The organism is Primorskyibacter aestuariivivens (assembly GCF_028023675.1).
Taxonomy (GTDB): Bacteria; Pseudomonadota; Alphaproteobacteria; order Rhodobacterales; family Rhodobacteraceae; genus Marinovum; species Marinovum aestuariivivens.
On sequence record NZ_JAQIOZ010000017.1, the window covers coordinates 1 to 111,873 of the forward strand.

Annotated in this window: 113 protein-coding genes, 1 tRNA gene and 1 riboswitch (1 of these 115 only partly in view); of the genes, 40 read left to right on the plus strand and 74 right to left on the minus strand. The window is 63.5% G+C overall.

All coding sequences use genetic code 11. From position 1 onward, the window contains the following. The first annotated feature begins 96 nt into the window (after window positions 1-96). Window positions 97-273: a DUF6356 family protein gene (locus PGB28_RS16010; RefSeq protein ID WP_333908246.1), complete on the plus strand. Its 177-nt coding sequence runs from the start codon at window positions 97-99 to the stop codon at window positions 271-273. A 70-nt stretch (window positions 274-343) separates the two neighbouring features. Here the strand turns inward: PGB28_RS16010 and paaG are convergent, their stop codons facing one another. The 12 genes from paaG to PGB28_RS16070 all read right to left on the minus strand — a co-directional run bounded on the left by paaG (window position 344) and on the right by PGB28_RS16070 (window position 13,759). Next, window positions 344-1,129 (minus strand): 2-(1,2-epoxy-1,2-dihydrophenyl)acetyl-CoA isomerase PaaG, encoded by a 786-nt coding sequence (paaG, locus tag PGB28_RS16015; protein WP_271422533.1) that lies wholly within the window; start codon window positions 1,127-1,129, stop codon window positions 344-346. Further along, window positions 1,126-3,168 (minus strand): phenylacetic acid degradation bifunctional protein PaaZ, encoded by a 2,043-nt coding sequence (gene paaZ, locus PGB28_RS16020; RefSeq protein ID WP_271422534.1) that lies wholly within the window; start codon window positions 3,166-3,168, stop codon window positions 1,126-1,128. Before paaZ ends, paaG begins: the two co-directional genes overlap by 4 nt. Further along, window positions 3,168-5,204, minus strand: coding sequence for an FAD-dependent oxidoreductase (locus PGB28_RS16025; RefSeq protein ID WP_271422535.1), 2,037 nt, complete (start codon window positions 5,202-5,204; stop codon window positions 3,168-3,170). Before PGB28_RS16025 ends, paaZ begins: the two co-directional genes overlap by 1 nt. Continuing rightward, window positions 5,201-5,965, minus strand: a complete 765-nt coding sequence (locus tag PGB28_RS16030) for a Phenylacetic acid catabolic protein (protein WP_271422536.1) — start codon at window positions 5,963-5,965, stop codon at window positions 5,201-5,203. The genes PGB28_RS16025 and PGB28_RS16030 overlap by 4 nt, the downstream gene beginning before the upstream one ends. Beyond that, window positions 5,962-7,026 carry a 2Fe-2S iron-sulfur cluster-binding protein gene (locus PGB28_RS16035; protein ID WP_271422537.1) on the minus strand — a complete coding sequence of 355 codons (1,065 nt, stop codon included), beginning with the start codon at window positions 7,024-7,026 and terminating at the stop codon, window positions 5,962-5,964. Before PGB28_RS16035 ends, PGB28_RS16030 begins: the two co-directional genes overlap by 4 nt. A 13-nt stretch (window positions 7,027-7,039) precedes the next feature. Further along, window positions 7,040-7,507 carry a 1,2-phenylacetyl-CoA epoxidase subunit PaaD gene (gene paaD / locus PGB28_RS16040; RefSeq protein ID WP_271422538.1) on the minus strand — a complete coding sequence of 156 codons (468 nt, stop codon included), beginning with the start codon at window positions 7,505-7,507 and terminating at the stop codon, window positions 7,040-7,042. Continuing rightward, complete coding sequence (gene paaC / locus PGB28_RS16045) at window positions 7,501-8,259, minus strand: 1,2-phenylacetyl-CoA epoxidase subunit PaaC (protein ID WP_271422539.1); 759 nt, start codon at window positions 8,257-8,259, stop codon at window positions 7,501-7,503. The genes paaD and paaC overlap by 7 nt, the downstream gene beginning before the upstream one ends. Further along, window positions 8,259-8,543, minus strand: a complete 285-nt coding sequence (gene paaB / locus PGB28_RS16050) for a 1,2-phenylacetyl-CoA epoxidase subunit PaaB (protein WP_271422540.1) — start codon at window positions 8,541-8,543, stop codon at window positions 8,259-8,261. The genes paaC and paaB overlap by 1 nt, the downstream gene beginning before the upstream one ends. 75 nt (window positions 8,544-8,618) lie before the next feature. Then, window positions 8,619-9,596 carry a 1,2-phenylacetyl-CoA epoxidase subunit PaaA gene (gene paaA, locus PGB28_RS16055; protein WP_271422541.1) on the minus strand — a complete coding sequence of 326 codons (978 nt, stop codon included), beginning with the start codon at window positions 9,594-9,596 and terminating at the stop codon, window positions 8,619-8,621. 4 nt (window positions 9,597-9,600) lie between these two features. Continuing rightward, complete coding sequence (gene pcaF, locus PGB28_RS16060) at window positions 9,601-10,806, minus strand: 3-oxoadipyl-CoA thiolase (RefSeq protein ID WP_271422542.1); 1,206 nt, start codon at window positions 10,804-10,806, stop codon at window positions 9,601-9,603. Between the two features lie 188 nt (window positions 10,807-10,994). Continuing rightward, on the minus strand, window positions 10,995-12,041 hold the full coding sequence (locus tag PGB28_RS16065) for an MBL fold metallo-hydrolase (protein WP_271422643.1): 1,047 nt from the start codon (window positions 12,039-12,041) through the stop codon (window positions 10,995-10,997). After that, entirely contained in the window at window positions 12,041-13,759 is a 1,719-nt protein-coding gene (locus tag PGB28_RS16070) for an acyl-CoA dehydrogenase (protein ID WP_271422543.1), read from the minus strand. Before PGB28_RS16070 ends, PGB28_RS16065 begins: the two co-directional genes overlap by 1 nt. A 96-nt stretch (window positions 13,760-13,855) precedes the next feature. Between PGB28_RS16070 and PGB28_RS16075 the strand changes: the two genes are divergently transcribed. Both PGB28_RS16075 and PGB28_RS16080 read left to right on the plus strand, forming a co-directional pair. Further along, window positions 13,856-14,818 carry an L-threonylcarbamoyladenylate synthase gene (locus PGB28_RS16075; protein ID WP_271422544.1) on the plus strand — a complete coding sequence of 321 codons (963 nt, stop codon included), beginning with the start codon at window positions 13,856-13,858 and terminating at the stop codon, window positions 14,816-14,818. Between the two features lie 152 nt (window positions 14,819-14,970). Further along, window positions 14,971-15,201: a hypothetical protein gene (locus PGB28_RS16080; protein ID WP_271422545.1), complete on the plus strand. Its 231-nt coding sequence runs from the start codon at window positions 14,971-14,973 to the stop codon at window positions 15,199-15,201. Window positions 15,202-15,567: 366 nt separating this feature from the next. Here PGB28_RS16080 and PGB28_RS16085 read toward each other — a convergent pair whose 3' ends face one another. Continuing rightward, window positions 15,568-15,711 carry a hypothetical protein gene (locus PGB28_RS16085; protein WP_271422546.1) on the minus strand — a complete coding sequence of 48 codons (144 nt, stop codon included), beginning with the start codon at window positions 15,709-15,711 and terminating at the stop codon, window positions 15,568-15,570. Between the two features lie 181 nt (window positions 15,712-15,892). On the opposite strand from PGB28_RS16085, the gene gtdA reads away from it, so the two are divergent. Further along, window positions 15,893-16,942 carry a gentisate 1,2-dioxygenase gene (gene gtdA, locus PGB28_RS16090; RefSeq protein WP_271422547.1) on the plus strand — a complete coding sequence of 350 codons (1,050 nt, stop codon included), beginning with the start codon at window positions 15,893-15,895 and terminating at the stop codon, window positions 16,940-16,942. 372 nt (window positions 16,943-17,314) lie between these two features. Here gtdA and PGB28_RS16095 read toward each other — a convergent pair whose 3' ends face one another. Then, the gene (locus PGB28_RS16095) at window positions 17,315-17,917 is read right to left on the minus strand and encodes a YqgE/AlgH family protein (RefSeq protein WP_271422548.1); all 603 of its coding nucleotides are present in this window, start codon (window positions 17,915-17,917) and stop codon (window positions 17,315-17,317) included. Window positions 17,918-18,012: 95 nt separating this feature from the next. Between PGB28_RS16095 and PGB28_RS16100 the strand changes: the two genes are divergently transcribed. Next, a complete protein-coding gene (locus PGB28_RS16100; protein WP_271422549.1) occupies window positions 18,013-18,813 on the plus strand; it encodes a protein-disulfide reductase DsbD domain-containing protein in 801 nt (266 codons plus the stop codon). Window positions 18,814-18,829: 16 nt separating this feature from the next. On the opposite strand, the gene PGB28_RS16105 is transcribed toward PGB28_RS16100, so the two are convergent. The 4 genes from PGB28_RS16105 to PGB28_RS16120 all read right to left on the minus strand — a co-directional run bounded on the left by PGB28_RS16105 (window position 18,830) and on the right by PGB28_RS16120 (window position 25,397). Next, on the minus strand, window positions 18,830-22,243 hold the full coding sequence (locus PGB28_RS16105; protein WP_271422550.1) for an efflux RND transporter permease subunit: 3,414 nt from the start codon (window positions 22,241-22,243) through the stop codon (window positions 18,830-18,832). Window positions 22,244-22,513: 270 nt separating this feature from the next. Then, a complete protein-coding gene (locus PGB28_RS16110) occupies window positions 22,514-23,974 on the minus strand; it encodes an efflux RND transporter periplasmic adaptor subunit (protein WP_271422551.1) in 1,461 nt (486 codons plus the stop codon). 93 nt (window positions 23,975-24,067) lie between these two features. Further along, window positions 24,068-24,610 (minus strand): molybdenum cofactor biosynthesis protein B, encoded by a 543-nt coding sequence (gene moaB, locus PGB28_RS16115; protein ID WP_271422552.1) that lies wholly within the window; start codon window positions 24,608-24,610, stop codon window positions 24,068-24,070. A 22-nt stretch (window positions 24,611-24,632) separates the two neighbouring features. Beyond that, window positions 24,633-25,397 (minus strand): uracil-DNA glycosylase, encoded by a 765-nt coding sequence (locus tag PGB28_RS16120; protein ID WP_271422553.1) that lies wholly within the window; start codon window positions 25,395-25,397, stop codon window positions 24,633-24,635. A 111-nt stretch (window positions 25,398-25,508) separates the two neighbouring features. On the opposite strand from PGB28_RS16120, the gene PGB28_RS16125 reads away from it, so the two are divergent. The 6 genes from PGB28_RS16125 to plsY all read left to right on the plus strand — a co-directional run bounded on the left by PGB28_RS16125 (window position 25,509) and on the right by plsY (window position 29,907). Further along, a complete protein-coding gene (locus PGB28_RS16125; RefSeq protein ID WP_271422554.1) occupies window positions 25,509-26,465 on the plus strand; it encodes an aspartate carbamoyltransferase catalytic subunit in 957 nt (318 codons plus the stop codon). Beyond that, window positions 26,462-27,010 (plus strand): hypothetical protein, encoded by a 549-nt coding sequence (locus PGB28_RS16130; RefSeq protein WP_271422555.1) that lies wholly within the window; start codon window positions 26,462-26,464, stop codon window positions 27,008-27,010. The genes PGB28_RS16125 and PGB28_RS16130 overlap by 4 nt, the downstream gene beginning before the upstream one ends. Then, on the plus strand, window positions 27,007-27,393 hold the full coding sequence (locus PGB28_RS16135; protein ID WP_333908245.1) for a hypothetical protein: 387 nt from the start codon (window positions 27,007-27,009) through the stop codon (window positions 27,391-27,393). The genes PGB28_RS16130 and PGB28_RS16135 overlap by 4 nt, the downstream gene beginning before the upstream one ends. Continuing rightward, window positions 27,390-27,926: an aspartate carbamoyltransferase catalytic subunit gene (locus PGB28_RS16140; protein WP_271422556.1), complete on the plus strand. Its 537-nt coding sequence runs from the start codon at window positions 27,390-27,392 to the stop codon at window positions 27,924-27,926. The genes PGB28_RS16135 and PGB28_RS16140 overlap by 4 nt, the downstream gene beginning before the upstream one ends. Before the next feature lie 89 nt (window positions 27,927-28,015). Beyond that, the gene (gene pyrC, locus PGB28_RS16145; protein WP_271422557.1) at window positions 28,016-29,299 is read left to right on the plus strand and encodes a dihydroorotase; all 1,284 of its coding nucleotides are present in this window, start codon (window positions 28,016-28,018) and stop codon (window positions 29,297-29,299) included. Beyond that, on the plus strand, window positions 29,299-29,907 hold the full coding sequence (gene plsY / locus PGB28_RS16150) for a glycerol-3-phosphate 1-O-acyltransferase PlsY (protein WP_271422558.1): 609 nt from the start codon (window positions 29,299-29,301) through the stop codon (window positions 29,905-29,907). The genes pyrC and plsY overlap by 1 nt, the downstream gene beginning before the upstream one ends. A 183-nt stretch (window positions 29,908-30,090) precedes the next feature. Here plsY and PGB28_RS16155 read toward each other — a convergent pair whose 3' ends face one another. Further along, window positions 30,091-30,930 carry an alpha/beta fold hydrolase gene (locus PGB28_RS16155; protein ID WP_271422559.1) on the minus strand — a complete coding sequence of 280 codons (840 nt, stop codon included), beginning with the start codon at window positions 30,928-30,930 and terminating at the stop codon, window positions 30,091-30,093. A gap of 4 nt (window positions 30,931-30,934) precedes the next feature. Continuing rightward, entirely contained in the window at window positions 30,935-31,534 is a 600-nt protein-coding gene (locus tag PGB28_RS16160) for a 2-hydroxychromene-2-carboxylate isomerase (RefSeq protein WP_271422560.1), read from the minus strand. A gap of 99 nt (window positions 31,535-31,633) precedes the next feature. Between PGB28_RS16160 and PGB28_RS16165 the strand changes: the two genes are divergently transcribed. After that, window positions 31,634-32,653: a ribose-phosphate pyrophosphokinase gene (locus PGB28_RS16165; protein ID WP_271422561.1), complete on the plus strand. Its 1,020-nt coding sequence runs from the start codon at window positions 31,634-31,636 to the stop codon at window positions 32,651-32,653. Between the two features lie 66 nt (window positions 32,654-32,719). Here the strand turns inward: PGB28_RS16165 and PGB28_RS16170 are convergent, their stop codons facing one another. The 4 genes from PGB28_RS16170 to PGB28_RS16185 form a co-directional block, all read right to left on the minus strand. Continuing rightward, the gene (locus PGB28_RS16170; protein ID WP_271422562.1) at window positions 32,720-33,388 is read right to left on the minus strand and encodes a phosphoribosylanthranilate isomerase; all 669 of its coding nucleotides are present in this window, start codon (window positions 33,386-33,388) and stop codon (window positions 32,720-32,722) included. 9 nt (window positions 33,389-33,397) lie between these two features. After that, complete coding sequence (locus tag PGB28_RS16175; RefSeq protein WP_271422563.1) at window positions 33,398-33,748, minus strand: LapA family protein; 351 nt, start codon at window positions 33,746-33,748, stop codon at window positions 33,398-33,400. A 10-nt stretch (window positions 33,749-33,758) separates the two neighbouring features. Continuing rightward, entirely contained in the window at window positions 33,759-34,040 is a 282-nt protein-coding gene (gene ihfB, locus PGB28_RS16180; RefSeq protein ID WP_271422564.1) for an integration host factor subunit beta, read from the minus strand. 273 nt (window positions 34,041-34,313) lie between these two features. Beyond that, complete coding sequence (locus PGB28_RS16185) at window positions 34,314-34,817, minus strand: hypothetical protein (RefSeq protein ID WP_271422565.1); 504 nt, start codon at window positions 34,815-34,817, stop codon at window positions 34,314-34,316. A gap of 201 nt (window positions 34,818-35,018) precedes the next feature. Here PGB28_RS16185 and PGB28_RS16190 point away from each other — a divergent pair, with 201 nt between their 5' ends. Further along, the gene (locus tag PGB28_RS16190; protein ID WP_271422566.1) at window positions 35,019-35,435 is read left to right on the plus strand and encodes a c-type cytochrome; all 417 of its coding nucleotides are present in this window, start codon (window positions 35,019-35,021) and stop codon (window positions 35,433-35,435) included. Window positions 35,436-35,555: 120 nt separating this feature from the next. Here the strand turns inward: PGB28_RS16190 and PGB28_RS16195 are convergent, their stop codons facing one another. From PGB28_RS16195 to PGB28_RS16245, 11 genes are all read right to left on the minus strand, one after another. Continuing rightward, window positions 35,556-36,077 carry a DUF2478 domain-containing protein gene (locus PGB28_RS16195; RefSeq protein ID WP_271422567.1) on the minus strand — a complete coding sequence of 174 codons (522 nt, stop codon included), beginning with the start codon at window positions 36,075-36,077 and terminating at the stop codon, window positions 35,556-35,558. Window positions 36,078-36,087: 10 nt separating this feature from the next. After that, a complete protein-coding gene (locus tag PGB28_RS16200) occupies window positions 36,088-37,368 on the minus strand; it encodes a molybdopterin molybdotransferase MoeA (protein ID WP_271422568.1) in 1,281 nt (426 codons plus the stop codon). After that, window positions 37,365-37,982: a carbonic anhydrase gene (locus tag PGB28_RS16205; protein WP_271422569.1), complete on the minus strand. Its 618-nt coding sequence runs from the start codon at window positions 37,980-37,982 to the stop codon at window positions 37,365-37,367. Before PGB28_RS16205 ends, PGB28_RS16200 begins: the two co-directional genes overlap by 4 nt. After that, a complete protein-coding gene (locus tag PGB28_RS16210) occupies window positions 37,972-38,544 on the minus strand; it encodes a hemerythrin domain-containing protein (protein WP_271422570.1) in 573 nt (190 codons plus the stop codon). The genes PGB28_RS16205 and PGB28_RS16210 overlap by 11 nt, the downstream gene beginning before the upstream one ends. A 16-nt stretch (window positions 38,545-38,560) precedes the next feature. After that, window positions 38,561-39,358, minus strand: coding sequence for a peptidylprolyl isomerase (locus tag PGB28_RS16215; RefSeq protein WP_271422571.1), 798 nt, complete (start codon window positions 39,356-39,358; stop codon window positions 38,561-38,563). Between the two features lie 5 nt (window positions 39,359-39,363). Next, window positions 39,364-40,104, minus strand: a complete 741-nt coding sequence (narI, locus tag PGB28_RS16220; RefSeq protein ID WP_271422572.1) for a respiratory nitrate reductase subunit gamma — start codon at window positions 40,102-40,104, stop codon at window positions 39,364-39,366. Window positions 40,105-40,115: 11 nt separating this feature from the next. Beyond that, window positions 40,116-40,808, minus strand: coding sequence for a nitrate reductase molybdenum cofactor assembly chaperone (gene narJ, locus PGB28_RS16225; protein ID WP_271422573.1), 693 nt, complete (start codon window positions 40,806-40,808; stop codon window positions 40,116-40,118). Then, on the minus strand, window positions 40,808-42,331 hold the full coding sequence (narH, locus tag PGB28_RS16230; RefSeq protein WP_271422574.1) for a nitrate reductase subunit beta: 1,524 nt from the start codon (window positions 42,329-42,331) through the stop codon (window positions 40,808-40,810). The genes narJ and narH overlap by 1 nt, the downstream gene beginning before the upstream one ends. Continuing rightward, the gene (locus PGB28_RS16235; protein ID WP_271422575.1) at window positions 42,328-46,056 is read right to left on the minus strand and encodes a nitrate reductase subunit alpha; all 3,729 of its coding nucleotides are present in this window, start codon (window positions 46,054-46,056) and stop codon (window positions 42,328-42,330) included. Before PGB28_RS16235 ends, narH begins: the two co-directional genes overlap by 4 nt. 62 nt (window positions 46,057-46,118) lie before the next feature. Then, window positions 46,119-47,735, minus strand: coding sequence for an MFS transporter (locus tag PGB28_RS16240; protein ID WP_271422576.1), 1,617 nt, complete (start codon window positions 47,733-47,735; stop codon window positions 46,119-46,121). Between the two features lie 57 nt (window positions 47,736-47,792). After that, window positions 47,793-49,205, minus strand: a complete 1,413-nt coding sequence (locus PGB28_RS16245) for an MFS transporter (RefSeq protein WP_271422577.1) — start codon at window positions 49,203-49,205, stop codon at window positions 47,793-47,795. A 241-nt stretch (window positions 49,206-49,446) separates the two neighbouring features. On the opposite strand from PGB28_RS16245, the gene PGB28_RS16250 reads away from it, so the two are divergent. Continuing rightward, window positions 49,447-50,157 (plus strand): cyclic nucleotide-binding domain-containing protein, encoded by a 711-nt coding sequence (locus PGB28_RS16250; RefSeq protein WP_271422578.1) that lies wholly within the window; start codon window positions 49,447-49,449, stop codon window positions 50,155-50,157. A 100-nt stretch (window positions 50,158-50,257) separates the two neighbouring features. On the opposite strand, the gene rpsA is transcribed toward PGB28_RS16250, so the two are convergent. The 9 genes from rpsA to PGB28_RS16295 all read right to left on the minus strand — a co-directional run bounded on the left by rpsA (window position 50,258) and on the right by PGB28_RS16295 (window position 58,893). Continuing rightward, entirely contained in the window at window positions 50,258-51,937 is a 1,680-nt protein-coding gene (rpsA, locus tag PGB28_RS16255) for a 30S ribosomal protein S1 (protein WP_271422579.1), read from the minus strand. Window positions 51,938-52,478: 541 nt separating this feature from the next. Beyond that, window positions 52,479-53,162, minus strand: coding sequence for a phosphatase PAP2 family protein (locus PGB28_RS16260; protein WP_271422580.1), 684 nt, complete (start codon window positions 53,160-53,162; stop codon window positions 52,479-52,481). Between the two features lie 217 nt (window positions 53,163-53,379). Beyond that, entirely contained in the window at window positions 53,380-54,372 is a 993-nt protein-coding gene (locus tag PGB28_RS16265) for an aldo/keto reductase (RefSeq protein ID WP_271422581.1), read from the minus strand. Continuing rightward, window positions 54,369-54,986 (minus strand): (d)CMP kinase, encoded by a 618-nt coding sequence (gene cmk, locus PGB28_RS16270; RefSeq protein ID WP_271422582.1) that lies wholly within the window; start codon window positions 54,984-54,986, stop codon window positions 54,369-54,371. The genes PGB28_RS16265 and cmk overlap by 4 nt, the downstream gene beginning before the upstream one ends. Before the next feature lie 2 nt (window positions 54,987-54,988). Continuing rightward, complete coding sequence (locus tag PGB28_RS16275) at window positions 54,989-55,492, minus strand: hypothetical protein (RefSeq protein WP_271422583.1); 504 nt, start codon at window positions 55,490-55,492, stop codon at window positions 54,989-54,991. A 118-nt stretch (window positions 55,493-55,610) separates the two neighbouring features. Next, window positions 55,611-56,123: a hypothetical protein gene (locus PGB28_RS16280; protein WP_271422584.1), complete on the minus strand. Its 513-nt coding sequence runs from the start codon at window positions 56,121-56,123 to the stop codon at window positions 55,611-55,613. 3 nt (window positions 56,124-56,126) lie between these two features. Next, the gene (gene aroA, locus PGB28_RS16285; RefSeq protein ID WP_271422585.1) at window positions 56,127-57,476 is read right to left on the minus strand and encodes a 3-phosphoshikimate 1-carboxyvinyltransferase; all 1,350 of its coding nucleotides are present in this window, start codon (window positions 57,474-57,476) and stop codon (window positions 56,127-56,129) included. A gap of 244 nt (window positions 57,477-57,720) precedes the next feature. Then, a complete protein-coding gene (gene trmB / locus PGB28_RS16290) occupies window positions 57,721-58,431 on the minus strand; it encodes a tRNA (guanine(46)-N(7))-methyltransferase TrmB (protein ID WP_271422586.1) in 711 nt (236 codons plus the stop codon). Between the two features lie 42 nt (window positions 58,432-58,473). After that, window positions 58,474-58,893 (minus strand): hypothetical protein, encoded by a 420-nt coding sequence (locus PGB28_RS16295; protein WP_271422587.1) that lies wholly within the window; start codon window positions 58,891-58,893, stop codon window positions 58,474-58,476. A 79-nt stretch (window positions 58,894-58,972) separates the two neighbouring features. Between PGB28_RS16295 and PGB28_RS16300 the strand changes: the two genes are divergently transcribed. Then, a complete protein-coding gene (locus PGB28_RS16300; RefSeq protein ID WP_271422588.1) occupies window positions 58,973-60,559 on the plus strand; it encodes a S8 family serine peptidase in 1,587 nt (528 codons plus the stop codon). Window positions 60,560-60,680: 121 nt separating this feature from the next. Here the strand turns inward: PGB28_RS16300 and metK are convergent, their stop codons facing one another. The 7 genes from metK to PGB28_RS16335 all read right to left on the minus strand — a co-directional run bounded on the left by metK (window position 60,681) and on the right by PGB28_RS16335 (window position 67,121). Beyond that, window positions 60,681-61,859 carry a methionine adenosyltransferase gene (metK, locus tag PGB28_RS16305; protein ID WP_271422589.1) on the minus strand — a complete coding sequence of 393 codons (1,179 nt, stop codon included), beginning with the start codon at window positions 61,857-61,859 and terminating at the stop codon, window positions 60,681-60,683. Between the two features lie 6 nt (window positions 61,860-61,865). Then, a riboswitch (SAM-SAH riboswitch) is annotated at window positions 61,866-61,914 on the minus strand. Between the two features lie 41 nt (window positions 61,915-61,955). Further along, window positions 61,956-63,470, minus strand: a complete 1,515-nt coding sequence (lnt, locus tag PGB28_RS16310) for an apolipoprotein N-acyltransferase (protein ID WP_271422590.1) — start codon at window positions 63,468-63,470, stop codon at window positions 61,956-61,958. Then, a complete protein-coding gene (locus PGB28_RS16315; RefSeq protein WP_271422591.1) occupies window positions 63,460-64,383 on the minus strand; it encodes a hemolysin family protein in 924 nt (307 codons plus the stop codon). The genes lnt and PGB28_RS16315 overlap by 11 nt, the downstream gene beginning before the upstream one ends. Window positions 64,384-64,419: 36 nt before the next feature. Continuing rightward, the gene (gene ybeY, locus PGB28_RS16320; RefSeq protein ID WP_271422592.1) at window positions 64,420-64,920 is read right to left on the minus strand and encodes an rRNA maturation RNase YbeY; all 501 of its coding nucleotides are present in this window, start codon (window positions 64,918-64,920) and stop codon (window positions 64,420-64,422) included. Between the two features lie 100 nt (window positions 64,921-65,020). Continuing rightward, window positions 65,021-66,031, minus strand: coding sequence for a PhoH family protein (locus PGB28_RS16325; RefSeq protein WP_271422593.1), 1,011 nt, complete (start codon window positions 66,029-66,031; stop codon window positions 65,021-65,023). A gap of 149 nt (window positions 66,032-66,180) precedes the next feature. Continuing rightward, window positions 66,181-66,489, minus strand: coding sequence for a hypothetical protein (locus tag PGB28_RS16330; RefSeq protein WP_271422594.1), 309 nt, complete (start codon window positions 66,487-66,489; stop codon window positions 66,181-66,183). 17 nt (window positions 66,490-66,506) lie between these two features. Continuing rightward, complete coding sequence (locus PGB28_RS16335; RefSeq protein WP_408636269.1) at window positions 66,507-67,121, minus strand: OmpA family protein; 615 nt, start codon at window positions 67,119-67,121, stop codon at window positions 66,507-66,509. 467 nt (window positions 67,122-67,588) lie between these two features. Here PGB28_RS16335 and PGB28_RS16340 point away from each other — a divergent pair, with 467 nt between their 5' ends. Next, complete coding sequence (locus tag PGB28_RS16340; protein ID WP_271422595.1) at window positions 67,589-67,933, plus strand: hypothetical protein; 345 nt, start codon at window positions 67,589-67,591, stop codon at window positions 67,931-67,933. Between the two features lie 3 nt (window positions 67,934-67,936). On the opposite strand, the gene miaB is transcribed toward PGB28_RS16340, so the two are convergent. Further along, the gene (gene miaB, locus PGB28_RS16345; protein WP_271422596.1) at window positions 67,937-69,256 is read right to left on the minus strand and encodes a tRNA (N6-isopentenyl adenosine(37)-C2)-methylthiotransferase MiaB; all 1,320 of its coding nucleotides are present in this window, start codon (window positions 69,254-69,256) and stop codon (window positions 67,937-67,939) included. A 114-nt stretch (window positions 69,257-69,370) separates the two neighbouring features. Here miaB and PGB28_RS16350 point away from each other — a divergent pair, with 114 nt between their 5' ends. Next, window positions 69,371-70,243 (plus strand): hypothetical protein, encoded by an 873-nt coding sequence (locus PGB28_RS16350; RefSeq protein ID WP_271422597.1) that lies wholly within the window; start codon window positions 69,371-69,373, stop codon window positions 70,241-70,243. A gap of 19 nt (window positions 70,244-70,262) precedes the next feature. Here PGB28_RS16350 and PGB28_RS16355 read toward each other — a convergent pair whose 3' ends face one another. From PGB28_RS16355 to fabB, 6 genes are all read right to left on the minus strand, one after another. Further along, window positions 70,263-71,582, minus strand: coding sequence for an aminomethyltransferase family protein (locus PGB28_RS16355; protein WP_271422598.1), 1,320 nt, complete (start codon window positions 71,580-71,582; stop codon window positions 70,263-70,265). A 95-nt stretch (window positions 71,583-71,677) separates the two neighbouring features. Beyond that, a complete protein-coding gene (locus tag PGB28_RS16360; RefSeq protein WP_271422599.1) occupies window positions 71,678-71,977 on the minus strand; it encodes a hypothetical protein in 300 nt (99 codons plus the stop codon). Window positions 71,978-72,132: 155 nt separating this feature from the next. Next, window positions 72,133-72,924, minus strand: a complete 792-nt coding sequence (locus PGB28_RS16365; protein ID WP_271422600.1) for an enoyl-ACP reductase FabI — start codon at window positions 72,922-72,924, stop codon at window positions 72,133-72,135. A gap of 192 nt (window positions 72,925-73,116) precedes the next feature. Then, window positions 73,117-75,129, minus strand: coding sequence for a multicopper oxidase domain-containing protein (locus PGB28_RS16370; RefSeq protein ID WP_271422601.1), 2,013 nt, complete (start codon window positions 75,127-75,129; stop codon window positions 73,117-73,119). Window positions 75,130-75,170: 41 nt separating this feature from the next. Then, window positions 75,171-75,497, minus strand: coding sequence for a hypothetical protein (locus tag PGB28_RS16375; protein WP_271422602.1), 327 nt, complete (start codon window positions 75,495-75,497; stop codon window positions 75,171-75,173). A gap of 249 nt (window positions 75,498-75,746) precedes the next feature. After that, the gene (gene fabB, locus PGB28_RS16380) at window positions 75,747-76,976 is read right to left on the minus strand and encodes a beta-ketoacyl-ACP synthase I (protein WP_271422603.1); all 1,230 of its coding nucleotides are present in this window, start codon (window positions 76,974-76,976) and stop codon (window positions 75,747-75,749) included. 242 nt (window positions 76,977-77,218) lie between these two features. Between fabB and PGB28_RS16385 the strand changes: the two genes are divergently transcribed. Both PGB28_RS16385 and PGB28_RS16390 read left to right on the plus strand, forming a co-directional pair. Further along, entirely contained in the window at window positions 77,219-78,523 is a 1,305-nt protein-coding gene (locus PGB28_RS16385) for a hypothetical protein (RefSeq protein ID WP_271422604.1), read from the plus strand. Window positions 78,524-78,693: 170 nt separating this feature from the next. Continuing rightward, window positions 78,694-78,843 carry a hypothetical protein gene (locus PGB28_RS16390; protein ID WP_271422605.1) on the plus strand — a complete coding sequence of 50 codons (150 nt, stop codon included), beginning with the start codon at window positions 78,694-78,696 and terminating at the stop codon, window positions 78,841-78,843. 36 nt (window positions 78,844-78,879) lie between these two features. Here the strand turns inward: PGB28_RS16390 and PGB28_RS16395 are convergent, their stop codons facing one another. Further along, on the minus strand, window positions 78,880-80,040 hold the full coding sequence (locus PGB28_RS16395; RefSeq protein ID WP_271422606.1) for an iron-containing alcohol dehydrogenase: 1,161 nt from the start codon (window positions 80,038-80,040) through the stop codon (window positions 78,880-78,882). 160 nt (window positions 80,041-80,200) lie between these two features. Between PGB28_RS16395 and kduD the strand changes: the two genes are divergently transcribed. After that, the gene (kduD, locus tag PGB28_RS16400; RefSeq protein WP_271422607.1) at window positions 80,201-80,956 is read left to right on the plus strand and encodes a 2-dehydro-3-deoxy-D-gluconate 5-dehydrogenase KduD; all 756 of its coding nucleotides are present in this window, start codon (window positions 80,201-80,203) and stop codon (window positions 80,954-80,956) included. A 42-nt stretch (window positions 80,957-80,998) separates the two neighbouring features. On the opposite strand, the gene fabA is transcribed toward kduD, so the two are convergent. Next, complete coding sequence (gene fabA / locus PGB28_RS16405) at window positions 80,999-81,508, minus strand: bifunctional 3-hydroxydecanoyl-ACP dehydratase/trans-2-decenoyl-ACP isomerase (RefSeq protein ID WP_271422608.1); 510 nt, start codon at window positions 81,506-81,508, stop codon at window positions 80,999-81,001. A gap of 201 nt (window positions 81,509-81,709) precedes the next feature. Between fabA and irrA the strand changes: the two genes are divergently transcribed. Then, the gene (gene irrA, locus PGB28_RS16410; RefSeq protein WP_271422609.1) at window positions 81,710-82,138 is read left to right on the plus strand and encodes an iron response transcriptional regulator IrrA; all 429 of its coding nucleotides are present in this window, start codon (window positions 81,710-81,712) and stop codon (window positions 82,136-82,138) included. A 59-nt stretch (window positions 82,139-82,197) separates the two neighbouring features. Here the strand turns inward: irrA and PGB28_RS16415 are convergent. The 3 genes from PGB28_RS16415 to PGB28_RS16425 form a co-directional block, all read right to left on the minus strand. Continuing rightward, a tRNA-Leu gene (locus PGB28_RS16415) sits at window positions 82,198-82,284 on the minus strand. Between the two features lie 63 nt (window positions 82,285-82,347). Continuing rightward, window positions 82,348-82,917, minus strand: a complete 570-nt coding sequence (locus PGB28_RS16420; RefSeq protein WP_271422610.1) for a tetratricopeptide repeat protein — start codon at window positions 82,915-82,917, stop codon at window positions 82,348-82,350. Between the two features lie 29 nt (window positions 82,918-82,946). After that, a complete protein-coding gene (locus PGB28_RS16425; RefSeq protein WP_271422611.1) occupies window positions 82,947-83,423 on the minus strand; it encodes an Lrp/AsnC family transcriptional regulator in 477 nt (158 codons plus the stop codon). 108 nt (window positions 83,424-83,531) lie between these two features. Between PGB28_RS16425 and putA the strand changes: the two genes are divergently transcribed. The 3 genes from putA to PGB28_RS16440 all read left to right on the plus strand — a co-directional run bounded on the left by putA (window position 83,532) and on the right by PGB28_RS16440 (window position 88,235). Then, window positions 83,532-86,966, plus strand: a complete 3,435-nt coding sequence (putA, locus tag PGB28_RS16430) for a bifunctional proline dehydrogenase/L-glutamate gamma-semialdehyde dehydrogenase PutA (RefSeq protein ID WP_271422612.1) — start codon at window positions 83,532-83,534, stop codon at window positions 86,964-86,966. Between the two features lie 31 nt (window positions 86,967-86,997). Then, window positions 86,998-87,744 carry a rhomboid family intramembrane serine protease gene (locus PGB28_RS16435; RefSeq protein WP_271422613.1) on the plus strand — a complete coding sequence of 249 codons (747 nt, stop codon included), beginning with the start codon at window positions 86,998-87,000 and terminating at the stop codon, window positions 87,742-87,744. A 107-nt stretch (window positions 87,745-87,851) separates the two neighbouring features. Continuing rightward, window positions 87,852-88,235: a RidA family protein gene (locus PGB28_RS16440; protein WP_271422614.1), complete on the plus strand. Its 384-nt coding sequence runs from the start codon at window positions 87,852-87,854 to the stop codon at window positions 88,233-88,235. 47 nt (window positions 88,236-88,282) lie between these two features. Here the strand turns inward: PGB28_RS16440 and PGB28_RS16445 are convergent, their stop codons facing one another. Genes PGB28_RS16445 through PGB28_RS16460 form a run of 4 tightly spaced genes read right to left on the minus strand, consistent with a single transcriptional unit; the run spans window position 88,283 to window position 91,717 of the window. After that, window positions 88,283-88,681 carry a DUF2177 family protein gene (locus PGB28_RS16445; protein ID WP_271422615.1) on the minus strand — a complete coding sequence of 133 codons (399 nt, stop codon included), beginning with the start codon at window positions 88,679-88,681 and terminating at the stop codon, window positions 88,283-88,285. A 28-nt stretch (window positions 88,682-88,709) separates the two neighbouring features. Continuing rightward, entirely contained in the window at window positions 88,710-89,699 is a 990-nt protein-coding gene (locus PGB28_RS16450; RefSeq protein ID WP_271422616.1) for an Ldh family oxidoreductase, read from the minus strand. Continuing rightward, window positions 89,692-90,801, minus strand: a complete 1,110-nt coding sequence (locus tag PGB28_RS16455) for a pyridoxal phosphate-dependent aminotransferase (RefSeq protein ID WP_271422617.1) — start codon at window positions 90,799-90,801, stop codon at window positions 89,692-89,694. Before PGB28_RS16455 ends, PGB28_RS16450 begins: the two co-directional genes overlap by 8 nt. Before the next feature lie 46 nt (window positions 90,802-90,847). Next, on the minus strand, window positions 90,848-91,717 hold the full coding sequence (locus tag PGB28_RS16460) for a LysR family transcriptional regulator (protein WP_271422618.1): 870 nt from the start codon (window positions 91,715-91,717) through the stop codon (window positions 90,848-90,850). Window positions 91,718-91,807: 90 nt separating this feature from the next. Between PGB28_RS16460 and PGB28_RS16465 the strand changes: the two genes are divergently transcribed. The 11 genes from PGB28_RS16465 (at window position 91,808) to PGB28_RS16515 (ending at window position 101,078) form a co-directional block, all read left to right on the plus strand. Then, the gene (locus PGB28_RS16465) at window positions 91,808-92,338 is read left to right on the plus strand and encodes a flavin reductase family protein (protein ID WP_271422619.1); all 531 of its coding nucleotides are present in this window, start codon (window positions 91,808-91,810) and stop codon (window positions 92,336-92,338) included. 9 nt (window positions 92,339-92,347) lie between these two features. Next, window positions 92,348-93,820, plus strand: a complete 1,473-nt coding sequence (locus PGB28_RS16470; protein WP_271422620.1) for an aldehyde dehydrogenase — start codon at window positions 92,348-92,350, stop codon at window positions 93,818-93,820. A gap of 15 nt (window positions 93,821-93,835) precedes the next feature. Next, the gene (locus PGB28_RS16475) at window positions 93,836-94,894 is read left to right on the plus strand and encodes an LLM class flavin-dependent oxidoreductase (RefSeq protein WP_271422621.1); all 1,059 of its coding nucleotides are present in this window, start codon (window positions 93,836-93,838) and stop codon (window positions 94,892-94,894) included. Then, a complete protein-coding gene (locus PGB28_RS16480; RefSeq protein WP_271422622.1) occupies window positions 94,884-95,480 on the plus strand; it encodes an amino acid synthesis family protein in 597 nt (198 codons plus the stop codon). Before PGB28_RS16475 ends, PGB28_RS16480 begins: the two co-directional genes overlap by 11 nt. Continuing rightward, window positions 95,481-96,281 carry an alpha/beta fold hydrolase gene (locus PGB28_RS16485; RefSeq protein WP_271422623.1) on the plus strand — a complete coding sequence of 267 codons (801 nt, stop codon included), beginning with the start codon at window positions 95,481-95,483 and terminating at the stop codon, window positions 96,279-96,281. Window positions 96,282-96,294: 13 nt separating this feature from the next. After that, window positions 96,295-97,983 (plus strand): thiamine pyrophosphate-binding protein, encoded by a 1,689-nt coding sequence (locus PGB28_RS16490; protein ID WP_271422624.1) that lies wholly within the window; start codon window positions 96,295-96,297, stop codon window positions 97,981-97,983. 1 nt (window position 97,984) lies between these two features. Further along, the gene (locus PGB28_RS16495) at window positions 97,985-98,353 is read left to right on the plus strand and encodes a carboxymuconolactone decarboxylase family protein (RefSeq protein WP_271422625.1); all 369 of its coding nucleotides are present in this window, start codon (window positions 97,985-97,987) and stop codon (window positions 98,351-98,353) included. Window positions 98,354-98,452: 99 nt separating this feature from the next. Beyond that, window positions 98,453-99,751 carry a lipoprotein-releasing ABC transporter permease subunit gene (locus tag PGB28_RS16500; protein ID WP_271422626.1) on the plus strand — a complete coding sequence of 433 codons (1,299 nt, stop codon included), beginning with the start codon at window positions 98,453-98,455 and terminating at the stop codon, window positions 99,749-99,751. Next, window positions 99,744-100,427 carry an ABC transporter ATP-binding protein gene (locus tag PGB28_RS16505; protein WP_271422627.1) on the plus strand — a complete coding sequence of 228 codons (684 nt, stop codon included), beginning with the start codon at window positions 99,744-99,746 and terminating at the stop codon, window positions 100,425-100,427. The genes PGB28_RS16500 and PGB28_RS16505 overlap by 8 nt, the downstream gene beginning before the upstream one ends. A 169-nt stretch (window positions 100,428-100,596) precedes the next feature. Then, window positions 100,597-100,788 carry a hypothetical protein gene (locus PGB28_RS16510; RefSeq protein WP_271422628.1) on the plus strand — a complete coding sequence of 64 codons (192 nt, stop codon included), beginning with the start codon at window positions 100,597-100,599 and terminating at the stop codon, window positions 100,786-100,788. Between the two features lie 98 nt (window positions 100,789-100,886). Then, complete coding sequence (locus PGB28_RS16515) at window positions 100,887-101,078, plus strand: hypothetical protein (protein WP_271422629.1); 192 nt, start codon at window positions 100,887-100,889, stop codon at window positions 101,076-101,078. On the opposite strand, the gene PGB28_RS16520 is transcribed toward PGB28_RS16515, so the two are convergent. Then, window positions 101,050-102,255 carry a pyridoxal-phosphate-dependent aminotransferase family protein gene (locus PGB28_RS16520; RefSeq protein WP_271422630.1) on the minus strand — a complete coding sequence of 402 codons (1,206 nt, stop codon included), beginning with the start codon at window positions 102,253-102,255 and terminating at the stop codon, window positions 101,050-101,052. The genes PGB28_RS16515 and PGB28_RS16520 overlap by 29 nt on opposite strands. A 129-nt stretch (window positions 102,256-102,384) precedes the next feature. Between PGB28_RS16520 and PGB28_RS16525 the strand changes: the two genes are divergently transcribed. Beyond that, window positions 102,385-103,122 (plus strand): phosphatase domain-containing protein, encoded by a 738-nt coding sequence (locus PGB28_RS16525; protein WP_271422631.1) that lies wholly within the window; start codon window positions 102,385-102,387, stop codon window positions 103,120-103,122. Further along, on the plus strand, window positions 103,119-104,882 hold the full coding sequence (locus tag PGB28_RS16530; RefSeq protein ID WP_271422632.1) for an ABC transporter ATP-binding protein: 1,764 nt from the start codon (window positions 103,119-103,121) through the stop codon (window positions 104,880-104,882). Before PGB28_RS16525 ends, PGB28_RS16530 begins: the two co-directional genes overlap by 4 nt. On the opposite strand, the gene PGB28_RS16535 is transcribed toward PGB28_RS16530, so the two are convergent. Then, window positions 104,864-105,547, minus strand: coding sequence for a TIGR04283 family arsenosugar biosynthesis glycosyltransferase (locus PGB28_RS16535; protein WP_271422633.1), 684 nt, complete (start codon window positions 105,545-105,547; stop codon window positions 104,864-104,866). The genes PGB28_RS16530 and PGB28_RS16535 overlap by 19 nt on opposite strands. Before the next feature lie 67 nt (window positions 105,548-105,614). Here PGB28_RS16535 and ygfZ point away from each other — a divergent pair, with 67 nt between their 5' ends. Together ygfZ and PGB28_RS16545 are read left to right on the plus strand one after the other, a co-directional pair. Then, window positions 105,615-106,364: a CAF17-like 4Fe-4S cluster assembly/insertion protein YgfZ gene (ygfZ, locus tag PGB28_RS16540; RefSeq protein ID WP_271422634.1), complete on the plus strand. Its 750-nt coding sequence runs from the start codon at window positions 105,615-105,617 to the stop codon at window positions 106,362-106,364. Then, entirely contained in the window at window positions 106,361-107,164 is an 804-nt protein-coding gene (locus PGB28_RS16545; protein ID WP_271422635.1) for a fructosamine kinase family protein, read from the plus strand. Before ygfZ ends, PGB28_RS16545 begins: the two co-directional genes overlap by 4 nt. A 4-nt stretch (window positions 107,165-107,168) precedes the next feature. Here PGB28_RS16545 and PGB28_RS16550 read toward each other — a convergent pair whose 3' ends face one another. Both PGB28_RS16550 and efp read right to left on the minus strand, forming a co-directional pair. Then, window positions 107,169-107,633, minus strand: coding sequence for a GNAT family N-acetyltransferase (locus PGB28_RS16550; protein WP_271422636.1), 465 nt, complete (start codon window positions 107,631-107,633; stop codon window positions 107,169-107,171). Between the two features lie 94 nt (window positions 107,634-107,727). Further along, entirely contained in the window at window positions 107,728-108,291 is a 564-nt protein-coding gene (gene efp, locus PGB28_RS16555; protein ID WP_271422637.1) for an elongation factor P, read from the minus strand. A 216-nt stretch (window positions 108,292-108,507) separates the two neighbouring features. On the opposite strand from efp, the gene PGB28_RS16560 reads away from it, so the two are divergent. Continuing rightward, window positions 108,508-108,831 (plus strand): DUF6280 family protein, encoded by a 324-nt coding sequence (locus PGB28_RS16560; protein WP_271422638.1) that lies wholly within the window; start codon window positions 108,508-108,510, stop codon window positions 108,829-108,831. A 97-nt stretch (window positions 108,832-108,928) separates the two neighbouring features. On the opposite strand, the gene PGB28_RS16565 is transcribed toward PGB28_RS16560, so the two are convergent. The 3 genes from PGB28_RS16565 to PGB28_RS16575 all read right to left on the minus strand — a co-directional run. Continuing rightward, a complete protein-coding gene (locus PGB28_RS16565; protein WP_271422639.1) occupies window positions 108,929-110,002 on the minus strand; it encodes a hypothetical protein in 1,074 nt (357 codons plus the stop codon). Window positions 110,003-110,107: 105 nt separating this feature from the next. Beyond that, window positions 110,108-111,484, minus strand: a complete 1,377-nt coding sequence (locus PGB28_RS16570; protein WP_271422640.1) for a TolC family outer membrane protein — start codon at window positions 111,482-111,484, stop codon at window positions 110,108-110,110. A gap of 110 nt (window positions 111,485-111,594) precedes the next feature. Continuing rightward, a protein-coding gene (locus PGB28_RS16575) for a protein-L-isoaspartate O-methyltransferase family protein (protein ID WP_271422641.1) crosses the window boundary here: on the minus strand, window positions 111,595-111,873 show its 3' end. It continues 375 nt past the right edge of the window; 279 of the gene's 654 nt are visible here — the last part of the coding sequence; its start codon lies beyond the right edge, outside the window — the gene reads right to left on this strand; its stop codon occupies window positions 111,595-111,597.

Sequence of the window (111,873 nt, forward strand, 5' to 3'; positions counted from 1 at the left end):
TGAACTCCGGCGAATGGTTCTTCCGTTTCGACATCTCTAATCTCCTTATCGTCGAAGACCAGCAGACAACAAATCGTAGCTTACGTCAGTGTCCGAATTTCAGGGGGTAGCTCAACCTACTGGCAGCACATGCGCTTTGCTTTGGGCTTTGCCCTGTCCCTGTTTGCCGCGGCGGGAGCAGCGCTGATTCACGCGTTCCTCCCAGCCTTTTTCGAGAAAACCGCAAGCCGCATCGTCACCCGGCTCTATGGGCGCATTCACAACCGGCGATGAGCAGCGGCATTGGTCCAGAGCACCGGGCAATTTGACTGGTCTTGCCCGGAATTTTGACAGTTCCGGGTCCCTACCGCCCCCGAAACTCTGGCGCGCGCTTTTGCAGAAAGGCCGAGACGCCCTCGGCATAATCCTCGCTCTCGCCGCATGTCTTCATGGCATCGGCCTCGATCTCCAACTGCGCCTCCAGCGTGTTGACCGCCGCCGCCTGTATCGTCTGCTTGGTGAGCCCCAGCCCCAGCGTCGGCCCGGCAGACAGCCGCGCGGTCAGCGCCCGGGCCTCTTCCATCAGCGTCTCATCGGGCAGTGCCTTCCAGATCAGCCCCCACTCCGCAGCCTGCGCCGCGCCGAGCGGCTCACCGGTCAGCGCCAACCCCTTGGCCCGCGCCTCGCCCAGAAGCCGCGGCAAATGCCAGCTTCCGCCGGTGTCGGGGATCAGCCCGACCTTGGCAAAGGACTGGATAAACCGCGCGCCGGTCCCCGCCAGAACAATGTCACAGGCCAGCGCCAGATTGGCCCCAGCCCCTGCCGCCACGCCATTGACCGCGCAAACCACCGGAAATTCCAGTGACCGGATCAGCCGCACCAATGGCGCATAAAACGTCCTGACCGTATGGCCCAGATCGGGCTTGCCTTGCATCTTGCTGGGGTCGCGATCGCCCAGATCCTGCCCGGCGCAAAACCCCCGCCCCGCCCCGGTGAGCAGGATCGCACGCGTGCCCCCGTCCCGCGCCGCTTCAATCGCCGCGCGCAGGGCAAGGTGCATCTCTTCGTTGAAACTGTTGAGCCTGTCCGGCCTGTTCAATGTGATCTCGGCCCACGTGCTGTGATCGCTCACAAGGATCGTGTCGCTCATGACAAGACCTCATAGGCATTCATCGTCAAAAGCTCGTATTCCGCCAGCGCATCGCCCTCCTGATCGCGCAGCCGCACAAACCACCGCACCTCGCCATAATCGCTCGTCCGCCGCGTCTTGCGCTTGACGGTCAGTTGCACCCGCAGCCGCGTTCCCGCAGGGGCAGGCTTCAGAAACCGCAAGGAATTCAGCCCTGTATTGGCCAGCACCGGGCCTTCATCGGGCTGCACGAAGAGCCCCGCGGCAAAGGACAACAGCAGATAGCCATGCGCCACACGCCCCGGGAAAAACGGGTTCCGCGCGGCGGCCGCGTCGTCCATATGGGCATAGAACGTGTCACCGGTAAACTTGGCGAAATGCTCGATATCCTCCAGCGTGATTTCACGCTCGGCGGTGTGAAACGTCTCGCCAATCTCCAGCGCCTCAAAGCTGCGGGTAAAGGGATGATCCGGGCCTTTGATCTCCTGCGATCCCGGCACCCAGACATCGCCAATCCCGGTCAGAAGATCGGGGCTGCCCTGCACCGCCGTGCGCTGCATGTAATGCATCACGCCACGCACACCGCCCAGTTCCTCGCCGCCGCCCGCGCGCCCCGGCCCGCCATGCACCATATGCGGCAAGGGGGAACCGTGGCCGGTGGATTCCTTCATGGACGTCGCGTTGTTGAAATAGAGCCGCCCATGGAACGCGCCCGATCCGAGCACCGCCGCCCGAGCGACGGCGGGGTCGCGCGTCACCACCGAGGCGACAAGCGAGCCGCCGCCGCGATTGGCCAGCGCCAGCGCATGGTCCAGATCGCGGTAGCCCATCACCGTGGAGACCGGCCCAAAGGCCTCGACCTCATGCACGCGCGCAGCGCCATCCGGGTCTGCACAATGAAACAGCATCGGCGGCAGGAACGCGCCTTTGGCGGCATCCGCGCCCTGCACCTCGAACACCTCCGGATCGCCAAAAACACATGCCGCCTCGGCCCCGATCTGCGCCACCTTCTCCAGCACATCCGCCTTTTGAGCGCTCGATACCAGCGCCCCCATGCGCGTGGCCGCGTCCCGTGGATCGCCGATCACGACCTTGCCCAGACGCGCAGACAACGCCTCGATCACGTCCCCGACATGCGCCTCGGGCGCGATGATCCGTCGAATGGCCGTGCATTTCTGCCCCGCCTTGGCGGTCATTTCCCGCGCCGCTTCCTTGATGAAAAGGTCGAACTCCGCCGATCCCGGCACCACATCGGGGCCAAGCACGGTGGCGTTCAGACTGTCCTGCTCTGCCACAAACCGCACCGAATTGCGCATCAGATTGGCATTGGACCTCAGCTTCAGCGCGGTGTCTGCCGAGCCGGTGAAACTCACCACATCCTGACAATCCAGATGATCCAGCAACGCGCCTGTCCCGCCGGACACCAACTGCACCGCGCCCTCGGGCAAAATCCCGCTGTCGATCATGATCCGCACACAGGCCTCGGTCACATAGCATGTCGCCGTCGCCGGTTTCACGATGGCAGGCATGCCCGCCAGCAATGTCGGCGCAAGTTTCTCCAGCATCCCCCAGACCGGGAAGTTGAAGGCGTTGATATGCACCGCCACACCCTGCAACGGCGTGCAGACATGCTGGCCCAGGAATGTCCCCTCGCGCGACAGCTGCTCCACATCGCCGTCCAGATAGACATGCCCGTCCGGCATCTCGCGCCGCCCCTTGGAGGCGATGACAAAAACCGTGCCGATGCCGCCGTCGATGTCGATCTTGCTATCGCTTAGCGTCGCGCCGGTGCGATAGGACAGCTCATAAAGCGCATCGCGATGGGCGTTGAGATGCGTGGCCAGCGCCTTGAGCATCCGCGCGCGGTCATGGAACGTCATGGCGCGCAGCGCCGGGCCACCCACAGCGCGGGCATGATCACGCATCGCCAGCACATCCAATGCATCATTGCCCGCACGGGCAAAGACCTCGCCCGTCACCGCATCGGCAATGTTGCGCGCGCCTGCGCCGGGGGCGATCCAGCGGCCACAGGCAAAGCTGGACACATCCAGTTGGCTCATCACAGTGCTCCTTTCACCTGTTCTGACAGCACCCAACTGCCCGGGCTCTCCTCCGCGATCCACGCCATGGTGGCCGCAATCCTGTCCCAGCCCACGGCACCCGCGGCATGCATCGGCCCGCCGCGCCGGCGCGGAAAGCCGTAGCCGTGGATCTGCACCATATCGACCGCCGCGTCACTTTCCGCGATCCCGTCCTCGACAATCCGCGCGCCTTCATTGGCCAGCACGGCCAGAATGCGGGTGGATATTTCGTCCTTATCCAAAGGCGTCCGGGTCAGGCCCTGATCGCGAGAATAGCCTTGGATCACCGCCTGCACCTCCGGCGACGGGACCGGCGCGCGGCTGCCCTCTTCATAATCATACCAGCCCTTGCCGCTGCGCTGGCCCAGACGGCCCATCTCGCAAAGCCGATCGGCAATGGTCACGTAGCGCTGCGCCGGGTCGCGCGTCGCCGCCTGCCGCAGCCGGTTGGCCCAGGCGATCTGCAATCCCGTCAGATCCTGCAATTCAAACGGCCCCATGGGCAGCCCCAACGCCCGCGCCGCCGCGTCCACGTCGCCGGGCAGACAGCCATCGGCCAAGAGATACTCCGCCAGCCGCCGGTACTCCGCCAGCATCCGGTTGCCGATGAACCCGTCGCAGATCCCGGCCAGCACCGAGACCTTGCGCAAGGCTTTGCCAAGGCTGAACCCGGTCGCCAGCACCTCTGGCGCGGTCTCGGGCAGGGGCACGACTTCCAGCAGTTTCATCACATGGGCGGGCGAAAAGAAATGCAGGCCAAGGCACCGCTCGGGCGATGCGATCCCCGCAAAAATATCGCACGGGTCAAGGTAAGAGGTATTGGTGGCAAGAATTGCATCGGGGCGCATCACATCCGCCAGAGCGTCAAAAACCGCGCGTTTGGTATCGAGATCCTCGAACACCGCCTCAATCGCCAGATCCGCATCACGCGCCGCGTCATACCCCGCGCTGGCGGTGAACCGCGCCTGTTGCGCGGCGGCTTTTTCAGCGCTCAGCTTGCCACGTTTCACGGTCCCCTCGATCAAGCCCGAGACACGGGCCTGCGCGGCTGCCGCCGCCTCTGCATCCCGCTCGATCAGCGTCACCGCATAGCCGCCCGACAGGCCGGCGGCGGCGATCCCCGCGCCCATCAACCCGCCGCCGATCACCGCCACGCGGCTGATGTTACGTGGCTCCGCGCCTTTCAGCGCCGCCGGGCGCGACACCTCGCGCTCGGCGAAAAACGCATGGCGCAGCGCGCGGCTCTCATCGCTCTGGCGCAAGTCCAGATGCAGGGCGCGTTCCCTTGGCTGGCCCTTTTCAAACGGCAAAAGCGCCCATTGCAGCGCCTCTAAATTCAACAGCGGCGATTGCTGCCCCTTGGCGCGTTTCGCGATCTCGGCACGCTTGGCCTCCAGTGCCGCCGCTCCCATCGGCACCGTCTCCCGCGCGCTGACCTTCATGGGCCGCGCGGGCAGATCGGCGGCGAAGTCGCGCGCTGCCGCCTCGGCGTCTCCGTCAAACACCGCGTCCAGCCCCCCGGCCTCCAGCATCTCGGGCGCGGAAACCATCCGCCCCGACGCGGCCATATCTATGGCCAACGCCATGCCAACCAGACGTGGCGCGCGCTGTGTACCGCCCGCACCGGGGACCAGCCCCACATTCACTTCCGGAAGGCCAAACCGCGTGCCGCGCTCGGCAATGCGCCAGGCACAGCCCATGGCAATCTCGAACCCGCCGCCCAGCACAGAGCCGTGCATGAGCGCCAGAAACGGTACGGTGCTGTCCTCGATCGCTTGGATCACATCGGGCAAATGCGGCTCAACCGGCAGCGCATCAAACTCCGACATGTCGCCCCCCGCGACAAAGGTCTTGCCCGCGCAGCGCAGGATCGCCAATCGCGCCCCGGCCACCTCGTCCACAGCCCGCAACAACCCTGCGCGCACGGCGGTCGAGGTCGCGTTGACCGGCGGGTTGTCGATGGTGACTAAGGCCAGATCGCCGTCACGGGCGACAGTCACGGGCGCGGCACTCATGCCGTCAGCCCCGGCTCCGCCAATGCCGCGCCCAGCGCATCCTCCCAGGCCTGCCGTTGCGCCGCGCTGTCCCGATGGCGCAGACCCAACCGCCGCAGCATTTCGTGCCGCGCGCTGTCCCCGCCGCCAAAGACAGGCACCACGCGCGGTCGCCAATAATCCAGCGCGGCGCGGATTTCCTCCGCGTGCCCCTGCTCGACCAGATGCGCCAGCCCTTCACGCGCCAGCTTCACATGGTTGGCCTCGACCGGGGCAATCTTCCGGAACGCCTCGGCCAGCGGCTGATAGGAGACGCGCGTCAGATCGTCGAGTTGCACCCCCACGGCCAGCCCCATGACCAGGTTCATGGTCACCGCATCCACCCAGCCGTCCAGCGGATAGTTGAACACCGACAGACGCATGTCATGCTCGGACCGGGTGGCTCCGGGCGGCGCATCGCGCTCCAGCCGCGCCTCCCACGGGTGGGAGTTTGCATAGCGCGCGGTATTCGCCCCGAACTCGCCCATCAGGTCGAGCACCATTTCCGCGTGGCGGGTCTTTTCCAGCGTGATCTTGGCCGCCGCAATGCGTTCGCGCAGCCCCGGCGCGGTGTTGATGCTGCCCGCAAACCCGGCCGCGCCCGCCAATTCGCTATCAATGAAAATCGCCATGATCTTCATCACCTCGGCCCGGTAACGCGCATTGGCATTGGCCGGGCTGGTCACCACGCCCCCCTGTGCCAGGTACTCCTCAAGCGCCATCGTTTCCTGTGTCTCGCTCATTGGTCGTAATCCACCGTAATCCTATCGGTCAGGGCAAAGGACTGGCAGGACAGGATATAGCCCTGCGCCACCTCGTAATCCTCAAGCGCGTGATTGGCGGCCATCTCGGCCTCGCCCTCGATCACCTTGCAGCGGCAGGTCGAACAGACCCCGGCCTTGCAGGCATAGGGCGCGTCAATCGAATTCTCCAGCGCCGCGTCAAGGATCGAGGTCCCCTTGTCCACCTCCAGCACCCGGGTTGCCCCGTCGAGCGTAACGCTCACCTTTGTCTGTGCAGCGCCGGTCTCAACCCTGGACGCCGCGGGCCGTTTGGCACGCCCGGGCTGGCCGCTGGCAAACAGCTCGAACTTGATCTGCGCCTTGTCCATGCCACCCGCTTCCAGCGCCCGCGCAATGCCCAGCATCATCGGTTCCGGCCCGCAGATATAGGCCATGTCCATCGACGGCAGATCAATCCAGTGCTGGAACAACTGAGCGCATTTCTCTTCCGTCACCCGCCCGGTGAAGAGGTCGATATCCTGTGCATCCGTTTCCAGCACATGGATGACCGTCAACCGCCCCATATGCTGGTTTTTCAAATCCTCGATCTCTTCGCGGAACATGATCGAGTTCACGCCGCGATTGGCATAGACCAGCGTAAAGGTCGATTTCGGCTCGCGCGCCAGCACAGAGCGCAGGATCGACAGCACCGGCGTGATCCCGGAGCCACCGGCAAAGCCAAGATAATTGCGCGCCGCAGACGCATCGGGATCGACGGTAAAACTGCCCATCGGCGGCATCGCCTCGACCACGTCGCCGACCTTCAGCACCTCATTGGCAAATGTGGAAAAGGCCCCGCCCTCGACCCGTTTGATCCCCACCTGCAGCCTGCCCTCATCCAGCCCCGCACAGATCGAATAGGACCGGCGCAGTTCCGTGCCGTCAAATTCGCGGCGGAAGGTCAGGTATTGACCGGGACGAAAGGCAAAAGCGCCCGGATCGTCGGGCTCCAGCGTGACCACCACCGCATCGCGGATGGTGTTTTGCAGGTCGGTCACTTTCAGAGAATGGAAACGCGCCATGGCTTTCCCTTGTTCAGATACATTTGAAATAGTCGAACGGCTCCAGGCAGGATTTGCACCGCCATTGCGCCTTGCACGGGGTCGAGCCGAACTGGCTGATCCGCTCCAGATCTGTTGACGCGCAGCGCGGGCAGCGCGCCGGGCCGCCTGCGGGCTGCGGCGGGGCAATGCCGTATTCCTCCAGCCGCGCGCGGGCGTCCTCGGTGATCCAGTCGGTGGTCCATGCGGGGGACAATTGCTGGCGGGTCTCGACCTTGGCCAATCCCTTCGCCTCCAGCGCCCTCACGATATCCATCGCGATCACGGATGTGGCCGGGCATCCCGAATAGGTGGGCGTGATGGTCACGATCGTGGTGTCACCTTCCTGCGCCACATCCCGCACGATGCCCAGATCGACCACAGACACCACCGGGATCTCCGGATCCGGCACCTCGGCCAGCCAGGCCCATATCTGGTTGAGATCGGGGGCGGTTGTCACCATGTGGCCCCCGGATAAGCGCGTTGCAGCCACTGCATCTGGGTCAGCATATGGCCCAGATGCTCACTGTGACGCATGCCGCTCTTGCCGCCCTTTTGCGAAAACGGCGCGTCCGGTGCGGATAGCGTGGCAGCGCCCAGAAGCTCGGCCAGCCGCGCGCGATAGCGTGTCTCGATCTGCACCATATCCGGCCCGATCCCCGCCTGCAAAGCGGCGTCGTCCACCGCATCCGGCGTGAACATCTCGCCAATGTAAGGCCAGAGCAGGTCCAGCGCCGCCTGCATCCGGCCATGGCTTTCCGCCGTGCCATCACCCAGCCCGATCACCGTGTCCGAGGACCGTTCCAGATGATAGCGCACCTCCTTGGCGGCTTTCACGGCAATCTCGGCCACCCGCGGATCGGAACTTTCGCTCAAGCTCTCCAGCGTCAGGTCATGCCAGAGATCAAACAGCATCTGCCGCATCATGGTCTGGCCGAAATCGCCATTGGGCTGCTCGGTCAAGAGCACGTTGCGAAAATCCCAGACGTCACGCAGGAAGGCCAGATCGTCCGCCGAGCGGCCCTGCCCCTCGACCTCACCGGCATAGCCCAGCCACATCTGCGTCTGGCCGATCAGGTCCAGCGCGGTATTGGCCAGCGCGATATCCTCTTCCAGCACCGGCGCATGGCCACACCATTCGCTGACCCTGTGTCCCAGCACCAGCGTGTTGTCGCCCAGCCGCAGGAGATATTCGAAAAGCTGTTCCGGGCTCATCACATATGCCCCGCCTCGTCTGGAATGTCGAAGAATGTGGGGTGGCGATAGACCTTGGACTCGGACGGCTCATAAAGCGGCCCCTTGTCCGACGGCGACGAGGCCGCGATATGGCGCGCCTCCACCGCCCAGATGCTCACACCCTCATTGCGGCGGGTATAGACATCGCGGGCATTCTTGATCGCCATTTCCGCATCGGGCGCATGCAGGCTGCCCACATGACGGTGGTTCAGCCCGTGCTGACCGCGGATGAAAATCTCCCACAGGGGCCATTCACTGGACATGGTACACTCCCTCTCAATTTCGCGGACCAAAAACCTTCCAAGGTTTTTGCAAATTTCTTCAAAGAAATTTGCTCCTCACTCTGCCGCCACGCGCCTTGCTACCTTCTTCTTCGCATGGGCCAAAAGCCCGTCACGCACCCACTTTCCGTCATCCCACGCCTTGTTGCGCGCGGCCATGCGTTCGGTGTTGCAGGGGCCATTCCCCTTGAGCACCTCGAAGAACTCCGACCAATCGGGCTGGGTAAAATCGTAATGCCCGGTCTCTTCGTTCCATGTCAGGTCCGGGTCCGGCACCGTAAGCCCCAGATATTCCGCCTGCGGCACGGTCTGATCGACGAATTTCTGACGCAGCTCGTCATTGGTGTTGATCTTGATCTTCCAGGCCATCGACTGCGCCGAATGCACACTGTCTTTGTCGCTTGGGCCAAACATCATCAGCGACGGGTACCAGAAGCGGTTGAGCGCATCCTGCGCCATTTTCTTCTGCGCCTCTGTCCCCTGCGCCATCTTCATCATGATGTCGTAGCCCTGCCGCTGGTGGAAACTTTCCTCCTTGCAGATGCGGATCATCGCGCGGGAATACGGCCCATAGGACGTGCGCTGCAGCGGCACCTGGTTCATAATCGCCGCCCCATCGACCAGCCAGCCCACCGCGCCCATATCGGCCCAGGTCAGCGTGGGATAATTGAAGATCGAGCTATATTTCATCCGCCCGTCCAAGAGCATCTCGGTCAGCTCATCGCGGCTCACCCCCAGCGTCTCGGCGGCGCAATACAGGTACAGCCCATGCCCCGCCTCATCCTGCACCTTGGCCAGAAGGATCGCCTTGCGCTCCAGCGTCGGCGCGCGGGTGATCCAGTTGCCCTCGGGCAGTTGGCCGACAATCTCGGAATGGGCGTGCTGTCCGATCTGGCGGATCAGCGTCTTGCGATAGCCCTCGGGCATCCACTCTTTCGGTTCGATCTTTTCGCCCGCATCAATGCGCGCCTGAAAGGCGGCAAGCTTTTCAGGATCGTCCTGGCTCGCCTCGGATTTCACCATCTGTGCATACATGGTCTCACACCCTCTCCAAAATCATTGCAGTGCCCTGCCCCACGCCCACGCACATGGTGCAAAGCGCATAGCGACCGCCCGTGCGGCGCAGCTGATAAGCCGCCGTCAGCACCAGCCGCGCGCCGGACATGCCCAGCGGATGGCCCAGCGCGATCGCCCCGCCATTGGGATTCACATGGGGCGCGTCGTCATCCACGCCAAGGGCGCGCAACGTGGCCAACCCCTGCGCGGCAAAGGCCTCGTTCAACTCTATCACATCCATCTGCGCGATGCTCAGCCCGGTGCGGTCCAGCACCTTGCGGCAGGCATTCACCGGCCCGATGCCCATGACGCGCGGCTCTACGCCCGCCGAGGCCATGGCCACCACCCGCGCCATGGGCGTCAGCCCGTGCATGGCTGCGGCCTCTTCGCTGGCCAGCAAAAGCGCCGCCGCGCCGTCATTCACGCCGCTGGAATTGCCCGCCGTGACGCTCAGGTCAGGGCCATTGATGCCGCGCAGCCCGGCCAGCTTCTCCGCCGTGGTGCCGGGCCGGGGATGCTCATCACGCGCCACAACCACCGGGTCGCCCTTGCGCTGCGGAATACTTACCGGTGTGATTTCCTCAGCAAAGACGCCTGCGGCGTCCGCCGCCTCCCAGCGCGCCTGAGAGCGCGCGGCAAAAGCATCCTGATCTTCGCGGCTCACGCCATACTCCGCCGCCACATTGTCGGCCGTCTGCGGCATGGAATCGATCCCGTATTGCGCCTTCATCTTGGGATTCACAAAGCGCCAGCCGATGGTGGTGTCGAATATCTCCGCCGCCCGGGAAAAGGCCGCCCCCGCCTTGGGCATCACAAAGGGCGCGCGGCTCATGCTTTCGACCCCGCCCGCCAGCGTCAGCGCGTAATCCCCCGCCTTGATGCCGCGCGCGGCAAAGCCCACCGCATCCATGCCGCTGGCGCAAAGCCGGTTCACCGTCGTGCCGGGCACTTCCACCGGCAACCCCGCCAGAAGCGCCGCCATGCGCGCCACGTTGCGGTTGGATTCGCCCGCCTGATTGGCATCACCCAGGATCACCTCGTCAATCCGCGCCGGATCAAGACCTGGGTTGCGCTCCATCAATGCGCGGATCGGGATCGCCGCCAGATCATCGGTGCGCACCGAGGACAAGGCCCCGCCATAGCGCCCGATGGGCGTGCGCAGCGCGTCGCAGATCAAAGCCTCGGCCATATGCGTCCTCCCGTTGGTCTCCCGTCATGCGCCAGCAGTGCATTCCCCCGACGCTGACACAAGCCCCGGCCCGTGGCACCCAAAAAGTTTTACCGACCGTCCGGTCAGTCTATTCCTGATTCGCAAAATCTGGCAAGAGTTTCGATCAATGCTGCGACGGAATGGCCGATATACGCGGGGCGCGCGCCCTACAGATTGCGCGCCTGCCACTGCCACGCGCCATCCGCGCGCCGCTCCCGCGTGGCGCGACCCTCGTGCCACAGATGCAGGCAATGGGCCATCGCCTCGACCAGCGCGAGGCCATATTCCCCATCACCGATTGTGCGCTTGAAGAGCGGCGGGAAACACTCGCCCGCCGTTCTCGGCTCCGCCAGATGCGCCTCAAGTCGTCTCAGCGCGCCGTGATGGTTCTCGATCAGCTGGCGCAGGCGCAGCGGCAACCCGGTAAAGGGCAGCTTGTGCCCCCCCAGCACCAGATGATCCTCGCGCGCAAAGGGCAGGAACTTTTCACAGCTTTCCAGCCAATCGGCCACCGGATCGGCCTCGGGCTCGGTGGCGTAGACGCCGATATTGGACGAGATCGACGGCAAGATCTGATCGCCCGCGATCACGATATGTTCGTCGCGGCTCCAGAAGGTCAGGTGATCGGGCGCATGGCCATTGCCTAACCGCACATGCCAGCGCCGCCCGCCCATCGCAACCTCGTCGCCTTCGCGCAGCTTGCGGAAGCCCAAGGGCATCGGCCAGACGATATCGGCAAAGTTGAACGGCCGCTCCCCGGCGCGCTCGTCCAGAATGCGCGGCTCCATCCCGCAGGCGCGCCAGAAACCCAGCGTCTCCTGCGGCGGGCGGTGCTGCTCATCCAGCGTCAGCATACGCGAAAACAGCCAGGCGGTGCGGGTGGACCACAATTCCGCACCCTTCTCCGCCTGAAACCACCCGGCCAGCCCCACATGGTCGGGATGGTGATGGGTCACGATCACCCGCCCCACCGGCTTGCCGCCCAAAGGCCCGGCCAGCAATTTCTCCCAGATCGCGCGCGTGCGTTTCGACGAAAACCCGGTGTCCACGATGGTCCAGCTGTCACCGTCATCCAAAGCGTAGACATTCACATGGTCCAGCTTCATCGGCAGCGGCAGCCGCATCCACAGGATGCCCGGCGCGACCTCGGTCGCCTCTCCCTCTGCGGGCGGCGTGTCCCATGGGTAACGAATGCCTGCGGTGCCTCCGTCCATCACGCGCCCAGATCCTCGGGCGACAGCGCATAAAGCGCCTCGGCCCCGGCGCTGGCCTGCGCCAGGAGGCTGGCATGCTCGGGCAAGAGCCGTTCGATATAGAACCGCGCCAGACGCCCGCGCGCGCTGTCCGCGCCTTCGGACTCGGCGGCTTTGAGATGGTAATGCCCGCCCAGCACCCGGGCAAAGCCCATGAGAAACGGCACCGCGCCCGCAAAGCGGGCGTTCAGATCGCCCTGCTCGGCCAGGCTCTCGACCGTCTCGCGCAGCGTCTCGGACGCCTGCCAGACCGGCTCGGCCAACGCGGGCAGGCTGCCGCGCAGCCCCTCGGCATGACTTTCCACCTCATCGAGCAGCGCGGCCATCGCCTCGCCGCCATCCATCATCTTGCGGCCCACAAGGTCCATGGCCTGAATGCCGTTGGTGCCCTCGTAAATCGCCGTGACCCGCACATCGCGGGAATATTGCGCCGCGCCGGTTTCCTCGATGTAGCCCATGCCGCCATGGACCTGCACGCCCAGCTCCGCCACGCGGATGCCGGTCTCGGTGCCAAAGGCTTTGGCAATCGGGGTGAGCAGCGCGGCGCGCGCCTCCCATCCGGCATCGCCCGTGGCATGGGCCAGATCAATCGCCTGCGCACAGGCAAAAGCAATGGCCCGCGCGGCAAAGGTATCGGCGCGCATGGTGGCCAGCATGCGCCGCACATCCGCATGATCGATGATCGTACCGGTGCCGTTTTGAATCGGCGACCGCCCCTGTTTGCGCTCCATCGCATAACTCAGCGCCGCCTGTGTCGCGGCCTCGGCCACGCCAATGCCCTGCACGCCCACGCCAAGCCGCGCATTGTTCATCATGGTGAACATCGCGCGCATCCCGTCATGCGGTTCGCCCACAAGCCAGCCTTTGGCGCCGGAATACTCCATCACCGCTGTTGGCGAGCCATGCAGTCCCATCTTGTGCTCCAGCGACACCACGCGCAGGTCATTGCGCTCCCCCGGATTGCCATCCGCATCGGGGATGTGGCGCGGCACAATGAAAAGACTGATCCCCTTGGTCCCCGGCCGGGCATCGGGCAGACGGGCCAGCACGAGGTGGCAGACATTCTCGGTAAAGTCGTTGTCCGCCCAGGAGATATAAATCTTCTGCCCGGTGATCGCATAAGACCCGTCGCCCAGCGGCTCGGCCTTGGTGCGCAGCGCGCCCACATCCGATCCCGCCTGTGGCTCGGTCAGGTTCATCGTCCCGGCCCATTCGCCGGAAATCAGCTTGGGCAGGAAGCGCGCCTTGATCTCGTCGCTGGCATGGTTTTCCAGCGCCTCGATCTGCCCCTGCCCCATGAGCGGCGCCAACTGGATCGCAAGGCAGGACCCCGACAGCATGTCATTGACGGCGGTGGCCAGCATCATCGGCAGACCCATGCCGCCATATTCGGGATCGGCGGACATGCCGATCCAGCCGCCTTCGGCAATCGCGCGAAACCCATCCGCAAAGCCCGGGCTGGTGCGCACGACGCCATTGTCCAGATGCGCGGGGTGCAGATCGCCCTGCCGCTGCAACGGCGCAAGCCGCTCCTCGCACATGCGCCCGGCCTCGGTCAGGATCGCCTGCCGCATATCCTCGGTCGCCTCGGCAAAGCGGTCCGTCGCCTGCACAGGGGCCAGCGGCACCACGTGGCGCAGGATCAGATCGAAATCGGTAAGAGGGGCGTGATAGGGCATGGCAGACCTCGGGCGTCGCAATGACTTTGCTTTGTCTATTGGTCCAGCTATACCGCCCCGACCTTTTGCAGCAACCCAAACGCGGCGTCACGGATCATGGAGAAACCCATCACAGAACGGCTTGAACCGACCGAAACGGGCCTTGCCCGCGCCGCCGAAATCCTGCGCGACGGCGGGCGCGTCGCCTTCCCGACCGAGACGGTCTATGGGCTGGGTGCGGATGCCACAAACGGCACCGCCGTGGCCGGGATCTACGCCGCCAAGGGACGGCCCAGCTTCAACCCGCTGATCGCCCATGTGGCAGATGCGGACATGGCGAAACGCTACGTGGTGTGGTCCGATCTGGCTGACCGGGTGGCGGGCGCGTTCTGGCCCGGGCCGCTGACGCTGGTGCTGCCACTGCGCCCGGATTGCGGCATCTCCGAACTGGTCACCGCCGGGCTCGACACTCTGGCGGTGCGGGTGCCCGCACATCCGCTGGCGCAGGATCTGTTGCGCATGGTCGGCGTGCCGCTGGCCGCGCCCTCGGCCAACCCCTCGGGCCGGATCAGCCCCACGACACCCGCCCACGTTCTGGCCGGTCTGGACGGGGAGATCGAGGCGGTGCTGATGGGTGGCGCGTGCGAAGTGGGGGTGGAAAGCACCATCCTTGGCCTGGCCGGAGACCCGGTTCTGCTGCGCCCCGGCGGATTGCCTGCCGAAGCGCTGGAGGCGATGCTCGGCCGGCCCCTTGCCACCGGCGGCGATGCGGACGCGCCCAGCGCGCCGGGACAGCTTTTGTCGCATTACGCGCCTGCTGCGGGTATGCGCCTGAACGCCACCGAGGCGCGGGCGGGCGAGCTGCTTTTGGGCTTTGGCCCCGTTGCGGGCGACATGACGCTCTCTGCCGCCGGGGACCTGCACGAGGCCGCCGCCAATCTCTTTGGCCACCTCCATGCGCTGGACGCGCAGAGTGCAAACCGGGGCGCTGGGGTCATCGCCGTCGCCCCGATCCCCGAAACCGGGCTGGGCCGGGCCATCAACGACCGGTTGCGCCGGGCAGCGGCACCGAGGGGGTGAACCAGCTTTGGAACCGTCTCAGCGGTTTGCAGCTTCACAGCGTTCCGGCGATGCATTTTAACCTCTTCCCACAGCACGGCCATATTGTGGTCAATGTTTTTCCCCAGTCCTCAGGCTTGATTAGATCGCTCAACCTATAGAGGATCTCAGACATGAAGAAATTTTGCGCAACCGTTGCACTCGTGCTTGTCGGTACGGTCACACAAGCCTCTCCCGACCCCAATGGGCCGGCTGGCTTCACGACGGTATGGCACGGCCACGGTGCCAACCATCAGGGCAACAACACGCCCGGCGACACGGCTGCCGACCGCCATAATTTTGGGGGTGCAACCGCAGGCAACAGCGGCACAAACCCGGCCGCCGCCACGCAAGCCGGTCAGTAGGACCGACCGCCGACGGCGGCCAGGCGATCGACGACCGACCGCGCCGGGCCGCCGGCCAAGGGAAAGAGAGAGAGCCGCGCGCTGATGCGTCGTAAGTGACCTGCTCCCCTGCACGTCCTAATTGAACCGACAGCCGCCCTTCGTGATGAGGGTTGGGAACTGGTGCTCCGCGGACTAAGCCGCCATTTGAGCAATATTTCAAATGTCCGGTTCGGTCCCGACTACTGCCTTTGAGGCTAAGTCATGAAAGTGCCAAGAAGCGACATTTGCCGTTCTTGATCAACCACCTCAACTTGGTACATCGCAATGCCGGAGTAGAAGCCGTCCACAGCATCAGGCGCGGACATCTTTCATAGAACTCAAGTGCTAAAATTTTGCCTTCTTATTGGAATTTGACAGACTTTCCACATAGTCCAGCAGCACCGCCAGGGCCAGCACACTCGGCCGCTCTTCGCGGCCGGTACGCACCTTCGCAAGAGGGCTGGAGACAGAAATTGCTTGGTAAGTCACCTTTGGCGGCTGTAACCTCGGGGAAGGAACGTCAAATGGGGAAGGTCGGATCTATCACCCGGACGACGCCAGGGCGGCGGTCCGCAACCATGTGATGTCCGGCATGTCGCCCGAGGACTGATACAACCAGCTTTCGTGGATCTATGGTGGCAACGGCCTGAGCAACTGAGGAGGAAGCCCCATGTCCCTGACAAGCAAGCCCGAGGAGACGCCGGAGCGGCTGGCGTTCTACGCCAAGATCGAAAAGAAGGCCTTCACGCCGCTTTGGGCGGTGATGTCCGACATCATCACGCCGGAGCCGAAGAGCGGCTGCCGCGCGCATATGTGGAAGTTCGACGCCGCAAGGGAATACCTGATGGAGGCGGGCGGGCTGATCACCGCCAAAGAGGCGGAGCGGCGGGTGCTGATCCTGGAAAATCCGGGGCTGCGCGGGTTGTCGAAGATCACCACCTCGCTCTATGCAGGGTTGCAACTGGTAATGCCGGGCGAGGTCGCGCCGGCCCATCGGCACAGCCAGTCGGCGTTGCGCTTCGTGCTGGACGGATCGGGCGCCCACACCGCGGTGAACGGCGAGCGGACGATGATGAAGTATGGCGATTTCGTCATCACCCCGCCGACCGCCTGGCATGATCACGGCAACCAGAGCGAGGCACCGATGATCTGGCTCGACGGCCTCGATATCCCCATCGTCAGCCATTTCGACGCCTCGTTCGCCGAGGGCTACGGCGACGACGAGCAGCCGGTGAGCCGGGAAACCGGGGACAGTCTGGCGCGCTATGGTGCCAACATGCTGCCGGTGGATTACAAACAGGAGAAGCTGGCCTCGCCGATCTTCAACTATCCCTATGCGCGGTCGCGCGAGGCACTGGAGCGGATGAAGGCGCAGGACGAATGGGACCCCTGCCACGGGCTGAAGATGCGCTATGTGAACCCGGTCGACGGCGGACACGCGATGCCGACCATCGCGGCCTTCCTGCAATTGCTGCCGAAGGGGTTCAAATCGGCCGCCTACCGGTCCACGGACGCGACGATCTATGTCTGCGTCGAGGGCGGGGGGCGGACCACCATCGGCGGCGAGAAGTTCGAGTGGGGGCCGAAGGATATCTTCGTCGCGCCGAGCTGGGCCTGGGTCACCCATGAGGCGGAGGGCGAGTCGGTGCTGTTCAGCTATTCCGACCGTGTGGCGCAGGAGAAGCTGGGTCTGTTCCGGCAGGACCGCGGCAACCATTGAAGTGGAAGATGTGGGAGACTGAGCCAGACCCGTCATTAGGGCCCTGATCGATGACAAGCTCGTTGGCGTCAGATAATATGCTTTGGCCGCCGATGGGCACAAAATTCATCTGTCTGGCTTCCCTTCAGGCCTTTCTCCAAATGTCCGGATAGGGTTAGGAATTCGCGTAGCGCGCACTCACCGAACGTCCCGATTGCCCCACAATGCTTCCGTTCGAACGCGGCGCAGCATCGTGCAGAAAGGGCTCAAACCCGGAATCCGCTGCGCACAGTTTGATCGGCAGGTTCCGGGCAATCGCGGCAGCGCGCCAAACGCCGGGCCTGCGCATTTTCGCAAAAAGGATCTCTGGCCGCTGCGCCACCGTAGGCCCTCTCAGGCATGCCCCGCTGTCGCCGACAGCGCCAGAGCGTCCACCCCAAGGATATGCAGCGCGGCCTCCCATTTCTCCGGGTTCGGCCTGTCAAAGATCAGCTCCGGATCCGACGCGCATGTGAGCCAGCCGTTCTGCGCAAGCTCGCCCTCCAACTGCCCCGGTCCCCAGCCCGCATAACCCAGCGCCATGAGCCGCCGCGACGGCCCCCGCCCCGCGCCGATCTCTTCAAGGATGTCCATCGTCGCGGTCATCGACATGGCATCGTCGACCTTCAGCGTGGCCACCGGGGATTCGTAATCCGGGGAATGCAGCACAAAGCCGCGCCCCTGCTCCACCGGGCCGCCAAAGAACACCGGCGCGGCGGGCAGGTCAGGCACCATGTCGATTTCAAGCTGGGAGAGCAATTCGCGCAGGCCCACCTCGGCCACCGCCTTGTTGATGATCAGCCCCATCGCGCCATCTTCGGAATGGGCGCACATATAGACCACCGAATGCATGAAGCGGGGGTCGCCCATGCCCGGCATGGCGATCAGCAATTGCCCGGTCAGGTTCGAGGGCATCGGCTCGGTCATCGGGGTTTTCTTCCTTTGTGCTGGGCTCATCGGGCCTGTGTCAAAGATGGGACGAAGTGCAGCCACACGCAAGGCTCGCCACAAAGTGAGTTGGATTTCACCCGGCATTCGCGCATCTGAAGGGTATGAAACGTACTTTCCTGACCCTGTGCGCCGCTTTGCTCAGCGCCTCCGCCGCCTTGGCCCAGTCCAATAGCGAGATGATCCGCGCCACGCTCCTGCCCGGTTGGCAGCAAAGCGATGGCAGCCATGTGGCCGGGCTGGCGCTGGATCTGGCGCCGGGGTGGAAGACCTATTGGCGCGCGCCGGGCGACGCGGGCATTCCGCCGCGTTTTGACTGGCGCGGCAGCCGCAATCTGGCGGCTGTATCGGTGCAATGGCCGACGCCCGAGGTGATGGACCAGAACGGCATGGTCTCTATCGGCTATACCCGCGATGTCGTGCTGCCGGTGGTGATCCGCCCGAAATCGGCAGGCGACATCCGGGTCAAGGCACGGGTCGAGCTTGGCGTCTGCCACGACATCTGTATTCCGGCGGAAATCACCGTGACCGGCACGCTCCCGCAAGGCCCCGGCCAACGCGATCCGCGCATCGTGGCCGCGCTGGTCGATCAGCCGCTCAGCGCCGATGAGGCCGGTGTCACCCGCGTGAGTTGTGCCGTGCGCCCGTCGCAGGGCGGCATGGGCGTGCGCGCCGAAATTTCCATGCCCTCCGCCGGTGGTCGGGAATTCACCATTATCGAAACCGGCAACCCCCAGCTTTGGGTCGCCGAGGCCCAGACCACACGCAAGGGTCGCAAGGTCATCGCCGAAACCGTGGTCAGCCATGTGGATGGCACGCCCTTTGCGCTGGATCGCTCGGGCCTGCGCATCACCGTTCTGGGCCGCGATCACGCGGTCGATATTCGCGGCTGCTCTGGTCAGTAAGGTTGGGTCGGTTGGATCAGGCGGTTGAACGCCGCGCCCTGCGCCGTGCAACGATCAGCGACAAAGCAGCCACGACATAGGCCAGCAGCACCAGCAGCGCCGCCCCCGCCAGATAGAGCGCCAGCGCCGTCGTCATACCCACCTCGTCCGGCAGAACCCCGGCAAGGAGAGCGCGCAGCGCGTCGGGCAGATCGCCACTGATCGCCACCGCGCCCACCGTCGCGGCCAGCCAGCCGATCACCGCCAGCGTCGCCACAACCAGCATCGCGCGCACACGGCCCGCGCGGAACCGCCAGCCCCGGCGCAGCGTGGCAATGAGCCGTCCCACGTCATGCTGAACCGCAATCAGCGACGGCACCACCAGAAGCACCAGCACCATCCCGAAACCAAGCCCATAAACCAGCGTGATCACCGTGGGTTTGAGGAACTGCGCCTGCGAGCTTTGCTCATAGAGCAGCGGCGTCAGCCCCAGCACCGTGGTCAGCGTGGTCAGCATGACGGGCCGCAGCCGGTCCGCCGCCCCGTCGATGATCGACGGGATCAGGCCCCGGTCCTTGGCATAGGCATCAATCGTGGTCACCAGAACGATGGAATCGTTGATGATGATCCCGGTCATGCCCAGCATCCCCACCACCGTGAACATGGACAGCGGCACCTCCCAAAGGTGATGGCCATAAATCGTCCCCACCAGCCCGAAAGGAATGATCGCCATGACCACCACGGGCCGCGTCCAGCTGGCAAACACCCAGGCCAGCACGAGGTAGATCCCCAGCAGCACCAGCGTCAGCCCGGTGCGCGCATCGCTCAGGAACGTGTCTTCCTGCTCGCTCAGTCCCGCGAGCCGGTACTCAACCTGCCGCTCTTCGGCGATGCGCGGCAGGATCTGCTCGGCCAGCGAGGTCTCGATCTCTTCGGCACGCGCCGCATCATCGTCGGAAATATCTCCGGTGACGGAAATCAGCCTAATGCCGTTTTCCCGCCGCACCGTTGAGAAGCCGGTGCGCCGGTCCACGCTGACGATATCGGCCAGCGGCACATAAGCACCCGTGGCGGTCCGCAATTGCGTGCGCTCAAGGAAATCAGCGGTCAGTTCGCCCTCGGGCAGTTCCACGCGGATCGTGGCGCTGCGCGGCCCATCGGGATAGGTCGCGGCCTCGATCCCGTTCAGCCGGTGGCGCAGCACCCGTCCCAGCCCGTCAATGGTAAAGCCCAGCGCCTGCCCCTGCGCGGTCAACTCAAGGATCAGCTCTTCCTTGTCATACGCCAGGTTGTCTTCAACCGCCGAGACCTCGGGGAATTGCGCCAGCGCGGTTTTCAGATCTTCGGACGCGGATTTCAGCGTCTGAGCTGTCGCCCCATAGAACTGCACATCGAGCGCATCGCCCCCCGGACCAGAGCGCCACCCCCGGAAACTGACCGTCTCGACCAGCGGATGACGGCGCACCGCGTCCTGCAATTCACCCACGAACTGGAACGACGAATAGGGCCGCAGGTCTGCATCAATCAATTCAATGGAAATCCCGCCCAGCTGGTCGGGTTCCTTGGTATCGGTGCCCGAAAGCCCCTGGCCCGCATTGCCGCCGATCTCGGCGATCACATAGTCCAGCGGGTTGCGGCCATAGCGTTCCTCATACTGCGCCGCCAGATCCTCGGTCGCGCGCTGCATCTCGCGCATCATCTCCAGCGTGTCGGCGCGGGTGGCCCCCGGTGCCATGGCGAAATTGCCCGTCACCGACGCGCGTTCCGGCGCATTGAAGAACCGCCATTGAACGTCACCACGGATGAACAGCGCCACCTGCGAGGCAAGGATGACCACCACCCCCGCCAGCACCGCATAACGCGCCCAGATCACCCCGGCCATGAAGGGCCGGAACAGCGTATCACGCACCCAGCGGAACCCCCGGTTCACCACGCGGGATGGCATGTCGTACCAATGTTCCTTGGCCTGATGGGTCAGCGCATGCGCCATGTGGTTGGGCAGGATCAGGAAACACTCCACCAGCGACGCGGCCAGCACCACGATCACGGTGAACGGAATATCGGCGATCAGGTCGCCAAACCGCCCGCCAATCGCCACAAGCCCGAAAAACGCGATGATCGTGGTGAGCGTGGCGGAAAACACCGGCATCGCCATGCGTCTTGCGGCGTTTTCGGCGGCCACAACCGGGCTTTCGCCCAGCCGCCGGTAGCGATGATCGGCATGTTCGCCCACCACGATGGCGTCATCCACCACGATGCCCAGCGTGATGATCAGCGCGAAAAGCGAGATCATGTTAAGCGTCAGCCCCGACAGGAACATCAGCGCAATCGCCGCCGACATGGCAACCGGAATGCCCGCCGCTACCCAGAAAGCGATGCGCGCATTGAGGAACAGGAACAACAGCGCCAGCACAAGACCCAGGCCCACCAGCCCATTGTCGAGAAGGATATTCAGACGCCCGGTGATATATTCCGCCCGCGTGCGGATCAGCTCGACACTCGTGCCTTCCGGCAACGTGGCCTGCAACGCCGCCGCCACCTCTTCAACCTGACGCTGGATGCCGATGGCGTCGCCCTGATCGGATCGGTCCACGCGGATCGAAATTGCCGGGTTCTCACCCACGAAATATTGCCGCTCGCGGTCGATCCCCTCGACGCGCACGCGCGCCACATCGCCCACGGTCAGCTTGGAGCCATAGGGGTTGGAACGCAGCACAATGGCTTCGATCTGCTCGGCGCTGCGTTTCTCGACACCGGTGCGCACGCGGGTATTGGCGCCCGTCACATCGCCCGCCGGATCTGCATCCACCTCCTGCGCGATGGCATCTGCGATCTGCTGCATGCTCACGTCATGTTGGATCAGCGCGACCGAGGGCACCTCGATAACTGTTTCCGGCGCGGCCAGCCCACGAATGGTGGTGCGCGTGACCCCCGCAGCGAAGAGCCGGATCACCAGTTCATCGGCAAAGCGGCCCAGCTGGCCCACCGCCACGGGACCGGTGATCACAACATCGGTGACCCGGTCACGCCACGCGCCGCGCCGCACGCTGGGGTCTTCGGCCTCTTCCGGCAGGGTGGTGATGGTGTCTACGGCAGTCTGTACGTCATCGGCGGCGCGGGACATGTCCCATCCCGGTTCGAACTCCAGCTCGATACTGGCCCGCCCCTCGCGCGATGTGGACGAGGCGCTTTCCACCCCTTCCACCGCCAGAAGTGTGGGTTCCATCACCTGCACGATGGCGGCGTCCACGTCTTCGGCCCCCGCCCCGTCCCATACGACGGAAACCGTGACCTCGTCGATGATCACATCCGGAAAGAATTGCGCCCGCATATTGGGCGCGGTCATGATGCCCGCGGCCAGCAGAACCACCAGCAGCAGGTTGGCCAATGTCCGGTGGCGGGTGAAATAGCTCAGGATGCCACCGGGGCCTTTGGGCAGGTCGCGGATCATTGGAAGTCGCCTTGAGCGTAACGGGCGCTCCATTGCTGCGCGGAATCATGGCCGCAAGGCCGCCGCGCATCGCGTCGCCATTGGCTCTCGGACCAATGGCGCTCCAATGGCGACCGCCCCCCGGGATGGCGATTTTGCTGCCACCTGCGCGCCGATCCAAACTTGGAGTAACTTGGCTGGCATAAAGTGCTCCGAAGCAATGTCAGATCGCCACCCCGCAGTCTGGCAATGCGTGGCTTCCAGCACTGGGCCATGGGACGCACCATCTGCCTACCCCCCCATCCGCTCTTCGATCCGCTGCACCATCTGCGCCGGCACTTTTGCCTGTTCCAGCTGGGCAAGGATACGGTCGCGCGCCTCCTTGGGCATACGCGTGTTCGCCTCGACAAAGGCGCGCAGCCTGGCGCGGCGTTCGTCAGACAGTACCAGCATCTCGGGTTCTTCCGGCGCAGCGGCGGCGTCACCGGGACGCAAAGGCCGCACCTTGATCCCCGCCCCCAAGAGCGGCGTGCGCTCGGCCACCACGTCGCGCCCGCGCAGGCCCGGCCCGCGCACCAGCACGTCATCGCCCTGACGGCGCAACAGCGTGACCTGCAACTCTTCCAGCCGGTCCTCTTCGCCCAGCACCAGAACCTCGTTATCCGCATCCAGCGCCGAAGACGGCAGGCGCACCACCCGCTCCAGCGGCGGCTCTTCGATTTCGACCGTGACGAAATCGCCGGGCTTCAGCCCCTTGGGCGCCTCCAGCCGCGCAAAGAGCAAGCGCCCGGTCTGGCCTTCGCCCACTGCGGCGCTGTCACGCACCAGCGTGCCTGTCGTCACCAGATCGGTGCCGAACACATCCAGCGTCACCGCAACCGGTGCCCGGCGCAGATCGCCAGCATCGTCCAGCAACCGCGCATATTGCGCCGTGGAGACGCGGAAGGACACTTCCAGCGACGCGGGATCGACCAACCGCGCCAGTTGTTCGTTGTTGGACACCAGCCGCCCAAGCGTGGCGTTCACATCCGACAGCGTGCCGGTAAAGCGCGCGGTGATGCGGGTGTCTTCCAGCCGCCGCTCGGCCTCGGCCAGCGCGATTCCCACGCGCTCCAGCGCCGTCGCGGCCTGTGCCACCCGCGCCTCGGCCTGCGCCACGGCCTGACGACGGGTCAGCACCGCCTGCCGCGCGGAGGACGCCGCAAGCTCGGCTGTTTCCACCGCCGCCGCCGTGCCAACCCCACGCTGCTGCAGGTCCACCTGACGGCGGAACGCCTTTTCACGCAGCTCGACCTGTTCCTCTGCCGCGGCCAGCTCATCGCGCGCCAGAACCAGCGCGGCCTCTGCTTCGGTCTGTTCGGCCCGCGCATCGCGCAGGTCCGATTGCACCCGGTCCAGCACAAGCTGCGCATCGCCGGGGTCGATCTGGACCAGCAACTGCCCCGCGCTCACATGTCCGCCCTCTTCGAACCCCTCAGCCAGTTCCACGATCTGCCCCGCCGTCGCGGCGCGCACTTCCAGCTCGCGGCGGCTCTGCACCTCGCCAAAAGCGGTCAGGATCGGCGTCACGGTCTGCGGCGCGGCGGTGACCACATTGACCGCAAAGATGCGTTCGCGGGCCGGGCGTTCGCGCGGTTCCTCGGACAGGCGGGCCTGAACGGCTTCGCGCACCATCTGGCCCGCATAGGCCAACAGCCCCAGCGTCAGCGCAAGAAGAAACAGCCCGGACAGGCTTTGACGAAGAAAGCGCATGGGGCGCGGCCTTTCACATATTCAGCACATGTAATGTAGCCGCCGCCCGGTCAATGCCAAGCGCGACTCGCACCCATGTTACGGCCAGAGGCGTTATTTCCGTCGCTGATGTTCGGTCAGACGCGGAAAAATCTCGACAAAGTTACAGGGACGGTGCCGGTAATCGAGCTGCAGGCTCAGAATCTCGTCCCAGGCATCCTTGCAGGCACCGGGACTGCCGGGCAGCGCAAAGAGATAGGTGCCGTTCGCCACGCCGCCGGTGGCGCGGGATTGCACGGCGGAGGTGCCGATCTTGTTCATCGACACGATGGTAAAGACGGTGCCAAAGGCGTCGATCTCTTTCTCATAGACATCGCGATGCGCCTCGACGCTCACATCCCGGCCGGTCAGCCCCGTGCCGCCGGTGGAGATGACCACGTCAATATCGGGGTCCGCGCACCACGCGCGCAGTTGCTCGGCAATCTCGGCGCGCTCATCGGGGATGATCTTGCGATCGGCCAGTATATGCCCCGCGCCCTCGATCCGGCCCACCAGCGTGTCGCCCGAGCGATCCTCGGCCAATGAGCGGCTGTCGCTCACGGTCAACACCGCGATGCGGACCGGGATGAATTCCTTGCTTTCGTCGATACGGCTCACCTGTGTCTCCCTGCTTGTAGCCTCAGCCCAAACGCGCCCTGATCTCCAGCAAATCCGCCCAGGCCTCGCGCTTCATCTGCGGCTGTCGCAACAGATAAGCGGGGTGGAACATCGGCAGGGCCGGTTTGCCATAGGCCTCGGTCCAGTGCCCGCGCAGCCGGGTTATTCCGCGCCGCCCCAGCCCGGCGTCACAAGAGATATTGCCCATCAGCACCACCAACTCCGGCGCCACCAACTCGACATGCCGCTGCACAAAGGGGCGCATCATGGCAATCTCGTCCGGTTTCGGATCACGGTTCTGCGGTGGCCGCCAGGGCAGCACATTGGTGATATAGACGCTCTCGGCCCGGTTCAGCCCGATGGCCGCCAGCATCTTGTCCAGCAACTGCCCGGCCCGGCCCACAAACGGCTTGCCCTGCCGGTCCTCGTCGCGGCCCGGCGCTTCGCCGATGATCATCACCCGGGCGTCCGGGCTGCCATCGGAAAACACCAGATTGCGCGCGCCCATCTTCAGCTCACAATGCTCGAACGCCGAAAGCGCCTGTTCCAGCGCCGCCAGATCCCCGGCCTGTGCCGCCGATTGCTGCGCCACCACCACCGGGTCCACCTTGGGCATCTCGACCGGGGCGGCGGGGGCCTTTACCCTGGCTTCAGGCTTCGGCGCGGCCCTGGCCTCAAGCTGCACGGCGTAACGGTCCACAGGCTCTTCGCCCAGCGCGTCGATGACGCCCGCCTCGATCTGCCACTCCAGAGCGGCCCGCAGGGCAATATGTTCGTGATACTCCATCGCCGCAAACAGTAGCGCCCTGCGCGGGCAATGAAAATCACCATTCCGCGCCCATTGAACGCCCCTGCATGCCCACTTATAAGCGGGTCAATACCCGGACAGGAGCAGGCCATGACCTTTACCCAGCGCCATCTGTTAGGCATCGAGCCGCTGCACCCGACGGAAATCACCACGATTCTCGATCTGGCCGACGATTACGTGCGTCTGAACCGCCAGCCCCAGAAACATGGCGACGCGCTGGCCGGGCTGACCCAGATCAACATGTTCTTTGAAAACTCCACCCGGACGCAAGCCAGCTTTGAACTGGCAGGCCAGCGGCTGGGCGCGGATGTGATGAACATGGCGATGCAGGCCAGCTCGATCAAAAAGGGCGAGACGCTGATCGACACGGCGCTGACGCTCAACGCCATGCATCCCGACCTTCTGGTGGTGCGCCACCCGCATTCCGGGGCGGTGGACCTGCTTGCGCAGAAAGTCAACTGCGCGGTGCTCAACGCCGGTGACGGCAAGCACGAGCACCCGACACAGGCGCTGCTGGACGCGCTGACCATCCGCCGCGCCAAGGGGCGGCTGCATCGGCTCAATATCGCGATCTGTGGCGACATCGCCCATTCCCGCGTGGCGCGCTCGAACATCATCCTGCTGGGCAAGATGGAGAACCGCGTGCGTCTTGTCGGGCCGCCCACGCTGCTTCCGGCGGGCATCGGTGAATTTGGCGTCGAGGTCTATGACGACATGCGCGAAGGGCTGAAAGACGTGGACGTGGTGATGATGCTGCGGCTACAGCGCGAGCGCATGGATGGCGGGTTCATCCCGTCCGAGCGGGAATATTACCACCGCTATGGGCTGGACGCGGAAAAGCTCAGCCATGCCAAGCCCGACGCCATCGTCATGCATCCCGGCCCGATGAACCGGGGCGTTGAGATCGACGGCGAGATCGCGGACGACATCAACCGCTCGGTCATTCAGGAACAGGTGGAAATGGGTGTCGCCGTGCGCATGGCGGCGATGGACCTTCTGGCGCGCAACCTGCGCGCCGCGCGCGAGACCCGCGAGGTCATGGCGTGAGCGACCGGCTGGACATACCGCCCGGCGAATACGGGCTGGTGCGGGTCTTCACGGTGGACCTGCCGCTGGACGCGGCGCAGCCGCTGGTCGAGGAGGAGGCGCAGGGCCTGAAACAGCTCACCGGCGCAGAGGCGCTCGACCCCGATCATATCGACCTGTTTGACATGAACGACCTGTCGGGCATGGCGCTGGCCGATTACCTGTCCGAAGGGCACGGCATCCCCGCCGATGAAATCGCCCCGTTGCGCCCCCAGCTGGACCGGGTCAAGGGGTCTGTGATGGTAATGCGTTCCTCGGCCTTTGAACGCATCGGCCAGACCCTGCGCGTGAGACGCCCGCTGCGCTGGATCGCCACCTTTGGCGAGGCGCGCGGCGACCAGACACTGGAGCCGCTGACCAGCGCCGCAGCGCAGGGTATGGTGCCCCCGCCGCCCGCAGCCCCCGTGCAACCACCCGCGCGGAACCGCAGCGCCGCCTGGATCATCGCCGGGCTTGTGGCGGTGGGTGTGATCGTCGCCATCTCCATCGGGGCGCGGACCCCATGATGCAGCTCAGGACCGAATTCCGCCCCGACCGCGAGATCTACATGCGCGACCACGCCGTCATGGCGGCCATCGGCATGGGCGCGGCGATGCTGTTGCTGTGGGTGATGGATAACCCGCATGTCTGGACCGGCGCGGTGGCCGGGCTGGGGGCGATTGCCGTGCGCGGCTGGTACATGGCGTCCGAGGAACTGGCCCGTGTCTGGGTGCTTGAGGACGGGCATCTGCGCCTTGGCGACATGTCCCTGCCGCTGGGCCAGATCGAGACCGCGCGCCCGATCCTGAGCGCCGTGCAGGTGATCACCCGCAGCGGCGACAAGCACCTGATCAAGTATCAGCCCGACCCGGCCGCCATCGCGCGCACCATCACCGAGGCGCTGCCATGAGTGCCGCGACCGGATGGGAGGGCATCCTGCATGAGGGCGAGACGATCCTCTGGCAGGGACGTCCCGATGGGGCGTTTCACCTGACCGGCGCTCGGATCGCGGAAGGGGTGTTCGGGCTGTTCTTTGCCGGGTTCGCGCTGGTCTGGATGATGCTGGCCGCCAACGGGCCGGGCCCGATGTGGATGTTCGGACTGATCCATTTCTCGGTGGGTGTCGGGGTGGCCTTTCACGGTTTTTACTGGCCCACATTCCTCCGGCGACGCACATGGTACACGCTGACAACGGACCGGGCTTTCATCGCAACCGATCTGCCCATCAAGGGAAAATCGCTCAAGAGCTATCCAGTCACCTCGGACACGGCGCTATCGCTGGAAGACGGCGATCCCGGCTCGATCTGGTTCGCCCATGAATTCAAGCGCACCAAGAATGGCAGCCACAGGGTGAATATCGGCTTTGAACGGATCAACGCGGCGCGCGAGGTGCTCAAACTCATGACTGGTATACAGCGAGGGCAGGATGCAGGAACCCAATGACCCGAAAATGTCGGGCCGCGTTGCCATGGTCGCGCTCTTGGTGCTGTTTGCGCTGGTGGCGGTGATGGTATGGGTAGCGGGGTAAGGAGATGACACAGATGCTTTTCACCAATGCCCGGCTGATCGACCCGGAGACAGGCAGCGACAGCCTCGGCTGGTTGCGCGTCGAAAACGGTGTCATCACCGCACGCGGCAGCGCCTCTGACATGCCACAAGACACGGGCACGACCATCGACTGCCACGGCAAATGCCTTGCGCCGGGGATCGTCGATCTGGGCGTCAAGGTCTGCGAACCGGGCGAGCGGCACAAGGAAAGCTATGCCTCGGCGGGGCGCGCGGCGGCGGCGGGGGGCGTGACCACCATGATCACCCGGCCCGACACGACGCCCGCCATCGACACGCCCGAGGCGCTGGAGTTTGTCGCCCGCCGGGCGCAGGCCGACGCGCCGGTCAATGTGCTGCACATGGCGGCGCTCACCAAAGCGCGCGAAGGCCGCGAGATGGCCGAGATCGGCTTTCTGATGGATGCCGGTGCGGTGGCTTTTACCGATTGCGATCATGTCACCGCCAATACCAAGGTGCTGACCCGGGCGCTGAGCTATGCGAAGAGCCTGGGCGCGCTGGTGCTCCTGCATCCGCAGGAGCCGGGCCTGTCCACCGGCGCGGTGGCCACATCGGGCAAGTTCGCCTCGCTCTACGGGCTGCCGGCGGTGTCGCCGATGGCGGAACGCATGGGGCTGGACCGCGACATCACGATGATCGAGATGACCGGCGTGCGCGCCCATTTCGACCAGATCACCACCGCCCGCGCCCTGCCCGCGCTGGAACGCGCCAAGCGCAACGGGCTGGATGTGACGGCGGGTGTGTCGATCCATCACCTGACGCTGAACGAAATGGACGTGGCGGGCTATCGCACCTTCTTCAAGGTCAAGCCGCCCTTGCGCGCCGAGGACGACCGGCTCGCCGTGGTGGCGGCGTTGCGGGACGGGCTGATCGACGTGATTTCGTCCATGCACACACCGCAGGACGAAGAAAGCAAACGCCTGCCGTTTGAAGAAGCGGCCAGCGGCGCGGTGGCGCTGGAGACGCTTTTGCCCGCCGCGCTGCGGCTGGTGCATTCCGGCGATCTGAGCCTGCCCGGGCTGTTCGCCGCGCTCAGCCTGAACCCGGCGAAGCGCCTGGGGCTCACGGCCGGGCGGCTGGTCCCCGGAGCGCCTGCCGATCTTGTGCTGTTCGATCCGGATGCGCCGCTGGTGCTGGACCGCGCGAAGCTGCAATCCAAATCCAAGAACACACCGTTTGACGGCGCGCGGCTGCAGGGCAAGGTGCTGGCGACCTATGTCGGCGGCACCTGCGTTTACGGAGAGCTCTGATGCCTGTGATGGAAACCGCCCTCGCGGGCCTGCTGCTCTGGGCCGCGCTGGGTTACCTTTTGGGGTCGATCCCCTTTGGCATCGTGATCGCACGGGTAATGGGACTGGGCGATCTGCGCCAGATCGGGTCAGGCAATATTGGCGCGACCAACGTGCTGCGCACCGGCAACAAACCGGCGGCGCTGGCGACGCTGATCCTTGATAGCGGCAAGGGCGCGGCGGCGGTGCTGATCGCGCGGGCACTGGCGGCGGAGGACGCGGCGCAACTGGCGGGGCTTTGCGCCTTTCTGGGCCATTGCTTTCCGGTCTGGCTGGGCTTTCGCGGCGGCAAGGGGGTTGCGACCTTCCTTGGCCTGCTGCTGGGGCTGGCATTTCCACTGGGGCTTGCGGCCTGCGCGACTTGGCTGGCGGGCGCGGTGATCACGCGTATCTCCTCGGCCTCGGCGCTGCTGGCGGCGGCACTGGCCCCGCTCTGGGCCTGGCTGCTGGGCTATGGTTCGATGGTGGTGCTGGCGGCGGCGCTGGCTGTGATCGTCTTCATCCGCCATCACCAGAATATCAGCCGCATCCTGCAAGGGACCGAGCCGAAGATCGGCAAGAAATCCTGACAGGCGCCGCGGTGCCAAATGTCTTCGAAGACATTTGCAAATCTCTTGCAAAAGATTTGCCCCTGTAGCCGCTGTCCGGACCTAGAGCGTTTCCAGTTTAACTTGAATCGCCAATACCCTGCCACGCCTTTGGCGCTCTCGGGACATTGGCGATGCCTTGTTTCAACGAAAACTGGAAACGCTTTAATCCATCGCGCGCGTCGGTGTCGCGACGGCGGTCTCCTGCAGCAAAGCCCAGATCTCGCGCGCGACCTGTGCCGCATGGGTGATCGGCACCATATGCCCCGCACCCGAAATCACCACGCGGCGCGCATCGGTCAAGCGCCGGGCCAGACCATCGTTGATCAGCGACATGAGATCGGGGCTTTCGCTCCCCTCGACGAGCAGCACCGGGCAGGTCACATGCTGTAGCCCGCCGGGCAGCAACATCCCCTGCCGGTCCGTGTTCAGCGCCGCATGGGACGCGGGCACCATGTGAATGCGCGCCGCCATCTTGTGGCGCATCTCGTCGGGCAGCGCCTCCCACGGGCGGCCATCGCCCCAGACAGCGGTGAAATGCGCCGCTGCAGCGTGCATGTCGCCCCGGTCCAGCGCATCGGAAAAATCGCCCAGCATCCGGTCATGTACCACCCGAAGGTCCGGCCGGTCGGCATAGGCCGCTGCAAAGAACACCGGCTCGATCAGGGTCAGGCTGCGCACCCGTTCCGGCATGGCATGGGCCAGCCGCAGCGCCACGGTCGCCCCGAAACTGTGCCCGATCAGATCGCAGGCACCCTCGGGCAGAAAATCCTGCGCAATCTCGGTGCACAGGTCCTGATAGTCCCGCGTTTCATCCCAGTCCGCCGTTTTTCCATGGCCGGGAAAATCCAGCAAAGTCATGTCCAGATGCGTATCCAGCACCGCGCTCAAAGGCCCCCAGGCCCGCGACGACGCCAGCGAACAATGCAGCAGCACCGCCTTGCGCCGCCCGTTGCCCGTGCGGGTCCAATAGGTGTCGACACCTGCAACCGTCCTGACCGGCATCAGCTCAGATCTTGCCCGAGAGGTACAGGTCAAGATCCTCAAGCCGGTCCTGCCCCCAGAACCGCTGGTCATCTTCGGTGATGTAGAAGGGCGCGCCAAACACGCCGCGCGTCACCGCCTCTTCGAGATTGGCGGCATAGGTTTCGGCCCCCACCAGCAAGCCACTGTCAGTCAGGCCCGGATCGAACCCCGCCTGCTCCAGCAGGTCGCGGATTACCGCATCATCGGCAATGTCACGCTCCTCGGCCCAGCAGGCCCGGGTGATGGAATGGGCCAGCTTGCCCAGATCACCCCCACCCGCCTTTTGCGCGGCGATGAACGCATAGGCCGACGGCGCGCCATTGGGCGGGAAATAGGCCGGTTGCAGGTTGATCGGCAGCCCGTGCTTGCGCGACTGGCGCTGCAATTCCTGCAGCCGGTATTCCTTGCGGCAGTCGGGCCGTTCTGGCAGCGGTGTGCCGCCCGACCGGGCAAAGATGCCGACCACGTCGAACGGTTTGTAGGTGATCGTTACCCCGTGGCGCGCCGCGATCTCTTCGAGCCGTTGACCCGCCAGATAGGTGTACGGGGAATATGTGGCGAAGAAGTAGTCAATTTGTCCCAATGTGTGCGCTCCCGGTCCCTGTCGCTTTTGTGCACGGTAACCCCATGCTAAGCGGTGTCAACGCCACGATTCTGTCCCCATCGCCACTCGGAAAGCCCCATGCCCCAGATCATCGAACCCAAGCTCATCTCCGGCAATGCCAACCTGCCGCTTGCCAGCGCAATCGCACGCCGGATGTCCATGCATCGCGGCATGAATGTCGGGCTGGTCGATGCGCGGGTCGAGCGGTTCAACGATCAGGAAGTCTTTGTCGAAGTGTTCGAGAACGTGCGCGGCGAGGACATGTTCATCATCCAGTCCACGTCGAACCCGGCCAATGACCACCTGATGGAACTGCTCATCATGTCCGATGCGCTGCGCCGCTCCTCGGCCAGCCGCATCACCGCCGTGATCCCCTATTTCGGTTATGCCCGCCAGGATCGCCGCGCCAAGGCGCGCACGCCGATTTCGGCCAAGCTGGTGGCCAACATGATCGTCGAGGCAGGAATCGAACGGGTGCTGACCATGGACCTGCATGCGGCCCAGATTCAGGGCTTTTTCGATATTCCGGTGGACAACCTCTATGCCAGCCCGGTCTTTGCGCTGGACATCAAGCACCAGTTCAAAGGCAACATGGATGACATCATGGTCGTCTCGCCGGATGTGGGCGGCGTCGCGCGTGCGCGGGAACTGGCAAAACGCATCGGGGCGCCGCTGTCGATCGTGGACAAGCGCCGCGAAAAGGCCGGTGAAGTGGCGGAAATGACCGTGATCGGCGATGTAACCGGCAAGAAATGCATCATCGTCGATGACATCTGCGACACCGCCGGTACGCTCTGCAAGGCGGCCGAAGTGCTGACCAAGGCGGGCGCGACCGAGGTGCATTCCTATATCACCCATGGCGTGCTGTCCGGCCCGGCGGTCGAGCGGATCACCAATTCGGTGATGAAATCGCTTGTGATCACCGATTCCATCGCGCCGACCGAGGCCGTGAAAGCCGCCAAGAACATCCGCATCGTACCCACCGCGCCGGTGTTCGCGCAGGCGATCCTGAACATCTGGAACGGCACATCGGTGTCGTCTCTGTTTGAGACTGAGACGCTGGAACCGGTCTATGAGGGGATTTTCGCGGGGATCTGACTCGGTGCCGAAATCTTTTGAAGATTTCGGCCCGATTTCTTTCGAAGAAATCGTGGACCGCGACGATCAACCAAGTTTCGGCGGCTTTTTCGGAGCGTTCCGGGCCGCCGCTACAAAGGCCGCGATCCTGCCCGCGTCCTTGATCCCCGGCGCGCTTTCCACGCCCGAAGACACGTCCACCTGCTGCGCGCCGGTCATGGCGATGGCCTCACCCACATTGTCGGGCGTCAGCCCACCGGCCAGCATCCATGGCACTGGCCAGCGCCGCCCGGCGATCAACCGCCAGTCAAAGGACAACCCGTTGCCGCCCGGAAGATCCGCGTTTTTCGGCGGCTTGGCATCGACCAGAAGCTGATCGGCCACCTTGCCATAGGCTTCCAGCGCCGACAGGTCCTCTGCATCCGCCACGCCCACAGCCTTCATCACCGGAAGACCATAGCGCGCGCGAATTTCGGTCACGCGCTCGGGGCTCTCAGAACCATGCAATTGCAGCATGTCCAGCGGCACCGCTCCCGTGATCGCATCCAGCAGCGCATCATCGGCATTCACCACCAGCGCCACCTTGGCCACGCCCGGCGGCACGTCGAGCGCCAGCGCACGGGCGGTTTCAATGTCGATATTGCGCGGGGATTTCGGAAAGAACACGAACCCCACATAACCCGCGCCCGCCTCTGCCGCGGCAGACACGTCCTGCGCGCGGCTCAGGCCGCAAATCTTGGTGCGAATGTCACGCATGACCGCGTCTTAGCTGGCCTCGTCGAGGATGGCCAGAACCTCGTCCTTGCCTTCGTGCTTGTCAGCCTTGAGGCGGCGCAGCTCGCGTTGCAGGGACTTGATCTCGTTGTCCTTGCGCGCGCTTTCGGCGCGTTGTTTGAACTCGCGCAGCCATTCCCAGATGAACCCGATCAAAAGCCCTGCCGCCACCCCGGCCAAGATGATCCCGAACAGCGGCAGCGTGATCGAGCGGTTCAGCCCGACCAGATCGGCAATGCCCGAGGGCAAAAGCGTGAGCGTCGTCATCTCGCGGTTGGCAACAGCAACGGCCACCAGAGCAAGGGCCATGACGGCAAGAAAGGCATACTTGATATAGCGCATGAGCGTTTGTTTACTTTCCGTTCAGGCGGTCGCGCAGCAGCTTGCCGGTCTTGAAGAAAGGCACGTGCTTTTCCTCGACCTCGACCGCTTCGCCGGTGCGGGGGTTCCGCCCGGTGCGCGCATCGCGTTTCTTGACAGAAAACGCGCCAAAGCCCCGAAGTTCAACCCGATCTCCCCGCGACATAGCGTCAGTGATCTCTTCGAAGATGGTGTTGACGATGCGTTCCACATCGCGCTGATACAAATGCGGGTTTTCATCCGCAAGCTTCTGAATAAGTTCCGATCTGATCATCGGTGCAGTCCCCCCTGCAGACGGCGCGCGCCGTTTATCGTTCTGACCCGACTATAGGCAGATTACTGGCTTTCGGAAACATCCCATCGCAAGGGATGGGCGGCAAACTGCCTGAAAATGTGCGATTTTCTGAGCTGAAAACCCAAGTTGGCGCGCTCCGCGACCGTCCCGCGCGGTCTTCTCCCGGGCGCATGCGCCCTCGGCAACGCTTCGATTCGGGGGCAAATGACAGGGTCTGGGGGTGACATGATCCGCTCTCCTTTGACGGGCCGCTCAACTGGCGAGCGGCTGCGCCAGCACCGATTTGAACGCCTCGAGATGGATCTCAAGCTCGTCAATCGAGGCGAAAACCTTGTGCCGCTCCGGCTCGGACAGCGCGCATCCCTCGGGTGAGATGTCCTTTAACGCCTCTGTCACGTCACGAGCCAGCCGTCCCAGCGCCACCTGCAACCCCAGCATCTCCTTGAGCATTGTCAATTCCGAGGGCGGGTCGGACGAAGCCGCCGCATCCACAGCCCCCGACACCTGCATTGCCATGCATTCCAGCAAGGGCGATTGCCCGACCTCGCGGCGGCACGCCCGGTCCAGCGCAATGGCATAGCGCAGCTGCAGGTGATGGCTGTCATCATCCGCATCACCACATTTCCGGATCAAAGAAGCTGATCGCTTCAAGCCCAGATACTCCTCGATCGCCTGCTCCACACCCGCGTCCCCCAACAGGGCAAAGGCGCGCCGGATACCGTGTTCGATCGTGTAGAGCGGCATGAGTTTTGTCATCGGTGCCCCCGTTCCCCCGTGACCTGGCCGGGCGTGACACCCGGCGGCGATGCCCCAGCCCACCCGAAATGCACGGCCCGCGCCTTGATTGATGTCAAAACCGGCAAGTGGAATTGGACAATCCTGCCGCGCGCCCAGCCGCTAGCCTTGACCCCGGAGCGGGGGACCACGTCCCTGGCTGTCAATTGAGAGGAGGATTTCATGCATATTCAACGCATTCTCGCCAGCGTGGCCATCGCTGCCGCCGCCTGCGCGGCACAGGCCCAGCAGTCCGAGGTCATCATCGGCAAGACCACCTTTGACCGGAGCTGCGCGGTCTGCCACGGCTTCGACGCGGAAGCCCAGGGCAATATTTCCGAGCTGTTCAAGACCCCGCCAAGGGACCTGACCACTATCGCCCAGCGCAATGACGGGGTGTTTCCGCTGGAACGGGTTTATCACGTCATCGCCGGGGATATCGACGAACGCGCCCATGGCGATTCCGAGATGCCGGTCTGGGGCGATTATTTCATGGCTGATGCACTCGAAGACCGCGGCATCAACGCCAAGGACGCGAGCGATATCGCGCAGGGGCGTATTCTGTCCGTGGTCTACTACCTGCTGTCGATCCAGAAATAACGCCGCGTCGCGGTCCGGATCAGGGGGCACCGACCAAAAGGACAGGCAGGCTACTCTCCGGAGGCGTCAGCCCCCGGACGGCCTGCTGTCTGGTTCACAGAAATGCGCCAGAATCAGCACTCAGGCTGCTTCCGCCGCTGTCCGCAGCGCGCCATTCACCCACCCCGCCAAGGCGTCCTTTTCCGGGGGAAGCTCCGTCGCCAGCCCGCCCGCAAAGGCATCAAACGCCGCTTGGTTGAGCGTGTTCAACCCGACCAGAACGGGGATGTCCATGGCCAGCGCTTCGGCAATAACGTCGCGGAACCCGCGTCCCTCGGCTTCGAGTTTGCCGAATTTGTTGACGATCAGAAGCTGTGTATCGGCATCAAGCCGCGTTGCCGCCTGCCCGACCGCGACCTCCAGCGATTCCGGGTCAAGCCGACAGCCCCGCGCCCCGGCCCCCAGATTCTGGCTGATGCGCAGGACCGGCCCGTCGGGCAGCACCATGACATCCATGTCGCAAGGGCCCGCATCGCAGCGGTCGGTATTGATCTGCACGGTGCCGCAGCAGCGGATGCCGCGCGCCGCAAGCTCGCTGGCCAGACCGGCAAGGATCAGGTCGGTGTCGCCCCGCCCGGGGGCCTTGGTACAGGCAAGTTTCATGTCGTGAACCTCATGCATCAGGAAAAGGAAGGAATTCGACCAGCGCGCCTTTGGGCAGATGATCGCACTCGGCGGGCAACAAAAGGACACCATCCGCCAGCGGCAGAGTGCCCACGCGCCCGGAATGGGTAGCGCTGTCGCAGCCCGCAATCTCGCGCCCCTGATCGTCAAAGCCCAGCAGCGTGGCGGGGCGCAGCTCGCAGCGGCCCGGTTTGCGGTGGATCGCGTTTTCGGTCACCACATGGCGACGGGCCGGGCCGGAGGCGCACTGCCCGGTCAGGCGCCGGACCAGTGCCGTGCCAAAAACCTGCCATGTGAGCAACGCCGCCAGCGGATTGCCCGGCAGGCCCAGCCAGTGGGTACAGCCCAGAGCACCAAAGGACACCGGCTTGCCCGGTTTGATCGCCACGCCGCTGAAATGAAGGGTTCCGCCAAGCGCGGCGAGCGCCGGTTTCACGTGATCCTCTTCGCCCACCGACACGCCACCCGTGGTCACGATAAGATCGACCCGCCCTGCCAGCCCGGACAGCGCGAGTTCCAGCGCCGCGCGCGTATCCGCGACCTGAGCAATATTGACCAACTCCATATCGGCCTGAACCATCGCCGCGCAGAGCATCGGCGTGTTCACATCCCAGATCTCGGCCTCCTGCCGCCCGGTTCCGGCGCGGCGCACCTCATCGCCAGTGACCAGCAGCGCCACGCGCAGCTTGCGGCGCAGCTCGACATGGCCCGCCCCGGCGGCGGCACAGGCGGCGATCTCGCGCGGGCCAAGCCGCGCCCCGGCCTCCAGAATGACCTGACCGGGCCGCATATCCGTGCCAGCGCGGCGGATGTTCAGCCCCGGCTCGGGACGCTTGGCAAAGGTGACCATATCCCCATCGCGCTGCGCATCCTCCTGCCGGATCACCGCATCAGCCCCCGGCGGGATCGGCGCGCCGGTAAAGATCCGCGCCACGCCGTCGGAGCCGACCGGTGTCGCCTCGCTCCACCCCGCAGGCACCCGCGCGGCAACGGCAAAGCGCCACGGGCCATCGCCGGTGAAATCACCCGTGGCCACCGCATAGCCATCCATCGCCGCGTTGTCGAAAGGCGGCGTCATGGCAGAGGCCAGAACCGGTGCCGCCAGAACCCGGCCCACGGCCTGCATCAGCGGCATCGTTTCGTTCCCCACCACAGGCGCGGCATGGTGGATGATCCGCGCCAGCGCCGCGTCGATGCTGATCAGTTTGGACAGCTGTTCGGGCGCGTCACAGCCGCAGCCCTGCGGTTCGATCTTCTGGACGATCGTCATTGTGCCGCCTCCGCCAGGAAATGCCCCGGCCCGATGGAACAATCCAGATCGCGCAAGCGCCCGTCCCTGAGCCCGTAAATCAGCCCATGCACGCGGATATCGGCCCCGCGCGCCCAGGCTTTCTGCAAGATCGGCGTCTCGGTCACGCGCCGCACCCCTTCGATCACGTTCAGTTCGGCCAGTTTGTCACGCCGCGCCTCGATATCCGCACATTGCGCCAGATCGACCGCATAGGCGCGCGCCAGTCGCCGGATCGGCTCCAGCCAGTGATCGGCCAGCCCGTGCGGCATGTCCTCGGTCGCGGCCTTGACCCCGCCACAGCCGTAATGGCCGCAGACGATGATTTCGCGCACGCCCAGCGCATCGACGGCAAACTCCAGTGCCGAGAGCAGGTTCATATCGCTTGAATGCACCACATTGGCCACGTTGCGATGCACGAACACCTCGCCCGGATCGAGCCCGGCCACCACATTGGCGGGCACGCGGCTGTCGGAACAGCCGATCCAGAAAAACTCGGGCGCTTGCTGCCCGGCAAGCCGGGCGAAATAGCCGGGATCGTCGGCATGGCGCGCCTCGGACCACGCGACATTGCGGGTCAGCAGGTCATTGAGCATCGTCTCTCTCCATCATTCGGTCGAGCCCCCGGCGCGCCAGCATCCGCCGCGTGAGCGTTTCAAGGTCACTCCTGGTCAGCCGCAGCCGCGCAAAGGGCAGCATGACCGCGTTCTCAAGGATCAGGTGGCGGCGGATCTGCCCGGCGAAATCCCCCAGCCGGTACACCATCAGGTCGCTGATCGCCCCGCCGGTTTCGGCCAGCGTCTCGAAGCTGTCGATCACTTCGGGCAGGTTGGCGTTGATCCGCGCGTGCTCCTGATCCAGCCGCACCTTGAGCCGGGGCATGTCGTCCTCGGGCGTGCTGCGCCGCATCAGGAGCGGCAACAGGTCCTCATCCTCATCCGCCACCAGAAGCGGCAGCTCTTCGGTCAGGAAACTCAGCATCGCCGCCGCCTCGTCGGCCGTCACATGCGCCGCCCCGGCCAGCCGGTCAAGCTCGCCGCACATGGCGCGGATGCGCAGGTGATCGGCGGCGATGAACTCCAGCGGATCGCCGATCAGGCGCGGATCGGTGGGCGACAGGCCGTCACCACGGCGCGCGGGATCTGTCCGGCTGATCATATCCGCGCCCCTCCCCTTACACCGGTTTCAGATCCGCGCCGGTGATCTCGGCACCTTGCGCCAGTTCATCGACAAAGCCCCGCGCGGCCCGCGCCCATTGGGCTTTTTCCATCGCCTCGGCAATCTTGCCCTGTACCGTCTCAAACGGCAGGACCGCGCCCGGGGCCACAGCATCCATGCGGATCACATGCCAGCCATGACGGGTGAGCACCGGTGCGGCGCTGATCACGCCCTCTTCCATCCGGCGCAGCGCGGCCTCAAACTCAGGCACCGTGTCACCCGGCCCCAATTGGCCCAGCGTGCCGTTCGAGGCCTTGGAGCCGCAATCGCTGTGCTCGCTGGCCAGTTTGCCAAAGCCGCGCGGATTGGCCTGCGCCTGTTCCGCCAGCGCAATGGCCCGGACCTGTGCCTGATCGCGTGCCGCCGCATCACGCGGATCACAAGCGCAGAGGATATGCGACACCTCCCAGAGCGGCGGCGCACGGAAACGTGACGGGTCGCGCGCCCATTCGGCGCGCACTGCGACCTCATCGGGCGGGCTCACCGCGACCACCCGGTCGAGAAGGCCCCGGATCAGGGCCTCCTCGTCTGTCTCGTACCGCCCCGGTCCAACCTCGGCAGGTTCCGGGGTCAATCCGCGCCGCCGCGCTTCCTGCAACAGGAGCGTGCGCACGGCGACCGCATTCGCGGCCTTGCGCCATGCGATGCCGGGCTTGCCCTTGGGCGCGTCATGGTTCTGCGCCTCGGAGGCCACCACCGCATGGGGCACGGTTTCGCCATTCACGATCAGGTCGGGAAAGAGTGCTGCGTTCATCGCTCTCACTCCGCCGGTGTGCTGCGTTGGGCCTTGCCGTCACGCGCGGGCAACGGGGCGCTGCGCCGCGAGCGCACGATCTGGTAACCGCGCCGACCAATAAGGTAGCGGAACGGGGAAGCAAACCCGGAGACCAGATGCACAAGCCGGGTAAAGGGAAAGACCAGGATGATGGTCATGCCAAGGATCAGGTGCAGTTTGAAGACCAGCGCCACATCCGCGATGTAGCTGGCCGCCGCACCGTCAAAGGTGAAGATCCCCTGCGCCCATGACATGAACTTGGTCATTTCATGCCCGTCCAGATGGCCGAGCGACACAAACACCGTGCCCAGCCCCAGAACAAGCTGCGCCAGAAGCATGGCGAGAATGGCGATATCGGCAAAGCTCGATGTCTGGCGAATGCGCGGATCGGTCCAACGGCGATGGAACAGCATACCGCCGCCCACCAGCGCCATGACCCCGGCGATGCCACCGGCGACCACGGCCAGCAACTGTTTGGCGCCGTGGCTGATCCCCACCGCGTCAAAGATCTGGATCGGGGTCAAAAGGCCGATGACATGGCCCAGCGTGATCACGATCAACCCGACATGGAACAGGATCGATCCGACGATCAGTTGCTTGCGCCGCAACAGTTGCGAGGACGAGGATTTCCAGGTGAACGGATCGCGGTCATAACGCGCGATGGACCCCATGATCGCCACGCCAAGCGCGATATAGGGGAAGATTCCAAAGAAGAAATTATGCATCTGAGCCTCCATCACTCTGCGGCGGGGCGGATGGGCTCATCCATCCGGGCCAGCATGTCACGCGTCACCGGGCAACCGGCATTCGGATCGGGGCCAAAGCGCACTTCGCTTTCCTCCCAGACCGCGTCCAGCGCCTCGAGATCGTTGGGGTCGGTTTCGGGCTGGTCCAGAAGCTCGGCCACGGCCTCGCGGTTGGCCTTCGCACCGGAAAGCTGAAGAAGAGCGGCGAACACGGCAGCATAAGGGCTTTCCCGCCGGACAAGCCGGGCGTTCAGGGCCTCGAATATATGCGCCGCGTCCGCCAGAGTTTCCTGCGCCTCGACGAAGGGACGTGTGGACAGGAATTCGAGCAGAACCGGAAGATGATCCGGCAGCTCGCTGGTGACGGGTTCGAACCCGCCATCCCGGTATGTCTCCAAGAGCGACACCATCGCGCCGCCCCGGTCCCGGCTTTCGCCATGGACATGCTCGAACAGGTTGAGCGACAGGGTGCGCGACCGGTCAAAGAGCATGACATATTGCTCTTCGAGATCGTAGATATCGCGGCTGGCCAACTCGTCGACAAGCGGGCGGAGCGTCCGGCGCGCCGCCGCGGTCAGCCGCGTGTCCGAGGCCAGCACCGCGCCGATTTCCGGCATGGCCGCCTGCAATTCGCGGGTCGGGTAGCTCAGAACAAGCGAAATGGCTTTCATAGAACGGTCCATCACTGCACCTCCGTGGGCATTTTCAGGGGTTTCTTCGACCCGCCAAAGAGCGAGCCCTTGGAGATGCCGGTGGAGCATCCGTTGCCATCGGTAAAGCCGCAGCCGCCGCGCAGGTCATAGGCTTCCTCGACCTGTTCGCGGTGCGTGGTCGGGATGACAAACCGGTCCTCGTAATCGGCCAGCGCCATGATCTTGTACATGTCCTCGATCACCCGGCCCGAGAGACCGACGCGCGCGGCAATGGCCTCGTCGCGCACGCCGTCCACGGTCTTGGCGCGCATATAGGCGCGCATGGCCAGCATCCGTTCCAGCGCATGGGCCACCGGTTCCTCGTCCCCGGCGGTCAGCATATTGGCGAGGTATTTCAGCGGGATGCGCAGGTTGCGCACATCCGGCATCGCCCCGTCCGTGCCAATGGCCCCGGCCTCGGCGGCGTTCTGGATCGGGCTGAGCGGCGGGATATACCACACCATCGGCAGCGTCCGGTATTCCGGGTGCAGCGGAAAGGCGACCTTCCACTCCATGGCCATTTTCCAGATCGGGCTTTCTTGAGCCGCCTTGATCCAGTCCTCGGGGATGCCATCGGCGCGGGCGGTTTCAATCACCACCGGGTCGTTGGGGTCAAGGAACACGTCAAGCTGCGCGTCATAGAGATCGGTCTTTTGCGGAGCGTTGGCCGCTTCCTCGATCTTGTCCGCATCATAGAGCATCACGCCGATATAGCGGATGCGCCCCACGCAGGTTTCCGAACACACGGTCGGATTGCCGCTCTCGATGCGCGGGTAACACAGCGTGCATTTCTCCGATTTGCCGGTCGACCAGTTGTAATAGACCTTCTTGTACGGACAGCCCGACACACACATCCGCCAACCCCGGCATTTCTCCTGGTCGATCAGGACAATCCCGTCCTCTTCGCGCTTGTAGATCGCGCCCGAGGGGCAGGAAGCTGCACAGGCCGGGTTCAGGCAGTGTTCACACAGCCGGGGGAGATACATCATGAAGGTGTTCTCGTATTCCCCGTAGATCTGCTTCTGGATGCCCTCGAAATTGTAATCCTCGGAGCGTTTCGAAAACTCGCCGCCCAGGATTTCCTCCCAGTTCGGGCCTTTCTCGATCTTTTCGATCCGTTCCCCGGTGATCTTGGAGCGGGGGCGCGCCGTCGGGAACGCCTGCATCTCGGGGGCGGATTTCAGGTGGTCATAGTCGAAATCGAACGGTTCATAGTAATCGTCGATCTCGGGCAGATCCGGGTTGCCGAACATGTTCGCCAGGATCCGCCATTTCGACCCTTGCTTGGGCTGGAGCTTTCCGGATTTGGTCCGCTCCCAGCCGCCGTTCCAACGCTCCTGGTTTTCCCAGTCGGTGGGATAGCCGGTGCCGGGCTTGGTTTCGACATTGTTGAACCACGCGTATTCGACACCGTCGCGGCTGGTCCAGACATTCTTGCAGGTAACAGAGCAGGTGTGGCACCCGATGCATTTATCGAGGTTCAGCACCATGCCGATTTGCGCACGAATTCTCATTCCGCTGCCTCCTTCGGGGTAGCTTCTTGGTCGAGCCAATCGACCTTTTTCATCTTCTTCACGATCACGAACTCATCGCGGTTCGCCCCCACGGTTCCGTAGTAGTTGAAGCCGTAGGATTGCTGGGCATAGCCGCCGATCATATGCGTGGGTTTGAGCGTGGCGCGGGTCACCGAGTTGTGGATGCCGCCGCGCAAGCCGGTCTTTTCAGAGCCGGGCGTGTTCACGATCTTTTCCTGCGCGTGATACATGAAGGTCGTGCCGTCCTTCATCCGCTGGGACACAACGGCCCGGGCGGTCAGCGCCCCGTTCACGTTGTACAGCTCGACCCAGTCATTATCCTCGATCCCTGCCTTCTTGGCGTCGTTCTCGGAAATCCAGATGACCGGCCCACCCCGGTTGAGCGTGAGCATCAAGAGGTTGTCGGAATAGGTCGAGTGAATGCCCCATTTCTGGTGCGGCGTGATGAAGTTGAGCGTGAGCGTGTCGCCCTCGTCCTGCACAGCCTCGGTGATGGTCTTGAGATCGACCGGGGGCCGGTAGGACATGAACCCCTCGCCAAAGGCCAGCATCCACAGGTGATCCTGATAGAGCTGCTGGCGTCCCGTGAGTGTGCGCCATGGGATCAGTTCATGCACGTTGGTGTAGCCCGCGTTGTAGCAGACCTTTTCGCTCTCCAGCCCGGACCATGTGGGCGACGAGATGATCTTGCGCGGTTGCGCGGCGATGTCGCGGAACCGGATCTTTTCGTCCTCCTTGGGCAGGGCCAGATGGGTGTGATCGCGCCCGGTGGCCTTGGACAGAGCCTCCCATGCCTTGACCGCGACCTCGCCATTGGTCTCCGGGGCCAGCATCAGCACCACCTCGGTTGCGTCGATATCGCTGACGATCCTGGCGCAGCCCTTGGTCGGGCCGTCCTCCCAGACACCGTTGAGATCACGCAGATGCTGCACCTCGTGCTCGGTGTTCCAGCTGATGCCCTTGCCGCCATTGCCCAGCTTGTCCAGAAGCGGGCCAAGCGCGGTAAAGCGGTCGCCGATGGCGGTATAATCCCGCTCAACCGCGATATAGTTCGGCGCGGTCTTGCCGGGGATCAGGTCGCATTCGCCTTTCTTCCAGTCACGCACCTGATCCTGCGCCAACTCGCCGGGCGTGTCATGCAGGATGGGCAGGGCGACAATGTCGGTCTCTTGCCCAAGGATTTCCGGCGCGACCTCCTGCACCTTGTAGGCCAGGGATTTGAAGATCTCCCAGTCAGATTTGCTCTCATAGGCCGGGTCAACCGCCGCCTGAAGCGGGTGGATGAACGGGTGCATGTCCGAGGTGTTCAGGTCGTTCTTCTCGTACCAGCTTGCCGTGGGCAGCACGATGTCGGAATAGACCGCCGTCGTGCTCATGCGGAAGTCGATGGTCACCAGCAGGTCAAGCTTGCCGCGCGGACCCTCGTCATGCCACTTGGCTTCCTTGGGCAGTTGCGCGCCTTCCTCGCCCAGATCGCGGCCCATGACACCGTGATCGGTGCCCAGAAGGTGCTTGAGGAAATACTCATGCCCCTTGCCGGACGATCCCAAGAGGTTGGAGCGCCAGACAAAGAGGTTACGCGGCCAGTTCTCGGGCGCATCCGGGTCCTCGCAGGACATTTCCAGATCGCCGGATTTGAGCTGCTCGGCCACGTATTGCGGCACCTCCTTGCCCGCCGCTTTCGCCTGTTTGGCGACCTCAAGCGGGTTGGTCTTGAGCTGCGGCGCAGAGGGCAGCCACCCCATCCGCTCAGCGCGAATGTTGTAGTCGATCATCGAGATGTCCCAATCGCCCTCGGGCGCGGTGGGGGACAGGATCTCGCCTGCGGTCAGCGTCTCGTAACGCCACTGGTCGGTATGGGCGTACCAGGCGCTGGTCGAGTTCATGTGACGCGGCGGGCGGCTCCAATCCAGCGCAAAGGCCAGCGGCAGCCAGCCGGTCTGCGGGCGCAGCTTTTCCTGCCCCACGTAATGCGCCCAGCCGCCGCCGGACTGACCCACGCAGCCGCACATCACCAGCATGTTGATGACGCCGCGATAGTTCATGTCCATGTGGTACCAGTGGTTCATCGCCGCGCCGATGATGATCATCGACTTGCCGTTCGTCTTCTCGGCATTCTGGGCGAATTCACGGGCCACATGGGTGATCCTGTCGGCGGAGACGCCGGTGATCTTCTCGGCCCATTTGGGCGTGCCGGGAATATCCTCACCATAATCCTTGGCAACCCAGTCACCGCCCAGACCCCGATCAAGGCCGTAATTGGCGCAGAACAGGTCGAACACCGTCGCAACAGCGACCTCGCCCTCGGCGGTCTTGATGCGTTTGACCGGCACATTCTTGGTCAGCACATTGGGGCGCTTGTCCCCGGTTGAGAATTGCTCGGTCGCATCCGCGCCGAAATAGGGGAAATCCACGCCGACCACATCGTCATGATCCTCGTCCAGCACCTGGCTCATGCGCAGACGTGTCTCGGTGCCGGCGGCTTTCTCTTCGAGGTTCCATTCGCCGTCCTCGCCCCAGCGATAGCCGATGGAGCCATTGGGCGCGACCAGCCCGCCGGAAGCCTCATCAAAGGCGACGGTTTTCCATTCCGGGTTGTTCTCTTCGCCCAGTTTGCCGTCGAGGTCATCGGCCCGCAGGAAGCGGCCCGGGATCATCTTGCCGTCTTTCTCTTCCAGCTTCACCAGCATCGGGAAGTCGGAGTATTTGCGGCAATATTCCTCGAAATACGGGGCCTGACGGTCAAGGTGGAATTCGCGCAGGATCACGTGGCCAAAGGCCATGGCCAGCGCCGCGTCGGTGCCCTGTTTCACGTTGAGCCAGACATCGCCGAACTTGGCGGCCTCGGAATAGTCGGGACAGATGACGGCGGATTTGGTGCCGCGATAGCGCGCCTCGGTATAGAAATGCGCGTCCGGGGTCCGGGTCTGCGGCACGTTCGAGCCCCAGAGCAGCAGGTAACCGGCATTGTACCAGTCCGCCGATTCCGGCACGTCGGTCTGTTCGCCCCAGGTCATCGGGGACGCGGGGGGCAGGTCGCAATACCAGTCATAGAAGGACATGCAGACACCGCCCATCAGCGACAGGTACCGCGATCCGGCGGCGTAAGAGATCATCGACATGGCCGGGATCGGCGAAAAGCCAAAGATCCGGTCGGGGCCATAGGTTTTCGCGGTATAGGCGTTGGCGGCGGCGGTGATTTCCGTGGCCTCGTCCCATGTGGCGCGCACGAAACCGCCCTTGCCCCGCGTCTCGACATAAGAGGCGCGCAGGATCGGGTCGCTCTGGAGCTTGGTCCAGGCCTCGATCGGGCTCAGGCTCTCGCGCATCTTGCGCCAGATCTTCATCAGCCGTCCGCGTACAAGCGGGTTCTTCACCCTGTTCGCGGAATAGAGATACCAGCTATAGGACGCGCCGCGCGCACAGCCGCGCGGCTCGTGGTTGGGCAGGTCGGGGCGGGTGCGCGGGTAATCGGTCTGCTGGGTTTCCCAGGTGACGATCCCGGATTTCACATAGATCTTCCAGCTGCACGACCCGGTGCAGTTCACACCATGGGTCGAGCGCACGATCTTGTCGTGGCGCCAGCGGTTTCTGTAGGTGTCCTCCCAGTCGCGGCTTTCGCGCGTGACCTGGCCATGGCCGTTGGAGAACTGTTCCAGTTCATTAGACTGGAGAAAGTTCAATCTGTCGAGCAGGTGGCTCATTGGATGTCTCCTTGGATTGGCTGGCCCGCCCCGGCACGTCACCGGGGCGGGTGGCGTTCGGATCAGGGGTTCTGGATGTAGGCGTTCGGCCGCAGGTAGAACCACCAGTTGATCGCGATGCAGACGGCGTAGAAGATCGCGAAGCCGTAGAGCGCGTATTCCGGATGTCCGGCCTTGAGCTGTTCACCGAACACCTTGGGGATAATGAACGCGCCATAGGCGGCCACGGCTGCGGTCCAGCCCAGCGTCGGGCCTGCCTGTTCCTTGTTGAAGGCGACCGCGATGGTCCGGAAGGTTGAACCGTTGCCGATACCGGTGGCGGCGAACAGGATCAGGAAGAGGCCGAGGAACGGGTAGAAATACTGTTCCGGTGTGGCCGAGGCATAGGCCGCCTGAATGAAATAGGCGACACCCAGAGCAGAGGCGACCATGATGACCGAGATGATCTGGGTCACCTTGGCCCCGCCCGCGCGGTCGGCCCACATGCCGCCGATGGGGCGGATCAGCGCGCCGATGAACGGGCCCATCCAGGCAAACATCAGCGCCGAGGGGCCATTGGGGTTCACCGTGTCATGGGTCATCAGCCCATCAACCTCGATATGGCTGAAACCGAACACCACCTTGATGGTCAGCGCCAGCGCGGCGGAGTAGCCGATAAAGCTGCCGAAGGTCATGGTGTAGATGACGGTCATCGCCCAGGTGTGCTTGTTGCCGAAGATCTTGTATTGGCGAGACAGGTTCTGCCCCACGGCACCCGGGATCATCCGAAGCCCCAGAACGGTCAGCGCGATCACGATGGGCAGCACGATCCATTTCGACACGCCCAGACCCGAGGTGGGCAACCCGCCCTCGACCCCCGGAAGCATCAGCCATGCGCCGAATGCAGCGGTGACAAAGCCGATGGCCAGCATGCCCGAGATGGTGGCAAAGGCCCCCAGCGGGTTCGGAATATCGGGGCTGACATGTTCGTCGCGGATATTGTTCATGCCCATCCAGCCGATCACCGCCAGCGGGATCAGGAAGACAAGCCAGATGAAGCCCGCATTCTGGATATAGGTCTCGGTCCCGGCAGGGATCTTGCCGATCAACGTGCCGGAGGTGTTCACCAGCGTGCGGCTTTCCCCGCCAAAGAGGCCCATGGTCATGGCCAGCGGCACGAGGATCTGCATCGTGGTCACGCCGAAATTGCCCAGACCCGCATTCATCCCCAGCGCATAGCCCTGGATCTTTTTCGGGTAGAAAAAGCTGATATTCGACATGGACGAGCTGAAGTTGCCGCCGCCGATACCGGACAGGAAGGCCAGCATCTGGAAGTACCACAGCGGCGTGTCGGGATCCTGCAGTGCAAACCCCGTGCCCACCGCCGGGATCATCAAGAGCGCGGTGGTAAAGACGATCGTGTTCCGACCGCCCGCGATCCGGATGAAAAAGGTGGAGGGGATGCGCAGCGTGGCGCCCGTGAGGCCCGCGATGGCGCCCAGCGTGAACAGGTCAGACGCGGCAAAGCCGAAATCAAGGTTCACCATCTGCACCGTGATGATGCCCCAGTAGAGCCAGACGGCGAAGCCACAGAGCAGCGACGGGATGGAAATCCACAGGTTGCGATTGGCGATGGACTTGCCGGAGGAAGCCCAGAAGGCCTCGTCATCGGGTGTCCAGTTTCTCAGGTCTTGTCCCATGTCAGGTCCTTTGAAGTTTGGTTGGCGGGCGGATGTGAGCCGCCGCGCCCTTTGGTGTTATTGTGCCGGTTGTGCGCCGCCCTCTTTGCGGGCGATGGCCTGCAACCCTTCTTCCAGTTCCGCATTGGCCTTTTCGGCGCGGCGGCGCAGGGTCTCGATATTGGCGGCGGCGAAATTGGCGCGCTCTTCGTCTTCCTGACGGGTCGAGAAGCGCACGAAGAAGGCGAGGAAGGAGGCGCAGGTCACCACCATGCCGAGGATCAGGAAGGCTTCGGACCAGTCGATCATGTTCTTGAACAGGAAGCCCGCAAGAACCGCCCCGGCATTGCCGCCCGCACCGACCACACCGGCCACTGCACCCAGCGCCTTTTTGTTGATGAAGGGGACGACGGAATAGGTCGCGCCTTCGGCCATCTGCGTGAAGAGCGAGAAGACGATGAGCGACGGCAGCGCCAGGAACAGCACCTGCATCTGGCTGAAGATCATCAGCGCGAAGCCTTCAAAGAGCAGGCACATGAAGAGCCAGAACGCGCGCCCCTTGAGCCCCCAGAGTGCGCCAAAGTTGTCGCCGAACAAGCCGCCCAGCGTCCGGGCAAAGATGTTCATCAGGCCAAAGGAGGCGGCAACAAACCCGGCCTGCACGAGGGTCAGGTCGAAATAGTCGAAGAAATAGAGCGCCGCGACGTTGTTGACGGTCAGCTCAACCCCAAAGCATGCGCCGTAGATCATGAACAGAACCCAGACCCGGGGGTCTTTCAGCGCATGCATGTAATTGCCGGTGACGTTCTTTTTCTCTTCCATACGGCCCTGCGCGCGCAGGTCGTCGAAATTGCCGTCCGGCGCATCCTGGGTCAGGAAGTAATAGGCAATCCCCACGAGGAAGATGATCACGCCCACGACAACCATGGCCAGACGCCAGCCCAGCGCTTCGGAGAACCCGAAGCCCACGACAAAGACCGAGAACAGAAGCGGCATGACAAACTGCGTGACGCCGCCGCCAAGGTTACCCCAGCCCGCTGAAGTCGCGTTGGCCTGTCCGACCACGTTGGGCGCGAACATGACAGTTGTATGGTATTGGGTGATAACGAATGCGGCACCGATGCCGCCAATCATCACCCGGAACAGCAGAAAGCTTTCAAAGTTCCAGCTCAGCCCGATCCCCATCACCGGGAAGGCACCGAGGATCAAGAGCCAGGTATAGGCCTTGCGCGGCCCGATGCGGTCACAGAGCCAGCCGATAAAGAAGCGGGCAAAGACGGTGATTGCCACCGAGCCGATGATCGCCCAGCCGATCTGGTCCTTGGTCAGGTTCAGCTCATCGCGCACCACGCTCATCAGCGGCGCAATACCGAACCATGCGAAGAAGCACGAGAAAAAGGCGAACCACGTCATGTGGAACGTCCGCATCTGAACCATCTTCACGTTGAAGAAATTCCGCCACAATGCAGTGGCCTTGTTTTGCAGTTCCATCTGTCCCTCCGGATTGCACGGCGGCCGCGATCGACCGCGGGCTGGGCAAAGGGATGGGGGTTTCCGGGGCGGAAAGGCTTGACGCAGATCAAGTTTCGCGTGATCCACGGGCAAAACAAATCGACCGCCAAAATCGCGCAAGACAGCCCGGTTTTCCCGTCAAGAGCACGACAGGCAACCATCAAGAGGTTAATTGACAAATGTCAATTGGGCTGTTTGCTTGGGCGGCAGGGGAGATGACATGCCACTCAGGACAAGTCAGAACGAATCGGACGAGCTCCGGAAGCTCGACCTGTTTTCGGACATGGAAGACGTGCATTTCGAGGCGCTGATGCGGGGGGCCTATGTGCAGAATTTCCCGCCGGCGATCGAGTTGATCCACGAAGGCGAACCCAGCGATTTCCTGCATGTGGTGCTGGAGGGCAGTGTCGAGCTTTTCGCGGGCTGGAACGAGCGCGAAACCACCATGGCCACGGTGCGACCGGTTTCGACCTTTATTCTTGCCGCCAGCATCAAAGACGCGCCCTATCTGATGTCGGCGCGCACGGTGGAGAAATCGCGCATCATCCTGCTGCCGTCCTCGGATGTGCGGGCCATCTTCGATGAGGATCAGGCCTTTGCCCGCGCCGTGGTGACGGAACTGGCGCAATGCTATCGCCACGTGGTCAAGAACACCAAGAACCTGAAACTGCGTACATCGCTGGAGCGGCTGGCGAATTACCTGATCCGGCAATCCGAGGTCTCGGCAGAGCCCACGGGGTTTGACCTGCCCATCGAGAAACGGCGGCTGGCCTCTTATCTCGGCATGACCCCGGAAAATCTCAGCCGTGCGATCAAGGCGCTGCAACCCTATGGCGTGACGGTCACCGGTCAGCATGTCAGCATTCCCGACGACCGGGATCTGCGCCATCTGGCAAGTCCGACCCCGCTGATCGACGATCCAAAGCACTGAGACGACGCGCCGCCGCCCGGGGGGGGGCGTCCCGTCAAACGAAAAAGACCCCGGCGCAGAACGCCGGGGTCTGTATTCTTACAAGCGAAACCGCTCTGGCTTAGTCGTCGCCGGATTTCAGCGCCGCGCCAAGGATATCGCCGAGCGATGCACCGGAGTCAGACGAACCGTACTGTTCCACGGCCTCTTTCTCTTCGGCAATCTCGCGCGCCTTGATCGACAGGCCGAGACGACGGGTCTTGCTGTCCACGTTGGTGACGCGCACATCGACCTTGTCGCCGACATTGAAACGCTCGGGGCGCTGTTCGGCACGGTCACGCGACAGATCGGAGCGGCGGATGAAGGACTTCATGCCCTCATATTCCACTTCGATGCCACCATCTTCGATCGCGGTCACTTCGACGGTGATCACGGAGCCGCGCTTCACGCCGCCAACCGCTTCGGCGAACTTGTCGCCGCCCACGGCCTTGATCGAGAGCGAGATACGCTCTTTCTCGACGTCCACTTCGGACACCACGGCCTCGACCATGTCGCCCTTGCGGTAGTTCTGGATCGCGTCTTCGCCACGCTCGTCCCAGGACAGGTCGGACAGGTGCACCATGCCGTCGATCTCGCCGGGCAGGCCAACGAACAGACCAAACTCGGTGATGTTCTTGACTTCGCCTTCGACCTGCGTGCCCTCGGGGTGTGTTTCTGCAAACAGTTCCCACGGGTTGCGCATGGTCTGCTTGAGACCCAGAGATACGCGACGCTTGGCGCTGTCGATCTCGAGCACCATGACCTCAACCTCTTGCGAGGTGGACACGATCTTGCCGGGGTGCACGTTCTTCTTGGTCCAGGACATCTCGGAGACGTGGACCAGACCTTCGACACCGGGCTCCAGTTCCACGAACGCACCGTAATCGGTGATGTTGGTGACGCGGCCCTGATGGGTGCTTTCCAGCGGGTACTTGGCAGCCACCAGATCCCAGGGATCTTCCTGCAGCTGCTTCATGCCGAGGCTGATACGGTGGGTTTCCTTGTTGATCTTGATGACCTGAACCTTGACGGTTTCGCCGATCGACAGGATCTCGGAGGGGTGGTTCACACGGCGCCATGCCATGTCGGTCACGTGCAAGAGGCCGTCCACACCGCCGAGGTCGACGAATGCGCCGTACTCGGTGATGTTCTTGACGACGCCGTCCACCGCCTGACCTTCGGCCAGGTTCGAGATGACCTCGGCACGCTGCTCGGCGCGGCTCTCTTCGAGGATCGCGCGGCGCGACACAACGATGTTGCCCCGGCGACGGTCCATCTTGAGGATCTGGAACGGCTGCTTGAGACCCATGAGCGGGCCTGCGTCGCGCACGGGGCGCACATCGACCTGAGAGCCGGGCAGGAAGGCCACGGCACCGCCGAGATCGACGGTGAAGCCACCTTTGACACGGCCAAAGATCGCGCCTTCGACGCGCTGGTCGTCGGCATAGGCTTTTTCCAGGCGGTCCCAGGCTTCTTCACGGCGCGCCATCTCGCGCGAGATGACGGCTTCGCCACGGGCGTTCTCGGCAGAACGGAGGTACACTTCGACCTCGTCACCAACCTCGATTTCGGGCGCTTCGCCGGGATTTGCGAATTCTTTCAGCTCGACACGGCCTTCCATCTTGTAGCCGACATCGATGATGGCTTGTCCCGCTTCGATTGCGATGACCTTGCCTTTGACAACAGACCCTTCTTCGGGCGTGTCCATTTCGAAGCTTTCGTTCAGGAGGGCTTCGAATTCCTCCATCGTTGCGTTTGCCATGTGGCGTTCAGTTCCTTTTCAAGTCACTATTCTGGCCGGGCGGTTGTCTCCACCGGTCTTAGGGTTTGGTCGTATTCGGCATCCGCAAAACAAAGAGGGCCGGAGGCTCCGACCCTGCTCGATCTCTTTGTCCCGCAGCGTTATGCGCCGTCATTGACGGGGGCGGTATAGGCCCATGGAAGGCGGTTTGCAAGGGGGATGGGCACATCCCCGCCCGCTGTTGGCGCAGCGCCCTTCCGGCCTGTCCCCCTTGCTTTCAGCCCTGCCCGCCACCGCACGCAGGCTTTACGACCCGGAAGGCAATTTACGGCACACTTTCTCCCGCTAGCACATGAAAACCGGATCACCCTCCCCGTTCGGGGGCTTGTGATTTGCGCGAAGAGCGGGGCGACGCCCCAATGGGCCGGGATCACCACTCCCGGAAACCGATCCAGCTTCGGCGGCCGCCGTTTTCTTGACAATACACAGCAGATTGCAAACGCCACCCGGTCCCAGCGCCGCCGGTGGCCCAAGCCATGTGGACCATGCGGTTGGCGTCCTTTCAGTAGCCGATCGCCGTGGCGAAGGCTTCGAGGAACCAACGCGTCGCGGTAAACAGATTGGCGATCTGGTAGGCAACGAAAAAGGCGGCAGTATAAAACACCGCCCGATGCCGGTCCCAAATTGGCGGGTCGGCATGGGCAATGCGCGGCGCATAGAACATTTGCATCGCCGCCACCGCAACGGCCCCGACAACCGCTCCCCCCACCACATCCAGCGGCCAATGCAGCCCGAGATAGACCCGCAACACCGCGCCAAACACAAAGGCATGCAACATAGCCAGGTAGCCCCAGCCGCGATGCACCGAAAAAACCACAATGGCGAGACTGAACAGCAATGCCGCGTGGTCAGACGGAAAGGCGTTCCACCCCGACAGCCCGCCGACATCAAGATCGACCGGCATATTCATCTCGAAGTCGCGCGTATGCACGGGCCTGTCCCGGTGCGGAAAAAATGCAGACATCAGCCGGACGATGATCAGCGCCGCCAGAGCACCCAGCATGCCCGCGAAAAGCCTGGCACGCATGTCTCGGGTCGTCCGCCTGGCAAACCACAGCCCCCAGATCAAACAGACCAAAGGAGCCGATTTGAACAATTCATTGGATGCAAGGTGAACCAGCACCCGATCCAGAAAAGCCCATTCTCCGGCGAATTGGTTCAGCAAGTGAAATATATACAGATCCATGCGCGCTTTTCAAATCTGGCACTCAAAGACTTGAAAAAATCACGAATTAAAAAGAACTACGGATTTATATATATATCACGAACCTGCGTTTCATTGCATAATTTTTTCAATGCGCCCGGCAATGAGTGATATTCAGCCCGGGGCGTGCCCGCCTGATTGGCGAATGATCAAGGAAAAGGCAATTGCGGTCCGGGTGGACGGAGCTTGGGTCAGGCCACTAGCAGAACCGTTCCGGCCCCACCCATTGCCCCACGCTGTAGCGATCCCCATGCGCCCAGCCCAGCGGCAGAACCGCTTCGATCCGGGCGAGATCATCCGCCGACAGGTCGATCTCGGCTCCGCGCACACATTCACGGAAATGGCTGACCGACCGGGTCCCGGGGATCGGGATCACGTGATCGCCTTGCGCAAGCGTCCAGGCAATCGCCAGCGCCGCCGCCGGTTCGCCCATGTCCGCCGCCAACGCGCGGAACCGGTCCGTGGCGGCGATATTCGCCTCGTAATCGGGCGAGAGGAACCGGGGGTTTTCGCAGAGCCATTCCAGATCCGGCACGCGGGATGCCTCAATCGGGTGATCGGTCAACAGACTGCGCCCGACCGGCGAAAAGGCGACCAGCGCCGTGCCCAGCCGCGCGCATTCCTGCACCAGCCCCAGTTCCGGCGCGCGGGTCGACAGCGAATATTCCGACTGCACCGCCGCCACCGGATGCACAGCCGCCGCGCGACGCAGGGAGCTGGGCGCGATCTCGGAAAAGCCGAACGCCCGGGTCTTGCCCTTGGCCACCAGCGCAGCAAGGCTCTCGGTCACCTCCTCGATGGGACGGGTGCTTTCGCGGCGATGCACATAGAACAGATCGACACAGTCAGTCCCGAGGCGGCTCAGGCTCTTGTCCAGCTCCGCCTCAAGATGCGCCAGCGAATTGTCGAAATATCGCACCCCATCGGCATTACGGGTGATCGCGGCCTTGGTGGCGATGTGAAAGATGTCGCGCGCCTCGGGGCGGTCACGCAGAAACGCCCCGATTGCGTCCTCCGAGCGGCCCATGCCATAGACATTGGCGGTGTCGATATGGGTCACCCCCGCCTCCAGCGCGGCATCGAGAATGGCCCATGAGTTTTCATCACTCGTGGGGCCGTAAAAATTGGCGAATGACATGGCGCCCACGCCCATGGCGGACATCTCAACCCCTGCGATCTGACGGGTTTTCATGACTGCGCCTCCTGTTTTTCGCGCACCGCGGCAAGCGCCGCCTGAAATGCCGCGTCGACATCCAGCCGTGACGTATCAATATGCACCGCGTCCTCCGCGGGCTTCAACGGAGCCTCGGCCCGGCCCATGTCGCGTTCGTCCCGGGCGCGCACATCGGCCAGAACTTCGTCAAAGCTGGTCTCGATGCCTTTTTCGCTCAACTCCCGGAACCGCCGTTCGGCCCGCACCTCGGCGCTGGCCGTGACGAACAGCTTCACCTCGGCCTCGGGGCAGATCACCGTGCCGATGTCGCGCCCGTCCAGCACCGCCCCGCCCGCGCGGCGGGCAAAGGCGCGTTGAAAATCCACGAGCGCCGCGCGCACATCGCCCAGCACCGCCACCTTGGAGGCGGCCTGCGCCACCTCGGGCGTGCGCAGCGCGTCATTCTCCAGATCCTCGGCCAGCAGAGCCTGTGCGGCCTCAAGCGGGTCCACCCCGTCCAGCACCTTGCGCCCCACCGCGCGATAGAGTAGCCCGGTATCGAGATGGGCAAAGCCCAGCTCCCGCGCCAATGCCTTGGAAATCGTGCCCTTGCCCGATGCCGCCGGTCCGTCCACCGCGATTGTGAATGCCATGCTTATCCTTTCCTTCGCCCGAGCATCAGCCCCAGCCAAATGGCCACTGTTGCCCCCAGCAGCACGTATTTCGTCACCGTGAAACGGCTGGCCAGCATCACTGTCGCCGGATCAAGCGGCCCCTGCCAATTTCTGAGCAACTCCGCCACCAGCGCGTTTTCCCCGTAATCGATCACAGCGTAACCGGCAGGGGCAACCAGCAAAAGCAGCCGCGTCCATTGCCGCCATGGCCGTGAGGCGCGCAGCACACAGGCGGCCAGTGTGATCGCCAGCATCGCCGGAAACACCGTATCGAGCACATGCAGCGGCCCGGCATATTTCGAGATGCCCAGCGGCCCAAGCGCCATGAAATATGTGGCCACGTCGCTGGCCGTGTACCCCGTCCACCGAGCGTCAAGGATCAACGCGCCGTCCGGCATCAGGTGCACCCACGAAATCGCGCCCATGGCCGCAAAAAGCGCCGCCGTGCCCAGCGCCAGAAGCGCAATGACCCAAGGCGGGATCATGACAGCGCCACCCCGCGGCGCGCGCCGTTGCCATCGTCCATGCCTGCCCGGTCTGTCATGCCGCCCGCCCCTGTCGCCCTGTCCGGGTTATCTCAACTGCGCCCGCAGGACACAAGCCTCAGCCCCGCCGCCAACGCCATACCCCGCCGATCAGCAATAGCATCATGGCCAGCGTGGTGGCACCCGATTTGACGATTGTGAAACGGCTGGCCCGCGCGATCTGCTCCGCCGTCGCCTCAACAGGAGCAGCGCTCAGCATCGCCGCAACAGCACGGTTTTCCAGCAGATCCGCCGCCATGCCCACCAGTGCCGCCACCGCAACGGCAAGGATCAACCGGCGCGGCAGCCACAGCACCGCCGCCAGACAGAGCGTCACCGCCAAGAGCGGCGGATAGGCCGCGTCCAGCATATGCTGCGTGCCAAGGTAAAACCGCCGCCCCTCGACGCTCAGAGCATCAAGAAACGCCCGCGCCGCCGCGGTATCATAGCCCATGGGGCGCAGGTCGAACGGGCGCAAACCGCCCGTATCAACCGCGATCCGTGGCAGCGACCATGCCACCATGACCCCGTAGATCAGCGCAGTCAGCAGCAGGCTGACCTGAAAGACGCGCATCAGGCCCGCGCGCCGCATGGCTCAACCCTCGCGCCGGATATCCGCGCCCAGTTCTGCCATCAGCGGCTCGAAAATCGGGAAAGAGGTGGCGATGGGCTGGCCGTCATCGACGCGCACAGGGTCTTTCGTGGACATGCCCAGCACCATGAAGGACATGGCGATGCGGTGGTCGAGATGGCTGGCACAGGTTGCGCCGCCCGGCACGTTCCCCGGCCCCATGCCACTTACGCGCCACCAGTCCGGCCCGTCCTCGACCGTCACGCCACAGGCGCGCAGCCCGCTGGCCATGGCCTCGATCCGGTCGCTTTCCTTGACCCGCAATTCCTTGACACCGGTCATGTTGGTCACGCCCGTGGCATTGGCCGCCACGACCGACAGCACCGGGTATTCGTCGATCATGCTGGCCGCGCGCTCGGGCGGCACGTCGATGCCCTTCATGTCGGGCGAGTATTTCGCGCGCAGGTCCGCCACCGGCTCGCCGCCCTCTTCACGCATATTCTCAAAGGTCAGGTCAGCACCCATGTCCTGCAGCGTATAGAACAGCCCGGCCCGCGTCGGGTTCAGCCCGATACCGGGGATCAGCACGTCCGAGCCCGGCGTGATCAGCGCCGCACAGACCGGAAAGGCGGCGGAACTGGGATCGCGCGGCACGGCAATCGTCTGGGGCTTCAGTTCGGGCCGCCCGGTGAGGGTGATCACCCGGCCTTCCTCCGTGTCTTGGGTCGTGATCTCGGCCCCGAACCCCGCCAGCATCCGTTCGGTATGATCGCGGGTGGCCTCTTTCTCGATCACCACGGTCTGACCCGGCGCGTTCAGCCCGGCCAGCAGCACGGCGGATTTCACCTGCGCCGAAGGCACCGGCACGGTGTAACGCACCGGCACCGGGTCTTCCGCGCCGACCAGCGTCATCGGCAGCCGCCCGCCCGACCGGCCGACAGCCTGACATCCGAACAGCGCCAGCGGATCGGTGACCCGCGCCATCGGGCGTTTGTTGAGGCTGGCGTCGCCAGTGTAGGTGACCGCGATCGGCGTCGTCGCCGCCGCCCCCATGATCAGCCGCACGCCGGTGCCGGAATTGCCGCAATCGACCACCTGATCGGGTTCGGAAAAGCCGCCCACGCCGACGCCATGCACATGCCATGTGCCATCTTCGTCACGCGTCACCTCGGCCCCGAAGGCGCGCATTGCCTTGGCGGTGTCCAGCACGTCCTCGCCTTCGAGCAAGCCGGTCACCACAGTCTCGCCCACCGCCATCGCACCAAGGATCAACGAGCGATGCGAGATCGACTTGTCCCCCGGCACATCGGCCACGCCCTTGAGCGGGCCGCAGGCGGTGGAAATCATCGGAATGGGAGTGCCGTGGCCGGACATTATGGAGCTTCCTTCGTTAGCGTTCGCAGCGCTTGTAGCAAGGGGTTTGGCAGGGGTCCATACGGGTCAGCAACAAGGGGCCGCTGCCTCCTCGGCCTTCGCACAGGTCTCCGACGCTTCGGCGCTGAGATCGATCCTGATCTTCTTCTGTTTACAAATACCTTGGGGAGGTCTGGAGGGGTAAAACCCCTCCAGCGGGTCGGCGCGGCGCAGCCGCGACGAAATCAGGAACAACGAGCGATTTTCAAAGCCTGCGAAACGTCAGGTAATGCGGCACCCGCCCCTCGCGCAGGGCCTTTTGCTCATAGCGCGTGGAGATCCAGTCGCCCCAGGGCTCCCGCCAATCCGCGGGCCGCTCCGCCAGCCATTCGAACCCGTGGCGCGGCACCTGTTCCAGCGTCTGGCGCACATAGTCGGGAATATCCGTGGCCACGCGGAACTCCGCCCCCGGTTTCAGCTTTTCCGCCAAAGGCTCCAGATGCTCCGGCGTCACAAAACGACGCCGGTGGTGGCGTGTCTTGGGCCATGGATCAGGGTAAAGCAGAAACGCCTTGGACAGGGACCGGGCGGGCAGCACGTCAAAGAGATCGCGCGCATCGCCGGGATGGATGCGCAGGTTATCGACCCCCGCGTCACGCACCTTGCCCAGAAGCATGGCGACGCCGTTGATATAAGGCTCAGCCCCGATGATGCCGATATCGGGGTTGTTGGCGGCCTGATGCACCAGATGCTCGCCGCCGCCAAACCCCACCTCAAGCCAGACCTCGCGCCCGCCGAACAGCGCGTCGAGATTAAGCGGCGCGCGCTCGGGGTTCACGTCCCAATCCACCGGGCCGGGCGACAGTTTCGCCAGGTCCTCGTCAAGATAGCGCTCCTGCGATTTGCGCAGGCCCTTGCCTTTGAAACGACCATAGAAATTGCGCCAGGGCGCACCGGAGGGATGTTTATCAGTCATGGCGCGCGGTTTAGCCGGGGTGACCGGTTTGCGCAACGGGCCTCAGCGCTTGAAGGCGCGCGGGCGCAGGATCTGCTGGCTGGCGCTTTGCACCTCGGGGAGTTTCTCCAACGCCTCGGAGAGCGCGCGCGCCGCCGCCTCGTCGGGGGCCTCGACCATGCCGCCCCGGCCATAATCCCGGATGATCCTCGCCCCGGCCTTTTCCAGTTCGGCGCGCACCCCGGCATCGCCCAAGGGCGCGCGCAGGGTAAGACGCGCGGTGGGAATGGCAAGCTCGCCGGTGTCGGGGTCCTCCAGCGCCGCGCCCATCGCCTCGCGCCCGGTGCCCGCCGGTACAATGGCATAGGTCTCGCCGCCATCGGTGATTTCCAGCACCGCATCATCAGGCATGTCACCGGCTGCGTTACGGTCCGATTTGGCAACCTTAACGACAACGAATTTTTCTGATACAATCATTGTCATATTTTCACCGGTGGGGTCTCGATCCCACTACTCTACATTAAATCGAATTTTCAGAGAACCATATTGAGAGGAGATCGTCATGCGTATGATGTTGGGCGGGGAACGCGGCAGGGAAATCAGTGTCGGCACCAGCGAGAGCCGCATTGCGGTGCGCACCGTGAGCCGGGGGCCGATCCTGAAATCGGCGTTGAGCAAGAACGCCCGTTCGATGATGGGCAAGGCCGCGCAGGCGCTGCAATTCGACGGCGCGCATATCGCCTTTCTGCAATCCGACGAGTTCGGGGCCGAAGAGATGAAAGCGCAGCTCAAGGATGAGGACCAGTTCGAATTCGCGGGATCGGCGCTCAAGCTTGAAGGCACGAACGAGACGATTGCCTATACCGAGAAGATGTTCGTGGCCCTGCAGCCCGACGCCAGCGATGCCCATGCCCGCGAAATGCTGAGCGCGCTGGGCGACAACTGGCACGTGGCGCGGCGGCTGACCGTGGCGCGGCACGCCTATCTGCTGGCCCCGCGCAAGACCGTGGGCAAGGATATCTTTGATCTGTCGATGGAGATCGTCCGGCGCAGCGAAGTGGACCGCTGTCATCCCGAATTCCTGCGCGAACGCGGGTTCCGGGGCGTCTATCCGCAGCAATGGCATCTGGGCAAACGGGTGATCGACGGGCGGCTCATCGAACAAAGCGCCGAGGTGGACGGGGCCTGGACCGCGAGCCGGGGCAAGGGCGTGACCATCGCCGTGATCGATGACGGGGTCGATACCGGGCATCCGGAATTTGCCACGCCGGGCAAGATCGTGTCCGAGTTCGATTTCACCGAACGCGTCGCCGATGCGCGGCCAAAGAATGCAGGCGACAATCACGGCACGGCCTGTGCCGGGGTGGCCTGTGCCGCGGGGATTGCCGGCGCGGCAGGGGTGGCCCCGGATGCGGCGCTTATGCCCATTCGGTTGCGCTCGGGTCTCGGCGGTATTGACGAAAGCGACGCGATCATGTGGGCGGTTGAGAAAGGCGCTGATGTGATCTCCTGTTCCTGGGGCCCGGTCGATGGCAAATGGTTCGACCCGAACGACCCGCGCCACAATTTTGAGGCTCCGATCTCGGACAACACCGCGCTGGCGCTGGAGGCCGCGCTGCATACCGGGCGGCAGGGGCGCGGCTGTGTGGTCTGCTGGGCGGCGGGCAATGGCAATGAAAGCGTGGACCTTGACGGCTGGGCCTCTTTCCCCGGTGTGACGGCGGTGGCCGCCTGCGATGACCGGGGCGTGCGCTCGGTCTATTCCGACTTTGGCGACGCCATCGACATCGCCTTTCCCTCCAACACCTTTGCCTTTGGCGGCTCACCCGAACCGCTGACTCCGGGCATCTGGACCACCGACCGGAGCGGGTCGAATGGCTACAACCAGCAATCCGGACCGGGCGGCAACTTCACCGAAAGCTTTGGCGGCACCTCCAGCGCCTGTCCCGGCGCGGCGGGTGCGGCGGCGCTGGTGCTGGCCGTGGACCCGATGATGCGCGGAGACGAGGTGGTGCAGGCGCTGCAGGAAACGGCGGTCAAGATCGACGCGGCGGGTGGCAACTACGACGCCAATGGCCATTCCGACCAATATGGCGCGGGCCGGGTCAATGCCGAAGCGGCGGTTTATTCGCGCCTGCAACTGGTGTGACACCGGGCCAGGTCTCTCCCGATCCTGATCTTCTTCTGTTTACAAATACCTTGGGGGTCCGGGGGCAAAGCCCCCGGCCGGTCGACGCGGGCCTGCCCGCGGCGAAATCAGGAACTGGCGCTCAGACCGCCTTTTTCAGCGCCTCAACCAGATCATCGCGCTCCCAGCTGAACCCGCCATCGGCCTCGGGCGCGCGGCCAAAATGGCCGTAAGCCGCCGTGCGCTGATAGATCGGCTTGTTCAGGTCCAGATGCGTGCGGATGCCGCGCGGGGTCAGGTCCATGACCTTGGGGATCGCCGCCTCGATGGCGGCGTCGTCCACCTCGCCCGTGCCGTGGGTGTCACAATAGATCGACAACGGCCGGGCCACGCCGATGGCATAGGACAGCTGGAGGGTGCAGCGTTCGGCCAGTCCGGCGGCCACCACATTTTTCGCCAGATAGCGCGCGGCATAAGCCGCCGAACGGTCCACCTTGGTCGGGTCCTTGCCGGAAAACGCGCCGCCGCCATGGGGTGCGGCCCCGCCATAGGTGTCAACGATGATCTTGCGGCCTGTCAGACCCGCATCGCCGTCGGGGCCGCCGATGACAAAGGTGCCGGTCGGGTTGATCCACCATTCGGTGCGCTCGGTCAGGAACTCGGGCGGAAGCACTTCGCGGATATAGGGCTCTACGATGGCGCGGATATCGGCCTGGGTCTGGCTTTCGTGAGCGTGCTGTGTCGAGAGCACGATGGACGTCACCTCGACCGGTTTGCCATTCTCGTAGCGCAGGGACACCTGGCTCTTGGCGTCGGGCCCAAGGGTCGGCTCGGCACCGGATTTACGCACCTCGGCCAGCCGCCGAAGGATGGCGTGGGAATAGAGGATCGGCGCGGGCATGAGCATCTCGGTCTCGTTCGTGGCGTAGCCGAACATGATGCCCTGGTCCCCTGCCCCTTCATCGCCGCGTTCGCCGGTCACGCCCTGGGCGATATGGGCGGATTGTTCATGCAGGAGATTGGTGATCTCGCAGGTCTGCCAATGGAACTTGTCCTGCTCATAGCCGATGTCGCGAATGCATTCCCGCGCGATGTCCGGGATGCGCTCCATATATTCGGCGAGCTTGGCCTGATCGGTCAGCCCGACCTCACCGCCGATCACCACGCGATCGGTGGTTGCAAAGGCTTCGCAGGCCACGCGGGCCAGCGGATCCTCGGCGAGCAGCGCGTCGAGCACCGCGTCGGAAATACGGTCGCAGACCTTGTCCGGGTGGCCTTCGGAAACGGATTCCGAAGTGAAAATGTAGTTCTGTCTCGCCATGGGAAGTGCTCCATTGGGTTGTCAGCGTCACGCCAGGAAGCCGTTGTGACGCCCGTTTTGTTATCTCCCCGGAGCTATGCCGCACCGGTGTTGCGGTCAATGCCTATTGCGCGAAAGGGGCCAGATTGCGGCCACGGCGAGAAAAAACAGCAACAGACCCGTGGGCCATTCGCCCATCTGGGCATAGGGCGTGGCAGGCAGTGCGGGCGGCAAGGGCGCATCGACAAAGCCTGCCTCACCCAGCGGCAGCGCGTGGGTGATGCGGCCCTTGGCGTCGATCACCGCCGAGACCCCGGTATTGGCCACACGCACCATGGGCAGGCCGGATTCAATCGCCCGCATCCGGGCCTGGGCGAGATGCTGGTAGGGGCCGGAAAACTTGCCGAACCACGCGTCATTGGTCAGTTGCAAGAGCATGTCGGGGCGCGGCGCGGTGCGGGCATAGGCCGGAAACACCGCTTCGTAACAGATCAGCGGGATCGCGGTGGCAACCCCAAGGTCCATGATCTGCGGTCCGGGACCGGCGGAATAGCCGGTGTCGACCCGCGCGGCGAGACCGGTGATGCCGAGGCGCTGCCAGAACGCCGGAAAGGGCATATATTCGCCAAAGGGGACGAGGTGATGCTTGTCATAGACCTGCACCGACTGGCCAGAGGCATCGACCAGCGTGGCGGAATTGTAGAAATCATCCCCCTCGGAGCGCTGGATGCCCAGCACAAGCGGCACCTGCCCCGCCTCGTCCGAGATATAGCCCAGCGTCGGAGCGGCGTCTTCCAGCAGCACCGGCACCGCGCTTTCGGGCCAGATGATCAGGTCCGGATCCCCGGGCGCGGCGGAATAGGCCACCATCCGATTGAAAAAGACCGGGATCATGTCCGGATCCCATTTCTGGTCCTGAGGCGCGTTGGGCTGGACCAGACGCAGGATCGGGGCATCGGGCGCGGCGGGCAGGTCGCGCGCGGCGAGCGAGACCGCCACGAACAGGCAGGCGAGGCCCAACCCGCCGGACAGACCCAGCGCGGCCCCCGCGCGGAGTACCATGGGCGCGGCGCGCAGACGCGTCCAGAGCCAGACCGGCAGCGCCGCCATGAGAAGCGTCAGCAGCGTCAGCCCATAGGGGCCGATCAGCGCCGCCCACTGTGCCAGCACGGTCTCAGACCAGGTGTAGCCCACCAACGCCCAGGGAAAGCCGGTGAACACATGGCCCCGCGCCAGTTCCGCCAGCGCCAGCGCAATGGCCACGCGCCAGACGCCGCCACCCGCGCGCTGCGCGGCCCAGAGCGCCGCCGCCCAGAACAACGCCAGCCCGCCCGCCAGCCCGATCAGGCCAAAGGGCGCGAGCCAGCCGTAAAGCTCGGGCTCGATCAGGAAAGGTTCGACGATCCAGTGCAGCGCGGTCGCGAAATATCCGAGACCTGCCAGCCAGCCCAGCAGGGCCGCGCGACGCGGGGTCAACCGTTCCGCGCCCAGCATACCCAAAAGGACGATCAGCGCGGCAAAGCCAGGAAGCGCCCAGCCAAAGGGCGCTTGGCCCAGCGCCGTGACCGCCCCTGCAAGCCCCGCCAGAACGGGCGTTTTCAGCGCCGCGCCGGGACCGGTGTCATTCGCCATGCAGCGCCGGGGTGGCCTTGGCCGCGCTTTCGCCGTGCAGCCGCACGCGCAGGCGCTTGATCCGGCGCGGGTCGGCATCGACCACTTCAAACTCCGGCCCTTCGGGATGCGGCACCATCTCGCCGCGCGCGGGCACGTGACCGGCCAGCATGAAGACCAGCCCGCCCAGCGTGTCGATCTCTTCCTCGTCCACCTCGTCGGTGGCGGTCAGGTCCATGCCGATCTCGGACTGGAACTCTTCCAGCGGGGTCTTGGCCAGCGCCAGGTAGCAGCCCGGCTTTTCCTCGGTCCAGTACTTGTCCTCGCCGATGTCGTGCTCATCCTCGATCTCGCCGATCACCTGTTCGATCAGGTCCTCGATGGTGACAAGCCCGTCCACCCCGCCATATTCGTCAATGACCAGCGCCATGTGGCGGCGTTCGGCCTGCATTTTGGTCAGCAGTACGCCGATCGGCATCGACGGCGGCACAAAGAGCAAGGGGCGCAGCATCGCCTTGAGCGAAAAGCGCCCGCCCTTGCCGCCATTGGTGCCGTTGAACCCGTGTTTCAGGGCAAAGTCCTTGAGATGGACCATGCCCACGGGGGTATCGAGCGTGCCGTTATAGACCGGCAGGCGGGTCAGACCGCTTTCGCGGAACATCTCGACCAGGTCATCGCGCGTGATGGTCACCGGCACGGACACGATGTCGGCCTTGGGCACGGCCACATCCTCGACCCGCATGCGGCGCAGGTTCATCATGCCATGGGTGCTACGCGGATCAGGCGCGGCAGGGTTCTCGCTCTGCCCGTCTTCATCGGGATCGGACGGCGAAAGGGCCGTGACGATGCGACGGAAGAATCCGGATTTTTCGGGGGGACTGTGTTCAGTCAGCGCGCTTCGCGCTGCCGTAGAAGAGGGGTCTATGTCGTCCATTGTCCTGTCTCATGAGGGCCCAAACGGCCCGGGTACTCACTCATATGGGTCTGAAAGGCCCAGTTTGCCAAGTATGACACGTTCATGCGCTTCCATCAAAGTGGCATCCTTGTCACGGATATGGTCATAACCCAAGAGATGTAACACCCCATGAACGACCAGATGCGTCACATGGTCCACAAAGGGCTTGCCCTGGTCATGCGCTTCGCGGGTGCAGGTGTCAAAGGCGATGGCGATGTCACCGAGCGGCTGGGGGTCGTCCGGGGTCCCGGGATCGGGCGCGTGGGGCCTGTCGCCGTCGCTGTCGGCGGACAGGTCTTCTTCGGGCCATGACAGCACATTGGTGGGGTTGGGCTTGCCGCGGAAATCGGCGTTGAGCGTGGCGATGCGGGCATCGTCACAGGCGAGAACGGCGATTTCAAAGTGGGCAGGGTTCAGACCGAGATGGGCCAGCGTAGCGATTGCGGCGGTGTCGGCCAGCGTCTCCAGCCCGGCCTGTTGCCAGCGGGTGTCTTGGATGATCGTGTCGGTGAGCATGTGATCCGGCCTTTTTGGGGGCGCTGCCCCCGTCCCTGCGGGACTCCCCCGAGGTATTTTCAAACAGAAGAAGGATCAATCGCGCCAACCAGCGGGCCGGTCAAGGGCTTTCGGCGTCTTTCTCATAGGCTTCGATGATGGCGGCGACCAGCGGGTGGCGGACCACGTCTTTGGCTGTGAAATAGTTGAAGGCGATGTTGGGGATGCGGTTCAAGAGCCGCTCGGCATCGGCCAGGCCAGAGGCCACGCCGCGCGGCAGGTCGATCTGGGTCCGGTCGCCGGTGATGACCATGCGGCTCCCCTCGCCCAGCCGGGTCAGGAACATCTTCATCTGCATGGAGGTGGCGTTCTGAGCCTCGTCCAGCACCACGAAGGCATTGGCCAGCGTGCGGCCGCGCATGAAGGCGAGCGGGGCGATTTCGATCTTTTTCTCCTCGATCAGCTTGCCCAGCTGCTTGGCAGGCAGGAAATCGTTCAGCGCGTCATAGAGCGGCTGCATGTAGGGATCGACCTTGTCCTTCATGTCGCCGGGCAGGTAGCCGAGCTTTTCACCCGCCTCGACCGCGGGGCGGGACAGGATGATGCGGTCCACATGGCCGTTGATGAACATGTTCACGCCCACCGCTACCGCAAGATAGGTCTTGCCCGTACCGGCCGGGCCGATGCCAAAGGCCAGTTCGTTTTCAAAGAGGCTGCGGACATAGGATTTCTGCGCCTCGGTGCGCGGCTCGACCAGTTTCTTGCGGGTCTTGATCTCGACCTGGCCCGAGGGAAACATGTCAAGCTGATCGCCGTCGCGGGCGCCGGTCTCGGGCGTACCCATGCGCAATTCGCGGTCGATATCGCCCGATTCGACGCTGCGGCCCGCCTCCAGCCGTTCATAGAGCGAGGCCAGCAGCTCTGCCGCTTCCTGCCGCGCGGGCGGCTCGCCCATCACGGCCAACTGGTTGCCCCGGCGCAGGATCTGCACGGTCAGACGTTTTTCGATCTCGGCGAGGTTACGATCATATTCGCCGCACAGGTCTATGAGCAGCCGGTTGTCGGGGAATTCCAGAACCGTTTCCTGGAGCGTGTCTGGCGTCGCGGGGTCGGCGAGAATCGGTGCGGACAAAAATGCGGTCTCCCTGAAAGGTCTATGGAAGCAGGCTGACCGAGCATGGCGCGCTTGGCAAGGGTGCGCGCCGCAATGTCACCCGGTTGAAACAAAAGCGCCGCGGGTTTGAAACCGCGGCGCTGATGTGTTGTGCATGTGGCATGCGATCAGAGCGGGTCGCCGATGATCGCCGTGGAGCCGCCCTTGAAATCGCCGGTGGCGATGGTCGGCGGTGCCGTGCCGGAACAGACCGGCTTGCCGTATTTGTCGAGACGGGCGGAGAGATAGCCCTCGACCCCGTCGTCGATGATCCAGTGGTCACAGCCATTCGGGTCGATCCAGATGCCGGCCTTGAGCTGGCTCAGATCCTTGGCATCGATGCCACGGTCCACGCTTTTGTCGGGGCCCACGGATCCAAGACACCCGGAAAGCGCCATGGCTGTGGAAACAGCCAGAATCGGTTTGATGAATTTCATGTCGATCGCTCCCAGGTTCAGCGAATGCAGATGATTTCGACGCGACGGTTGCGCGCCATGCCGTCATGGGTCCGGTTGGAGGCCACGGGCTGGCGTTCGCCATAGCCGCGCACATCCACGATCCGGGCACCCACGGATTTCCCGACGGCAGCCACCGCATTGGCGCGGTTGTAGCTCAGACGCATATTGTATTCGTCCGAAGCGCGGCTGTCGGTGTGGCCGGTGATGATAAAGGCGGTGGCAGAGGCGGAGCGGAAGAACTCGGCCAGGCGGGCCTTGCCCTGACGGCTGATGTAATATTTGTCAGTTGCAAAGAACTGGTCCGAATTCATCACGCCGCAGACATTGCCCCGGCGGCAGACCGGGATGCCCTGTCGGTTCGTATGCGGGGTCATGTAACCTTCGACCCCGTCATCCATGACCCAGTGTTCGCAGCCATCGGGATCAACCCAGATTCCCGGAATATATTGTTCGCCCACGATGGTACGCGATTGTGTCGACAGGATCGGCGATCCGTATACGGCCCCATCGGAGGCCCCTTCGGCAGCGGCGGCCGATCCGAACGTGAGCGTCACGGCGGCAGCAAGTCCCGCGACGGCAGCACGACAGGTTTTGGTGAAAGATTTCCCCACAGCGTCTGTCCCTTATTAACAGTTTCCCCCAGCAAGCCACGCCATAGAGAACCAAAGAGAATCGGTACAGCAGGCTCGTAACTCATTTTGTATTCAACAGTTTAGCAAACATGCCCCCACTTTGAAGGAAAAAAGCGATTAATTGCGGGGACTTGGCAGGCATTCCGCAAATGCGGATGCGTGGGCGGTTATCCACAGCCCTGAAGCATGTCGTGATTTCAATGCGTTAGCGCTCAAAACTCGTGTGAGTATTTTTTCTCACCGCATTAGGGGGCAGTCGCACTACCCAAGTTTGCGACAACAATCGCCTGAAATTGTTCGCATTGAGGCCAGAACCGCAACAATTCTGGATTGCGCTTTGGAAAGTGTTAACGGCGGGTTAATCTGGCAGGCAGACCGGTGCATCGGGTGACGGATGAACAGGCCTCACAGGTGTTGCACGCCATGACAGCCAACTGGAGAGAAACATGAAACGAGCCTTGATCGGTGCCGCGCTTTTCGCAGCCCTTGCCGCGCCTGTGATGGCCGGGGGCAAGGGTCATCATCACAAAAATTACGGCAGTCATTCCGCCGGGAGCGTGACCATCGTGGTCAGTTGTTATCGCGGGCCGTGGCAAGAGGTGATCTGGGACCGGCCCAACCCGGTTTTTATCGATACGCTTGTGCAGGCGGGCTATGATTACCCGAATGCCCATGCCATTGCCGAGCGGGTTTGCCGTGACCCGACGCTGGTGAACAATCCCGGTTCCCTGAGGGCGACGATGCAGGCGATCTACCGCGACGCCAACTCTCACAGGCGTCACAACCGCTGAGAATTATGCCAGCACGCCCTTGAGCGAGTTCGGCCCGCTTTCAACGATGCGCACCCGCGCAATATCGCCTTTTTGCGCGGCGGCGTCGGCTACGTGAACGGCGTGCAGATATTCGGATTTGCCGACCATCTGGCCTTCGAGCCGTCCGGGCTTTTCGAAGAGCACCTTGACCTCGCGCCCGACCATCGCGTCCTGGGTTTCGCGCTGCTGCTGTGAAAGAAGCGCCTGAAGCCTTTGCAAACGATCGTCTTTTTCGTCCTCGGGCACCTGATCCCGTTCCGCCGCGGGGGTGCCGGGGCGGGTGGAGTATTTGAACGAATAGGCGGTGCCGTAATGCACCGCGCGGATCAGGTCCATCGTGGCCTGAAAATCCTCTTCGGTCTCTTCCGGGAAACCGACGATGAAATCGCCCGACAGGTGCAGATCGGGGCGGGCTTCGCGCAGGCGTTCGATGAGTTTGAGATATTGCTCCGCCGTATGCGAGCGGTTCATGCGCTTGAGGATCTTGTCAGACCCGGCCTGCACGGGCAGGTGCAGATAGGGCATGAGTTTTCCACATTCTGCATGTGCCGCAATAAGATCGTCGGCCATGTCATTGGGATGGCTGGTGGTAAAGCGGATGCGTTCCAATCCGTCCACATCGTTCAACGCCCAGATCAGATCGGCCAGCGACATATCCCCATTGGGGCCTGCGCCGTGATAGGCGTTCACATTCTGGCCCAGCAGGGTGATTTCACGCACGCCGCGTTCAACCAGATCGCGCGCCTCGGTCAGGATCTGTGTCGCCGGGCGCGACACCTCGGCACCCCGGGTATAGGGCACCACGCAGAAGGCGCAGAACTTGTCGCAGCCTTCCTGCACGGTGAGGAACGCGGTCGGGCCGCGCGCGGCCTTGGGGCGCTTTTTCAGATGTTCGAACTTGTCCTCTTCGGGGAAATCGGTGTCGAGCGCCTTGGCCCCCGCGCGCGTCTTGGCCTCCATCTCGGGCAGGCGGTGATAGCTTTGCGGGCCGACCACCAGATCGACCAGCGGCTGGCGGCGCATGATCTCTTCGCCCTCTGCCTGGGCGACGCAGCCGGCGACGCCGATTTTCAGATCGGGTTTCTCGGCCTTGAGCCCCTTGTAGCGGCCCAGTTCGGAATAGACTTTTTCGGCCGCCTTTTCCCGGATGTGACAGGTGTTGAGCAGGATCATGTCCGCATCATCAGGCGTCTTGGTCTCGACATAGCCCTGCCCGCCCAGCGCCTCGACCATGCGTTCGCTGTCATAGACGTTCATCTGGCAACCATAGGTCTTGATATAGAGCTTCTTGGGCGCGGACATCGAACAGACTCCTTGGGCGGGTTCAGGGCGCGTGACTACATCAAAACCCGGCCCGCTTGCAATGCACAGAAAATTCACCGATTCTGGCTAAAACCCCATGGGCAGGGCCAAGAGATGCAGTTTTCGTCGTTGAAGGATTTCGTGACGCGTGGGCGTGATGTGCTGGCCAAGGGGCCTGTAGCGCTCATCCTGTGCGAGGATGACACGGAACTGGCCACGACGCTGCGCCATCACCAGCATCTGGCCTTTCGGCAGGTGGTGGCGTTTCTGCCGGACGCGTTCAAACTGCCCCGGGATGTCGAGGACACGGTGCATCGCGTGACCCATGGCTCGCCCCGCGACGGCGGCATGGACGTGATTGTGACTGCCGTTAACAATGCCACACCCGAAGGAGTCTGGCTTTATTACTGCTATAACGCGGAATTCCTGTTCTACCCGTTTTGCGAAACCCGCACAGTGGGCGAAATGCTCACCTTTCACACCGAGGAACGGCGCGACGCGATGCTGACCTTTGTGGTGGATCTTTATGCCGATGATCTCGACCGCTTTCCCGACGCGGTGTCGCTGGAACGCGCCTATATCGACCGGACGGGATATTACGCGCTGGCGCGGCCCGATCCGGACAATCACAACTACCCCAAGGAACGGCAGCTCGATTTCTTTGGTGGGCTGCGCTGGCGGTTCGAGGAGCATGTGCCGCAACACCGGCGCAAGATCGACCGGGTGGGGCTGTTCCGGGCCAAGCAGGGGATGGAACTGCGCGAGGATCACACCTTTACGGACGAGGAATACAACACTTATTCCTGCCCCTGGCACAACAATCTGAGCGCCTCGGTCGCGTCCTTCCGCACCGCCAAGGCGCTCAAGCGCAACCCTGGGTCAACCTTTGATATCCCAACCTTCCGCTGGCACAATTCGGTTCCCTTCGAATGGCATTCAAGGCAATTGCTGGATCTGGGGTTGATGGAACCGGGGCAGTGGTTCTGAACCCGCTCCAGTTGCCCTGTCACTCGGCGCTGTCGCGCCCATGGGACTTGGCCCGTTCGCGGGCAGACGGATTTTCCGACGACACGAAAGGCACGTCGACAACCTCGGCGGGGACTGGCTCGCCCGATTCATCGGCATAGGTTTCGGGCAGTTCCACGGCAAGGCGGGTGCCGATATCACTCAGCGCGTAAGGCACGTAACCCAGCGCAATATTGGTTTCCAGCTCGGGCGAATACCAGGGCGAGGTGACATAGCCGCAGCGCCGCCCCTGTTCGTCCTGGATCAGCCAGAAATCCGGCGCGTAATCGGTGATCGGCTGGCCGCCCAGCGTCATCCCCACCAGTTTCAGAGCAAAGGGATACTCGTCCGCCTCGATCCGGGTGCGCTGCGCCTCAAGCGCTTCCTTGCCGATGTAATCGGCAGTTTTCTTGCGCGGCACCTGATAGGCGAGATTGACCTGAAACGGCGAGGTTTCCACATCCATGTCCTGCCCCCAGCTGAGAATGCCGGCAGCGATGCGGCGGTGATGCGCCGGGGCAATGACGCGCAGGCCATAGCGCGCACCGATCCCGCGCACCGCATACCAGACCTCTTCGGCGTGCTGGCTGGCGTCACGGACGTAGATTTCAAACCCTTGTTCGCCGGAAAACCCGGTTTTGGAGATCACCACCGAAGCCTGGCCGATGCGCGCTTCGGTCAACCCGTAATAGGGCATATCCGAAAGGTCACGCGCCAAGAGATCGGACATCAGCGCCTCGGAGAGCGGACCCTGCACCTGTAGCGGCGCGACATCAAGTTCGCCAATCTCCACATCCCAACGGCGCGGCGTGTTCACCCCCTGCAACCAGAGCATCAGGTCGCTGTCGGAGGCCGAGAACCAGAACTCGTCCCCGGACAGGCGCAGCAGCACCGGGTCATTCAGGATGCCGCCCCTGTCGTTGCACAGGATACAGTATCTGCCATGCATGGGATCGATGCGGGTGGCATCGCGGGTGATGACGGTGTTGACGAAATCCTCTGCATCCGGACCCTTGACGCGGATCTGGCGTTCCACCGCCACATTCCAGAGCGTGACGCGATTGACCAGCGCACGGTATTCGGCCATCGCCCCGCCGTCTTCGGGGCGACTGTAGGCGCGGGGATGATACATGCGGTTGTAGACTTCGGCGCGCCAGCACCCCGCTTCGATCGAGAGATGCCAGAACGGCGATTTCCGGATGCGGGTTGAAATGAGCATCTGGACCGGTGTCGGTCCGGATTGCCGCAGATTCACGGGGACCTGCCTGTCCGATTGGTCGACGCCGGGGACATTCGGGTGTGTGCTGTCCTGTCGTGTCATGCCAGACATGTGGGCATTTCGGACAGGTGCCGAAAGGGATGATCACACAGCGGTGATCACTCGGCGTGAGCGGTCAAGTGATGGCGTCCGGTGCCTTACTCGGCGGCGAGGATCGCCCTGGCGTCCTCAGCCGCGGCTTGTGCCCAGGCGTCGCGCTGTTGTTCGACCATGTCGATCAGCGCGCCACCGGCGTTGGAGGCAAAGGTCTGAACCTCCGATCCGGGCATCAGGCCGCGCGCCACCAGCAGGGCAGAGGCCACGAGCAGCATCCGGATCGTCCAGATCCTGAGGCGCGAGGCCTCGGCGTCCGCGTCTTGCGCGCCCTTGATCTCGATGTTGGGCACCGTGCCATCGGGGTTCATGATGGCGTTTTTCAGGGTTTGATCTGGTGTCATGGGTCACATGCCGTCTGTTTGCATCCACTTCCCTTATGGTTGCGCTTCAAAAACGGCAAAGGCGTGACAAAGCGGCGTCACGTCCGGGGAAATGTGGCGGCACGACCGGGGCCGCGCGCCATTTCAAGGAAACAAACTGTTGGCAGCGGGCCGGATCAGAGGTTGTCGTATTGCGGCATGCCCAGCACATGGAAACCGCCATCGACGCGCACGATCTCACCGGTGGTACAGGCCCCTGCATCCGAGGCCAGCCAGACCGCCGTGCCGCCCACCGCTTCCAATGTCGCGTTGGAGCGCAGCGGCGCATTCATGTCGGTGTGCTTGTAAGTCTTGCGCGCGCCGCCAATGGCCGCCCCCGCCAGCGTTTTCATCGGACCGGGGGAAATGGCGTTGACGCGGATGCCCTCAGGACCCAGATCATTGGCGAGATAACGCACCGAGGCTTCCAGAGCGGCCTTGGCGATACCCATGACGTTGTAGCTGGGCGTCACGCGGGTCGAGCCCATATAGGTCAGCGTCAGAAGCGTGCCGCCGTTGTCCACCATCATCGGATGGGCGCGCCGGGCAACCTCGATGAAGGAATAGGCGGAGATATCCAGCGAATTCTTGAAATTCTCGCGGGACGTATTGAGCACCCTGCCCTGCAATTCGTTCTTATCGGAAAACGCAATGGCGTGGACGATAAAATCCAGCGTGTCCCAGCGCGACTGCAGCTGCGCGAATGCAGCATCCAGCGACGCATCGTCGGTCACATCCACATCGACCATGAAATCACTGCCCACCGAGGCGGCCAGCGGCTCCAGCCGTTTGCCGAACGCCTCGCCCTGATAGGTAAAGGCCAGCTCTGCCCCCGCCTCGGCCATCGCCTTGGCAATGCCCCAGGCGATGGAGCGTTCATTGGCCACGCCCATGATGAGGCCTCGCTTGCCCTTGAGTGAAAGTGTCATCTGCCCCTCCGAGAGTTTTGGTATACCTGAACGGATTGGCGCGGGAGGTCAAGCTGGAGGCGATGTTGTCGGGTTCGCGGGGCAAAACTGCCCTTCTCTCGCAGCACGACGCGTGGTGGATATCGATGCAATCGAAATTGCAACTGACTTTGAGAGAAATGTTCGAGCATCCTGATGAAATCTGAGGCCGCGTTAGTCAGACTGCGATGCCCCGATCCTCACGATCGCCCGGGCCTTCGGATCGATGACGAACTCGACCTCCGCTCCGGGCTGTAGTTCCAAGAGTTGTTCCCTTGGTTCGACGGCAAAACTCATTGTCATCGCGCCCATGAAGCCCTCGACCTCCTCATGATCGAGGACGACACGCCCCCTTCCAACGTCAACGGAAATCACTGTTCCGGTGCCATGGAAGCGTTCGGCGCGGGAGGGACCGTGGGCGGCTGTCTGGTCGTGCTCGGCCGAATGGTTTTCCACGCCTCCGGTCCCAACGACGATCTGGCCAACCATCCCCATCTTTTCATGCGTTTCCACGTGGCAATGAAATTCTAATGTAACGTCCTCGTCCGGTGTGAGGAACTTCACGCGCTGCATGCCTGGTCCTGTAAACTCGACGCTCACCATCGGGTTCAGTCCCGGTACCATGAGCGCGTGTCGAACCTGATCCGAGTTGGCAAACACCAGCTCGATCTCTTCACAGCGGCCGACCTCGATCCGGCGCGGCTCGAACCCGAAAACCTCGCCTGCGCGTGCATATTGTGTACCTCCACGGATCAGAATGCGGCGGCTGCCTCTTGCTTCACTTTCGCATCGGTCGGCAACGACGCGATGCGAGGCCAGCACGTCGGGAATCTGATCGATCTTGGCGGGTTCGGGCCTTCGTGCATAATCAAGCGATCCGTCGTCTTCTTTTGACCAGCCGTCGTAATAACGCTCTGCCGACGTTCCGAAAACCTCCGGCGGAAACACCGGCACCTCGCCCCTGTAATACGCGGGATCGAAGAATTTCGTCAGATCGCCCGGAACGTCCGGAAGTCCCGTACTCTCGTCCCGAAACCCGTCGTAAATAATCGTGGTGATGTCTCCGCCGGGGTTGATCCCGCGGTTGGATACGGTCTTTTCCGTGTGATCGTGCATGAGCCAGACGCCGGGACCCGACGAATACGCTTCGTCAGCGGTCGTTTTGAGCTCCAGATCGAGCCGTTGGGCCGCTCCAATCGAGAACGTATCCCGGCTCACCACTGGTTGCGCCGGGAGATTCATCCCATCGCGGGCTTTGAGCACCGGATGATGCCCGTGGGTATGTAGATTGATGAACCGTTCCCCGGCATTGAGGACTCGCAAGAGCGCGTTGCCCTCTACTGTGACGTCGATTGGTGTGTCGAGAAGCGTGAACGGGAACGAGCGTCCATTCAAAAGAAACAGATCGGGTTTCGCGGTTGTGCTGTCGTAGTCGCGGTGCATCCGCCATTCGATCTCGCGCGGATCGGCAACTTGCAGGGGAAGCCTGTGCAGATCGCTGTCCACGTCAGAATAGACGAGCGAATGCTCCGTTGCATAGGTCTCGGCACTGGCCGCCGATAAATCGGGTACTTCCCCGGCTCCGATGACCAGTGGCGCGAAATTGTTGTTCGCTCTGTTCGGCTCAATAATGAACATTCCGGCCAGGCCCATACGTACATGGACATCCGCCTGCACGTGGCAGTGATAGAAATGAGTTCCGGGGTTCTGCGCGATGAATTCGTAGGTGAAGCTTTCGCCAGGAAGCGTCGGTTTCTGCGTGATCTCGGGCACGCCGTCCATGGCATTCGCGTGAACCGTACCGTGAAAGTGGATTGTATGCGGAAAGTAATGCGTGTTCTCAAGCACAACGCGAACACGGTCGCCCTGTTCGACGCGGATGGTGGGGCTTGGAAGACGGGCAACTGGCGTCATACCGGCGGCGACTGGAGAGAATACCCAAAAAGACAGCACTTCGCCCGGCGCCACCTCTTCAACGACCTCGATAATCTCGAGTCTCAGTTCGATCTCATCGGGGTCACCGTCGGCGTCCAGGTCGGCTCCGAAGGTAATAGCATCCGCTGCCATACCCGTGGGCGGCCTGAAATCTTGCGACATGGCGTGCGAGCCCGCTGCTCCAAATAGCGCGGACATAACCATAATACGCAGCGGTTTCGGTAAAGCTTGTGCCAACCGACCAGTCTTCATGGTCTGGCGCGCTCCCAACAACTCGTGTTCGTCAAATGAGCCTACTTTTCCATGTATTTGAAATGGAGCATGTCCGCCGCGCTTGCGTAACCGAGGGCGGCATCGGCCTTAGCGATCGATCTTGCATGATCATAGGCACCCTGCGGCTTTTCATGGTTATGATGGGCGCCCGAAAGGAGCATTTTCGCATCATCCAACAAGGCATGAACAAGCGCCATATCTTCCGGTGACATCATGTCCATCATGCCTTCCATTTCGCCCGAGACCTTGTCGATCATCGCCTGCGCTTTGGAAAAGTGTTGGGGGCATTCGAACCCGACTGCCGGCGAAGCAATCAGACAGGTAAAAACGGCAGCTGCAAGCTTCATTGTTTAATCCTCCAAATAAATTGATGGCACCATAATAGCATGGTTTGTGGTTCGAGTCATTCGATGCCACATTCTTACCCGACAGATCGTTGCTCTGCCGACTAACCCGCCCGTCGAGACGTGCTACTTTCCCCTTTCAAAGATCGCCGACGAGAAACGCCAAAGGACAACGTGTCGATGTCCGCTTGGGGCTCGAACCAGTCCTTCGGCTGCGCTCTCATGGGGTGGCGGAACAAGCGGCCGCCCGGATCACCCGCGATATTTCGACAGGATCATCGAGCCGTTGGTGCCCCCGAAGCCGAAGGAATTCGTCATCACCGAGTCGAGGCCTGCGTTTTCCACCAGCGATGTGGCGATCTCCTCGGGTTTCAGCGCGGGGTCGAGATTGTCCACGTTGATCGAGGGGATGATGAAATCATGTTCCAGCGCCAGCAGGCAGTAGATCGCTTCCTGCGCGCCGGTGGCGCCCTGGCTGTGGCCGGTCATGGATTTGGTCGAAGAGACTGGCGGGGTGGAGCCGTCGCCAAAGACCCGGCGCACCGCTTCGATCTCGCCCACATCGCCGACCGGGGTCGAGGTGCCGTGGGCGTTGATATAGCTGACTTTGCGGTCGTCGCTCAGGGTGGACAGCGCCACGCGCATCGCCCGTTCGCCGCCCTCGCCCGAGGGGGCGACCATGTCGGCACCATCAGAGGTGGCACCGTAGCCGGTGACCTCGGCATAGATTTTCGCGCCGCGCGCCTTGGCGCGCTCCAGTTCCTCAAGCACGACGATGCCGCCGCCGCCGCCGATGACAAAGCCATCGCGGTCCGCGTCGAACGCACGCGAGGCTTTCTCGGGCGTGTCATTATATTTCGACGACATCGCGCCCATCGCGTCGAACAGGCAGGAGAGCGTCCAGTCCAGCTCCTCGCCGCCGCCGGCAAACATCACGTCCTGCTTGCCCATCATGATCTGTTCTGCCGCGTTGCCGATGCAGTGCAGGCTGGTCGAGCAGGCCGAGGTGATGGAATAGTTGATGCCCTTGATCTTGTAGGCGGTGGACAGGTTGGCCGACACGGTCGAGCACATGGTTTTCGGCACCGCAAAGGGCCCGATGCGTTTCGTGCTGCCCGATTTCAGCACCGTCTGATGCGCCGCCAGCATCGCGGAGGTGGAGGGACCACCCGAGCCCGCGACCAGCCCGGTGCGCGGGTTCACGATATCCGCCTCTTCAAGCCCGGAATCGGCAATGGCCTGCCCCATGGCGATATAGGCATAGGCCGCCCCCGGCCCCATGAAACGCAGCGTGCGCTTGTCCACGTGATCGGCGACATTGAGCTTGATGTCACCGGCGATCTGGCTGCGGAACCCGTGTTCGGCCATCGCCTCATTGGCGGTGATGCCGGATTTCCCGGCCTTGAGCGAGGCCAGAACCTCGTCGGCATTGTTGCCGATGGATGAAACGATACCCAGTCCTGTGACGACGACGCGGCGCATGATGCCTCCTTGGATGTGTTCAGGGACTTGTAGGATATGGGGACGGGGGGGAGCAAGCGGTTAGAGGATGGGTTTGGATGTGCCTTGCACCGATGGATCAAATTGAATGCTGCAATGGCTGGGACCGCTTTGATCCCGACAATGGCTGTCATCGGTTGCTCAAGATTTGCTTGAAGGCATACCCGCCGGTATACAGGTCGTAGTTTCAAACTCTCTGGATTGATCTGCATTTGCGTCTTCACGTGGTCCCCGTCTTTTTGATTTTCTTCTGCTGTGCCAACCTGTTTGTACGCCCAGCTGTTGCCGAGATCGACAGCCGTTTCAAACCGTTCCTGTATGACAGCACGCAACCGACAAGGCTTTTCCTGCGGGGCAGGCTTACGCTGAAATCCCAGACTGATTTCATCAAGGCGCTGAACGCCTATCCTCAAATCAAAACATTTTCGCTGCACGGTCCGGGTGGATCGGTTTTTGCCGCTATTCCGATTGCCTATGCAATTCGCGACGCGGGTCTTGATACTCTGATTGAACGGGATCACGCTTGTGAGTCCGCGTGCAGCTTCCTTTTTCTCGCAGGTGTCGAAAGACAGGCACTAGGCGCGCTTGGGGTGCATGCGATGCAAACCTCGGACCCTCGGTCGCGGGAAATCGCCATGGCAGAGGTGGCAGCGCTGTTCGACTATCTTGGCGTGTCGGGATACGTGCTGGACAAGCTCGCGGAAACGCCGTCAGACCGGATGTATGTGTTTTCGCGCGATGAATTGTATGATAACGCGCTTGTCACCGGGACGCGCCCGGTCGAACCGCGCTCTGACCTGACGGCCGAAAGCTGGCCGTTGACCCAATGCGATGTTCTGGCCTCGGACCCCTGGGACCCGTTGCGCGCGCGTGAAACGGCTGCAATCCCAAGTGAAGAACTGGATTATTTTCCGGCGATTGGCGCTTGTCAGGCAGAGATACGCGAAAACCCCGGAAACCTGCGTGCGCTCTACCAATATGTTCGCGCGGCTCTGATGCGGGAAAGCCAGGAAACGCCGCAGGTCGAAACAGATACCGGCAAGGTCATCCCAAGCCTTTATGTCAGAGTTCTGTTGTCGCTGTCGCAAAGGGGATATGTCGCCGCGCAAAGCGAATGGGCGTTCTACCTGAGTTACGGCTTCCGGCAGGTGGCACAGGATGTCGAGGAGGCCGAAAAATGGGGGCTGAAAGCCGCCGAGTCCGGCTATGCCGAGGCGCAGGTGCGTTTTGGCCAGTTCCTGAGCAGCAAAGCTGGGGGGCGCCGACACGGCGAGGCGTTGATCTGGTTCGAAAAGGCCGCTGAACAGGATTATGTTCCCGGGCTGTATCTGGTTGGTCTGGCCCATTTGCGCGGGCAAGGCACCGAAAAAGATGAAACCGCCGCGAGCAACTTCTTTCGCGCGGCGATGGTCGCGACGGGCGCTTCAGAGTTGGATATCCGGTTTCAATCCCGTGCCGGGCTGGAACTGGCCAAGCTGCGTTTGGAACATATTGAGCGGGCCACAGATCTGGCCCGATCCTTGAGCTGATCACGCATTCGGCGGCGACCGGGGATTACCGGCTGAAGAACGATGCCGCCAAAATTCACCTGAACGGGTTCGGGGATTACCGGGGCGATGTCGAGGCGGCGATCGAATTGTTCATTGACGCGTATGATCAGGCAAGTGCGGCAGGGGCGCACTTTGAAACACGGGCGAAAATGGCCGTCGATCTGGGGCGGGTCCTGCAGTATCGGCGCTCACCGCCCGATCCGAAAGGCGCTATCGAATGGTACCGGAAAGTTCCGGAAACCAGTGTGCTGTATCGTCGGGCGAAGGATTTCATTACCAGCGCGGAACGCGGGAACTGAAGCGCGCCGGTTTGGCCGGACGTCACCACATCCCCCTCACCACATCTCCCGATACAGCCCCACGATCTCCGCCTCCTCCGGCACGCGCGGGTTGTTGGCGGGAGAGCCGGAGGCGAGCGCCTGCTGCGCCATCAGAGTGAGCATCGCGTCATCCGCCTCATGCCCCAGATCAGAGGGCGACGGGACGGCGAGGTCGGCGTTGAGCTGGCGGAGCCCGTCAATCAACCGGGCGCAGGCAGTGGCGTCCGTGTCCTGATCGCTGGCCATGCCCATCACGCGGGCGCAGGTGGCGTATCGGGCCGGGGCGGCCTCAACCGAAAAGGCGGTGACCGTGGGCAGGAGCATGGCGTTGGACAGCCCGTGCGCCACGTGGAAATGCGCCCCGATGGGTCGGCTCATCCCATGAACCAGCGCGACCGAGGCGTTGGAGAACGCCATGCCCGCCTGTGACGCGGCCAGCATCAGCGCCTCGCGCGCGACGGCGTCGGACGGGTCGGCATAGGCGCGGCGCACATGGGTCGCGATGAGCGGCATAGCCGAGAGCGCGAAAGCGTCCGTATATGGAAAGGCGCGGCGGCTCACATAGGCCTCGATGGCGTGGGTCAGGCTGTCCACCGCGGTATCCGCTGTGATCCGGGGTGGTTTGGTCACCGTAAAAGTCCAGTCGATCAGGGCGGCTGTGGCCACGCAGGCCAGCCCTGACAGGTTGTATTTCTCAGGGCTTGTGGTGTCGGTGATCACGCACCAGCGGGTCAGTTCCGAGCCGGTGCCACCGGTGGTCGGGATCAGGATCACCGGCACGCCGCAGCGGTCGATCTGGGCCGGGGCCTTGTAATCGCGCACATGGCCGGGATTGACGGCCATGAAGGACACCGCCTTGGCCGTGTCCATCGGGCTACCGCCGCCAAAGCCGATCACGCAATCATAGTCAGCGGCCCGGAACGCCGCGAGACCGGCATCGACGCAGGTGTCGGTCGGGTCCTCGACCACCTGATCGAACAGGCCCCAGGCGAGGCCCGCCTTGTCCAGCACATCGGTGAGCGTGGACAGATGCAGTTTCGCCACGCCCGGATCGGTGACGATCAGCGGGCGGGACAGGCCAAGCTGACCCAGCACCTCTGCCGTTTCCGCCGCGACACCGCCGCCGATGCGAATGATGCGCGGGGACTGGACCCGCCCGAGTGTGCCTGACTGCATGTGATGTCCTCCTTGCCTCAGAGAAGCGCAGCTGCCTGTGATGGACAAGGGAAAACGACCGGCCCCTGCCCCGTGCGATGCCCGTCAATTCCCGCGCATCTCGCAGGCGGCTCTGTATCAGCGCGTGAAATCATGGCAGGTTTGCGCAAGAGGAGAGACCATGACCCGATTTTCCCTGAACGGAACCCGCGCCTTTGTCACCGGGGCCAATACCGGCATTGGCCAGGCGATCGCCATCGACCTCGCCCGGCAGGGTGCGCATGTGATCGCCGTTGGCCGGTCCAACATGGACGACACGCTGGCCGCCGTGCGGGAGGTGGGCGGGCTGGCCGATCCGCTGATCGCCGATCTGGGCAGCGTCGCCCGGGCAATTGCGGCGTTCGGGGACGCCTCCGAGCGCTTTGGCCCCATCGACATTCTGGTCAATAATGCCGGGATCATCCGGCGCGCCGACAGTCTCGATTTCTCGGAACAGGACTGGGACGACGTGATGGATCTCAACCTGAAGGTCGTGTTCTTCCTGTCGCAGGCCTTTGCCCGCGCCTGTATCGCTGCGGACAGGAGCGGCAGCATCATCAATATCGCGTCGATCCTGTCTTTTCAGGGCGGCATACGCATTCCGTCCTACAGCGCCGCCAAAAGCGGGTTGGCGGGGTTGACAAAAACGCTGTCGAACGAATGGTCGGCCCGGGGGATCACGGTCAACGCTGTTGCGCCGGGCTATGTGGAGACGAACAATACCGAGGCGCTGCGCAACGATCCCGACCGTCATCAGGCCATCCTTGACCGCATCCCCATCGGTCGCTGGGCGCAGCCCGAGGATATCGCCGGGGCGGTGACCTATCTTGCCTCGCCTGCCGCGCGCTACGTGACCGGGATTACCCTGCCGGTAGATGGTGGCTGGCTGGGCCGGTAGGTCCAGACCTCGCTGTTTTCATGAGGACGGCGGGGTGTCGCCTCAGCTTTCGCTGAGCGCGACTTTCATGTCCTTGACCTGATAGATCACCTCGCCATCGGCCTCGACGATACCATCAGCGACGCCCATGGTCAGGCGGCGGGTCTGGATGGCCTTGGTGAAATCCACCTTGTAGGTCAGCATCTTGCGGTCCGGGCGCACCATGCCGGTCAGCTTGACCTCGCCCACGCCCAGCGCATAGCCGCGCCCCTGCCAGCCGCGCCAGCCGAGGTTGAAGCCGGTGAGTTGCCACAGACCATCAAGGCCAAGGCAGCCGGGCATGATCGGGTTGCCGGGGAAGTGGCAGTCAAAGAACCAAAGGTCGGGTGTGATGTCGAATTCGGCGACCACGTGCCCCTTGCCATGTGCGCCGCCATCCCCGGAGATATCGGTGATGCGGTCCATCATCAGCATCGGCGGTTCGGGCAGCTGCGCATTGCCGGGGCCAAAGAGCTCGCCACGGGCGCATTTCAACAACTCGTCTCGGTCGAAGCTGGTAGGATAATCGGCCATGAAAAGCGCCTTTCTGGGCTGTGGATATCTGCGGTTTTGATCTGGCTTCCTCTAGCACCCCGGCGCGCGCGCTTGCAAGTGTCGCGGGCAAGTGTCGCGCCCGGGCGGCAAAATCGGTGATTTTACACGGCTGTTACGCGCGGATCATTGAAAACGGTTCTCAAAAGGCTCTATATATCGGACAAGAAGGAGATCGTGTTCATGCAGACGACAACGGCAGAGATGACCCGTGGCACCGAATGGCTGGCTGGCGCCGGTCTGCGCCCGACGCGGCAGCGGCTGACGCTGGCTGCGCTGCTGGTCGGTGACGGCAAGAACCGGCATGTGACGGCAGAAAGCCTGTTTTCCAAGGTGCAGGACAGCGGCGAGCGCGTGTCGCTGGCCACGGTCTACAACACGCTGCGCGCCTTTTGCGATGCCGGGCTGATGCAAGAGGTCACGGTGGACGGCTCCAAGAGCTATTTCGACACCAACACCCATGACCACCCGCATTTCTACTGGGAGGATGAGGGGCATCTGACCGATGCACCCGCCGATCAGCTCAAGATTGTGGCCCTGCCCGATGCGCCCGAGGGGGCGGAGATTGCATCCGTGGATGTGGTGATCAGGTTGCGGCGTAAGGATCGGTGATCCGGAGCGGTCGAATTTTCGTCGAAAATTCGGCCCGCACTATCCCCCTGTGAAATCGCTGGTACCCGCGGCCGGACTCGAACCGGCACGGCCATGACGGCCTGGAGATTTTAAGTCTCCTGTGTCTACCATTCCACCACGCGGGCCAGCGGGGGTGACATTAGTCCAGCCCCGGGGGCGTGAAAACCGCGAAATGATGCGCAGCGGCGTTAAAGTTCAGACCCGGCCGCCTGCTTCAGAGGCTCAAGGAACCGGCGTTCGGACAACCACGGGTTCAGCGCCAGCGCGGCCTCCAGATCGGCCAGCGCCTGCACGTGATTGCCCAGCGCCATATGGGTCAGCGCCCGGCCCGAGAGCGCGCCGACATGGCGCGGACTGAGCGCCAGCGCGCGGTCCAGATCGGGAAGGGCCGCGGCATAGTTCTGCTGGATGAACAGCACGAAACCACGCTGGTTATAGCCTTCGGCATAAACCGGGCAGTAGTCGATCAGGCGTTCGAAATCCTGAAGCGCGCCGAGCAGGTCATAGCTGGAGCGTTTGCGCATGCCGCGATCGAGGATTTCCTGCGCGCTTTCATCGGGGGCTTCGGCCCAAAGCGCCCACATCCGGTTGACCACCGGTGCGGCGGCCCCTTCGTTCGGGGCGGCGCGCACCTGTTCGAACAGTGTGTCGAGTTGCGCGCTGTGATCGGGCGCAGCGGGGCAGGTTTCGGCCATCAGGGCGGCGGGCAAAAGCGCGACAAGCGCAGCGAGCGGGAGGGTGCGGGCAGAGCAGGTCATGCCCTACCCTGCCATGAAATATTTAAAACTTAAGTCACATCCGCGAGACCGGTTTCCTTGACCGCCTGCATCGCCACATAGGTCGAGGTATTGGCCACATGCGGCAGGGTCGAGATTTTCTCGGCCAGAACACGGCGATAGGCACGCATGTCGGTTGTGCGGATTTTCATGAGATAATCGAAATTCCCGGCGATCAGATGGCATTGCTCGATCTCGGGGATCCGCGCCACCGCCTTGTTGAAGGCATCCAACGCGGTTTCGCGGGTCTCTGTCAGACGCACCTCGACAAAAGCCACGTGATCAAGACCAAGCCGGATCGGGTCCAGAAGCGCGCGGTAGCCACGGATCACGCCCTCTTGCTCCAGCCTCCGGAGCCGCGCCTGCGTGGGGGATTTTGACAACCCGATGCGTTTGGCCAGATCGGTGATCGAGATGCGCCCATCCTCGGCCAGCACGGTCAGGATGGAGCGGTCAAAGCGGTCGAGGTCAAACTGGTCTTTTTGCACTGTGAAACCCTGTATGTTCGAAACTTTAGGCCGCCATACTGCCATCAATCAGGAAGCATGGCCAGTATTTTTGCGATATACTGGGTACATCGAACAGGAGGGCTTTCCATGCCACGCGATACGCTGTCTACCCTGCGCAACCGCATCGACGAAATGACCTATGCCAATGAGGCGGAGACCATTGCCGCACTCACGGATGTGGCTGCCCTGAGTGAGGCCGACCGCGAGCGCATCGTGGCGCAGGCCGCCGGGCTGGTGCGGCGCATCCGGGACAATTCGGACCCCGGGCTGATGGAAGTGTTCCTTGCCGAATACGGTCTGTCAACAGATGAGGGCGTGGCGCTGATGTGTCTGGCCGAGGCGCTGTTGCGCGTGCCCGATCCGGAAACCATCGACGCGCTGATCGAGGACAAGATCGCGCCGTCGAACTGGGGCCGCCATATGGGGCATTCCACCTCGCCGCTGGTCAATGCCTCGACCTGGGCGCTGATGCTGACCGGCAAAGTGCTGCGCGAGGATGCCGAGCCGGGTCCCGTGGGCCATCTGCGCGCCGCCGTGAAACGGCTGGGCGAGCCGGTGATCCGCACCGCCGTGGGCCGCGCGATGAAGGAGATGGGACGGCAATTCGTGCTGGGCGAGGATATTCAGGCGGCGATGAAACGCGCATCGGGCATGGAGGCCAAGGGCTATACCTATAGCTATGACATGCTGGGCGAAGCGGCGCGCACCGATGCGGACGCCATGCGCTATCACGCCGCCTATGGCCGCGCGATCGAGGCGATTGCCAGGGGCTGCACCCATGGCGATGTGCGCAAGAACCCCGGTATCTCGGTCAAGCTCTCGGCGCTGCATCCGCGCTATGAAGAGGCGCAGAAGGACCGTGTGATGGAGCACCTCTATCCCCGGCTTCGCGATCTGGCGCTGATGGCGCGGGGGCGCGACATGGGGCTGAATATCGACGCCGAAGAAGCCGACCGTCTGTCGATTTCCATGGACCTGATCGAGCGGTTGATGCGCGATCCGGGGCTGGCCGGTTGGGACGGGCTTGGCGTGGTGGTGCAGGCCTTTGGCCAGCGTTGCGGCGCGGTGCTGGAATTCCTGCACGATCTGGCCGAAGAGACCGACCGGCGCATCATGGTGCGGCTGGTCAAGGGGGCCTATTGGGACACCGAGATCAAGCTGGCTCAGGTCGAGGGGCTTGAGGGCTTTCCGGTCTTTACCTCCAAAGCCGCGACCGATGTGAGCTATATCGCCAATGCGCGGCGCTTGCTGGGCATGACGGACCGGATCTATCCGCAGTTCGCAACCCACAACGCCCACACAGTGGCCGCCATTCTGGACATGGCGGAGGACCGCGATGCGTTCGAATTCCAGCGGCTGCACGGGATGGGCGAGGCGCTGCACAATATCGTGCTCAAGGACAATGGCACGCGCTGCCGGATCTATGCGCCGGTGGGGGCGCATCGCGACCTGCTGGCCTATCTGGTGCGTCGGCTCTTGGAAAATGGGGCGAACTCATCCTTTGTGAACCAGATCGTGGATGAGGATGTGCCGCCAGAGGTGGTGGCGCGCGATCCGTTCGAGGCGCTGACCGACCCGGCCCCGCATCTGCCGACCGGGCCGGAGCTGTTCGCGCCCGAACGTGTCAATTCGCGCGGCTGGGACCTCGCCCATCGCCCGACGCTGGAGACGATCAACGCGGCGCGGGAACCATGGCGCAAGTACCAGTGGGAGGCCACGCCGATCCTTGCCGGAGATTCCGCGCCGGAGCCGTGGCAATCGGTGGGCAACCCCGCGCGCAGTGACGAAACCGTGGGCGATGTGCGTTTTGCCAGCGCCGCCGATTGCGAGACCGCCCTGTCTGCGGCGCGCGTCTGGGAGGCTTTCCCCGACGAGCGGGCGGCGGTGCTCAACAAGGTGGCGGACCTTTACGAGGCCAATTACGGCGAGTTATTCGCCCTGCTGGCGCGTGAGGCGGGCAAAACCCTGCCCGACGCCGTGGCGGAACTGCGCGAGGCGGTGGATTTCCTGCGCTACTACGCGGCCAACGCTCCAAAGGACGCGCCGGTGGGTGTGTTCACCTGTATCAGCCCATGGAACTTCCCGCTGGCGATTTTCACCGGACAGGTGGCGGCGGCGCTGGCGGCGGGCAACGGCGTGCTGGCGAAACCGGCGGAGCAAACCTCGCTCATCGGATGCCGGGCGGTGGAACTGATGCATGAGGCGGGCGTGCCGCGCGACGTGCTGCAATGCCTGCCTGGCGCGGGCGCGGTGGGCGCAGCGCTCACCTCTGATGCCCGCGTGGGTGGCGTGGCCTTTACCGGCTCGACCGAGACGGCTTTGATCATCCGCCGTGCCATGGCGCAGCACTTGGCCCCCGGTGCGCCGCTGATTGCGGAGACCGGCGGGCTGAACGCGATGATCGTGGATTCGACGGCGCTGCCGGAACAGGCGGTGCAGGCGATCATTGAGAGCGCGTTCCAGTCGGCGGGGCAGCGCTGTTCGGCTTTGCGGTGCCTCTATGTGCAAAGCGACATTGCCAAGGGCTTCACCGAGATGCTCAAGGGCGCAATGGAGGCGCTGCACCCGGCGAACCCATGGGGGATCGAGAGCGACCTTGGACCCGTGATCGACGCAGAGGCGCAGGCGGGGATTCTGGACTATGTGGCCAAGGCCCGCGCCGGGGGCCGGGTGCTCAAGCAACTGCGCGTGCCGAATGACGGGCATTACGTGGCCCCGGCCCTGCTGCGTGTGAATGGCATCCAAGAGATGGAGCGCGAGATTTTCGGCCCCATCCTGCATCTGGCGACATTCGAGGCCGATGAGCTTGACGCGGTGATCGACCGGATCAATGCCACGGGCTACGGGCTGACCTTTGGCCTGCAGACGCGGATCGACGACCGGGTGCAGCATGTCTCCGAGCGCATCCATGCGGGCAATATCTATGTCAACCGCAACCAGATCGGCGCGATCGTGGGCAGCCAGCCCTTTGGCGGCGAGGGGATGTCGGGCACCGGGCCGAAAGCGGGCGGTCCGAATTACCTGAGCCGTTTCACGCGGCATGAGGCGGACAGGGTTGACGCCGCGCCGGGTGCGCCGGTGGATGCGGCGGCGCTTCAGGAAGCGATCAATGCAAGGCCGCTGCCCGAGGCGGAGGCGCCGCTGTCCCTGCCCGGGCCGACAGGGGAATCCAACCGGCTGACCGCCCTGCCCCGTCCGCCGGTGCTGTGCCTTGGGCCGGGGGATGCCGCCGCGGCCGCGCAGAAAGACGCCATCGAGGCGCTTGGCGGCTTGGGTCTGCGCGTGGGTGGCGCATTGCCCGCGGAGGCGTTGAGCACGCTCACGGGCATCTCGGGCGCGTTCTGGTGGGGCGATGACGACACCGCGCGGGCCTATGCGCAGGCGCTCAGTCAACGTGACGGCCCGATCCTGCCGCTGATCACCGGACGCCCGGACAAGGGCCATGCATGTCACGAGCGTCATGTCTGTGTCGATACCACCGCGTCGGGCGGGAATGCGGCGCTTTTGAGCGGAATGTCTTGACCTTGGCGGGGGCAGGCCACAGCTTGCCCCCATGTTTCCGATCCGAGATCACAACCCGTCCGGCCGCACGCCCTATGTCACTTATGTGCTGATGGCGATCAATATCGTCGTGTTCATTTTCTACGTGGACATGTTCGACAATCCGCGCGCGATAAACGCGTTCTACTGGGACTACGCGCTGATCCCGGCCAAGGTGAGCGCGGGCGAGGGCTATCTGGGGCTTCTGACATCCATGTTTCTGCATGGCGGCTGGATGCATCTGGCGGGTAACATGCTGTTTCTGTTCATCTTTGGCGACAATGTCGAGGATGAGATGGGGCACGGGCCATTCTTGCTGTTCTATCTCGCTGCCGGCTTGGCGGCGGCCTTTCTGCAATATGCCACGGCACCGGGGTCGATGATCCCGGTGGTGGGGGCCTCGGGGGCCATTGCCGGGGTGATGGGCAGTTACCTGCTGCTCTTTCCCAAGGCCAAGGTGGATATCCTGATCATCTTCATCGTGTTTTTCCGGGTCTTCCCGATCCCGGCCTGGATCATGCTGGGTCTGTGGTTCGGCCTGCAGCTGTTTGGCGGGTTTGGCACGCCCGGCGATCAGGGCGGCGTGGCCTATTGGGCGCATGCGGGCGGGTTCATTGCGGGGCTGGTGCTGACATTTCCGCTGTGGCAGCGGCTGGGCGGCGCGCAGTTCTGGGCGCGCAACGAAGGCCATCCGCCGCATCCGGAGGCGAAATACAAGCTGTCGCGCACGTCGATCCCCAAGGCGGGGCGGCGGCGGTGAGCAAGCTTGCCGGGCCTCTACCGGGGTAGAGCCGCGCCTGCCTCGCTTGATCTGTCACTGCGGACAGACATAGTTTGTAAAGAACATGCAAGGAGAGGGGAGTTCCGATGGAAAAGCAAGTCATTCACCATCCCGAAATGCCAGCACCCTATGGTGCCTATTCGACAACTGTCCGCGCGGGAGACTTCCTTTTCATTTCCGGTCAGGCCGGTATCGAGCCGGATACTGGGGCCAAAGCAGGTGAAGACTTTGAAAGCCAAGCAAGGCAAGCCTTCGAAAACCTGCAAACCTGCCTCGCATGCTCAGGGGCTTCCATGGCAGATGTCGTTAAGGTCATAACATGGCTGGGCGATGCCAACGAACGTGCCGCTCTTAATCAGCTTTTCGGCGAGTACTTTCCAAATGATCCACCGGCACGCTCAACCCCGATCGTCGACCTCCCGATGGGCCTGCTCCTGTCCATAGAAGCGACCGCTATCGCCCGGAGTTGAGACCATAGGATCAATGGCAGCTCCGGCATCAGTCCGGAACCGCGCAATCACGAAACGGCACGCGCGATCATCACCCCCGCCCAGGCCGACACGCCGGTGAGGCAGATGCCCCAGACCATATCCACCGCGACCATCTGCGGCGACCAGGCCTTGAGCGTGGCGTAATTGGTGAACTCATAGGTGCCATAGGTCAGCGCGCCGAACAGAGCCCCGCCCAGAAGCGCCTGAACCGGCGCGCCGGATTTCAGCGCGGGCCAGCTGACGAAATACAACAGCCCCGCGATGTAGAACAGGTAGAACACCAGCGCCGGGACAAAGCGGAAGCCATCGACCAGCAATTCACCGATATGGCGCTCGAACAGCGGGCGCAGGATGTTTTTAAGCCCCACCACGTCCAGCGCGAGAAACACGACCGCCGTCGCTATGTAGAGGATCACCAATTGCATCTGTCACACCATCATCGGAGGTGATGTGTCAGTTAGCGCTATACTCCGAGAGTGCCAGAATATTTTTCCATAGCGCGTCCGGGACCTCGACAGGGTCTTGTTGTGCCTTGCCCTGCCCCGGCATGCGGGTGCCTGCGTCCTGCCCCACGGTGTCTGCCAGCGCGGCGAGCTTGTCGTGGAAATCGGGCGCAGTGGCCGGGTCGATCAGGATGTAATACTGGCCCAGATCATGCGGCGGGCCGTCGGGTGCCTTGAGCGGTTTGACATCGCGCGACAGCACCGATCCGGTCAAAGCGGCGGCAAGGATTTCGCCCATCAGGCCAAAGCCCCAGCCCTTGTAGCCGCCCGAGGACACCAGCGAGCCCTTGAGCGCGGCGTCCGGATCGGTGGTGGGGTTGCCATCCGCATCGAGCGCCCAGCCTTCGGGGATACGCTCGCCCGCCGCCTTGGCCATGGTGATCTTGCCCAGCGCCACGGCGGTGGTGGATTGGTCAAACTGCATCGCCACGCCACCCCGCCCGTCCGGCACGGCAAAGGCCATGGGGTTGGTGCCGATCACCCGGGTCTTGCCGCCCGGCGCGGCGACGATGGGCGAAGCATTGGTAAAGCCCAGCCCGATTTTACCCGCCTTGGCGATCTGTTCAGTAAAATAGCCCAGCGAGGTGCAGGTATGGGCGTGGCATATGGCCAGCGTGGCGATGCCGCAATCCTCAGCCGCGTCCAGCGCCTGTGACAACCCGCGATGAAAGGCAGGCTGCGCAAAGCCGAAACGCGCATCCACCTGCACAAGGCCCGGGCGCGGGCGGGTGACTTCGGGGTCCACCGTGCCGTTGACGCGGCCTGTGAGCAGTTGCTGGCAATAGCTTTCCACGTAGTAAAGGCCACAGATGCGGTTGCCATAGCCTTCGGCCTTGCGCACCGCATGGGCCATATGTGCGGCAATCCAGTCTGCTGCGCCATGGGCGATGAGCGCCTGTTTCGTGGTGCATTCGATCTCATCAAGGGTGATCTCAGCCATGCCCGGCCTCCTTCAGGGCGTGCGGGAGCGCGGCGGCAAAAGCGTCGAGCATCCCGGGCGGGCCTGCGCTGACCCGGATACAGCGGTCTTCGGGCGCGACAAAGGGCATGCGCACGAAAATACCGCGCGCCAACAGCGCCTGCAGCACGGCGCGGGCAAAGTCGCCGTCGCGGCCGCAGTCGATGGTCACGAAATTGGTGGCAGAGGGCAGCGCGGTGAGGCCGTTTTCGGTTGCAATGTCGGTGATGCGGGCACGGGCGCGGGCCACCTCGGTCTGGATATGGGAGAGCCAGTCGCGGTCAGCCCAAGCGGCCAGCGCGCCGATCTGGGCCGTCCGGTTCATGCCGAAATGGTTGCGCACCTTGTCATATGAGGCGATCAGGTCGACATGCCCGATCACATAGCCCACCCGCGCACCGGCCATGCCATGCGCCTTGGAGAAGGTGCGGAAGCGCAGCACCTGCGGGTCGCTCACATCCATGGGCGGGGCGGTGCCCTCGGGGGCGAACTCGATATAGGCCTCGTCCAGCACCAGCACGCAGCCATCGGGCAGCGCATTGATCATCGCCTGAATGCGGTCGGCGGAATGCCAAGTCCCCATCGGGTTGTCGGGATTGGCGATATAGACCAGCTTGGCGTCCACCTCGCGTGCCTTGGCGATCAGGGCGTCGGGGTCTTCATGGTCGTCGCGATACGGCACCTTGTGCAGCGTGCCGCCATAGCCCGCCACGTGGAAATTGAAGGTGGGATAAGCCCCGTCCGAGGTCACGACATGATCGTCGGGGCCGACCATGAGCCGCACCGTGGAATTCAAGAGCCCGTCGATGCCGGAGCCGACGACGATATTTTCCGGTGCCACGCCCAGATCCCCGGCCAGCGCGTGGCGCAAGTCATGGCTGGTGCTATCGCCGTATTTCCAGATCTCGGCTCCCGCGCCCTGCATGGCGGCGATCGCCTTGGGGGACGGGCCAAAGACGCTTTCATTGGCGCCCAGCCGGGCAATGAAGGGCGCGCCGCGGTCGCGCTCCATTTTCTCCGGGCCGACAAAGGGCACGGTCTGGGGAAGTGCTGCGACAATGGGGGTGTAACGTGGTCCTCTCATGGGGCGCACTATGGCAGAGCGGGATGGTGATGCAAGCCGGGTCCGGTCAGGCCGCTTTCAACCGGCTCACCAGACCCGGAAACCAGCTCCAGTTCTGTGCAGCAGCGTCATTGACCACGAGACAATTCTTGCGGGTGTAGACAGGCGCGCCCACCACGGCAAAAATCTGGCCCTGCTCCACGAACCGCGCGGCCAGCGCCTCGGGCAAGTAGGCGGAGCCATGATTGTCGAGGATGAACTGCAGCGCCCACCACGAGCTGTCAAAGCTGATCCGGGCGATCCCGGCGTCGTGATAGGTTTCCGCATGGGCGCGGCGGTATTCGGCCCCGTGATCGACATAGATGTAATCCCCGTCGCCCACCACCTGTGCATCCGGACGGTCGGAATAGAGCACCAGCCGTTCCGAGGGCAGTTCGTGAATGGTCTGATGCCCGCGCGCCACGGCCTCATATGTCAGGATCATGTCCACGGAGCCTTCGAGCAGCCATTGCGCCAGATCGGCGCTGCTGCCCTGATGCATGGAGATCGCCATTTCGGGGTGGCGTTTCAGGATGTCATGAAACACCTGCCGCCCCGGCCCGTGCCAGAGCTCGCGGTCGCAGCCGAAGGTACAGACCGCATCCAGCCCCTCGGGCAGGGCGGTGTCGAACTTCGCCTGCCGCCAAAGCCCGGTCATGATCCGCGCGTAACCCAAGAGCTTGGTGCCCGCCGGGGTCAGCGTGGCGCCGGATTTCTGACGGTTGAGCAACACCTGCCCGACCTCGTCCTCCAGCGTCTTGAGCCGCGCGGTGACGGTGGATTGGGTCACGTTCATCTTTTGCGAGGCACGCACAAGGCTTCCGGTTTCGACAATGGCGATGAAGGTCTGGAGCGAGGTGATGTTCACGGGCGCGGCCTCAATTCGATTTTTTTGCATTTATGAAGCAAAACAATTCGCTTTCAAGAATTAACTGCCCGTGACACGTTCTGCGCATCGAAGATTTCCCGGAATGTGAGGAGCGACGCGATGTTTCGTGACAGCACTGATCTGGTGGCCAGAGATCGCTTTATCGCCGCCATGCGGCAAGTGGCCTCGTCGGTTACGGTGGTGACCACGGATGGGAGCGCCGGACGCCATGGCGCGACGGTGAGCGCGTTTTCCTCGGTCTCTGCCGATCCGCCGACGGTGCTGGTCTGTCTGTTTGCCAACAGCCGGATCGCGCAGGCGGTGACCGGGAATGGCGGATTCTGCGTCAACGTATTGTCGGAACGCGACGCCGAGATCGCAGACCGCTTTGCCGGGCGGCATGACCAATGGGTCGGCGACCGGTTTTCGGGGATTGATTGCTATGGCGCGCCGGGCACCGCGCCGCAGATCGACGGGGCCACGGCCTTTCGCTGCGACCTGCAGCAAACCCTGCGCTCGGGCTCACACCTGATCGTGCTGGGTCATGTGCGCGATGTGCTGGCCAGCCATGCCCGGCCCCTGGCCTATCGCGACGGCTGTTACCACCGGGTGCTGCCCCACACGACACCTGTGCGCATGGCGGCAAGCTGAGAGGGCATGATGAAACGCTACAAAATGCTGATCGACGGGGAGTGGGTGGCCGCAAGTGACGGCGGCATATTCCCCAGCCTGAACCCCGCCACCGGAGAGACCTGGGCCGAGATCCCCGAAGCCAGCGCCGGGGACGTGGACCGCGCCGTACGCGCCGCGCATCACGCCTGTTACGAGGGGCCATGGGCCAAGATGAGCGCCACGGAGCGCGGCCATTGCCTGCGCCGTCTGGGCGATTTGCTGGCCGAGCGGTCCGAGCATCTGGGCGAGGTGGAGACCCGCGACACCGGAAAGATGTTCAAGGAGACCCGCTGGCAGGCGAAATATATCAGCGAGTTCTACCATTTCTACGCAGGTGCCGCCGACAAGATCCATGGCGAGACCCTGCCCATCGACAAGCCCGATATGTTTGTCTTTACCAATCGTAAACCGCTGGGCGTGATCGCGGCGGTGGTGCCGTGGAATTCGCAGCTGTTCCTGTCGGCGGTCAAGATCGGGCCAGCGCTGGCCGCGGGCAACACGGTGGTGTTGAAGGCGTCTGAACATGCCTCTGCCGCGATGCTGGAATTTGGCGCGCTGATTGCCGAGGCGGGCATTCCCGACGGGGTCGTCAATATCGTGACCGGCCATGGCGATCCCTGTGGCAAGGTGCTGACCTCGCACCCGCTGGTGGCGCGGGTGTCCTTTACCGGCGGGCCTGCCTCGGCGCGGCATGTGATTGGCAATACGCGCGAGAACTTTGCCGAGATCAGCCTTGAGCTGGGCGGCAAATCGCCCTTCATCATCTTTGATGACGCAGATATCGAAAGCGCCGTGAACGGGGCCGTGGGCGGGATTTTCGGCGCGTCGGGGCAAAGCTGTGTCGCGGGGTCGCGGCTACTCGTACATGAGGATGTGGCGGACGAGGTGCTGGCCCGCATGGCAGCGATTGCCGAAGCGGTGCGGATTGGCGATCCGATGGCGGAAGAGACCGATATGGGGCCGCTCTGCACCCATGGGCAGTTGGAAAATATCGAGCGCGAGTTGGCCCGTGCGGTGGAAGAAGGCGGGCGCATCATCTGTGGCGGCAAGCGCGCCGAGGCGGGATCAGACATGTATTTCCGGCCCACCATCGTCGATTGCCCGCGCCCGGACCTTCATATCGTCGATACCGAGCTGTTTGGCCCGGTGCTGAGCGTGCTGCGCTTCCGCACCGAGGAAGAGGCACTAGCCCTGGCCAATGACACGGTGCACGGGCTGGCGGCGGGCATCTTTACCCGCGACAGCGCCCGTGCGCTGCGCATGAGCCGCGCGGTACGGGCGGGGATCGTCTGGGTCAACACCTATCGCGCGGTGTCGCCGATTGCCGAATTCGGCGGCATGAAAACCAGCGGATACGGGCGCGAGAGCGGGTTTCAGGCGGTCTATGACTACACGCGCCCCAAGACCATCTGGATGAACACATCGTCAGAGCCGCTGGGCAGCCAGTTCGTGTCTCGCTGAGCAAGGGAGGACAGGATGAAATTCCATATTGCCATTAACCTCGAACGGACCGACCCCGGGACGGATATGCGCGCGGTGCGCGACCATACGCTGGAAATGGTGCAGATGGCCGATGAGGCGGGGTTCGAGATCGCCTGGGCCGCCGAGCATCACGCGCTTGAGATGACGATTGCGCCCAATCCGTTCCACCTCATGACATGGTGGGCAGATCATACGCGCAATATCCGCGTGGGCGCAGGCGTGGCCAATGCCGCCTATTGGCATCCGATCAAGCTGGCCGGTGAGGCGGCGCTTTGCGATCTGCTCTCTGGCGGGCGGATGGAATTTGGTGTCGGCTCGGGGGCCTATCAGCGCGAGTTTGACCGGATGTTCCCCGGTCTCGCTCAAAAAGACAGTTGGCAATATATGCAGGAGATGCTGCCGCTGGTGCAGAAACTCTGGGCCGGCGACGTGGAGCATGACGGGACCTATTGGCAGTTCCCGCGCGCCACCTCCTGTCCCAAGCCGATGCAGAGCAAGGTGCCGGTCTGGGTCGCGGCACGCTCGCCCATCACCTTTGACTACGCGGTTCAGAATGACTGCCACATCATGAGTTGGCCGCTCACCCTGCCGTTTTCCGAGGCCGAGAAATATCGCGCTATGCTGGATGACAGCATCGCGCGGCTGAACCCCGGCTATTCGGGGAAGTTCGCGATGATGCGGCACACGGTGGTCTATGACAGCGAGGCAGACCGGCAGGCCAGCATCGCGGCGGTCCGGCAGATCCTTGCGCGGTTCGGCAATCTGATGATGCAATCGGGCGATGTGGTGAACGGCTATCCCGATCCCGTGCCGCTGGAGAGCCTGGAAGGGAATTACCGGGTCGATCCCGAGATGCTGGAGCAGAACCTGATGCTGGGGCGGCCCGATCAGGTGGTGGAAAAACTGCGGCTTTACGAGGGGATCGGGGTGGATGCGTTCATCTACTACGCCTCGATGGGGCTGGATATGGAGCGGCAGAAACGCTCGCTGAAACTGTTCATCGACGAGGTCATGCCCGCCTTCGCAGAAAAGGAGCTGGCCCATGCCGGTTGAAATACGCCGCACGCTCTTGTGGCAGCAGACCACCTTTCTTGAGGGGTGGAAAAAGGTGAGTGAGCCAACGCTTCTGGTCGCGGCCATGGCGATTATCCGCAATCCGTGGTTCGGGCGCGGCCATGTGGAAAACATGCGGCCCGAGATACAGGAGCACGGGCCGGAGCTTGGCAAGCTGTTGACGAATATGCTGCTGGGCGTGACCGGCGACAGGCTGGAAGGGTGCGGCAAAGCGTCGGTGGTCGGCATGGGCGGCGAGATCGAACATGCGCAGGCGCTGACCCATACGCTGCATTTCGGCAACCAGTTCCGCGAGGCGATCAACGCCAAATCCTATCTGGTGTTCTCCAACACGCGCGGGGCGGCGAATTGCCCGGTCACCATTCCGCTGATGGACAAGGACGATGGCGGGCGGCGGTCGCATTACCAGACCATTCAGACCTCTGTCGCTGATGCGCCCGCCGAGGATGAGATCATCGTGGCGCTTGGGGCCTCGGTGGGCGGGCATCCCAACCACCGGATCGGCGATCGGTATGAGGACCTGGCCGAGATGGGCCGGGATGTGGACAACCCGGCGGGGGTTTGAATGGCGGTCACGAAAGACGGCACCGCCTATGATCTGACCGGACCCGAGAGCGCGCCGGTGGTGGTGCTGATCCACGGGCTTGGTCTGACACGCGGGGCGACGTGGGACGGGATTGCCCCGGTGCTGGCGCGGCGCTTCCGGGTGCTGAGCTATGATCTCTTGGGCCACGGGGAAAGCGCGCGGCCGGAGGGGCCAGTGAACCTGACGGCGTTGAGCGAACAGGTGATCGCGCTAATGGATGCGTTGGGGATCGAGCGGTCCGCGCTGGTCGGGTTTTCGCTGGGCGGGATGATCAACCGGCGCTGTGCCTTGGATCATCCGGGCCGGGTGTCTGCGCTGGCGATCCTGAATTCGCCGCATGACCGGGGCGAAGAGCAGCAACAGATCGTCGAGGAGCGCGCCCGCGCCAGCGCTTCGGGCGGCCCGGCGGCGGGAATCGACGTAACGCTGGCGCGCTGGTTCACCGAAGAGTTTCGCCGCGATCACCCGGAGCAGGTGGCCGCGATCCGCGATACCGTGCTGGCCAATGACCCCGCAAATTACGCCGCACACCGGCAGGTGCTGGCCGAAGGGGTGCGCGAGCTGATCGCGCCCGATCCGCCGCTCACCCATCCCATGCTGGTGATGACCTGCGCACATGACAGCGGCTCCACCCCGGCGATGAGCCATGCCATCGCGGCCGAGACCCCGGGCGCCGAGACGATCATTGTCCCCGAACTTCAACATCTGGGCCTGATTGAGCAGCCCGGGCTGTTTTCCGACCCGCTTCTCGATTTTCTGAACCGGGTTCTGCCGACATAAGAAGGAACACCCCATGACCCAAATGTCCGGTGGACAGGCCGCTGTCCAAGCTCTCAAGGCGGAAAAGGTGAAATATGTCTTTGGCCTGATCGGGTCGGCGACGATGGAGATGTTTGACGCGCTCTATGACGCGAAAGAGATCAACTTCATCGGTGTGCATGACGAGCGCACCGGCACGCATATGGCGGATGGCTATGCAAGGGCCAGCGGCGAGACCGGGGTCATATTGGCCGGCCAGAACGGCCCCGGCACGACAAACCTTGTGACCGGGCTGGCGCAGGCCAAGGCGGCCTATACACCGCTGGTCTCCATCGGGGGCGCGCTGGCGACGGGCCATGTCTATCGCGACGCGTTTCAGGAGGTGGACCAGCAGGCGCTGTTCACGCCGATCACCAAGAAGACGTGGACCGCGCCATCGACCGAGCGGGTGCCCGAACTGGTGCAGGAGGCGTTCCGCGTCGCCAATGCGCCGCGCAAGGGACCGGTGCAGTTGAACCTGCCGCGCGATGTGCTGGCGGGACAGGCAGAGTTTGGCGAGATGGCCCGGCCCGAGACCTATCGCCCCGTGAGCGCCATGGCCGCGCCAGAGGCCGCGATTGCACAGGCAGCAAAGATGCTGGCCGGGGCGACGCGCCCGGTGATCATGGTGGGCGGCGGGATCAAGAATACCGGGGCCGCCAAGCGTGCCATCGCGCTGGCCGAGGCGTTTGGCGCGCCGCTGGTCTCGTCGCCCGGGCATGGCGACGCGATCCCTTTTGGCCACCCGCTGAACGCCGGTCAGATGGGGCCGCGCGGCAATGAGGTGGCCTCGCGTCTGGTCAAGGAGGCCGATGTGATCCTGGCCCTTGGCACGCGGATCGGGTTCAACGCCACCTTCTACAGCTACGACAATATCAACCGCGACGCGGCGATCATCCATGTGGAGCAGGAACCCAGCGCGATTGGCCGGTATTTCCCGGTGGCGTTGGGCATCTGGGGGGATGCGCCCACAGTGGCGGCGCAATTGACGGCGGAGGCCGCGAAACTGTCGATGCGTGCCGAGGCAGAGGCCTGGACCGAGAGCTACAAGGCCGAGCGACAGGCGTTCCTGAGCGCCCGCGATACCGAGGCCGAAGTCGCCAACTCGATCATCCAGCCCTCGGGTCTCTTCAAGACCTTGCGCGATGTCTGTCCCCGCGACGCTGCCTATACGATGGATGCGGGGACCTTGTGTCTTCAGGCGACGGACAAGCTGAATTACTGGCAACCCAAGAGCCTGTTCACGCCGCTCGATTTCGGGCTGGTGGGCTTTTCCTTTGCCGCGGGGCTGGGCGTCAAGCTGGCCATGCCCGAGCGGCCAGTGATCTCGCTCATGGGCGATGGCGGTTTTGGCATGACCACGTCCGAGCTGTCCACGGCGGTGGATTACGGCATCAACACGGTGACCGTGGTGATGAACAATGGCTGCTGGGGGGCGGAAAAGGCCTATCAACGGGATTTCTTCAACGGGCGCTATATCGGTGCGGACATTTCCTCGCCCCCGTTTGACAAGCTGGCCGAGCTTTACGGTGCCAAGGGGTATCGCGCCGAGACGCTGGCGCAAACGGCAGAGGCGATCGAGGCGGCGCTGGACTGCGGCAAACCGGCGGTGGTGGACGTGATGGTGGACCCGGCGGCGCTTTATTCCTTCCGCCGCGACAGTTTCAAGCATCGTGGAGGCTGAAATGAGCGACAAGAGATACCCCGCGACCGAGGCGCAGCGCGCCACTGGCGACTGGAACCCATTCTGGACGCAGTTGGAAGAGCTGGACCCCGATTACCTTGAGGCGTTTTTGCAGTTCCGGTCGGTGCCGCAGAACGGCCCGCTGGACCAGAAAACCAAGGAGTTGATCTTTATCGCCGTCAACGTGGCCACAACACATCTCTGGCCCTCGGGTGCGCGGCGGCACATGGCCAATGCGCTGGCAGCGGGGGCGACCAAAGAGGAAATCCTCGAAGTGATCCAGTTGACCTCGATCATGGGGATACATTCCATGACCATGGGGTTGCCGATCCTGTTGGAAGAGGCGGAAAAGGCGGCGCAAGCCGGTTAGGTCGTTGGCCCAAAACCCGCCTGCGCGCTGGGTCGTGGCAAAGACCGCTTGACCCTTGTTCCGGCATTGCCCACTTTCCCGCCAAAGCAAGGAACAGGCATGAGCAGCAAGACACCCCGCGCACCCGCGCCCTTTGCCCCGTTTGAATGGATGATCGCCTGGCGCTATCTGCGCGCCAAGCGGGCCGAGGGCGGCGTGAGCGTGATGACCTGGATCAGCCTGATCGGGATCACGCTGGCGGTGTTTGCGCTGATTGCCACGCTGGCGGTGCGCTCGGGCTTTCGCGCGGAATTCGTGGACACGATCCTGGGCGCGAATGCCCATGTGACGATCTACAATCAGGCCGAGGCGAACGAGTTCGGCCAGTTGGAGCGCACCATCCCCGATTACGAGGCGATGGCCGCGCGGATCGCAGCGCTGGACTTCGTCACGCGCGCCGCGCCGTTGGTCAAGGGGCAGGTCATGGCGACCGCGCGTGGGCGCAATGCCGGGATCGAGGTGTTTGGAATTTCCGCAGTGGACCTGTCCACCCTGCCCCGTATTGCCAACCCGGAGGCGAAACAGGGCGACCTGAGCCGCTTTTCCGAGGGCATCGCCGTAGGCTCGGGCGTGGCGCGGGAACTGGGCGTGACCGTGGGCGACAGGATCAAGGTGATCTCGCCCGACGGGGTCAGGACGCCCTTTGGCACCTCGCCCCGGGTCAAGGCCTATGAGGTGGTCTATATCTTTACCGCCGGGCGCTACGACATTGACCGCACGCGGGTCTACATGCCGTTCGACGAGGCGCAGGTCTATTTCAACCGCGAGGGCGCGGCGGATGAGATCGAGGTCATGGTGACCGATCCCGACCGGGTGAATGATCTGGCGCTGCCACTCCTCCGCGTGGCGGGGGACCGGGCGCTGGTCTGGACATGGCGGGATGCGAGCGGGTCGTTCCTGCGTGCGCTGGAGATCGAGGATAACGTGATGTTCGTGATCATGGCCATTCTGGTGCTGATCGCGGCAATGAATATTGTGTCCGGGCTGATCATGCTGGTCAAGAACAAGGGCGGCGATATCGGCATCCTGCGCACCATGGGGCTGTCCGAGGGATCGGTGCTGCGGGTGTTTTTCATCTGCGGGGCCTTTACCGGGCTGATCGGCACGGTGCTGGGGGTGATCCTGGGATGCCTCTTTGCGATCTATATCGACGCGGTATTCTCTTTCGTGAACTACATCGCGGGTGGCGGGGTCTGGGACCCGTCGATCCGGGGGCTTTATTCGGTCCCGGCCAAGCTGGAAATGGGCGATGTGCTGAGCGCGGTGGCGCTGTCGCTGGGGCTGTCATTCGTGGTGACGATCTTTCCGGCGCGGCGTGCGGCGCGGCTGAACCCGGTGGAGGCGCTGCGCTATGAGTGATCCGGTGCTGGAACTGGCCGGGGTCGAAAAGACCTATAACAAGGGGCGCGAGAACGAGGTTGCGGTGCTGCGCGGGGTCGATCTTGCCCTGCAGCCCGGCGAGGTCGTGGCGCTGGTGGCGCCCTCGGGCGCGGGGAAATCGACGCTGCTGCATATCGCCGGTCTTCTGGACACGCCGGATAGTGGCGCGGTGCGCATTGGTGGCGAGGATATGGTGGGGCTGTCGGACCGGCGGCGCACCGGGGTGCGGCGGCGCGACGTGGGATTTGTCTACCAGTTCCACCATCTGTTGCCGGAATTCACCGCGCTGGAAAACATCGTGCTGCCGCAACTGGCCAACGGTGTGGCGCGCAAAGATGCGGATGCGCGGGCGCAAGCGCTTCTGGAAAGCGTGGGCGTGGGCGCGCGGGCGGGGCATCGGCCCGGCGCTTTGTCAGGCGGCGAACAGCAGCGCGTTGCGTTTTGCCGGGCTCTGGCCAATGCGCCGCGCGTTCTGCTGGCGGATGAGCCCACCGGGAACCTTGATCCCGCCACCTCAGACACGGTGTTTGACGCGCTGATGCGGCTGGTGCGCGAAACCGGGCTTTCAGCACTGATCGCCACGCATAACCTTGATCTTGCGGCGCGAATGGACCGGCAATTGCGGCTGGATGCCGGGCAGTTGACCGGGATGTGACGTAGCGGCAAGACTCGACAAATGCCCTAACGCATTGCCCTGTTGCAGAATTTTACCTGACATTTACCCCCGCTGCGCTAATCTGACGCAGGGAGCCGTGAAACATCCGGGCGTTGCCCGGAGCACTTGCGGGTGAGAACCGCGCGCCGATTCAAGAAGGGGGACAGACATGTTTGACAAACGAACCGCTTTTGCCGTGACCAGAGCACCAAGCCTTGATGGCGCTTGTCTTGCGCTCTCCGGCATCAACCTGATCTGGGCGCTGTGCGCGCTGTTTTTCATAGGTGGCCTGCCCCTGACGCTGATAGCGGCGCTGGGGTTTCACCTTTGGCTTCAGAGGCTTGAGGCCACGCAGGAGTGACCCGGCAAAGCGCAACAAAGGGCTTGCAAGAAAACTTTACCTGACTTTTGCCGTAGCTGCGTTATTCTGTCGCAGAGGCATATCCAAGGAGGTGGCCCATGCATGACAGAGCAAATGATCGCGCCATTGGCGTTGCCCCGAATTATACCGGTGCTTGTATCGTGATGTTCGGCGTTAATATCGCGTGGATATTCCTTGCGTTGCTGGCGATGCTGGGCCTGCCAGCCGTGCTGATGCTTGGGTTGGCGCTGCATTACTGGATCAACTGGTTGGACGTGCGGCGGCGCTGATCACCTGTGCGGCGGCGGTGACACCGCCCGGCGCATACGGGATGTCCAGCGCACCCAAACCCGCCTCGACACATCCCAGCAAACCCATAACCATATGCGCATTCACATGGCCCATATGGCCGAACCGGAACCAGCCGTGGCGCGCGTCGCTATCTGGCGGGGCCATGCCCAACCCGATGCCCAGCGTCACGCCCGCCTGATTTTCGCACCAGTCGCGCAGGTGCAGCCCGTGCGGCGCGCCAATCTTGACGGTGGTCACCGCACGGCTGCGATGCGTGGGATCGGCGATATTGAGCGCCATGGGGCCGTCTGTTCCCCAATGATCGACAGCGGCCCAGATGGCGCGCGCAAGCGTGGCGTGGCGGGACCAGATGCCCTCCATCCCCTCCTCCATCATCATGTCAAGCGCGACGCGCATGCCGTAGAGATGGTTGGTGAGCGCGGTGCCCCCGAAATACTGGTAGTACCATTCCGGATTGGCCCGCGGTGCCCAATCCCAATACATCGGCACCCGTTCGGGCCGGTGCTCTGCGGCCTTGGGCGAAAAGAACAACAGCCCCATGCCCGGCGGCAGCATCAGCCCCTTCTGGCTGGCCGTCACCAGCACATCGACACCCCAGGCGTCCATTTCGAACCGGTCACAGCCCAGCGACGCCACGCAATCCGCCATAAGGAGCGCGGGGTGCGCCGCCGCATCCATGGCGGCGCGCAGACCGGCAATATCGTTGCGGACCGAGGTGGAGGTGTCCACGTGAACGCCCAGAACCGCCTTGATCACGTGGTTGGTATCGGCGCGCAAACGCGCTTCGATGCGGTTCAGGTCCATCGGCGATTGCAGCCCGAAATCGATGAACTCGACCTCGATGCCCAAAGCGCTGGCCATTTCGGCCCAGCCATTGGCAAAGCGACCGGTGACCGGGACCAGCACGGTGTCGCCAGGATTGAGCGTATTGGCGATGGAGGCCTCCCACGCGCCGTGGCCATTGCAGATATAAAGCGCAACATGATGCTCGGTCCGGGCCACGCGGCGCAGGTCGGGGATCAGCGAGGCGGTCAGGTCGACAAGTTCGCCCTCGTAGATATTGGCCGAGGCGCGATGCATGGCACGTTGCACGGCGTCCGGGGTCTCGGACGGGCCGGGGATTGCGCGGTAATGGCGTCCATTGGCAAGCGACATGAAGCGACTCCAAAATGATACCGGCGCAGCTAACCCCGGCAAAGTGTCGCCGTCAATCGGACCCGGATCGCTTGCCAGCGCGCGCCCTGTCGCCTAAACCGCGCCACAGCGAAACCCTGAGGCCGTTACATGCTCAAAGCGATCTGGACCTGGCTGGACGAGAGCGAGAGGCGTGTGCGCCGCTCCTTCGGCAAGGATATCTCGACCCCTTGGGGGCGCTTCGTGGGCCATGTGCATTACCACGTCTTTGACCATGCCTTTCTGCGCATCTTCTGGACCAATTTCGAAGAGATCGCGCCGGGCGTCTATCGCTCCAACCATCCGACCCATCGTCGGCTGAAGAAATACCGCGACATGGGGATCACCTCGGTGCTGAGCCTTCGCGGTGAAGAGAAATTCGCCCATTGGCTGTTCGAGAAGGAAAGCTGTGAAGAGCTGGGACTGAAACTGCATACCGCCAAGCTCTGGGCGCGCCATGCGGCAAAACCCTCGAAGGTCACCAATGTGATTGATGAAATCCGCAAAATTGAAAAGCCGTTTGTGTTCCACTGCAAATCCGGCGCGGACCGAGCCGGATTTGTCGCCGCTATGTATCTGATGGTGTTCGAGGGTAAATCAGTTCAGGAAGCCAAGAAGATGCTGAGCTTCAAATACCTGCATCTCAAGAGCACCAAGACAGGGGTCCAGGATTACATCCTTGACGTCTATGAGGCGCGGACGTTGCAGGCGACTATCGGGTTCGAGGACTGGCTGCGCACCGAGTATCGCGGAGCCAGCATCAACGACGCATGGGAAAACCGGCGTAGCCCGGAGTCGACCGCCACCATGCTGCGCGAACGCGCCCAAGATGAACAGGCTGAGACTTGAGCAAACATCCCCCACAGGCCCGTGGACTGGCGCTCTGGCTGTGGCGCGGTTACCTGCGCAAGCATATCGGTCTGCTGCTGATTGCCATGCTGTTCATGAGTTTTGAGGGAGCGATGTTCGGCGCGGTCAGCTACATGATGAAACCGATGTTCGATTTCGTGTTCATCGGCGGGCGCAGCGATCTTCTGATTTGGGTCGGGCTGGCATTTCTGGCCATCTTTGCCATTCGTGCCGGGGCATCGGTGGTGCAGAAAGTGCTGCTGACCCGGCTGAGCCAGATCACCGCCGCCGAGATGCGGCAGGATCTCGTCACGCATCTGATGACGCTGGAGGGGCAGTTTCACCAAAGCCATTCGCCCGGATATCTGATGCAGCGCGTCGAGGGCGATGTGGGGGCCATCGGCAAGGTCTGGCGCACCATCATCACCGGCGCGGGGCGCGATGTGGTGGCGTTGATTTCGCTGTTTGCGGTGGCCTTGAATATCGACTGGCGCTGGACGCTGGTGGCACTTCTGGGGGCACCTTTGCTGATCGCCCCAGCAGTCATTGTGCAGCATTTCGTGCGCAAGAATGCCCGTGTCGCCCGCGACGTCGCGGCGGGCCTGTCGGTGCGGTTAAACGAGATTTTCCACGGCATCGTGCCGATCAAGCTGAACCGGCTGGAGAAATACCAGGCCAGGCGCTACGGCGAGCTGACCGATAAGCGCGTGCATGTCGAGACGCGCTCGGCACTTGGACAGGCGTCGATCCCGGGGCTGGTCGATCTCATGGCCGGGGTCGGATTCATGGGCGTGCTGCTCTATGGCGGCGGCGAGATCATCAGCGGCGAAAAGACCGTGGGCGATTTCATGGCGTTCTTCACGGCGCTGGGTCTGACCTTTGAGCCGCTGCGCAGGCTGGGTGCCGTGAGCGGCGTCTGGCAGGTGGCGGCGGCGGCGATGGAGCGGCTGCGCGAATTGCTGGAACTGCAACCGGCGCTGGCCTCACCGGCGAACCCGGTGGCGGCTCCGGATGACGTGCCCGAGATTGTGCTGGAGGATGTGCATCTGGCCTACGAGGATGCGCCGGTGCTGAAAGGAACGTCCTTCGTGGCCGAGGCCGGGAAGACCACGGCGCTTGTCGGGGCCTCCGGCGCGGGCAAATCCACGGTCTTCAACCTTGTCACCCGGCTGGTCGACCCACAGCAGGGCCGCGCGACCATCGGCGGGGTCGATGTTCGGGACATGGCGTTGGACGATCTGCGCGGGCTGTTTTCCGTGGTCAGTCAGGAGGCGCTGCTGTTTGACGAAAGCCTGCGGGACAATATCGTGCTGGACCGGGTGGATGTCAGCGAAGACGCCCTGAAGCGGGCATTGGACGCCGCGCATGTCAGCGACTTCCTGCCGCGATTGTCCGATGGGCTCGACAGCCCGGCAGGGCCGCGCGGCTCGAACCTGTCGGGCGGGCAGCGGCAGCGCGTGGCGATTGCCCGCGCCGTGCTGCGCGATACGCCGATCCTGCTGCTGGACGAGGCGACCTCGGCTTTGGACACTGCGTCCGAGGCATTGGTGCAAGAGGCGCTGGACCGGTTGGCCGAGGGCCGCACAACGCTGGTCATTGCGCACCGGCTATCCACCGTGCGCCATGCGGACAAGATCGTGGTGATGGATCAGGGACAGGTGGTCGAAGAGGGCACGCATGCAGAGCTGATGGCCAGGGGCGGCGCCTATGCACGGCTTCAGCAGATGCAGGCAGGCGACGATCAGCGGGATCGCGTGTAGCCCTGCACCAGCTTGGCCGGAGCCGTCCCGCCCAGATAGCGCAGCAGGGTGATCAGGTTGCGGCTGCCCCGGCGCAGCCACCCGTCCCGCTCATAGCGAGCCGCCGAGGTCAGGGCCGTTGCGTTCAGCGGCGTCAGACGGCCCCGCAAGGCCCGGGCCAGCGCCACGTCCTCCATCAGCGGAATATCGGGAAAACCGCCTGCGCCCTGATAATCCTTGCGCCGGATCAGCAGACCCTGATCGCCGTAAGGCAGGCCAAAGACGCGCGACCGCAGATTGGCCCAACCCGCCGTCAGCCGCGCCATGGGATGGCGCGAGGCGAAGCGCAGCCGGAAATAGGCCGGGGTTTCACCGGTGAGATGGGCCAGAACCGCTTCGGTCCAGCCAGGCATGAGGAGGGTATCGGCGTGCAGGAACAGCAACCACTCTCCCGCCGCGAAGGACGCGCCGCGCCGAAGCTGCCCCCCGCGCGAGGGCCGTCCCGTGACCACCATGGCCCCTGCCTGTTCCGCGACCGCCAGCGTGCCATCGGTCGAGCCGCCATCGGTGATGATCAATTCGCGGATCAACCCCGCCTCCAACCCTTCGCCCAGCGCAGCAAGGCAACGTGGCAGCCCGTCCCCGGCATTGAGTGTCGGAATGATCACCGAAATCGGCGCGCGCATGCCATGCCCCCTGTTGGTTGCTCTTCGCCTCTCTATATGGAACGACAGACGGGAAAGGGAATGTGCCATGACAACATATAGCGAGACCCGCAAAGTTCTGCGCCTGACCGGTGGGGATGTGCGCGACTTCCTGCAGGGGTTGGTGACCAATGATGTGACGCGGCTTGACCACGGGCCGGTCTATGCTGCGATGCTGACGCCGCAGGGCAAGCTCATTGCCGAGTTCTTTCTGGTGGCGGACGGCGATGCGGTGTTGCTCGATGCGCCCGCCGAGATTGCCGGACCCCTGATGCAGCGGTTGTCCATGTACAAGCTGCGCGCCGATGTGAAGATCGAAGAGACCGATCTGGCGGTGTCGCGCGGCACCGGCGACATGCCCGAGGGCGGCTTTGCCGATCCGCGTGATGCGTCGCTGGGATGGCGGGTGATATCCGACACCGCTCTGCCTGACGATGGCACCGATTGGGACACGCTGCATGTGGCCGCGGAAGTGCCGCGCTGGGGGCGCGAGCTGGGACCCGAGAGTTATATTCTTGAGATGGGGTTCGAGCGCCTGCACGGGGTCGATTTCAAGAAGGGCTGCTATGTGGGCCAGGAAGTGACCGCGCGGATGAAGCACAAGACCGAACTGCGCAAGGGGCTGGCCCGCGTGGGCATTTCCAGCGGCGCGCCGGTCGGGGCCGAGATCACGCTGGACGGCAAGCCCGTCGGGACATTGGGCACACAGGCGGGGGGCGCGGCGCTGGCCTATCTGCGCTTTGACCGGGCCAAGCCGGGGATGCAGGCGGAGGGGGCCGAGATCACGCCGCCGGAATGACGCTCAAGGCGCAGATCACAACGCTTCTTGGTCGGGAAGTGTCCGCGCTCCGCCCCTTGCATGGCGGGGACCTGTCCGAAGTGCTGCGCGCCGATCTGTCAGGTGGCAAATCGGTCGTGGTCAAACGCGGGGCGCATGTGGGTATCGAGGCGCATATGCTGCGCCGGATGCTTGAGGCCGGAGCACCCGTTCCTGAGGTTCTGGCCGCGCAGGATGATCTGCTGGCAATGGCGCATATCCCCGAGGGGGCTGCGACCGAAGCCGCCTGGCGCGGGTTGGGGCGCGATTTGCGCGCGATGCATGATGTTGCTGGGGCGGAGTATGGCTGGCCGGAGGGCTACGCCTTTGGCGCAGTGCAAATCGGCAACCGTCCCTGCGCTTCATGGCCCGCGTTCTGGGCCGAACGGCGATTGCGGCCGCTTGCACGGCATCTGCCCGGAGACGCCGCCACCCGTCTGGATCGTGTGATCGCAGAGCTGGACACCCTCTTGCCCGAAACGCCGCCGCCCGCGCTGCTCCACGGTGATCTCTGGACCGGGAACGTGCATTTCGGCGCGGATGGACGCGCGTGGATGATCGACCCCGCCTGCTACTACGGCGACGCAGAGGTCGATCTTGCCATGCTGTGCCTCTTCGGCAGACCGCCGCAGAGCTTTTTCGACGCCTACGGCCCCCTGCCTGCGGGCTGGGAGACGCGGCGCGCGATCTACCAGCTCTGGCCCGCGCTGGTGCATGTGGCCCTGTTTGGCGCGGGGTATCACGGCATGGTGGCGGGATTGCTGGACAGACTGGCCGCGTGAGACGTCACAACGGTTTGACCAGCGCATGCACTGCCGGTGTCGCCCCCGCCCCTTCCATCAAGGTCAAAGACGCCCGGTTGAACACAGGCACGCGGGTCAGCCACATCGCATGCCCCGCAGCCCGTGCCTCGGCCTCGAAACGACGGATCAGCCGCCCGCCTATGCCCCGCCTGCGCCAGCCGGGGGCGACATAGATGTGGTCAAGCACTGCCTGCGCCCCTGCGCGTTCCAGCATCGTTTCAGCGCGTTCCTCGGCCATCCACATGAGGTAGCCGCGCGCCACAGTTTCAGTACGGTAGATCAGGATCTGCGCGCCCTGCCCCATGCGGTCGCGGAAAAAGCTGCGCAGTTCGACTTCACTACCGGTGTCGTGAAATCGCTCCGGCAGATGGCGCGTGTGCAGCGCGTTCAGACCGCGCAGCATCTGGGCAAGGTCCGGAATATCGTCTGGGATGGCAGCTGTGATCATGAAAAAGGCCTCCTGGCTATGATGCCGGAGGCCTGTTCAATCTGTCATGTCGCGCCCCCGACGGTTGCGGGGGTATATGCGCGCGAGCCCCGGGTCAGGCGCGCTCGGAATATTCCATGGTCTCGGTGTTCACGACGATCATCTCATCCTGACCCACGAAGGGCGGCACGGAGACGCGCACGCCATTGTCGAGCACGGCGGGTTTGAAGCTGTTGGCGGCGGTCTGGCCTTTGACGACCGGCTCGGTCTCGACCACCTTGCAGGTGACCTTTTGCGGCAGGGTCGCGTTGAGCGCCTCGCTTTCGTAGAATTCCACCACGATGGTCATGCCGTCCTGCAGGAACGGGCGACGTTCGCCCAGCAGATCGGCCATCACCTGTACCTGATCATAGGTTTCGGTATCCATAAAGATCAGTTGGCCGTCATCCTCGTAAAGGAACTGCATGTCTTTTTGCTCAAGACGCACGCGCTCGACCTTGTCCGCAGAGCGGAACCGTTCGTTCAGCTTGGAACCGTTGCGCAGGTTTTTCATCTCGACCTGGGCAAAGGCACCGCCCTTGCCGGGCTTGACGTGATCGACCTTGACCGCGGCCCAAAGACCGCCGTTGTGCTCCAGAACGTTACCGGGGCGAATCTCGTTTCCGTTGATCTTGGGCATTGTGACAAAACCGTGGCAAAAGGTTGATGATAAGTTGATGGACCCTATATCTCGCGTTGTTGCGCCGCGCAAGATCACCATATCTCGTTTCGCAGCTGCAGCAAGATATGCGCAATTTGCATAGAAGCTATGCATTTGCGGGGTATCCGAATCAACAAAAACAGGTCATAAGGGCCTTCACGCCGAAAAGACAAGAGCAAGAACAAAGGACGAAGTATGAAAGATTTCGTTGACGGTACAGCCTTTAACAGCGAGCAGGGCAGCCGCGCCCGCAAGCTGTTCGCTGCGGTGGTTCTGGCTGCACTGGACGATGCAATTGCCGACGACAAGAAGTACGGCAATGGCCCCGAACAAATTGCCCGTTGGGCACGTTCGCGCGATGGGCGCGAAGTTCTGTCCTGCGCCGGGATCGACCCGAATGAGCGCGTCGTATCCGGGCTGATGGAATTCGTTGCAAAGGGTGTGCGCACCTCGGTTGCGCTGTCGCGCGAAGAGAGCGAGCGCCGCAATGCTGCTGCGCAACAGGCGGAAGCCGCCTAAGGCGTTTCAACCTTTCGCAAAACCACTCAAGACATGAAAAAAGCGCGTCCGCTGCGGGCGCGCTTTTTCTTTTGTCAGGTTAGCGGTGGGCCCGACATCAATCGAGTTCCTGGCTCGCAAGCGCCCGGTGGATTTCGCGGCGGACAAGTCGCCGTACATTGCGGGTGATCCGCTCGCCCAGAGCGCCCTGCAACTCTTCGCGCACGATCTCACAGACCATGTCGCGCAGGGTTTCTTCGTCGATCAGCAACCCTTCCGGCTCAGCGGCCAGGATCGGGTCCTCTGCCGCGTCCGCAGCGATTTCTGCGGTCTGCAGATGCGCGTTGCCTTCAGGTTCCGCCACACGCTCACTTGCAGGGGGGGCGACGGGGTCAGCCTGATATGCCTGCGTGGCGGGTTCATCCCCTTCGAGGTCAGGATCGTGGTCTTCCCAGTCCAGCGCGGCGGCATCGCTCATCTCGGTCGCCACATCCTCGGCTAATGAGCCATCGCCTTCTTCCGGCTCCCAGTCTTCGTTGCGCTTGCCGATCAGGGTTTCCAGCGCGGCGATCTTGGCTTCAAGCGTTTCACTTGCTTCCTGTGCGGGAGCAGTGATAGTCTCACCCGTTTCGACCAGCTCATCCGTGACCGGTGGGTCCGCCAGAAACGCTTCGGTGGGTGCGTCCGCATTCGCAGGATCAGGGATGTCCGTTGCATGGGAGGAGTGTTCATCGGCCATGGTGTCACCCATGTCCCCGTCATTCGAAACCTCAGGGACGTCAGCCGCTGCCTCTGGCTCGGCAATGTCGGGCGTGGTTTCATCGGCCTGAACATCAACGTATTGGGACTCGCTATCTTCCGCATCATCGCCGTGCTGCAACGCCTGTTCCACAAGCGCGTCTGCCACGGCATCCAGAACGGCATCCTGCGCAACCGGCGCGTCAGCCGTGTCCACTTCGGGGGCCGGGGCCTGAGATTCGGCCTCACCCTTGCCACCATCATGGACGCGCAAGGCAGGCGTCAGGACCAATGCCTGATCCCCGGGCGCGGGCGCATCGGCCTCTTCCGCACCGGTTTCAGACAATGCATCTGGCGCATCTGGCGCGGACGGTCTTTGGTAATCCTCGGACACCAGCCGCCGGATAGACGAAAGAACATCCTCGATATCCGAGGATTTGACAGGATCTGACATTGATTTCACCACTTTGCCTCGGACGCAGGATACCGCGCGCGCCCACGTCACACAACAGATACAAACAATTGTGTATGAAAGCTGCGCGGCTGTGGCAGCCCGGGCCTATTTGCCGATCTTGCGCAGAACCCGGTCCAGCTTTTCGCCCTGAATGCTTTTGGCCGGCGCGTTCTTGATCAGGTTGTAATATTCCGCCGGATCATAATGCTGAACCCGAAGATTGAGATGCTTGGCCGTCATCAGCCCCATCGCGGCCAGCACCTGATAGGTGGCGATGGTGCGGTCCGCGACGGCCGAGGCAAAGGCGGTTTCCGCATCCAGCAATTCCTGTTCCGCCGTCAGCACATCCAGCGTGGTCCGCTGGCCAAGCGTCGCCTCTTCGCGCACCCCGCGAAACGCCACGCGCGCGGCACGTATCTGGCGCTGGGTCGCTTCGATCGAGGCATTCGCCACCTTGAGCGCAGCGAGCGCGTTGCCCACATTCTGAGCCACATCATGGCGGGTGACATGCAGCGCCCCGCGTGCCCCATCACTGCGCGCCCGGGCCTGCCGGGCCAGCGCCGAGAGCCGCCCACCCCGGTAAATCGGGCCGCCGAATTCCATGGCGATCTCGCCACGGTCCAGCCACGACGGCGAGTCCAGATCAATCGCGCGCGACAGGCTGCCCTTGAGCTTGACGTTGGGTTTCATCGCGGCATCGGCGCGCCGCACATTGATATCGGCGACGCTGACCTCGTATTGCGCGCGACGCATGTCGGGATGAGTGCGCAGGGCCACGGACTTGGCCTTGTCCTCGTTCCACTCCACCTCGGGCAGGCGCGTGATCGGGGCAAGCCGATCCGGTTTGCGCCCGATCACCGCGCGGTATTCTTCCTGCGCACGCATCAGATCGCCCTGCGCCGCGGCCAGGTTTGCCCGGCTGGAGGCAAGCCGCGCCTCGGCCAGGGCCACATCGGTGCGGGTCACCTCGCCCACCTCGAACCGGTCACGCGCGGCGCGCAGTTCTTGGGAAACAAGCCGCTGGTTGTTCTGGCGCAGCGCCACCGTTTCCGCCGCCCGCTGCACATTGACATAGGCCTGCAGGGCGCGCAGCAGCACCTGTTGCTCGACAGCACCCAGGGCCTCACGCGCCGCCAAAACGGATTCCTTGGCCGCATCGAGCCCAAGCTGCGTTGCGCCGAAATCATACAGCAGCAGTTCCGCCGTGACGGTGAAGGACATTTCGCGCGAATCCGTCGAGGACATCACGAATTGACCAACCTGGTTCGGCGCATAGGATTCGGTGACGGTGCGGGAGATTTTGGATGACCAGTTCAGGATCGGGCGCAGGGCGGCCAGAGCCACGGCCACATCCTCGTCCGCCGCCCGCAGGAGCGCGCGGTTCTGCTCAAGCAAACCGCTGTGTTCATAGGCCGAGGCCAGCGCATCACCAAGGCTTTCGGCATTGGCCACGACCGGGCTAACAGCCAACGTGACCGCCAAAACGGTGCCACGGCATACTCGTGCTACGAACTTGGCAATCATCTGGGGCCCCCGTTGCCTTTGATATTGGCATCAATTGCAGTGTGTCTACAGCACACAAGACATAAGCGTCAAAGAGCAAACTCGGCCGCTTTTTCAAAGCCGGGCAGAACCGGCGCGGATGCATTGAAAGCATAGCGCCAGCTGATATGCCCATCGCTTTTGTGACCGATCCGCACGGTTCCCAGCGCCCCCTCCATGAAAAGACAGGCAATGCGCCCCTCGTCCTTGAGTTGATCGCTGATCGCCTCGGGCAGCGACTCGACCCCGCCTTGCAGTATGACGACATCGTAGGGACCGTGTTCCGCAGCTCCTTCGGCAAGCGGTGCCTCATGCATGATGACCCCGTC

Bases quoted from the DNA above. Each gene is read 5' to 3' on its own strand.
- paaG (WP_271422533.1), bottom strand. From the start codon at position 1,129: ATGAGCGACACGATCCTTGTGAGCGATCACAGCACGTGGGCCGAGATC.
- paaZ (WP_271422534.1), bottom strand. From the start codon at position 3,168: ATGAGCCAACTGGATGTGTCCAGCTTTGCCTGTGGCCGCTGGATCGCC.
- PGB28_RS16025 (WP_271422535.1), bottom strand. From the start codon at position 5,204: ATGAGTGCCGCGCCCGTGACTGTCGCCCGTGACGGCGATCTGGCCTTA.
- PGB28_RS16030 (WP_271422536.1), bottom strand. From the start codon at position 5,965: ATGAGCGAGACACAGGAAACGATGGCGCTTGAGGAGTACCTGGCACAG.
- PGB28_RS16035 (WP_271422537.1), bottom strand. From the start codon at position 7,026: ATGGCGCGTTTCCATTCTCTGAAAGTGACCGACCTGCAAAACACCATC.
- paaD (WP_271422538.1), bottom strand. From the start codon at position 7,507: ATGGTGACAACCGCCCCCGATCTCAACCAGATATGGGCCTGGCTGGCC.
- paaC (WP_271422539.1), bottom strand. From the start codon at position 8,259: ATGAGCCCGGAACAGCTTTTCGAATATCTCCTGCGGCTGGGCGACAAC.
- paaB (WP_271422540.1), bottom strand. From the start codon at position 8,543: ATGTCCAGTGAATGGCCCCTGTGGGAGATTTTCATCCGCGGTCAGCAC.
- paaA (WP_271422541.1), bottom strand. From the start codon at position 9,596: ATGTATGCACAGATGGTGAAATCCGAGGCGAGCCAGGACGATCCTGAA.
- pcaF (WP_271422542.1), bottom strand. From the start codon at position 10,806: ATGGCCGAGGCTTTGATCTGCGACGCGCTGCGCACGCCCATCGGGCGC.
- PGB28_RS16065 (WP_271422643.1), bottom strand. From the start codon at position 12,041: ATGGACGGAGGCACCGCAGGCATTCGTTACCCATGGGACACGCCGCCC.
- PGB28_RS16070 (WP_271422543.1), bottom strand. From the start codon at position 13,759: ATGCCCTATCACGCCCCTCTTACCGATTTCGATCTGATCCTGCGCCAC.
- PGB28_RS16075 (WP_271422544.1), top strand. From the start codon at position 13,856: ATGGAGAAACCCATCACAGAACGGCTTGAACCGACCGAAACGGGCCTT.
- PGB28_RS16080 (WP_271422545.1), top strand. From the start codon at position 14,971: ATGAAGAAATTTTGCGCAACCGTTGCACTCGTGCTTGTCGGTACGGTC.
- gtdA (WP_271422547.1), top strand. From the start codon at position 15,893: ATGTCCCTGACAAGCAAGCCCGAGGAGACGCCGGAGCGGCTGGCGTTC.
- PGB28_RS16095 (WP_271422548.1), bottom strand. From the start codon at position 17,917: ATGAGCCCAGCACAAAGGAAGAAAACCCCGATGACCGAGCCGATGCCC.
- PGB28_RS16100 (WP_271422549.1), top strand. From the start codon at position 18,013: ATGAAACGTACTTTCCTGACCCTGTGCGCCGCTTTGCTCAGCGCCTCC.
- PGB28_RS16105 (WP_271422550.1), bottom strand. From the start codon at position 22,243: ATGATCCGCGACCTGCCCAAAGGCCCCGGTGGCATCCTGAGCTATTTC.
- PGB28_RS16110 (WP_271422551.1), bottom strand. From the start codon at position 23,974: ATGCGCTTTCTTCGTCAAAGCCTGTCCGGGCTGTTTCTTCTTGCGCTG.
- PGB28_RS16120 (WP_271422553.1), bottom strand. From the start codon at position 25,397: ATGGAGTATCACGAACATATTGCCCTGCGGGCCGCTCTGGAGTGGCAG.
- PGB28_RS16125 (WP_271422554.1), top strand. From the start codon at position 25,509: ATGACCTTTACCCAGCGCCATCTGTTAGGCATCGAGCCGCTGCACCCG.
- PGB28_RS16135 (WP_333908245.1), top strand. From the start codon at position 27,007: ATGATGCAGCTCAGGACCGAATTCCGCCCCGACCGCGAGATCTACATG.
- PGB28_RS16140 (WP_271422556.1), top strand. From the start codon at position 27,390: ATGAGTGCCGCGACCGGATGGGAGGGCATCCTGCATGAGGGCGAGACG.
- pyrC (WP_271422557.1), top strand. From the start codon at position 28,016: ATGACACAGATGCTTTTCACCAATGCCCGGCTGATCGACCCGGAGACA.
- plsY (WP_271422558.1), top strand. From the start codon at position 29,299: ATGCCTGTGATGGAAACCGCCCTCGCGGGCCTGCTGCTCTGGGCCGCG.
- PGB28_RS16155 (WP_271422559.1), bottom strand. From the start codon at position 30,930: ATGCCGGTCAGGACGGTTGCAGGTGTCGACACCTATTGGACCCGCACG.
- PGB28_RS16165 (WP_271422561.1), top strand. From the start codon at position 31,634: ATGCCCCAGATCATCGAACCCAAGCTCATCTCCGGCAATGCCAACCTG.
- PGB28_RS16170 (WP_271422562.1), bottom strand. From the start codon at position 33,388: ATGCGTGACATTCGCACCAAGATTTGCGGCCTGAGCCGCGCGCAGGAC.
- PGB28_RS16175 (WP_271422563.1), bottom strand. From the start codon at position 33,748: ATGCGCTATATCAAGTATGCCTTTCTTGCCGTCATGGCCCTTGCTCTG.
- ihfB (WP_271422564.1), bottom strand. From the start codon at position 34,040: ATGATCAGATCGGAACTTATTCAGAAGCTTGCGGATGAAAACCCGCAT.
- PGB28_RS16185 (WP_271422565.1), bottom strand. From the start codon at position 34,817: ATGACAAAACTCATGCCGCTCTACACGATCGAACACGGTATCCGGCGC.
- PGB28_RS16190 (WP_271422566.1), top strand. From the start codon at position 35,019: ATGCATATTCAACGCATTCTCGCCAGCGTGGCCATCGCTGCCGCCGCC.
- PGB28_RS16195 (WP_271422567.1), bottom strand. From the start codon at position 36,077: ATGAAACTTGCCTGTACCAAGGCCCCCGGGCGGGGCGACACCGACCTG.
- PGB28_RS16200 (WP_271422568.1), bottom strand. From the start codon at position 37,368: ATGACGATCGTCCAGAAGATCGAACCGCAGGGCTGCGGCTGTGACGCG.
- PGB28_RS16205 (WP_271422569.1), bottom strand. From the start codon at position 37,982: ATGCTCAATGACCTGCTGACCCGCAATGTCGCGTGGTCCGAGGCGCGC.
- PGB28_RS16210 (WP_271422570.1), bottom strand. From the start codon at position 38,544: ATGATCAGCCGGACAGATCCCGCGCGCCGTGGTGACGGCCTGTCGCCC.
- PGB28_RS16215 (WP_271422571.1), bottom strand. From the start codon at position 39,358: ATGAACGCAGCACTCTTTCCCGACCTGATCGTGAATGGCGAAACCGTG.
- narI (WP_271422572.1), bottom strand. From the start codon at position 40,104: ATGCATAATTTCTTCTTTGGAATCTTCCCCTATATCGCGCTTGGCGTG.
- narJ (WP_271422573.1), bottom strand. From the start codon at position 40,808: ATGGACCGTTCTATGAAAGCCATTTCGCTTGTTCTGAGCTACCCGACC.
- narH (WP_271422574.1), bottom strand. From the start codon at position 42,331: ATGAGAATTCGTGCGCAAATCGGCATGGTGCTGAACCTCGATAAATGC.
- PGB28_RS16235 (WP_271422575.1), bottom strand. From the start codon at position 46,056: ATGAGCCACCTGCTCGACAGATTGAACTTTCTCCAGTCTAATGAACTG.
- PGB28_RS16240 (WP_271422576.1), bottom strand. From the start codon at position 47,735: ATGGGACAAGACCTGAGAAACTGGACACCCGATGACGAGGCCTTCTGG.
- PGB28_RS16245 (WP_271422577.1), bottom strand. From the start codon at position 49,205: ATGGAACTGCAAAACAAGGCCACTGCATTGTGGCGGAATTTCTTCAAC.
- PGB28_RS16250 (WP_271422578.1), top strand. From the start codon at position 49,447: ATGCCACTCAGGACAAGTCAGAACGAATCGGACGAGCTCCGGAAGCTC.
- rpsA (WP_271422579.1), bottom strand. From the start codon at position 51,937: ATGGCAAACGCAACGATGGAGGAATTCGAAGCCCTCCTGAACGAAAGC.
- PGB28_RS16260 (WP_271422580.1), bottom strand. From the start codon at position 53,162: ATGGATCTGTATATATTTCACTTGCTGAACCAATTCGCCGGAGAATGG.
- PGB28_RS16265 (WP_271422581.1), bottom strand. From the start codon at position 54,372: ATGAAAACCCGTCAGATCGCAGGGGTTGAGATGTCCGCCATGGGCGTG.
- cmk (WP_271422582.1), bottom strand. From the start codon at position 54,986: ATGGCATTCACAATCGCGGTGGACGGACCGGCGGCATCGGGCAAGGGC.
- PGB28_RS16275 (WP_271422583.1), bottom strand. From the start codon at position 55,492: ATGATCCCGCCTTGGGTCATTGCGCTTCTGGCGCTGGGCACGGCGGCG.
- PGB28_RS16280 (WP_271422584.1), bottom strand. From the start codon at position 56,123: ATGCGGCGCGCGGGCCTGATGCGCGTCTTTCAGGTCAGCCTGCTGCTG.
- aroA (WP_271422585.1), bottom strand. From the start codon at position 57,476: ATGTCCGGCCACGGCACTCCCATTCCGATGATTTCCACCGCCTGCGGC.
- trmB (WP_271422586.1), bottom strand. From the start codon at position 58,431: ATGACTGATAAACATCCCTCCGGTGCGCCCTGGCGCAATTTCTATGGT.
- PGB28_RS16295 (WP_271422587.1), bottom strand. From the start codon at position 58,893: ATGACAATGATTGTATCAGAAAAATTCGTTGTCGTTAAGGTTGCCAAA.
- PGB28_RS16300 (WP_271422588.1), top strand. From the start codon at position 58,973: ATGCGTATGATGTTGGGCGGGGAACGCGGCAGGGAAATCAGTGTCGGC.
- metK (WP_271422589.1), bottom strand. From the start codon at position 61,859: ATGGCGAGACAGAACTACATTTTCACTTCGGAATCCGTTTCCGAAGGC.
- lnt (WP_271422590.1), bottom strand. From the start codon at position 63,470: ATGGCGAATGACACCGGTCCCGGCGCGGCGCTGAAAACGCCCGTTCTG.
- PGB28_RS16315 (WP_271422591.1), bottom strand. From the start codon at position 64,383: ATGGACGACATAGACCCCTCTTCTACGGCAGCGCGAAGCGCGCTGACT.
- ybeY (WP_271422592.1), bottom strand. From the start codon at position 64,920: ATGCTCACCGACACGATCATCCAAGACACCCGCTGGCAACAGGCCGGG.
- PGB28_RS16330 (WP_271422594.1), bottom strand. From the start codon at position 66,489: ATGAAATTCATCAAACCGATTCTGGCTGTTTCCACAGCCATGGCGCTT.
- PGB28_RS16340 (WP_271422595.1), top strand. From the start codon at position 67,589: ATGAAACGAGCCTTGATCGGTGCCGCGCTTTTCGCAGCCCTTGCCGCG.
- miaB (WP_271422596.1), bottom strand. From the start codon at position 69,256: ATGTCCGCGCCCAAGAAGCTCTATATCAAGACCTATGGTTGCCAGATG.
- PGB28_RS16350 (WP_271422597.1), top strand. From the start codon at position 69,371: ATGCAGTTTTCGTCGTTGAAGGATTTCGTGACGCGTGGGCGTGATGTG.
- PGB28_RS16355 (WP_271422598.1), bottom strand. From the start codon at position 71,582: ATGACACGACAGGACAGCACACACCCGAATGTCCCCGGCGTCGACCAA.
- PGB28_RS16360 (WP_271422599.1), bottom strand. From the start codon at position 71,977: ATGACACCAGATCAAACCCTGAAAAACGCCATCATGAACCCCGATGGC.
- PGB28_RS16365 (WP_271422600.1), bottom strand. From the start codon at position 72,924: ATGACACTTTCACTCAAGGGCAAGCGAGGCCTCATCATGGGCGTGGCC.
- PGB28_RS16370 (WP_271422601.1), bottom strand. From the start codon at position 75,129: ATGAAGACTGGTCGGTTGGCACAAGCTTTACCGAAACCGCTGCGTATT.
- PGB28_RS16375 (WP_271422602.1), bottom strand. From the start codon at position 75,497: ATGAAGCTTGCAGCTGCCGTTTTTACCTGTCTGATTGCTTCGCCGGCA.
- fabB (WP_271422603.1), bottom strand. From the start codon at position 76,976: ATGCGCCGCGTCGTCGTCACAGGACTGGGTATCGTTTCATCCATCGGC.
- PGB28_RS16390 (WP_271422605.1), top strand. From the start codon at position 78,694: ATGGCCGTCGATCTGGGGCGGGTCCTGCAGTATCGGCGCTCACCGCCC.
- PGB28_RS16395 (WP_271422606.1), bottom strand. From the start codon at position 80,040: ATGCAGTCAGGCACACTCGGGCGGGTCCAGTCCCCGCGCATCATTCGC.
- kduD (WP_271422607.1), top strand. From the start codon at position 80,201: ATGACCCGATTTTCCCTGAACGGAACCCGCGCCTTTGTCACCGGGGCC.
- fabA (WP_271422608.1), bottom strand. From the start codon at position 81,508: ATGGCCGATTATCCTACCAGCTTCGACCGAGACGAGTTGTTGAAATGC.
- irrA (WP_271422609.1), top strand. From the start codon at position 81,710: ATGCAGACGACAACGGCAGAGATGACCCGTGGCACCGAATGGCTGGCT.
- PGB28_RS16420 (WP_271422610.1), bottom strand. From the start codon at position 82,917: ATGACCTGCTCTGCCCGCACCCTCCCGCTCGCTGCGCTTGTCGCGCTT.
- putA (WP_271422612.1), top strand. From the start codon at position 83,532: ATGCCACGCGATACGCTGTCTACCCTGCGCAACCGCATCGACGAAATG.
- PGB28_RS16435 (WP_271422613.1), top strand. From the start codon at position 86,998: ATGTTTCCGATCCGAGATCACAACCCGTCCGGCCGCACGCCCTATGTC.
- PGB28_RS16440 (WP_271422614.1), top strand. From the start codon at position 87,852: ATGGAAAAGCAAGTCATTCACCATCCCGAAATGCCAGCACCCTATGGT.
- PGB28_RS16445 (WP_271422615.1), bottom strand. From the start codon at position 88,681: ATGCAATTGGTGATCCTCTACATAGCGACGGCGGTCGTGTTTCTCGCG.
- PGB28_RS16450 (WP_271422616.1), bottom strand. From the start codon at position 89,699: ATGGCTGAGATCACCCTTGATGAGATCGAATGCACCACGAAACAGGCG.
- PGB28_RS16455 (WP_271422617.1), bottom strand. From the start codon at position 90,801: ATGAGAGGACCACGTTACACCCCCATTGTCGCAGCACTTCCCCAGACC.
- PGB28_RS16460 (WP_271422618.1), bottom strand. From the start codon at position 91,717: ATGCAAAAAAATCGAATTGAGGCCGCGCCCGTGAACATCACCTCGCTC.
- PGB28_RS16465 (WP_271422619.1), top strand. From the start codon at position 91,808: ATGTTTCGTGACAGCACTGATCTGGTGGCCAGAGATCGCTTTATCGCC.
- PGB28_RS16470 (WP_271422620.1), top strand. From the start codon at position 92,348: ATGAAACGCTACAAAATGCTGATCGACGGGGAGTGGGTGGCCGCAAGT.
- PGB28_RS16475 (WP_271422621.1), top strand. From the start codon at position 93,836: ATGAAATTCCATATTGCCATTAACCTCGAACGGACCGACCCCGGGACG.
- PGB28_RS16480 (WP_271422622.1), top strand. From the start codon at position 94,884: ATGCCGGTTGAAATACGCCGCACGCTCTTGTGGCAGCAGACCACCTTT.
- PGB28_RS16485 (WP_271422623.1), top strand. From the start codon at position 95,481: ATGGCGGTCACGAAAGACGGCACCGCCTATGATCTGACCGGACCCGAG.
- PGB28_RS16490 (WP_271422624.1), top strand. From the start codon at position 96,295: ATGACCCAAATGTCCGGTGGACAGGCCGCTGTCCAAGCTCTCAAGGCG.
- PGB28_RS16495 (WP_271422625.1), top strand. From the start codon at position 97,985: ATGAGCGACAAGAGATACCCCGCGACCGAGGCGCAGCGCGCCACTGGC.
- PGB28_RS16500 (WP_271422626.1), top strand. From the start codon at position 98,453: ATGAGCAGCAAGACACCCCGCGCACCCGCGCCCTTTGCCCCGTTTGAA.
- PGB28_RS16505 (WP_271422627.1), top strand. From the start codon at position 99,744: ATGAGTGATCCGGTGCTGGAACTGGCCGGGGTCGAAAAGACCTATAAC.
- PGB28_RS16510 (WP_271422628.1), top strand. From the start codon at position 100,597: ATGTTTGACAAACGAACCGCTTTTGCCGTGACCAGAGCACCAAGCCTT.
- PGB28_RS16515 (WP_271422629.1), top strand. From the start codon at position 100,887: ATGCATGACAGAGCAAATGATCGCGCCATTGGCGTTGCCCCGAATTAT.
- PGB28_RS16520 (WP_271422630.1), bottom strand. From the start codon at position 102,255: ATGTCGCTTGCCAATGGACGCCATTACCGCGCAATCCCCGGCCCGTCC.
- PGB28_RS16525 (WP_271422631.1), top strand. From the start codon at position 102,385: ATGCTCAAAGCGATCTGGACCTGGCTGGACGAGAGCGAGAGGCGTGTG.
- PGB28_RS16535 (WP_271422633.1), bottom strand. From the start codon at position 105,547: ATGCGCGCGCCGATTTCGGTGATCATTCCGACACTCAATGCCGGGGAC.
- ygfZ (WP_271422634.1), top strand. From the start codon at position 105,615: ATGACAACATATAGCGAGACCCGCAAAGTTCTGCGCCTGACCGGTGGG.
- PGB28_RS16545 (WP_271422635.1), top strand. From the start codon at position 106,361: ATGACGCTCAAGGCGCAGATCACAACGCTTCTTGGTCGGGAAGTGTCC.
- PGB28_RS16550 (WP_271422636.1), bottom strand. From the start codon at position 107,633: ATGATCACAGCTGCCATCCCAGACGATATTCCGGACCTTGCCCAGATG.
- efp (WP_271422637.1), bottom strand. From the start codon at position 108,291: ATGCCCAAGATCAACGGAAACGAGATTCGCCCCGGTAACGTTCTGGAG.
- PGB28_RS16560 (WP_271422638.1), top strand. From the start codon at position 108,508: ATGAAAGATTTCGTTGACGGTACAGCCTTTAACAGCGAGCAGGGCAGC.
- PGB28_RS16565 (WP_271422639.1), bottom strand. From the start codon at position 110,002: ATGTCAGATCCTGTCAAATCCTCGGATATCGAGGATGTTCTTTCGTCT.